At 37.2% G+C, this 115,343-nt stretch carries 104 protein-coding genes, 2 tRNA genes, 2 pseudogenes, 1 riboswitch and 2 other annotated features (1 of these 111 running past the window's edge); of the genes and pseudogenes, 94 read left to right on the top strand and 14 right to left on the bottom strand.

Features of this window, described 5'->3' with window-relative positions; translation table 11 throughout:
* The 8 genes from KE503_RS03645 to KE503_RS03610 form a co-directional block, all read left to right on the top strand.
* Positions 1-228, top strand: the 3' portion of a protein-coding gene (locus KE503_RS03645; RefSeq protein WP_022374423.1) for a hypothetical protein. Its footprint begins 534 nt before the window's first position; the window shows 228 of its 762 coding nt (coding positions 535-762); its start codon lies beyond the left edge, outside the window; its stop codon occupies positions 226-228.
* Between the two features lie 317 nt (positions 229-545).
* Complete coding sequence (locus tag KE503_RS03640; protein ID WP_117944049.1) at positions 546-1,850, top strand: pyrimidine-nucleoside phosphorylase; 1,305 nt, start codon at positions 546-548, stop codon at positions 1,848-1,850.
* Between the two features lie 37 nt (positions 1,851-1,887).
* Entirely contained in the window at positions 1,888-2,292 is a 405-nt protein-coding gene (locus KE503_RS03635) for a protease complex subunit PrcB family protein (protein ID WP_022374421.1), read from the top strand.
* 87 nt (positions 2,293-2,379) lie between these two features.
* Positions 2,380-4,404 (top strand): ATP-dependent zinc metalloprotease FtsH, encoded by a 2,025-nt coding sequence (gene ftsH / locus KE503_RS03630; RefSeq protein WP_212384502.1) that lies wholly within the window; start codon positions 2,380-2,382, stop codon positions 4,402-4,404.
* 250 nt (positions 4,405-4,654) lie between these two features.
* Positions 4,655-6,295: a Na/Pi cotransporter family protein gene (locus tag KE503_RS03625; RefSeq protein ID WP_022374419.1), complete on the top strand. Its 1,641-nt coding sequence runs from the start codon at positions 4,655-4,657 to the stop codon at positions 6,293-6,295.
* Between the two features lie 135 nt (positions 6,296-6,430).
* Positions 6,431-7,090, top strand: a complete 660-nt coding sequence (rpe, locus tag KE503_RS03620; RefSeq protein WP_212384501.1) for a ribulose-phosphate 3-epimerase — start codon at positions 6,431-6,433, stop codon at positions 7,088-7,090.
* 2 nt (positions 7,091-7,092) lie between these two features.
* Complete coding sequence (locus tag KE503_RS03615) at positions 7,093-7,917, top strand: Mrp/NBP35 family ATP-binding protein (protein WP_022374417.1); 825 nt, start codon at positions 7,093-7,095, stop codon at positions 7,915-7,917.
* 270 nt (positions 7,918-8,187) lie between these two features.
* Positions 8,188-8,589: a 3D domain-containing protein gene (locus KE503_RS03610; protein WP_022374416.1), complete on the top strand. Its 402-nt coding sequence runs from the start codon at positions 8,188-8,190 to the stop codon at positions 8,587-8,589.
* Between the two features lie 110 nt (positions 8,590-8,699).
* Here the strand turns inward: KE503_RS03610 and KE503_RS03605 are convergent, their stop codons facing one another.
* Complete coding sequence (locus tag KE503_RS03605; protein ID WP_117944055.1) at positions 8,700-9,611, bottom strand: nucleotidyltransferase family protein; 912 nt, start codon at positions 9,609-9,611, stop codon at positions 8,700-8,702.
* A gap of 187 nt (positions 9,612-9,798) precedes the next feature.
* On the opposite strand from KE503_RS03605, the gene xylB reads away from it, so the two are divergent.
* Positions 9,799-11,268 carry a xylulokinase gene (gene xylB, locus KE503_RS03600; RefSeq protein WP_212384500.1) on the top strand — a complete coding sequence of 490 codons (1,470 nt, stop codon included), beginning with the start codon at positions 9,799-9,801 and terminating at the stop codon, positions 11,266-11,268.
* Between the two features lie 112 nt (positions 11,269-11,380).
* Here xylB and KE503_RS03595 read toward each other — a convergent pair whose 3' ends face one another.
* The gene (locus KE503_RS03595) at positions 11,381-11,740 is read right to left on the bottom strand and encodes a putative signal transducing protein (protein ID WP_117944059.1); all 360 of its coding nucleotides are present in this window, start codon (positions 11,738-11,740) and stop codon (positions 11,381-11,383) included.
* 86 nt (positions 11,741-11,826) lie between these two features.
* Here KE503_RS03595 and KE503_RS03590 point away from each other — a divergent pair, with 86 nt between their 5' ends.
* The 9 genes from KE503_RS03590 to KE503_RS15040 all read left to right on the top strand — a co-directional run bounded on the left by KE503_RS03590 (position 11,827) and on the right by KE503_RS15040 (position 18,727).
* Positions 11,827-12,264: a class I SAM-dependent methyltransferase gene (locus KE503_RS03590; RefSeq protein WP_212384499.1), complete on the top strand. Its 438-nt coding sequence runs from the start codon at positions 11,827-11,829 to the stop codon at positions 12,262-12,264.
* Positions 12,265-12,420: 156 nt separating this feature from the next.
* A complete protein-coding gene (locus tag KE503_RS03585; protein ID WP_008393447.1) occupies positions 12,421-12,576 on the top strand; it encodes a rubredoxin in 156 nt (51 codons plus the stop codon).
* A gap of 38 nt (positions 12,577-12,614) precedes the next feature.
* Entirely contained in the window at positions 12,615-12,977 is a 363-nt protein-coding gene (locus KE503_RS03580; RefSeq protein ID WP_212384498.1) for a desulfoferrodoxin family protein, read from the top strand.
* 63 nt (positions 12,978-13,040) lie between these two features.
* On the top strand, positions 13,041-13,583 hold the full coding sequence (gene rbr / locus KE503_RS03575) for a rubrerythrin (RefSeq protein WP_008393445.1): 543 nt from the start codon (positions 13,041-13,043) through the stop codon (positions 13,581-13,583).
* A gap of 392 nt (positions 13,584-13,975) precedes the next feature.
* Positions 13,976-15,292: an RNA-binding domain-containing protein gene (locus KE503_RS03570; RefSeq protein ID WP_212384497.1), complete on the top strand. Its 1,317-nt coding sequence runs from the start codon at positions 13,976-13,978 to the stop codon at positions 15,290-15,292.
* Between the two features lie 219 nt (positions 15,293-15,511).
* Positions 15,512-16,420, top strand: coding sequence for a quinolinate synthase NadA (gene nadA, locus KE503_RS03565; RefSeq protein ID WP_117944066.1), 909 nt, complete (start codon positions 15,512-15,514; stop codon positions 16,418-16,420).
* 35 nt (positions 16,421-16,455) lie between these two features.
* The gene (locus tag KE503_RS03560; protein WP_212384496.1) at positions 16,456-17,757 is read left to right on the top strand and encodes an L-aspartate oxidase; all 1,302 of its coding nucleotides are present in this window, start codon (positions 16,456-16,458) and stop codon (positions 17,755-17,757) included.
* Positions 17,729-18,586, top strand: a complete 858-nt coding sequence (nadC, locus tag KE503_RS03555; RefSeq protein WP_022374407.1) for a carboxylating nicotinate-nucleotide diphosphorylase — start codon at positions 17,729-17,731, stop codon at positions 18,584-18,586. The genes KE503_RS03560 and nadC overlap by 29 nt, the downstream gene beginning before the upstream one ends.
* A 6-nt stretch (positions 18,587-18,592) precedes the next feature.
* Positions 18,593-18,727, top strand: coding sequence for an AAA family ATPase (locus tag KE503_RS15040; RefSeq protein WP_212384519.1), 135 nt, complete (start codon positions 18,593-18,595; stop codon positions 18,725-18,727).
* A gap of 109 nt (positions 18,728-18,836) precedes the next feature.
* On the opposite strand, the gene KE503_RS03545 is transcribed toward KE503_RS15040, so the two are convergent.
* Complete coding sequence (locus KE503_RS03545; protein ID WP_212384495.1) at positions 18,837-20,192, bottom strand: sodium-dependent transporter; 1,356 nt, start codon at positions 20,190-20,192, stop codon at positions 18,837-18,839.
* A 101-nt stretch (positions 20,193-20,293) separates the two neighbouring features.
* Positions 20,294-21,595 carry a phosphomethylpyrimidine synthase ThiC gene (gene thiC, locus KE503_RS03540; RefSeq protein ID WP_212384494.1) on the bottom strand — a complete coding sequence of 434 codons (1,302 nt, stop codon included), beginning with the start codon at positions 21,593-21,595 and terminating at the stop codon, positions 20,294-20,296.
* A gap of 146 nt (positions 21,596-21,741) precedes the next feature.
* A riboswitch (TPP riboswitch) is annotated at positions 21,742-21,853 on the bottom strand.
* A gap of 202 nt (positions 21,854-22,055) precedes the next feature.
* Here thiC and KE503_RS03535 point away from each other — a divergent pair.
* The 13 genes from KE503_RS03535 to KE503_RS03475 all read left to right on the top strand — a co-directional run bounded on the left by KE503_RS03535 (position 22,056) and on the right by KE503_RS03475 (position 34,740).
* Positions 22,056-22,889 (top strand): patatin-like phospholipase family protein, encoded by an 834-nt coding sequence (locus KE503_RS03535; protein ID WP_022374404.1) that lies wholly within the window; start codon positions 22,056-22,058, stop codon positions 22,887-22,889.
* Positions 22,890-22,975: 86 nt separating this feature from the next.
* Entirely contained in the window at positions 22,976-24,004 is a 1,029-nt protein-coding gene (locus tag KE503_RS03530) for a hypothetical protein (RefSeq protein WP_212384493.1), read from the top strand.
* Positions 24,005-24,019: 15 nt separating this feature from the next.
* Positions 24,020-24,721 (top strand): VanR-ABDEGLN family response regulator transcription factor, encoded by a 702-nt coding sequence (gene vanR / locus KE503_RS03525; RefSeq protein ID WP_022374402.1) that lies wholly within the window; start codon positions 24,020-24,022, stop codon positions 24,719-24,721.
* Positions 24,711-25,844, top strand: a complete 1,134-nt coding sequence (locus KE503_RS03520) for a sensor histidine kinase (RefSeq protein ID WP_055196353.1) — start codon at positions 24,711-24,713, stop codon at positions 25,842-25,844. Before vanR ends, KE503_RS03520 begins: the two co-directional genes overlap by 11 nt.
* Positions 25,841-27,475 (top strand): putative manganese-dependent inorganic diphosphatase, encoded by a 1,635-nt coding sequence (locus KE503_RS03515; protein WP_212384492.1) that lies wholly within the window; start codon positions 25,841-25,843, stop codon positions 27,473-27,475. Before KE503_RS03520 ends, KE503_RS03515 begins: the two co-directional genes overlap by 4 nt.
* A gap of 331 nt (positions 27,476-27,806) precedes the next feature.
* On the top strand, positions 27,807-29,843 hold the full coding sequence (locus KE503_RS03510; protein WP_212384491.1) for a BglG family transcription antiterminator: 2,037 nt from the start codon (positions 27,807-27,809) through the stop codon (positions 29,841-29,843).
* Between the two features lie 19 nt (positions 29,844-29,862).
* Positions 29,863-30,330: a PTS sugar transporter subunit IIA gene (locus tag KE503_RS03505; RefSeq protein ID WP_022374398.1), complete on the top strand. Its 468-nt coding sequence runs from the start codon at positions 29,863-29,865 to the stop codon at positions 30,328-30,330.
* A gap of 56 nt (positions 30,331-30,386) precedes the next feature.
* A complete protein-coding gene (locus KE503_RS03500; RefSeq protein ID WP_022374397.1) occupies positions 30,387-30,671 on the top strand; it encodes a PTS sugar transporter subunit IIB in 285 nt (94 codons plus the stop codon).
* A gap of 42 nt (positions 30,672-30,713) precedes the next feature.
* Complete coding sequence (locus KE503_RS03495; RefSeq protein ID WP_055196352.1) at positions 30,714-32,069, top strand: PTS galactitol transporter subunit IIC; 1,356 nt, start codon at positions 30,714-30,716, stop codon at positions 32,067-32,069.
* Positions 32,070-32,102: 33 nt separating this feature from the next.
* A complete protein-coding gene (locus tag KE503_RS03490) occupies positions 32,103-32,600 on the top strand; it encodes a hypothetical protein (protein ID WP_022374395.1) in 498 nt (165 codons plus the stop codon).
* A gap of 15 nt (positions 32,601-32,615) precedes the next feature.
* On the top strand, positions 32,616-33,491 hold the full coding sequence (locus KE503_RS03485) for a class II fructose-bisphosphate aldolase (protein ID WP_055196351.1): 876 nt from the start codon (positions 32,616-32,618) through the stop codon (positions 33,489-33,491).
* Between the two features lie 22 nt (positions 33,492-33,513).
* Positions 33,514-34,035: a YjbQ family protein gene (locus KE503_RS03480; protein WP_022374393.1), complete on the top strand. Its 522-nt coding sequence runs from the start codon at positions 33,514-33,516 to the stop codon at positions 34,033-34,035.
* Between the two features lie 15 nt (positions 34,036-34,050).
* Positions 34,051-34,740 carry a triose-phosphate isomerase gene (locus KE503_RS03475; RefSeq protein WP_117944079.1) on the top strand — a complete coding sequence of 230 codons (690 nt, stop codon included), beginning with the start codon at positions 34,051-34,053 and terminating at the stop codon, positions 34,738-34,740.
* A gap of 135 nt (positions 34,741-34,875) precedes the next feature.
* On the opposite strand, the gene KE503_RS03470 is transcribed toward KE503_RS03475, so the two are convergent.
* The 3 genes from KE503_RS03470 to KE503_RS03460 all read right to left on the bottom strand — a co-directional run bounded on the left by KE503_RS03470 (position 34,876) and on the right by KE503_RS03460 (position 37,990).
* Entirely contained in the window at positions 34,876-35,973 is a 1,098-nt protein-coding gene (locus KE503_RS03470; RefSeq protein WP_055196349.1) for an iron-containing alcohol dehydrogenase family protein, read from the bottom strand.
* A gap of 157 nt (positions 35,974-36,130) precedes the next feature.
* Positions 36,131-37,012, bottom strand: coding sequence for a Cof-type HAD-IIB family hydrolase (locus tag KE503_RS03465; protein ID WP_117944081.1), 882 nt, complete (start codon positions 37,010-37,012; stop codon positions 36,131-36,133).
* A 105-nt stretch (positions 37,013-37,117) separates the two neighbouring features.
* The gene (locus tag KE503_RS03460; RefSeq protein WP_022374389.1) at positions 37,118-37,990 is read right to left on the bottom strand and encodes an HAD-IIB family hydrolase; all 873 of its coding nucleotides are present in this window, start codon (positions 37,988-37,990) and stop codon (positions 37,118-37,120) included.
* Positions 37,991-38,170: 180 nt separating this feature from the next.
* Between KE503_RS03460 and KE503_RS03455 the strand changes: the two genes are divergently transcribed.
* The 4 genes from KE503_RS03455 to KE503_RS03440 all read left to right on the top strand — a co-directional run bounded on the left by KE503_RS03455 (position 38,171) and on the right by KE503_RS03440 (position 41,991).
* Complete coding sequence (locus KE503_RS03455) at positions 38,171-38,878, top strand: 3'-5' exonuclease (protein WP_022374388.1); 708 nt, start codon at positions 38,171-38,173, stop codon at positions 38,876-38,878.
* A gap of 120 nt (positions 38,879-38,998) precedes the next feature.
* Positions 38,999-40,474 (top strand): VanW family protein, encoded by a 1,476-nt coding sequence (locus KE503_RS03450; RefSeq protein ID WP_212384490.1) that lies wholly within the window; start codon positions 38,999-39,001, stop codon positions 40,472-40,474.
* Positions 40,475-40,476: 2 nt separating this feature from the next.
* Positions 40,477-41,475, top strand: coding sequence for an AIR synthase family protein (locus KE503_RS03445; protein WP_212384489.1), 999 nt, complete (start codon positions 40,477-40,479; stop codon positions 41,473-41,475).
* Between the two features lie 18 nt (positions 41,476-41,493).
* The gene (locus KE503_RS03440) at positions 41,494-41,991 is read left to right on the top strand and encodes a tRNA (cytidine(34)-2'-O)-methyltransferase (RefSeq protein ID WP_022374384.1); all 498 of its coding nucleotides are present in this window, start codon (positions 41,494-41,496) and stop codon (positions 41,989-41,991) included.
* A 364-nt stretch (positions 41,992-42,355) separates the two neighbouring features.
* Here KE503_RS03440 and KE503_RS03435 read toward each other — a convergent pair whose 3' ends face one another.
* Positions 42,356-43,642 (bottom strand): homoserine dehydrogenase, encoded by a 1,287-nt coding sequence (locus KE503_RS03435; RefSeq protein WP_022375572.1) that lies wholly within the window; start codon positions 43,640-43,642, stop codon positions 42,356-42,358.
* 280 nt (positions 43,643-43,922) lie between these two features.
* Here KE503_RS03435 and KE503_RS03430 point away from each other — a divergent pair, with 280 nt between their 5' ends.
* Together KE503_RS03430 and KE503_RS03425 are read left to right on the top strand one after the other, a co-directional pair.
* Complete coding sequence (locus KE503_RS03430; protein ID WP_022375573.1) at positions 43,923-44,315, top strand: ArsR/SmtB family transcription factor; 393 nt, start codon at positions 43,923-43,925, stop codon at positions 44,313-44,315.
* The gene (locus KE503_RS03425; RefSeq protein WP_212384488.1) at positions 44,299-46,839 is read left to right on the top strand and encodes a heavy metal translocating P-type ATPase; all 2,541 of its coding nucleotides are present in this window, start codon (positions 44,299-44,301) and stop codon (positions 46,837-46,839) included. The genes KE503_RS03430 and KE503_RS03425 overlap by 17 nt, the downstream gene beginning before the upstream one ends.
* A gap of 58 nt (positions 46,840-46,897) precedes the next feature.
* On the opposite strand, the gene KE503_RS03420 is transcribed toward KE503_RS03425, so the two are convergent.
* The gene (locus KE503_RS03420; RefSeq protein WP_022375575.1) at positions 46,898-47,491 is read right to left on the bottom strand and encodes an NUDIX hydrolase; all 594 of its coding nucleotides are present in this window, start codon (positions 47,489-47,491) and stop codon (positions 46,898-46,900) included.
* A gap of 193 nt (positions 47,492-47,684) precedes the next feature.
* Here KE503_RS03420 and KE503_RS03415 point away from each other — a divergent pair, with 193 nt between their 5' ends.
* The 12 genes from KE503_RS03415 to KE503_RS03360 all read left to right on the top strand — a co-directional run bounded on the left by KE503_RS03415 (position 47,685) and on the right by KE503_RS03360 (position 57,537).
* The gene (locus tag KE503_RS03415) at positions 47,685-50,552 is read left to right on the top strand and encodes a bifunctional diguanylate cyclase/phosphodiesterase (RefSeq protein ID WP_212384487.1); all 2,868 of its coding nucleotides are present in this window, start codon (positions 47,685-47,687) and stop codon (positions 50,550-50,552) included.
* Positions 50,549-51,046 carry a preQ(1) synthase gene (gene queF / locus KE503_RS03410; protein ID WP_022375577.1) on the top strand — a complete coding sequence of 166 codons (498 nt, stop codon included), beginning with the start codon at positions 50,549-50,551 and terminating at the stop codon, positions 51,044-51,046. Before KE503_RS03415 ends, queF begins: the two co-directional genes overlap by 4 nt.
* Positions 51,047-51,090: 44 nt before the next feature.
* Positions 51,091-52,257 carry a hypothetical protein gene (locus KE503_RS03405; protein WP_022375578.1) on the top strand — a complete coding sequence of 389 codons (1,167 nt, stop codon included), beginning with the start codon at positions 51,091-51,093 and terminating at the stop codon, positions 52,255-52,257.
* A gap of 230 nt (positions 52,258-52,487) precedes the next feature.
* Positions 52,488-52,835, top strand: coding sequence for a hypothetical protein (locus tag KE503_RS03400; protein WP_022375579.1), 348 nt, complete (start codon positions 52,488-52,490; stop codon positions 52,833-52,835).
* A gap of 144 nt (positions 52,836-52,979) precedes the next feature.
* The gene (gene rpmG / locus KE503_RS03395) at positions 52,980-53,144 is read left to right on the top strand and encodes a 50S ribosomal protein L33 (RefSeq protein ID WP_179976028.1); all 165 of its coding nucleotides are present in this window, start codon (positions 52,980-52,982) and stop codon (positions 53,142-53,144) included.
* A gap of 39 nt (positions 53,145-53,183) precedes the next feature.
* Positions 53,184-53,381: a preprotein translocase subunit SecE gene (gene secE / locus KE503_RS03390; RefSeq protein ID WP_055196344.1), complete on the top strand. Its 198-nt coding sequence runs from the start codon at positions 53,184-53,186 to the stop codon at positions 53,379-53,381.
* 15 nt (positions 53,382-53,396) lie between these two features.
* Positions 53,397-53,942: a transcription termination/antitermination protein NusG gene (gene nusG / locus KE503_RS03385; RefSeq protein ID WP_055196343.1), complete on the top strand. Its 546-nt coding sequence runs from the start codon at positions 53,397-53,399 to the stop codon at positions 53,940-53,942.
* Between the two features lie 83 nt (positions 53,943-54,025).
* Positions 54,026-54,451 carry a 50S ribosomal protein L11 gene (gene rplK, locus KE503_RS03380; protein WP_008393891.1) on the top strand — a complete coding sequence of 142 codons (426 nt, stop codon included), beginning with the start codon at positions 54,026-54,028 and terminating at the stop codon, positions 54,449-54,451.
* 64 nt (positions 54,452-54,515) lie between these two features.
* Positions 54,516-55,208: a 50S ribosomal protein L1 gene (rplA, locus tag KE503_RS03375; protein WP_055196342.1), complete on the top strand. Its 693-nt coding sequence runs from the start codon at positions 54,516-54,518 to the stop codon at positions 55,206-55,208.
* Between the two features lie 156 nt (positions 55,209-55,364).
* Positions 55,365-55,499, top strand: a sequence feature (ribosomal protein L10 leader region).
* A gap of 41 nt (positions 55,500-55,540) precedes the next feature.
* Positions 55,541-56,044 (top strand): 50S ribosomal protein L10, encoded by a 504-nt coding sequence (gene rplJ, locus KE503_RS03370; RefSeq protein WP_022374211.1) that lies wholly within the window; start codon positions 55,541-55,543, stop codon positions 56,042-56,044.
* A gap of 43 nt (positions 56,045-56,087) precedes the next feature.
* Positions 56,088-56,450: a 50S ribosomal protein L7/L12 gene (gene rplL / locus KE503_RS03365; RefSeq protein ID WP_008393894.1), complete on the top strand. Its 363-nt coding sequence runs from the start codon at positions 56,088-56,090 to the stop codon at positions 56,448-56,450.
* A gap of 142 nt (positions 56,451-56,592) precedes the next feature.
* Positions 56,593-57,537, top strand: a complete 945-nt coding sequence (locus KE503_RS03360) for a 2-hydroxyacid dehydrogenase (RefSeq protein WP_022374210.1) — start codon at positions 56,593-56,595, stop codon at positions 57,535-57,537.
* Positions 57,538-57,663: 126 nt separating this feature from the next.
* On the opposite strand, the gene KE503_RS03355 is transcribed toward KE503_RS03360, so the two are convergent.
* Complete coding sequence (locus tag KE503_RS03355; RefSeq protein ID WP_055196340.1) at positions 57,664-59,367, bottom strand: carbon starvation CstA family protein; 1,704 nt, start codon at positions 59,365-59,367, stop codon at positions 57,664-57,666.
* Between the two features lie 175 nt (positions 59,368-59,542).
* Positions 59,543-59,784: a binding site (T-box leader), on the bottom strand.
* Between the two features lie 73 nt (positions 59,785-59,857).
* Positions 59,858-61,216, bottom strand: a complete 1,359-nt coding sequence (locus tag KE503_RS03350) for a UDP-N-acetylmuramoyl-tripeptide--D-alanyl-D-alanine ligase (protein WP_212384486.1) — start codon at positions 61,214-61,216, stop codon at positions 59,858-59,860.
* A 197-nt stretch (positions 61,217-61,413) separates the two neighbouring features.
* Here KE503_RS03350 and KE503_RS03345 point away from each other — a divergent pair, with 197 nt between their 5' ends.
* From KE503_RS03345 to KE503_RS03255, 19 genes are all read left to right on the top strand, one after another.
* Entirely contained in the window at positions 61,414-64,869 is a 3,456-nt protein-coding gene (locus tag KE503_RS03345) for a DNA polymerase III subunit alpha (RefSeq protein ID WP_212384485.1), read from the top strand.
* A gap of 87 nt (positions 64,870-64,956) precedes the next feature.
* Entirely contained in the window at positions 64,957-65,946 is a 990-nt protein-coding gene (pfkA, locus tag KE503_RS03340) for a 6-phosphofructokinase (protein WP_022374513.1), read from the top strand.
* Positions 65,947-66,063: 117 nt separating this feature from the next.
* A complete protein-coding gene (locus KE503_RS03335; protein WP_212384484.1) occupies positions 66,064-67,416 on the top strand; it encodes a TrkH family potassium uptake protein in 1,353 nt (450 codons plus the stop codon).
* Positions 67,417-67,447: 31 nt separating this feature from the next.
* Positions 67,448-68,095, top strand: a complete 648-nt coding sequence (locus KE503_RS03330) for a potassium channel family protein (protein ID WP_022374511.1) — start codon at positions 67,448-67,450, stop codon at positions 68,093-68,095.
* An 18-nt stretch (positions 68,096-68,113) separates the two neighbouring features.
* Positions 68,114-68,887 (top strand): TrmH family RNA methyltransferase, encoded by a 774-nt coding sequence (locus KE503_RS03325; protein WP_055196337.1) that lies wholly within the window; start codon positions 68,114-68,116, stop codon positions 68,885-68,887.
* Positions 68,888-69,319 (top strand): NfeD family protein, encoded by a 432-nt coding sequence (locus KE503_RS03320; protein ID WP_022374509.1) that lies wholly within the window; start codon positions 68,888-68,890, stop codon positions 69,317-69,319.
* A 4-nt stretch (positions 69,320-69,323) separates the two neighbouring features.
* Positions 69,324-70,304: an SPFH domain-containing protein gene (locus KE503_RS03315; protein ID WP_022374508.1), complete on the top strand. Its 981-nt coding sequence runs from the start codon at positions 69,324-69,326 to the stop codon at positions 70,302-70,304.
* A gap of 105 nt (positions 70,305-70,409) precedes the next feature.
* Positions 70,410-71,060, top strand: a complete 651-nt coding sequence (locus KE503_RS03310) for an SGNH/GDSL hydrolase family protein (protein ID WP_022374507.1) — start codon at positions 70,410-70,412, stop codon at positions 71,058-71,060.
* A 112-nt stretch (positions 71,061-71,172) separates the two neighbouring features.
* The gene (gene argF, locus KE503_RS03305) at positions 71,173-72,126 is read left to right on the top strand and encodes an ornithine carbamoyltransferase (protein WP_022374506.1); all 954 of its coding nucleotides are present in this window, start codon (positions 71,173-71,175) and stop codon (positions 72,124-72,126) included.
* Positions 72,127-72,142: 16 nt separating this feature from the next.
* Entirely contained in the window at positions 72,143-73,123 is a 981-nt protein-coding gene (locus tag KE503_RS03300; RefSeq protein WP_117944113.1) for a biotin--[acetyl-CoA-carboxylase] ligase, read from the top strand.
* Positions 73,124-73,168: 45 nt separating this feature from the next.
* The gene (locus KE503_RS03295) at positions 73,169-73,501 is read left to right on the top strand and encodes a DUF6145 family protein (RefSeq protein WP_022374504.1); all 333 of its coding nucleotides are present in this window, start codon (positions 73,169-73,171) and stop codon (positions 73,499-73,501) included.
* 3 nt (positions 73,502-73,504) lie between these two features.
* On the top strand, positions 73,505-74,269 hold the full coding sequence (locus tag KE503_RS03290) for a type III pantothenate kinase (RefSeq protein ID WP_022374503.1): 765 nt from the start codon (positions 73,505-73,507) through the stop codon (positions 74,267-74,269).
* Positions 74,256-75,254 (top strand): tRNA dihydrouridine synthase DusB, encoded by a 999-nt coding sequence (gene dusB / locus KE503_RS03285; RefSeq protein WP_022374502.1) that lies wholly within the window; start codon positions 74,256-74,258, stop codon positions 75,252-75,254. The genes KE503_RS03290 and dusB overlap by 14 nt, the downstream gene beginning before the upstream one ends.
* A 69-nt stretch (positions 75,255-75,323) precedes the next feature.
* Positions 75,324-75,803: a transcription elongation factor GreA gene (gene greA / locus KE503_RS03280; protein ID WP_212384483.1), complete on the top strand. Its 480-nt coding sequence runs from the start codon at positions 75,324-75,326 to the stop codon at positions 75,801-75,803.
* A 15-nt stretch (positions 75,804-75,818) separates the two neighbouring features.
* Entirely contained in the window at positions 75,819-77,747 is a 1,929-nt protein-coding gene (gene lysS, locus KE503_RS03275; protein ID WP_212384482.1) for a lysine--tRNA ligase, read from the top strand.
* Between the two features lie 227 nt (positions 77,748-77,974).
* Positions 77,975-78,577, top strand: coding sequence for a Type 1 glutamine amidotransferase-like domain-containing protein (locus KE503_RS03270; protein WP_212384481.1), 603 nt, complete (start codon positions 77,975-77,977; stop codon positions 78,575-78,577).
* Between the two features lie 189 nt (positions 78,578-78,766).
* Positions 78,767-78,979: a hypothetical protein gene (locus tag KE503_RS03265; RefSeq protein WP_212384480.1), complete on the top strand. Its 213-nt coding sequence runs from the start codon at positions 78,767-78,769 to the stop codon at positions 78,977-78,979.
* 263 nt (positions 78,980-79,242) lie between these two features.
* Positions 79,243-79,458: a hypothetical protein gene (locus KE503_RS03260; protein WP_055073234.1), complete on the top strand. Its 216-nt coding sequence runs from the start codon at positions 79,243-79,245 to the stop codon at positions 79,456-79,458.
* 21 nt (positions 79,459-79,479) lie between these two features.
* Positions 79,480-79,896: a hypothetical protein gene (locus tag KE503_RS03255; RefSeq protein WP_173776405.1), complete on the top strand. Its 417-nt coding sequence runs from the start codon at positions 79,480-79,482 to the stop codon at positions 79,894-79,896.
* Positions 79,897-79,947: 51 nt separating this feature from the next.
* On the opposite strand, the gene KE503_RS03250 is transcribed toward KE503_RS03255, so the two are convergent.
* Positions 79,948-80,463 (bottom strand): helix-turn-helix domain-containing protein, encoded by a 516-nt coding sequence (locus KE503_RS03250; protein WP_212384479.1) that lies wholly within the window; start codon positions 80,461-80,463, stop codon positions 79,948-79,950.
* 43 nt (positions 80,464-80,506) lie between these two features.
* Here KE503_RS03250 and KE503_RS03245 point away from each other — a divergent pair, with 43 nt between their 5' ends.
* Entirely contained in the window at positions 80,507-80,662 is a 156-nt protein-coding gene (locus KE503_RS03245) for a hypothetical protein (RefSeq protein WP_212384478.1), read from the top strand.
* 172 nt (positions 80,663-80,834) lie between these two features.
* Here the strand turns inward: KE503_RS03245 and hcp are convergent, their stop codons facing one another.
* Entirely contained in the window at positions 80,835-82,442 is a 1,608-nt protein-coding gene (hcp, locus tag KE503_RS03240) for a hydroxylamine reductase (protein ID WP_212384477.1), read from the bottom strand.
* Between the two features lie 137 nt (positions 82,443-82,579).
* Here hcp and KE503_RS03235 point away from each other — a divergent pair, with 137 nt between their 5' ends.
* From KE503_RS03235 to KE503_RS03120, 24 genes and pseudogenes are all read left to right on the top strand, one after another.
* Positions 82,580-83,254 (top strand): Crp/Fnr family transcriptional regulator, encoded by a 675-nt coding sequence (locus KE503_RS03235; RefSeq protein ID WP_212384476.1) that lies wholly within the window; start codon positions 82,580-82,582, stop codon positions 83,252-83,254.
* Between the two features lie 29 nt (positions 83,255-83,283).
* Positions 83,284-84,645, top strand: coding sequence for an MATE family efflux transporter (locus KE503_RS03230; RefSeq protein ID WP_212384475.1), 1,362 nt, complete (start codon positions 83,284-83,286; stop codon positions 84,643-84,645).
* 305 nt (positions 84,646-84,950) lie between these two features.
* Positions 84,951-86,354 (top strand): alanine/glycine:cation symporter family protein, encoded by a 1,404-nt coding sequence (locus KE503_RS03225; protein ID WP_055196327.1) that lies wholly within the window; start codon positions 84,951-84,953, stop codon positions 86,352-86,354.
* Between the two features lie 244 nt (positions 86,355-86,598).
* On the top strand, positions 86,599-86,814 hold the full coding sequence (locus tag KE503_RS03220; RefSeq protein WP_212384474.1) for a hypothetical protein: 216 nt from the start codon (positions 86,599-86,601) through the stop codon (positions 86,812-86,814).
* An 87-nt stretch (positions 86,815-86,901) separates the two neighbouring features.
* Entirely contained in the window at positions 86,902-87,357 is a 456-nt protein-coding gene (locus KE503_RS03215; RefSeq protein WP_212384473.1) for an exonuclease domain-containing protein, read from the top strand.
* Positions 87,358-87,451: 94 nt separating this feature from the next.
* A pseudogene (locus KE503_RS03210) lies at positions 87,452-87,754 on the top strand (HIRAN domain-containing protein).
* A gap of 88 nt (positions 87,755-87,842) precedes the next feature.
* Positions 87,843-88,079, top strand: a pseudogene (locus KE503_RS14950) (WYL domain-containing protein); the annotation flags it as partial.
* A gap of 100 nt (positions 88,080-88,179) precedes the next feature.
* A complete protein-coding gene (locus tag KE503_RS03200) occupies positions 88,180-89,586 on the top strand; it encodes a SpoIIE family protein phosphatase (protein WP_022374586.1) in 1,407 nt (468 codons plus the stop codon).
* Positions 89,583-91,004, top strand: a complete 1,422-nt coding sequence (gene tilS, locus KE503_RS03195; RefSeq protein ID WP_212384471.1) for a tRNA lysidine(34) synthetase TilS — start codon at positions 89,583-89,585, stop codon at positions 91,002-91,004. Before KE503_RS03200 ends, tilS begins: the two co-directional genes overlap by 4 nt.
* On the top strand, positions 90,949-91,470 hold the full coding sequence (gene hpt, locus KE503_RS03190; RefSeq protein ID WP_022374588.1) for a hypoxanthine phosphoribosyltransferase: 522 nt from the start codon (positions 90,949-90,951) through the stop codon (positions 91,468-91,470). Before tilS ends, hpt begins: the two co-directional genes overlap by 56 nt.
* A gap of 15 nt (positions 91,471-91,485) precedes the next feature.
* Positions 91,486-93,333, top strand: coding sequence for an ATP-dependent zinc metalloprotease FtsH (gene ftsH, locus KE503_RS03185; RefSeq protein WP_022374589.1), 1,848 nt, complete (start codon positions 91,486-91,488; stop codon positions 93,331-93,333).
* Positions 93,334-93,412: 79 nt separating this feature from the next.
* A tRNA-Tyr gene (locus tag KE503_RS03180) sits at positions 93,413-93,494 on the top strand.
* Between the two features lie 4 nt (positions 93,495-93,498).
* A tRNA-Leu gene (locus KE503_RS03175) sits at positions 93,499-93,584 on the top strand.
* A gap of 240 nt (positions 93,585-93,824) precedes the next feature.
* Positions 93,825-97,622, top strand: a complete 3,798-nt coding sequence (rpoB, locus tag KE503_RS03170) for a DNA-directed RNA polymerase subunit beta (RefSeq protein ID WP_117944137.1) — start codon at positions 93,825-93,827, stop codon at positions 97,620-97,622.
* A 33-nt stretch (positions 97,623-97,655) separates the two neighbouring features.
* Entirely contained in the window at positions 97,656-101,255 is a 3,600-nt protein-coding gene (rpoC, locus tag KE503_RS03165) for a DNA-directed RNA polymerase subunit beta' (RefSeq protein ID WP_055196325.1), read from the top strand.
* A 1,025-nt stretch (positions 101,256-102,280) separates the two neighbouring features.
* Positions 102,281-102,697, top strand: a complete 417-nt coding sequence (gene rpsL / locus KE503_RS03160) for a 30S ribosomal protein S12 (RefSeq protein WP_015530650.1) — start codon at positions 102,281-102,283, stop codon at positions 102,695-102,697.
* A gap of 170 nt (positions 102,698-102,867) precedes the next feature.
* Positions 102,868-103,338, top strand: a complete 471-nt coding sequence (gene rpsG, locus KE503_RS03155; RefSeq protein ID WP_022092081.1) for a 30S ribosomal protein S7 — start codon at positions 102,868-102,870, stop codon at positions 103,336-103,338.
* A 68-nt stretch (positions 103,339-103,406) separates the two neighbouring features.
* Positions 103,407-105,518, top strand: coding sequence for an elongation factor G (gene fusA, locus KE503_RS03150; protein ID WP_081019872.1), 2,112 nt, complete (start codon positions 103,407-103,409; stop codon positions 105,516-105,518).
* A 166-nt stretch (positions 105,519-105,684) separates the two neighbouring features.
* Complete coding sequence (tuf, locus tag KE503_RS03145; protein ID WP_008393909.1) at positions 105,685-106,878, top strand: elongation factor Tu; 1,194 nt, start codon at positions 105,685-105,687, stop codon at positions 106,876-106,878.
* A 144-nt stretch (positions 106,879-107,022) separates the two neighbouring features.
* Positions 107,023-107,694 carry a PD-(D/E)XK nuclease family transposase gene (locus KE503_RS03140; protein WP_212384470.1) on the top strand — a complete coding sequence of 224 codons (672 nt, stop codon included), beginning with the start codon at positions 107,023-107,025 and terminating at the stop codon, positions 107,692-107,694.
* A 593-nt stretch (positions 107,695-108,287) separates the two neighbouring features.
* Positions 108,288-109,241 (top strand): helix-turn-helix transcriptional regulator, encoded by a 954-nt coding sequence (locus KE503_RS03135; protein WP_212384469.1) that lies wholly within the window; start codon positions 108,288-108,290, stop codon positions 109,239-109,241.
* A 20-nt stretch (positions 109,242-109,261) separates the two neighbouring features.
* Positions 109,262-110,665 carry a hypothetical protein gene (locus KE503_RS03130; RefSeq protein WP_212384468.1) on the top strand — a complete coding sequence of 468 codons (1,404 nt, stop codon included), beginning with the start codon at positions 109,262-109,264 and terminating at the stop codon, positions 110,663-110,665.
* A 16-nt stretch (positions 110,666-110,681) separates the two neighbouring features.
* Complete coding sequence (locus KE503_RS03125) at positions 110,682-111,473, top strand: hypothetical protein (RefSeq protein WP_212384467.1); 792 nt, start codon at positions 110,682-110,684, stop codon at positions 111,471-111,473.
* A 16-nt stretch (positions 111,474-111,489) separates the two neighbouring features.
* Positions 111,490-112,458, top strand: a complete 969-nt coding sequence (locus KE503_RS03120; RefSeq protein ID WP_212384466.1) for a hypothetical protein — start codon at positions 111,490-111,492, stop codon at positions 112,456-112,458.
* Positions 112,459-112,520: 62 nt separating this feature from the next.
* Here KE503_RS03120 and KE503_RS03115 read toward each other — a convergent pair whose 3' ends face one another.
* Positions 112,521-112,814, bottom strand: coding sequence for a helix-turn-helix domain-containing protein (locus tag KE503_RS03115; protein WP_022374764.1), 294 nt, complete (start codon positions 112,812-112,814; stop codon positions 112,521-112,523).
* A gap of 229 nt (positions 112,815-113,043) precedes the next feature.
* Between KE503_RS03115 and KE503_RS03110 the strand changes: the two genes are divergently transcribed.
* Entirely contained in the window at positions 113,044-115,167 is a 2,124-nt protein-coding gene (locus KE503_RS03110; RefSeq protein ID WP_212384465.1) for a fibronectin type III domain-containing protein, read from the top strand.
* Positions 115,168-115,343 lie beyond the last annotated feature (176 nt).

Below are 115,343 nucleotides of genomic sequence, written 5' to 3'. Positions count from 1 at the left end.
GGCAATCGATTCCTGTTTGCATTTGTGGCATATGCAGCATTATCAATCATTGTATCACTTATTGGAATTCCAACAATGGAAAGTTTAGGAAATATGGGTTCAAACCTGCAGAACGCATTTGGATTTGACAGTGATCTGTGGATCTATCTTGTAGAGAATATTGTGATCATTGTTATTTATCATATCATTACAGAAGTGATATTAACAAAGAAATTGAACTTAGAGTAGAAAAAGAGAAAATACAATGAGAAGATGGGAACATATGTTAAGAAAGTTGATCAAATATTAATATAATAATATAAAAAGGTGCTACCGATGACGGTTTAGCTGATTAATATAAGTTTTATAGACCGCTTACTTTCTCAGAGTAGGGCGGTCTTTTTTTGTCTTGGCATCAAGAAAAATAATGGATAACAACAAAGAACAGATATGCATAAGGAATTTAATGAATTCCAAAACATACCTGTTCTTTATGAAGTCATTGTCATACAACTGTTCATCTTGTGATATACTAAATATAATAGAAAGAAAAGGAGGAACAACCTATGCGAATGTACGATCTCATATTAAAAAAACGACAGGGCAATGTCTTGACAAAAGATGAAATAGATTGGATGATCCGTGAATATACAGATGGGAGGATCCCAGATTATCAGATGTCTGCGATGATGATGGCGATTTGTTTTCAGGGGCTTGATAAGGAAGAAACTTATGAGCTTACGATGGCAATGGCACAAAGTGGTGAGATGTTAGATCTGTCAGGAATTAAAGGCATTAAGGTAGATAAACATAGTACTGGAGGAGTTGGAGATAAGACTTCTCTTGCATTGACTCCGATCGTTGCATCTCTTGGAATTCCTGTGGCGAAGATGTCTGGACGTGGACTTGGACATACGGGCGGCACGATTGATAAACTTGAAAGTATTCCAGGATTTTCAACGCAGTTGACAGATGAACAATTTGAAGAACAGGTAAACTCTATAGGTGTTTCCATTATGGGACAGACAAAGAATCTGGCACCTGCGGATAAGCTTTTGTATGCATTGAGAGATGTGACAGCGACAGTGGATCAGATTTCTTTGATTGCAAGCAGTATTATGAGTAAGAAACTGGCAGCTGGTGCAGATGCAATCTTGTTAGATGTGAAAACTGGCAGTGGGGCATTTATGAAAGAAAAATCAGAAGCTGTGAAATTAGCACAGGAGATGGTTGATATCGGGAAAAGTGCTGGAAGAAAGATGACAGCAGTGATCACGAATATGGATGAACCACTTGGAATGGCAGTTGGGAATATTCTGGAGGTTAAGGAAGCGATTGATACGCTGAAAGGAAATGGACCAGAAGATTTCACGGAACTGGTAGAAACACTAGCCTCTCATATGCTGATGCTTGGAGGTGTTGCAGAGAAATTTGATGACGCAGTATCCATGGTAAGAACTACGATCAGAGATGGAAAGGCACTTGCAAAATTTAAACAGTTTGTGGCTGCACAGGGCGGTGATACAAGATATATAGATCATCCAGAACTGTTTGAACAGGCACATGTAATAGAAGAAATACGCTCAGAACAAGAAGGATTTGTTGAACATATTAACGCACAGGAGATAGGAATCTGTTCATTGATCCTTGGTGGTGGAAGAGAGACGAAAGACAGTCAGATCGATCCGACAGTTGGATTAGTATTTTCAAAGAAAGTTGCAGATCCAGTGAAGAAAGGAGATTTGCTGGCAACGATTTATGGAAATGAAGAGGAGAAAGTCAGACAGGCAGTGAAACATTTTAAAGAAAATTTCCATATAGCAAAGGATCAGCTAGAGAAACCACAGATGATCAAACAAGTATTATCTTAAATCAAATTGCATAAAATGATTAAAAAGGAAAATATCTGTGAACAAATGGAGACTTTGCATCATTTTATTTTGCATGTTATCAATCATACAGACAGGTTGTCTTAGAAAAAAAGAAAATGGAGAACAGGAGAAAGTCACGTATGTAGTATGTACAAGAAATGTAGTTCCGGAGGAACTTGGAAAGTTGATCGACCAGGAGAAGAAGAAAACTTTTCATTTTACATATACAACAGGAGACTTTACTTATTATGTCATAGGTTACGGAAGACAGCCAGGGAGTGGATATAAGATCAAAGTAAAAGAATTTACACAGGATCAGTCACATATTTATATTGATACAACACTGATCGGGGTTACAAAAGAGCACCAGAGAAAGGGAATATCTTATCCATATATCATATTAAAAAGCCAATTTTACGAAAAAGATGTAATTTTTCACTAAAATTATAAAAAGTTTAGAATAGTTTTATTGATTTATAAAATCAGAAAACATATAATGGTGCTTATGAATCAAAGGAGGAGCTGACATTTGAATAATCAACAGAATAATAAAAATGATAAGAATGACAAAGATAACAAGAAGAGAAATGCCAAGTATTTAGCTGTTTTTCTTGTAGTTTCTATTCTTGGAACAATCTTTTTCAATTCCATCATAACAAAATGGAGAAATGGAACCGAGACAACGATTTCATACAATAAATTTGTCACAATGGTTGACAAGGATCAAGTAAAGAGTGTAAAAGTAACAGACAATCAGTTAAAAGTGATACCAAAGAAAGAGGGAAATCCTTTTTACAAAACAACTTACACAGTACAGAGAATCAGTGGTGATTATGAACTGGTTAATCGTCTGATCAAGAGTAAGATCGCATTTGAGCAGGAACCAGAAGATCCGATGGATACATTCTTATCCGTAGCGATCAGTTTGATCCCTACTTTACTGATCTTTGGATTCCTTGTTATGATGATGCGCAGAAGCAGCGGTATGATGGGAGTTGGAAAGTCCAATGCAAAAGTATATGTTGAGAAGAAGACGGGCGTGACATTTGCAGATGTTGCAGGTCAGGGTGAAGCGAAGGAAACACTGACAGAGATGGTTGATTTTCTCCATCACCCAGAACGGTATACAGAGATTGGTGCGAAGCTTCCAAAAGGTGCATTGCTTGTAGGACCTCCGGGAACTGGTAAGACATTGCTTGCAAAAGCTGTAGCTGGTGAGGCAGGAGTACCATTCTTTTCACTTTCCGGGTCTGATTTCGTAGAGATGTTCGTCGGAGTTGGTGCATCAAGAGTCCGTGATTTATTTAAACAGGCACAGCAGATGGCACCATGTATCATTTTCATCGACGAGATCGATGCGATCGGTAAGAGCCGTGACAACGGTATGCATGGTGGAGGAAATGACGAACGTGAACAGACACTGAATGCCTTATTAGCAGAGATGGATGGTTTTGATACATCCAAAGGTATCATTATCCTTGCAGCTACAAACCGTCCAGAAGTTTTGGATAAAGCCCTTCTTCGTCCAGGACGTTTTGACCGTCGAGTTATCGTAGAACGTCCAGACTTAAAGGGAAGAATTGAGACATTAAAAGTACATGCCAAAGACGTTAAGATGGATGAGACTGTTGACTTTGAAGAAATCGCATTAGCAACAAGCGGAGCTGTAGGATCTGATCTTGCAAATATGATCAACGAAGCAGCCCTAGGAGCTGTCAAAGCCGGAAGAAAAGCTGTTTCACAGAAGGATTTATTTGAGGCGGTTGAAGTTGTCATCGCTGGTAAAGAGAAGAAAGACAGAATCCTTGGTGATGAAGAGAAACAGATCGTTGCATACCATGAGGTTGGACATGCATTGGTTATGGCATTACAGAAAGAATCAGAGCCAGTACAGAAGATCACCATCGTGCCTCGTACAATGGGAGCACTTGGATATACAATGCAGCGTCCAGAAGAAGAAAAATATCTGAATAAGAAAGACGAGATGTTAGCAGATCTTGTAGCATTTTTCGGTGGACGTGCTGCAGAAGAAGTGAAATTCAACACGATCACAACTGGAGCTTCCAATGATATCGAACGTGCAACAGCGATCGCGAGAGCAATGGTTACACAGTACGGTATGTCAGAAGAATTTGGTCTGATTGGACTGGAATCTATCACAAACCGATATCTTGACGGACGTGCCGTTATGAACTGTGCAGAGACAACAGCAGCCAAGGTTGACGAAGTTGTCATGAAGATGTTAAAAGAAGCTTACGCTAAAGCAGTCACATATATTCGTGAAAATATGGACATTCTTGACGAAGCAGCGCAGTTTTTGATCAAGCGTGAGACGATCACAGGAAAAGAATTTATGGAAATCTTCAATAAATACAAGAATCCGGAAAAAGAGTCTGAGAAAAATGTATCAGAGACAATGGAAAAAGATGTAGAAACTGAAAAAAATACTCAGGAAAATGTTGAAGTTTCTGAGACTAAGACAGACGAAGTGAATACATCAACATTTAACACAGGATATGCTCAATGGGTTGAAGATGATGACGATGAAGAATAATTCGTCAGAATTCATAGAAAACAAAATGCAAATACAACAAGAAAATGCGGAGACGATCAATAGAAAGTCTCCGCATTTTTTCCATATAGCTGATATAAAAGGATGCCAAAGATAAAGTTTTCAAGCTGCGCAGTCCATGCAATTAAAATTTTACATAGATTTAACACTACTCAACTTGAAAATAAGTTAAAATAAAACTGTTGTAAAAAATAAGTGAAAAAAATGTAAAACAACAAAAGGAGAAAGAAAAGTGAGCAGTACAAACATTTTAGGTCTGCTAGGAGGATTAGCATTATTCCTTTATGGTATGCAGATGATGAGTAACGGACTGGAATCCGTTGCTGGAAATAAAATGAAAGACATTTTGGAAAAACTGACATCTAACAGATTTTTAGGAATTATCGTAGGAGCTCTGATCACAGCTGTGATCCAGTCATCTTCAGCGACAACAGTTATGGTCGTAGGATTTGTAAATTCTGGAATGATGACATTAAATCAGGCAGTATGGATCATCATGGGAGCTAATATTGGTACAACAATTACAGGACAGTTAATTGCTTTAGACGTTGGGGCTTTAGCACCATTGATCGCGTTTATTGGTGTAGCACTTGTTGTATTTTCAAAGAATGAAAAAGTACAGTTTGTTGGGGAAATCATCGCAGGACTTGGTATCTTATTTGTCGGAATGAATATGATGGGAGATGCAATGGTACCACTTCGTGAGTATCCACCATTTATCAACCTTATGACAAGATTCTCAAATCCATTGATCGGAATCATTGCAGGTATGATCTTTACAGCAGTGATCCAGTCATCTTCTGCATCTGTAGGTATCTTACAGGCACTGGCATTAAGTGGAATTATCAGTTTCCATGATGCAGCATTTGTATTATTTGGACAGAATATTGGTACATGTATCACAGCAATATTAGCATCCATTGGAACAGAGAGAAGTGCAAAGAGAGCAACGATCATCCATTTAAGTTTCAATATCATTGGAACAGCAATCTTTACAGTGCTATGTCTGATCACACCAATCACAGATTATGTGGCAGCATTTAGTGGAAGCAGTATTACAAAACAGATTGCGAATATGCATACATTATTTAATATCAGTACAACAATCCTTCTGATTCCATTTGGAAATTATCTTGCAAAACTTGCAACAAAGATCCTTCCAGAGAAAGAGGAAGAAAAAGAACATCACAAACATTTAAAATACATCAAATCTGTTGATACAAGAGTTGATGCAACGTTCGGTACATCAGCGATCAACTTACAGAACCTAAGAAATGAGATTCAGAGAATGCTTGAGATGGCAAGAGTTAATGTAGATGAAAGTTTTGATGCATTTTTAGCAGGAAGCAGCAAATCGTTAGATGATGTAGATAAGAGAGAAGATTATATTGATTATCTGAATAAAGAAATTTCAAGAGCGGCAGCAAAAATGATGGCACATGAGGCGAATGTAAAAGCTTCAAAAAATATTGGATCTTATCTTGATATGACAAGCAATATTGAACGAATTGGAGATCATGCAGTTAATATTTGCGATTACACAAAGCTGATTGAAGAAAAACAGATCGTCTTTTCAGATTCAGCAAAACAACAGATGAAAGAAATGAAAATGATCTGTGAAAAGATGTTCCATAATATTTCCAAGAAACCGGATGATACACAGGCATGGCTTCAGAAAGTTCATGATTCAGAAAACTTTATTGATCAGAAGACAGAAGAGTTCTATGAAAGTCATTTGGAACGTATCAATAAAGGAGAATGTAACGACGAGGCATGTATTATTTTCTCAGAGATGTTAACAGACTTTGAGCGTATCGGAGATCATGCATGGAATGTTGCGAAACAGATGGCTAAGATCATCGAACGAGGATAGAAAGCAAATTCATAAAGAAGGACCTTCTTATTAAATTAAGAAGGTTCTTTTTTTTTATAGTAACTAGACTTGTTTCAAACAATACGTTATACTAAAAAGAGCGTTGAAAACAGGTGTGTAAAGGAGAAAAGAGTTATGGATTATATTTTAGCCCCATCAATTTTGTCAGCAGATTTTGCAAATCTTGGAGCTGATGTGAAAGAAGCTGTAGAAGCAGGTGCAAAATGGGTACACATTGATGTTATGGATGGAATGTTTGTACCTAATATTTCATTAGGATTTCCTGTGATCAAGTCTCTTCGCAAAGTTACAGATGCTGTGTTTGATGTGCATTTAATGATTGAAGAGCCAGGAAGATATATTGATGAATTTGCAGCAGTTGGAGCAGATGTGATCACACTTCATGCAGAAGCAACAAAACATCTTCACAGAACAATTCAGCAGGTAAAAGCAAAAGGATTGAAGGTAGGAGTATCCTTAAATCCAGCAACACCATTATCTGCATTAGATTATGTATTAGAAGATATCGACATGGTCCTGATCATGACAGTTAACCCAGGTTATGGCGGACAGTCTTATATCAATAAAATGGATGATAAGATTAAAGAATTAAGAAAAATCATCACAGAAAAAGGTCTGGATATTGATATTGAAGTAGATGGTGGAATTTCAGCGAAGAATATTGCACATGTAAAAGAATGTGGAGCAAATGTTTTCGTTGCAGGATCAGCCGTATTTAACGGAGACATCGCATCCAGCACAAAAGAAATTTTAAAAGCTATGGAGGCACAATAAAAATGAGTGAATGTAGTCATGACTGCAGCAGTTGTAGTTCAAACTGTTCAAGCAGAACACAGGAGAAGACAGATTTTCTTGAACCATTATATAGAGAAAGTAAAGTAAAGAAAGTTATTGGTATCGTCAGTGGAAAAGGTGGCGTAGGTAAATCAATGACAACTTCTCTTTTAGGAGTAGCAGCAATGAGAAAGGGATTGCACACAGCAATTCTTGATGCAGACGTAACAGGACCATCAATCCCACAGGCATTTGGACTTCATGAAAGATTACTAGGTAATGCAGAAGGAATTATTCTTCCAGCAATGACTAATTTTGGAATTGAAGTTGTATCTCTGAATCTGATGTTAGAAGAAGAGACACAGCCAGTTATCTGGAGAGGACCCGTTGTAGCAGATGTTGTCAAACAGTTCTGGGGTAAGACATTATGGAAAGACATTGACGTTATGTTTGTAGACATGCCACCAGGAACAGGAGAAGTTCCGCTAACAGTGTTCCAGTCTATTCCATTAGATGGAATCGTTGTAGTTGCAACACCACAGGAGCTGGTAGGAATGATCGTAGAGAAAGCTGTGAATATGGCCAATATGATGAATGTACCAGTGCTGGGACTTGTTGAGAATATGAGTTACATCAAATGTCCAGACTGTGGCAAAGAGATCAAAGTATTTGGGGACAGCCATATTGAAGAGATTTCAGAGAAATTTGATATCCCAGTGCTAGGCAAACTGCCAATCGATCCAAAACTAACAGAAGCATGCGATGCAGGGCTGATCGAAGATGTAGAGAATATCTATCTTGATGGCGTCATGGACATCATTTTATAAGAAGTATGTGAATACAGAGAAGGCATAGATTTATGTAATTTATGCCTTCTTTTTTTGTACTGTTTCTATACTCTATTATATATAGAGTTCATAAGTACCTCAATATATTTGTAACAACCAAATTACAAATATTGTAAATATATTGTTCTTTTTTTAATGCAAAGGTTGACATTTTTACATATATGCAGTAAAGTATGAAACATAGATTTCGAAATTGTTACAAAAATGTTTCGAAGTTTAAGAAACTATTGAGCACAGAAAGAGGTTTATATGCTGAAAGTCATGAAGAAGAAATTGTTAGTAGTAATCACAATGCTGGTAGTAGCATCAGGATTTATCTTTACAGGATCAACTTCAACAGAAGCAAAAAGTAACAAAGTACAGTATTTAGGAAAATATAAATTAACAGCCTACTGTGGATGTAAGAAATGCAGTGGAAAATGGGGAACAAGAACAGCCTCCGGAAAGAAAGCAAAACAGGGAAGAACCATTGCTGTAGATAGAAGAAAGATTAAATTAGGAACAAAAGTAAAAATCAAAGGAAAAACATATGTAGCCGAAGACGTTGGTGGTGGAGTAAAAGGAAAACATATTGATGTATTCTTTAGTTCACATAAACAGACAATGAAGTTCGGTAAGAAAAAAGGTGTTAAAGTTTATAAGGTAAAATAATATACGAATGATAATAAAATATATAGCGTTAAAATATCAGCCAGCTTGGCAGGAAAGATAATTCCACACGAAGCTGGCTGATATTTTTATATTCGTTAACGGAAGATAAATTAAAACTTATAAACCTCATCATCTCTCAATTTTGCTAAAGCATCAATGACACTTTGCTTATCTTCAGGATATGTAACACCATACCACTGATCTTTCGATACAAGAACTTCTAAGGATGCTTTTCCACTATGAAGCAAATCGCTTGCGACACTAGGAATAAAATATTCACCCTTTAATGGATTTTCTTTAATCGCTTTATCAAGAAAAGCAGGAAATCCTTTTTCCAACTCATCCATGATCATAGGCTGGAATCCAAAGAAGTTCATAGATACTAAAGTATCAAATGGTAGTGATGTCCAAGTCGCTCCATCATCTTCTGTAAATTCTGCGTGATCCTCACGTTTTTCAATATGTGTTCGTTCTGTAATAGAAACTAACTGGTGGTTGTCATCGACTTCACAGACACCTCTTGATACATAACCATTCTCTGTCACAGTATTTCCAAGATGATATCCCACCATTGCAAATGGTGCTTTTCCGTCTTCCTCTTCGTGGCTTGTAAGGAAATCAGCCATTACTTTATATCCATCCACTCCATAATAGTCATCTGCATTGATCACGGCAAAAGGTTCATTGATAAATGGCTTCGCACATAAAACAGCATGTGCAGTTCCCCAAGGCTTTACACGTCCTTCTGGTACATTGTAACCTTTTGGTAATGCATCAACTTCCTGATATGCATAACATACTTCCATTCCTTCTGGAACTCGTGCTCCGATAGTTTCTTTAAAGTCTTTCTCAATTGCTTTCTTTATGACAAAGACAACCTTACCGAATCCTGCACGTTTTGCATCATAGATTGAATAATCAATGATCGCATGTCCCATCGGATCCATAGGGTCCATCTGTTTTAATCCTCCATAACGGCTTCCCATACCGGCAGCCAGAATTACTAATGCTGGTTTTTTCATGAAAAAACTCCCTTCTAATTTTTAAACTAAAATAAGTATAACGCAAGATGTAATAGATGGAAAGAGAAAGAAAAAATAATGAGATAGAATGGACAAATACATATTTCAGATACGCAGAATTTATTGTATAATTTTGTTATAAGATAATGCATGAAAAAAATTCTGGGTATAAAATAGGAGGACTTTTATGTTGTATATTGGTGTAGACCTCGGGACATCTGCAGTCAAATTATTATTAATGGATGAAAAAGGCGGAATCAAGAAAATCGTTTCCAAAGAATATGACTTGTATTTTCCACATCCAGGATGGTCCGAGCAGAAACCAGAAGACTGGTACACACAGTCAATGGAAGGAATTAAAGAACTGATCAGTGAATGCGATAAGTCACAGGTTTCAGGAATCAGTTTTGGAGGACAGATGCATGGACTCGTAGTCCTAGATGAAAATGATAATGTGATCCGTCCTGCGATCCTATGGAATGACGGACGTACACAGAAACAGACAGATTATTTAAATAATGAGATCGGAAAAGACAAATTATCCGAATACACAGCCAATATTGCTTTCGCAGGATTTACAGTACCAAAAATCCTGTGGATGCGTGAAAATGAACCAGACAATTTTAATAAGATCCAAAAGATCATGTTGCCAAAAGACTATCTGGCATATAAATTATCTGGAACATTTTGTACGGACTATTCGGATGCATCAGGAATGTTATTATTAGATGTCAAAAATAAATGCTGGTCAAAACAGATGCTGGAAATCTGTGGAGTCAGTGAAGAACAACTTCCAAAATTATTTGAAAGTTATGAAGTAGTCGGAACGTTAAAAGAAGATATTGCAAATGAACTTGGACTATCCAAAGAAGTCAAGATCATCGCAGGAGCTGGAGACAATGCGGCAGCAGCGGTAGGAACAGGAACCGTCGGAGATGGAATGTGCAACATTTCTCTTGGAACATCTGGAACGATCTTCATTTCCAGCAAGACATTTGGCGTAGATTCCAATAATGCCCTGCATTCCTTTGATCATGCAGACGGATATTATCACCTGATGGGATGTATGTTAAGCGCAGCGTCCTGCAACAAATGGTGGATGGATGAAATCTTAAAGACAAAAGAATACAGCAAAGAACAAGAAGGCATCACAAAGCTTGGAGAAAACCATGTATTCTATCTTCCATACCTTATGGGAGAAAGGTCCCCACACAACGATCCAAAAGCCAGAGCAACATTTATTGGAATGTCCATGGATACAACAAGAGAAGAAATGACACAGGCAGTGTTAGAAGGAGTTGCATTTGGATTGCGTGATTCTCTAGAAGTTGCAAGAAGCCTTGGAATCAAGATTGAACGTACAAAGATCTGTGGCGGCGGAGCCAAGAGTCCATTATGGAAGAAGATCATTGCGAATGTAATGAACCTGAAAGTTGACGTGATTGAAAGCGAAGAAGGTCCAGGATATGGAGGAGCAATGCTTGCAGCCGTTGGATGCGGAGAATACGAAAGCGTACAGGAAGCAGCTGACAAGCTTGTGAAAGTTGTGGATACGGTGGAACCTGACGAGGAGCTTGTTACGAAGTATGAGGCAAAGTATCAGCAATTTAGAAAGATATATCCGGCACTTAAGGATGTATTTCAGAAATTTGACTGATCATAAGGCAACAATTAACGAAATATAAATAATGAATCATAAGAAAGAACAGATATGCATAAGGATTTCAATAAATTCTAAAACATATCTGTTCTTTTTTAAATCTATCATTTTATTGTAAAATCTGATTTGCAATCATAACAATAATGACAAGTACAAAAAATCCTAAAATACATTTTGCAACGATCGCTTTATTCTGCCACCAAGGCAATTTAATTTCTTCATCAGTTGATGTGTCGTAGTCACTATCATACAATAATTCATTGATCAAAGCTTCAGCTTTTGCTTTCTGATCTTCCCGGACATAAATATCCGTTCCATAAACAGAATACCCCATCGCAATGTTCATATATTCTCCTGTTCCAGGCTGTTTGGACATGCTTTCAATTCCATTTTGCTTTAAATGATCATGAATCACCTCGGCTTGAATCTGATCAGCTGCGTTAAATACTTTTGTAATCTTACCTGCCATAATTGTTACCTCCTTATTGTTTGAATGTTCAGTAACTTTGTATATTGATAATTATATATTAGTATTATACAAGAGGTTACTATTAAATGTCCATTAAGGAATTCACAAAAGCAGCAAAAATCTACGATTCTGGTAAATCAGGAATTTATGAAATGTGTAAATATGATTATCCAAAAGTTTTAAAAGAATTAAAAAACAAAAAATTCAAAGATGTCCTTGACTGTGGCTGTGGAACAGGACCAATGATTGAAATCCTATGCGAAAAATATCCAGATAAACTATATACAGGATTAGATCTAACACCAGAAATGATCAAAAAAGCAAAAGAAAAGAATCTGCCAAATACAAATTTCGTAGTTGGAGATTGTGAAAAAATTCCATTTGAAAATGAATCTTTTGATGTAATCATTTGTACAAATAGTTTTCATCATTACCCTAATCCACAAGACTTTTTTGATAATGCGTATCGAGTATTAAGAAAAGGTGAAATTTTGATTTGCGACGGTAGTCTTTCGTATATGTGACTGAAATAAGATAACAAGAAAACCTTAATTCCTATCCAATACTATTTTCCATACACACAAAATTAAAATTTTTATTGACATTTTTTCTCGCCTATATTATTATATAAATATAATAACAGTAATCATTACTAATTTATAAACAAGGAGGACAAATCTATGAAATACGTATGTGATGTATGTGGATGGGAATATGATGAAGAAAAAGGATATCCAGAAGGAGGAATCGCTCCAGGAACAAAATGGGAAGATGTTCCAGAAGATTTTGAATGTCCATTATGTTTTGTAGGGAAAGATCAATTTTCAAAAGAATAATTTTTATAGATATATTGTAGTAGAAGGGAGAAGAAGTTATGGCTAAATTTTATCGTTCAGAAGACAAAACAGTATTATTAGAAGTATTTGGAGCAGGAAGTTCCATAGAGAATTTAAAAAGTTTAAAAGCAAACACAACAGATGCTGCAGTAGAGAAACATGTACCCGTTGTGACACAGGAAGGAAATAAGATTACAGTAGCTGTATCTTCCGTAGAGCATCCAATGCTTCCAGAACATTATATTATGGGAGTATATATTGAAACAAAGAATGGTGGGCAGCTACATAAATTTGCACCAGGGGATAAACCAGAGGCAGTATTTATGTTAGCTGAAGGAGATGAATTCATAGCAGCATATGAGTATTGTAATCTGCATGGATTATGGAAATCTGAAGTATAGAAATTATCAATTTCTAGGGAAATATATAAAGTGATTGTAAAGGAATCAGTAAGGAGAAGAATCATGGGAAGTAATAGATATGTAGGAACACAGACAGAGAAGAATTTATTAGAAGCATTTTCAGGAGAATCACAGGCAAGAAATAAGTACACTTATTTCGCATCTGTTGCAAAGAAAGAAGGATACGAGCAGATGTCTGCACTATTCCTTAAGACAGCGAATAATGAAAAAGAACATGCCAAGATGTGGTTTAAAGAATTAGCAGGAATTGGAGATACAAAGGAAAATCTTGCTGCAGCAGCTGAAGGTGAAAATTACGAATGGACAGATATGTATGAAGGTTTTGCAAAAACTGCAGAAGAAGAAGGTTTTCCAGAACTTGCAGCAAAATTCAGAGCAGTCGGAGAGATTGAGAAGCATCATGAAGAAAGATACCGTGCACTTCTTAAGAATATCGAAACTTCACAGGTATTTGAAAAAAGTGAAGTGAAAGTATGGGAATGTCGTAATTGTGGACATATCGTAGTTGGAACAAAAGCACCGGAAGTATGTCCTGTGTGTGCACATCCACAGAGCTATTTTGAAGTGCATGAAGAGAACTATTAAATTTGTAGTTTGAAGACGGAAATTATTGGTGGAATATTATAAAAAGAGATTATGTGTCTGCAACCCACTTGCGTTCGGACTCCCACGTAGCTGTACTAAGATCCTGAATGGTCTAACGACCATCCACTCGCTAAGTGCAGACGTGTCCGTACGGTTGCCGACACATGATCTCTTTTTATAATATTCAAATAATTTACGTGATTCAAACCACTATACAGTATGTATGTTGTGTGGTATTGGTTGATGATTTTGTATTTATTAACATAGGATGAAAGTAAAAAATCAATACAGTACAGCATACAAACACTGTGATTTATAATTGACAAGAATGGTTAGAATGGTTAGAATAAAGTTAGAAAGAACAGACAGAATAATTTCAAGGAGGGTTTTTCATGAAGTTACAAGAATCTGAGAGAACGGAATTCAAATCCATTGTAGTCACAGACATCAAGAAAGAAATCATAGCATTTGCCAATTGTGATGGAGGAAAAATCTATATTGGAATTGAAGATGATGGGACAGTTATCGGAGTAGAAGATTCAGACAGTGTAGCATTGCAAGTAAGCAATATGGTTAGAGATGCGATTAAACCAGATTTAACCATGTTCTTGCATTATGAGACAAAAGAGATAGAACAAAAACAAGTTGTGATCATAGATATTCAAAGAGGAACAGAACGCCCATACTATATAGCGAAGAAAGGGTTAAGACCAGAAGGCGTATATGTAAGACAAGGATATTCTTCTGTCCCAGCAACGGATACAGCTATTAGAAAGATGATTAAAGAAACAGATGGTGATCATTTTGAAGATATGAGATCATTAGATCAAGAATTGACTTTTTGCGAAACAAAAAAAGAATTCCAAAAGAGAAACATCACATTAGAACAGCCACAGATGAAAACTTTAGGAATTATAAACCAAGATGGAATTTATACGAATCTTGCTTTATTACTTTCAGACCAATGCGTGCATACGATTAAAACAGCAGTTTTTGAAGGAAAGAATCAAAATATATTTAAAGATAGAAAAGAATTTACAGGATCACTATTTGCACAAATGGAAGCAGTATATGATTACATTGACTTCAGAAATCAAACACATTCAACTTTTGAAAAACTTTATCGAATTGATAATAGAGATTATCCAGAAGTAGCAGTAAGAGAAGCATTGCTAAACTGTCTTGTACACAGAGATTACGGATATAGTTCTAGTATTCTGATCAGTATGTACGAAGATCGGTTAGAATTCACATCCATTGGGGGATTGGTAACAGGAGTTACATTAGAAGATGTGATGATGGGGATTTCTGTATGCAGGAATAAAAAATTAGCGAATGTTTTTTATCGTTTAGAATTGATCGAAGCTTATGGAACAGGAATACAAAAGATCATGAATGCTTATCAAGATCAGTTTATAAAACCAGAGATCAAAGTCAGTAATAATGTATTTAAGATCATATTACCAAACACAAATGCACAGGCAGAATTAAGAGAAGAACTGCAATACCATACACATATACAACCAGAAGACGAAGAAACACAGATCATGCAAATGATCGATCAAGAAAAAAGAATTCAAAGAAAACAAGTTCAGGAAAGATTAGGAATCAGTCAGACAACGAGTGGAAGGATTTTGAAGCAGATGGTTAAAAAAGGATTGATCATGCAGAGAGACAGAGGAAAGAACACATGCTATGTGAAAAAATAATTACGAGACAATGTACAAGATATGATCGGACGAAAACAGCAAATGCATATGAAAATATATAGTGACCATATAAAATAAATAGAATTTATAATAATACCAGTGATTGAAGCATCTGAAAAAGAGGTAAAATCACTGGTATTTATCATATAAAAACATCACAAATACTTGAACAGAAGGGGTGGTCGTGGTATATTAAAAATTAATAACAAGGAGAGAAAGATGGAAAATTTAAAAAAAGAGATCGAACAATTAAAAAAAGAAAGAAATGCTGTTTTACTAGCACATTATTATGTAGACGATGCGGTTCAGGAGATTGCTGATTATGTTGGTGATTCTTACTACCTTGCAAAGGTTGCATTAAAAGAATCTAAAGATGTGATCTGTTTTGCAGGAGTAAATTTCATGGGTGAGAGTGCCAAGATCTTAAATCCAGACCGAACAGTTATCATGCCAGACCAGAAGGCAGACTGTCCAATGGCTCATATGGTTGATGTAGAGAAGATTGAAGAGATGCGTAAAAAATATGATGATCTTGCTGTTGTCTGTTATATTAACTCTACAGCAGAGATCAAAGCACATTCTGATGTCTGTGTAACTTCATCCAATGCACTGAAAGTTGTAACAGCACTTCCACAGAAGAATATTTTCTTCGTACCAGATGAGAATCTTGGACGTTATATCGGAAGCAAACTTCCAGAGAAGAACTTCATTTACAATGATGGATTCTGCCATGTACATAGAAGTATCACAGCTGAGAATGTCAAGAAAGCCAAAGAAGTACATCCAGAAGCAGAAGTTTTAGTACATCCAGAATGTACACCAGACGTTGTTGCTTTAGGAGATTATGTAGGAAGTACATCAGGAATCATTGATTACGCAACAGCATCTGATAAGGACGTATTTATCATTTGTACAGAGATGGGTGTTTTATATGAATTAAAACAGAAGAATCCAGGAAAGACATTCTACTCTGTAGGACATCGTCAGTTCTGCCCAAATATGAAGCGTATCAGTTTAGAGAATGTAAGAGACACATTAAGAGACATGAAGAATCAGGTAGAATTACCAGAAGATCTGCGATTAAATGCTAAGAAAGCATTAGACGAGATGTTAAGAATCGCACAGTAAGACAAGAAAGTTCTAAGAAAGGGACAAAGAGAATTATGAAAACAGCAGATGTGATCATTATAGGAAGCGGTGCGGCAGGACTATTTAATGCATTATTTCTTCCACAGGATTACAAAGTAATCGTTATTACTAAGAAGACAGTTGAGGAGAGTGACTCCTTCTTAGCGCAGGGTGGAATCTCTGCATTGAAGAATCCAGAAGACTATGATTCTTATTTCGAAGACACTATGAAGGCCGGACATTATGAGAACGACAAAGGTGCCGTCGAGAAGATGATCAAAGAATCACCACAGATCATTCAGGATCTGAAAGATTTTGGTGTAAGATTTGACCTGAAAGATGGAGAGATCGAATTTACAAGAGAAGGTGGACATTCTACATTCCGCATACTTCATCACGAAGACCTGACAGGAAAAGAGATCACAAGCCATTTATACGAAGAGGCAAAGAAACGCGATAATATCACGATCATGGAAAACTGTATGATGATCGATATCATTGAGAAAGATGGAGAATGTAAAGGTATCGTATATAAAGATCAAGATGGTAATTTCGATACGATCGAAGCTCCAGATACAGTTCTTGCAACTGGAGGACTGGGAGGATTATTTAAACATTCCACAAACTTCAGACATCTGACAGCAGACAGTCTGGCTATTTGTCTGCGTCATAATGTGACACTGGAGAATATTAACTATATCCAGATCCATCCAACAACATTTTATTCAAAGAAGCCAGGAAGAAGATTCTTAATCTCTGAATCAGTCAGAGGAGAAGGGGCTTACCTGTTAAATAAAGATGGAGAACGTTTTACAGATGAATTACAGCCAAGAGATGTTGTAACAGGTGAGATCTGTAAACAGATGAAGAAAGACGGAAGCGATCATGTGTATCTTACAGTGACACATTTAGACGGAGAGAGGATCAAACATAGATTTCCTAATATCTACAAACAGTGTTTAGATGAAGGATATGATATGACGAAAGAACCAATTCCAGTAACACCAGCACAACATTATTTTATGGGTGGAATTAAGGTTAATTTAGACAGTAAGACATCTATGGATCATTTATATGCAGTTGGTGAGACAAGTTGTAATGGAGTTCATGGAAGAAACCGTCTGGCAAGTAACTCTTTACTGGAATCACTTGTATTTGCCAAGGCAGCAGCGAAAGACATCACAGAACATCCATCAAAAGCCGAGACAGTCGAAGTAGATTTAAGTCAGTATAAGAATGAAGAACAGCGTGAAAAAGAGAATGAACAGCTTGTTCTTGATGAAATCAAACGAAAGGACAGAAGTTTTTATGATCAGTGGTGTAACGATGAAAATTAACATCGATGAATATCTGATGAATGCATTAAAAGAAGATATCACACAGGAAGATGTCAGCACAAACGCAGTGATGCCAGAACCAAAACAGGGAGAAGTGAATTTAATCTGTAAGCAGGATGGGATCATCTGTGGATTAGAAGTATTTGAGAGAGTTTTTAAACTTTTAGATGATACTGTTGTTTTTGAGACAGAATTAAAAGACGGAGATCAAGTAACCAAAGGACAGCTGATGGGAGTTGTCAAAGGAGATATCCGTGCCCTTTTATCTGGAGAACGTGTTGCATTAAACTACTTACAGAGAATGAGTGGTATCGCAACAATGACAAGTGAATTAGCTAAAGAATTAGAAGGATATAAAACAAAGTTATTAGATACAAGAAAGACAACACCAAATATGCGTCCATTTGAAAAATACGCAGTCACAGTTGGTGGAGGACATAATCACCGCTATAACTTATCTGATGGAGTTATGCTGAAAGATAACCATATCGGAGCAGCAGGTGGAATCAAAGAAGCGGTTGCTATGGCGAAAGACTATGCACCATTTGTCAGAAAGATCGAAGTAGAGACAGAGAATCTTGACATGGTAAAAGAAGCCGTAGAAGCAGGAGCAGATATCATCATGTTAGATAACATGGATGATGACACAATGAAAGAAGCAGTCAAACTGATCGACGGAAGAGCCGAGACAGAGTGTTCCGGAAACGTTACAAAAGAACGTTTAAAGACGATCCGTGAGATTGGGGTTGACTATGTATCTTGTGGAGCGTTAACACATTCAGCGCCTATTATGGACATTTCATTGAAGAATTTACATCCGGTAGAATAAAAAGCCATACCTATAGGGACCAATAGTTTTCCTAAATTAATACAAGAAAACTATTACTTTGTGGATAAAACATTGATGATACAGGAATTTCTGGAAAGATGTTGCGATGAAATGGATGGAAAAAGAATAAATAATTTTTAAGAAGTAAAAATCTTATCAAACAACACATAAATTTCGCCAGTGAACTCCAGGAAAAAATAAATACCTCATGGAAACCGTATGAGCGCGTTTCCATGAGGTATTTATTTTTTTAGACTGTGATAAATCCAAGTCCTTCAAGTACAGAGAACACCAAAATAGCAACAATGCAAATAGGTGCGATATACTTAACCATAACAAGGAATAAAGGTTTTCTCTTAAATTCTCCAGAACTTTCAACTTCATCAATGATCTCTTTTGGTTTGATGATATAACCAACAAAGATACATGTTAAGAATGCAGCGATCGGCATTAATACACTATTACTGATAAAATCAAAGAAATCAAGGAAATCAAATCCAAGGATCGTAATATTGCTCCATGCTCCAAATCCTAAAGAAGATGGAACTGCTAGTAACAGAGCAACAATAAACATCGTAATGCAGGCAGTACCACGTTTCATATGGAACTTATCCATCAGTACTGCGACGAGTGTCTCAAGCAGCGAAATTGAAGAAGTAAGTGCTGCAAGTAACACTAAAATAAAGAATACAGCTGCGATAATGCTTGAAAATGCCATGCTGTTAAATACTTTAGGAAGCATAACGAACATTAAAGATGGTCCTTTCGCAAGCATAGAAGAATCTCCGTTAGAGAATATAAATACAGCTGGAACGATCATAAGTCCTGCAAGGAAAGCAACTCCGGTATCAAAGATCTCAACCTGTGTTACAGATTTTTCAAGATCGGATTTCTTTGGCATGTAAGAACCAAAGGTTACCATGATACCCATGGCAAGTGACATAGAGTAAAACAGCTGTCCAAGTGCCGCTAAGATCGTTGTTGGACTGAAATCTTTTAAGTTTGGTTTGATATAATATGCAACTCCGGCCATAGCACCTGGTCTTGTAATACAGAATATGGATACACCGATCAGTAAGACGATCAGTACCGGCATCATAATCGTGCTGACACGTTCAATACCACCTTTGACACCACCAGCAACAACTAAAGTAGTAACGATCAAAAATACAAGAACACAGATCATAGGCTCTGCAGATTTACTGATAAATCCTGTAAAAAATGTATCAGAAGCAGCATCGTGGATACCACCTTGAATAGAAACAAGTGCATATTTTGTTACCCATCCACCGATCACACAATAATAAGGGAAAATGATAAATGGGATCAGTGTTGTAAGATAACCGATAAATGTGTATTTCTTATTGAAATGTCCGAATGCACGGATCGCACTGGTTCCAGCTCTTCTTCCTAATGCAACTTCAGTGATCATTAATGAAAATCCAAACGTTAAAGTAAGGATTAAATAAGTCAATAAAAAAGTTCCTCCACCATATTTGGCAGCGAGGTATGGAAATCTCCAGATGTTTCCAAGACCTACGGCAGATCCGGCCGTTGCGAGGACGAATCCTAAGCGGCTGGAGAAGCCATTTCTTTCATTACTCATAATATAAAGTACCTTCTTTCATATATATATTCAGATACGAAAAATAGAATCTGACATGTGCCGGAGGCCTAAAATAAAAACAGTCTGGATGCTTAAAAGTATTAGATGACGTCCACATCTTCTCCGGCAAGGACGGCATTCATGTTACGTACGGAACACATCTTTCCGCACATTGTACAGGTATCCTCTCTTTCAGGAGTAGATTCTGCACGATATCTTCTTGCCTTTTCAGGGTCAAGAGCAAGTTCGAACTGTTTTTCCCAGTCAAGTTTCTGTCTGGCAGCTGCCATCTGGTTATCCCAGTCCATGGCACCTTTTACACCTTTGGCGATATCTGCTGCATGAGCTGCGATCTTAGAAGCCATGATTCCTTCTTTTACATCGTCAACATTAGGCAGACGTAAATGTTCTGCAGGAGTTACATAGCATAAAAAGCTTGCTCCAGATGCAGCGGCGATCGCACCACCGATTGCAGAAGTAATATGGTCATATCCAGGAGCGATATCTGTAACAAGAGGTCCGAGTACATAAAATGGAGCTCCATGACAGATCGTCTGCTGAATCTTCATATTCGCCTGAATCTGATCCATTGGCATATGTCCAGGACCTTCGATCATAACCTGAACATCCTTTTTCCATGCACGTGCAGTCAATTCACCAAGTGTTACCAGTTCCTCGATCTGTGAAATATCACTCGCATCAGCAAGGCATCCAGGACGGCATGCATCACCAAGGCTTAAAGTTACGTCATATTCATTACAGATATCGAGGATTTCTTCATAATATTCGAAGAATGGGTTTTCATTACCAGTTGCTTCCATCCATGCGAAGATTAAGGAACCACCACGGGAAACAATGTTCATCTTACGCTTCATCGCTTTGAAACGATCTGCAGTGTTACGATTGATTCCACAGTGGATCGTCATAAAATCAACGCCGTCTTCAGCATGCATCTTGAAAACGTCGATCCATTCACGAGATGTGATGTCTTTGAGTGCTTTATTGTAATAAACGATCGCATCATAGATAGGAACTGTACCAAGAATCGCAGGACATTCATTGACAAGTTTTTTACGAAATACGTGAGTATGTCCAAAAGAAGAAAGATCCATGATCGCTTCAGCACCCATCTCAACAGCTTTATTTACTTTTTCCATCTCAACATCTAAGTTTAAACAGTCTCTGGATGTACCAAGGTTTACATTGATCTTTGTCTTTAAGGAATTTCCGATACCAAAAGGTTTTAAACACTTATGGTTCTTGTTGGCAGGAATAACGATCGTGCCAGCTGCAACTTCAGCCATAAGATCTTTCACATCAATTCCTTCATAAGTAGCAACAGCTTCCATTTCTTTTGTTATAATTCCCTGCCTTGCTGCATTCATTTGAGTTGTGTAATTCATAAAATGTATACCTCCAAAATATAAAATTTTGGGAGACTTTATTCGGTTTAAATTATAATTTTATCGTCAAAATCTAAAATAGATATGTTGAGATAAAAAAAGACAAACTAAAGGTACATTCTGATGCCCGTTTACAGTTCGTCTTGTATTCATAGCATCCAAATCCCTACGACGGCATTACCCGTATCAGGTCCATGGTCGAAACGTAAGTTTCCTCTCAGCTAAGGTATCACCTTTTAAGCTCCCATTTCAGTTACATCAACATTGTACCATCGAGGGCACGATATATCAACAAAAAAGGTTATTTTTTGTTCACACAAAATTCGAATTCTTTTCATAATTTCTTTGAGTAAATGTAACATTCTATTATGAAAACGTGATATAATATTTAACAAGTGTCACTTATTATAAAATTTAGGAGAGATAAAGTGATATTTTTTACTCGATGGGAGGACATAACATGCCAGGTATTATTTTAGAAGGCGGAACATTCCGTCCAATCTTCAGTGCCGGAGTGATGGATGCATTGTTAGATGAAGATATCATGTTTCCATATATGATCGGTGTATCAGCGGGGATTTGTGATGGATTTTCATATATTTCAAAACAAAAAGAACGTAATTTAAAGATTCTTATGAATCATAGAAATGATAAACGATATTTAGGAGCAGGAAATTTATTAAAAGATAAAAGTCTCTTTGGACTTGATTTTGTATATGATACGATTCCGAATAAGTTATATCCATTTGACTGGAAGACATTTTATGAATACGAAGGAAGAATCCGAGTTGGAGTGACCAATGCATGGACAGGAAAAGTAGAATATAAAGATGGAATGAAATTAGACAAAAAGTGTATGATGCTTCGTGCAACATGTGCGATACCACTTGTATTTCCAGCGATTTATGTTGATGGAAAGCCATATTATGATGGAGGACTGGCAGATCCGATCCCGATCAGAAAGTCAATCAAAGATGGCAATGAGAAGAATCTGATCGTATTAACTAGACCTGAAGGATATAGAAAAGAACTAAGCAGAAGCCATAAGATCACAGCGAAACTACTGAAGAGAAAATATCCACATTTGCCGGAACTTTTAATGAAGAGACATATCGAATATAACAAAACAGTAAGATATTGTGAGAAACTCGAACAAGAAGGAAAAGCAGTAATCTTAAGGCCAGAATATCCAATTGAAAGTCTGGAAAAGGATATTGATGTATTGAAGCAGACATATGATATGGGATATCGCATGACGAAAGAAAAGATTGATAAGATCAGAGAGTTATTTTAAAGAAATCTTTTTAAATGTCCCACTGGACGGGAGGGGTCTGATAAGATATACTTTATAAGATTGAAACGAAGGAGGGCAGGATAGTTATGTCATTGATAAAAGCATCAGGAAGAACATTTGTAGAAGAACTCGCAACGAATCCGCAGGTGAACCTTATGGTTGTGTGCGAGAGACTCGGTGCCCCTTTTAATGATGGAGAAGCAGAGATATCTCTGGCAGCTAAAGTTGCAGAGAAACTTTATGATAGACCACAGCTTGTGACGAAGATGCTGCAACAGGAAGCAATTGAATTTTTATTACAGTGCTGGGAGATGGAAGGAGAAAGCCTGATCACGCAGATGTATTTAAGAGAACTGGAACAGTTGCATTTTCTTGGATTTCTCTCTTATGAAGATGATACGATCTATATTAATATGGAGGCAAAAGACAAATTTTTCTTTTCGCTTAAGAGTCATCGGACACAGGCTCAGATGGAAGAATACACAAGACTTGAGAATATTTTATTTGGAATGTTATTTTTATATGGTATTCTGGATATTTATGAATGTTGTGAGATCATCAGGGATAACATGATAGAAGATATGACATATGATGAGTTGGAAGAATTTGTGATGCACAGAGTTGTATTCTGGCAGTCTGGTATCTTATTGAGAAATCAGACGAATTTAAGACTGATCTATGCAAGCAGAGAGGTGGATGACAGGAATGATGTGTTTATCAAATGGACCATTAACAAAGATATTTCCTGGAAGATTTACAGTGAAGATCAGTACAAAGAATTAGCCTTGTCAAATGGAGTTGGAAATTGGAGTGGTATTCCAGATTTATTTGATTTTGTCATGCAGAATATAGAGGATGATCAGTATCAGGCTATGATGATCGTAAAATCACTGGTTGTAAAGATTCAAAACGGAGTAACATATACAGAAATTACAGAGGCGTATACAGGCTTGTTAGAAGATAATGCAAGAGAAGAACAGAGAACCCTTTGTGACCTGATTCTTAAACTTTATAAGACAGTTCCTGTATATGCACTAAAAGGTCATACAAGAGAAGAACTGGAAGAGGAAGAAACAGGCCACAGATTTCAGGTGATCCCTGGGGGTAAAGAGTAAACAAGGAGGAAGCAGATGAGACAGTCAACAGTATTAGTAGTAGATGACGAAAAAGAAATTGCTGACTTTATTGAATTATATTTAAAGAATGAAGATTATAATGTATTTAAATTTTATAATGGAAAAGATGCACTTGCATGTGTAGAGCACGAGAATATTGATCTGGCGATCCTTGATGTGATGTTGCCGGATATTGATGGATTTGAAATCTTAAAACAGATCCGATTAAAGCACAATTTTCCAGTTATTATGCTGACTGCAAGAGTATCATCCATGGATAAGATCAATGGATTGACATTAGGAGCTGATGATTATATTGAGAAGCCATTTGAACCTCTTGAACTTATGGCGAGAGTAAAAGCACAGCTACGAAGATTTACAAGATATAACGATGGTTCTGGATCTGATCAGGAAGATACTCTGGAGATTTCAGGACTTATTCTGAATCGTGCGACACATCAGTGCACTTATGGAGAAGAAGAAATTACACTAACTCCATTGGAATTTTCTATACTTTGGATCCTGACTCAGAACAGAGGCAAAGTAATAAGCTCCGAGAATCTGTTTGAGCAGGTGTGGAAAGAAAAATATTTTAAGAACAATAACAACACAGTTATGGTACATATCAGACATCTCAGGGAGAAACTTGGAGATGTCATGGGACATAAAGAGCTGATCAAGACAGTTTGGGGAGTTGGATACAAAGTTGAGGAGTAAATACAGAAGTTTAAAGATAAGGATCATATTGCAGACACTGGGAATCAGCCTTATTGTTGCATTTATCGGATATTTTATACTTGATATTTTTGTAGATGGGGTGTTTCAGGATCCGTTTGCCAAAACGGTTGTTTATATATTTGAACGGCTTGGCATGGATGAGATAGAAGCAATCCGTATATATCGTCTGATCTTTATGCAGAATAAAACAATGATCATTGGTGCTGGATTTTTTCTGTTACTTTTGTTAAGCTTTTATCTGGGTATGTCAAAATTTACAACTTATCTAAAACAGGTTGAAAGCGGTATTCAGATGATCTTAAATGAGTCCAAAGATCATATTTTACTCCCTCCAGAATTGAATCCACTGGAGAATAAGTTAAATGAGATCAAAGGAACATTGAAAGAGCAGCGACGGATCGCAGAGGAAAGTGAGCAAAGGAAGAATGATATTATCGTATATCTTGCTCATGATCTTAAGACACCGCTGACTTCAATTATTGCATATTTATCCTTGCTCAATGAAGCACCGGATATGCCGGTGGAACAGAGAGCAAAATATACCGGGATTTCACTTGAGAAAGCGAAACGACTGGGCGAACTGATCAATGAATTTTTTGAGATTACAAGATATAATCTTCAGAATATCACATTAGATAAGAAGGAATTTTATCTTTATGTTCTACTTGAACAAGTGATGGATTCTTTTGCTGCGGTATTTAAGCAGAAAGGATTAGAGTGGAAGATAGAGGTAGATGATAAAATTTTAATTTATGGTGATCCGGACAGACTTGCCAGGGTTTTTGAGAATCTGCTTCGGAATGCAGTTTCATACTGCTATCCAAATTCTCTGATCGAGGTTTATGGGATGATCGATGGAGATGAGGCAGATGTTATTGTAAGGAATCAGGGCAAGACGATACCAGAACATCAATTAAACAACCTGTTTGAGAAATTTTACAGATTAGATGAAGCGAGATCATCCGAAACAGGTGGTGCAGGTCTTGGACTTGCTATTGCCAAAGAGATCATCGAGCTTCATGATGGAACTATTAAAGCAACCAGCCAGAATGAGTATACGACATTCACAATAAGGCTGCCAAGAAAGAAGGAGGAACAATGAAAAAAGTATATGTAATTGGACATCGCAATCCAGATACAGATTCTATCTGTTCTGCGATCGCATATGCAAATCTTAAAAATCAGGTGGAAGGGAATGGATACGAAGCATATCGTGCCGGAAATATCAATGGTGAAACAAGATATGTTCTCGATACATTTGGAATCAAAGATCCTAAATATGTTAGTGATGTAAGACCAAGACTTACAGATGTTAACCTAAATTCTGTTAAAGGGGCAAAACCAACAGATTCACTGAAATCTGCACGAGAGATGATGCAGACAGAGAAGATTGTATCTCTTCCAGTATTAGATGGAAAGAAAATGATCGGACTTGTATCTATCAGTGATGTTTTAAAAGCAGACATGGATGTTTATGATAATGAGATTCTTGCGAAATCAAAAACACCATACAAGAATGTAGTTGAAACATTAGATGGAACACTTCAGACAGGAGATATTGAAGGATATATCACAGAAGGTAAATTAACAGTATCTGCAGCAAGTGTTGACACAATGGAAGAGTTTGTAACAGCGAAAGATACAGTGATCGTTGCAAACCGTGAAGATGCACAGATCGGTGCACTTCAGACAGGAGTACAGTGTATCGTTGTATGTATGGGAACAGAAGTAAGTGATAAAGTATTAGAACTTGCCAAAGAAAAAAATTGCAGAATCATCACAACACCATACGATACATTTACAGCAAGCCGTTTAATCTGCCAGGCTATGCCAGTATCTTACATTATGGCAACAGATACGATTGTATCATTTAATGAAACAGATTATATCGATGATGTCAAAGAAGAGATGACAAAGAAACGTTTCCGTTATTTCCCTGTATTGAATTCAGATAATGAATTCGTAGGATTTATTTCCAGACGTCGTATTTTAGAATTCAGCAAGAAACAGGTAATCTTAGTTGACCATAACGAAGTATCCCAGGCTGTCGAAGGATTAGAAGAATGCGAGATCATGGAGATCATCGATCATCACAGAATCGGAAGTGTGGAAACAGTTTCACCTGTATACTTCAGAAATCAGCCAGTTGGATGTACAGGAACAATTATTGCTCAGATGTATCGTGAACAGGGAATCGAGATCACAAAAGAGATGGCTGGATTAATGTGTTCAGCAATCCTTTCTGATACATTAATGTTCCGTTCACCAACTTGCACACCAGTTGATGAGCAGATCGCAAGAGAGTTAGCTGCTATCGCAGGTGTTGATGTAGAAGAGCATGCAAAAGCTATGTTCCGTGCAGGAAGTGATTTAAGTGGTAAGACTCCAAACGAAATTTTCTATATGGATTACAAGAAATTTAACGCTGATACAATTAACTTCGGTGTTGGACAGATTACATCTATGGATCAGGGTGAATTAGATGATATCAAAGCACCAATCCTTGAGTATATGGATTCCGTAAAAGAAGAACAGGGACTTGACTATGTATTCTTTATGTTAACAAATATCTTAGAAGAGACAACACATCTATTAATCTGCGGACCAGATGCAGAAGGTGTGATCGAGCGTGGATTTGATGTAACACCAGAAGATAAGATTGCAGTATTACCAGGAGTTATGTCACGTAAGAAACAGATGATCCCTAACTTACTGAATGCATTTCAGCAGTAATTTACAAAAGATTAATTGAGCAGCTAAAGCTGTTGATATATGAAGAAAATTAAATTATAAAGTATGATAATTGTCAGATTTTTTTCAAAATCTGGCAATTATTTTTTGCAAAAAAATCAATATATTTTATCGTTTTGTACTATTTAAAACAATAAAAAATAAAACACAAACCACGTAAATTGGACGTTTGTTGGTAGAAAGATACAAAAAATAAGATAATAAATCGTGGAATTAGTACAAATTGATAAAAACGTTTGACGTTAACTTGGACTTCAAATAGATCCAATCAGAAATTATAATAAAAACAAGTCGAAGGGAAATGGGTGATAAGATGAACCGAAGAGAGAATAAAATATTCAGCGAGCTGATTTGGAATGATAAATCAACGGTAGCAGCATTTAAAGATAAATATAATGTTCAGGAGCGCTCTATAAGATTAGCAATTAAGAGTATCAATGATGATCTTATGGAAGCTGGATTACCAACAATCTTTGAGAACAGCGAAGGAGAACTGAGTATCGAAGATAAAGACCAAATCGATGTGAAAGAGTTTGAAAAATTTATTCAAAATTATAATTTCTATTCTTACACCATGACAAAAAATGAGAGACATACAATTTTAGCCTTGATACTTTTAAACGGCAGAGAATACATCACAGTGGATATGCTTAAAAATGAAATTGGAGTCAGCAGAAATACAATTTTAAATGATCTTCAGGAGTTGAAAAGCTGGTTTGAAGACAGGGAAATGACTTTAAAAGCAAAACCACATGTTGGATATGTGATCGAAGCAACAGAGACACAGATCCGTGAAAATATTCTGAAACTTATGGAAGTTAACAGTGAAGAATATTACCAAAACGGATATACGTTGAATGTATATTGGTGGCTGCTTTTAAAGCAACTCGATACAATGAACTCTTTTGAAAATCTTAAGAATATTCTGCTGGAAGAGGAAGAAGAGACAGGTGTTATCCTGGAAGACTATTCGTTTTATGAAGCAGGCATTGAATTGATGATCATTTTGAATCGATTAGATCAGGGTAAATATCTTATAAGCTTCAATGATGAATTAAAAGAAGAAATAGAGATCAGTTCAAAATATCCTTTCAGCAAATCTGTTTTAAATAAAATTGGAAGAAAATATGATGTAAAGATAACAGAAGAAGAAATTTTGATGTTCACAAAACATCTTAGAGGAAAAAGATATTTAAAAGGTGAGCGAAACAGTGCAACCTCATTAGATATCAATGTGATGATTGCAGAAGCAATTCATTTGATCTCAGGTCAGTTAGGAATCGATTTTTATCTGGATTTTGGACTGTATGATCTGATGGTTGCACATATGAAATCTGCAGTTTACAGAGTTATGAATGGAGAAGTTCTTGTAAATCCATTTAAAGATGAGATTATCAATGATTATCCTGAAATCCTTCAGATCGTACATAAAGAACTTGAAAATTTAGAGAACTTTATCGGAAAGAAATTTAGAGAAGATGAAGTGATGTTTCTTGTTTTGTATTTTGCATCAGTGATAGAAAAAGAAAAGATACAAAGTAATAAAAATAAGAAAATTCCGGTAGCACTTGTTTGTGCGACAGGAAGAGGAACTGTTCAGTTTATGTTGGCAAAACTTAAGATATTAGAAAATATCATAGATATTGTCAGTGTATCATCTCATCACAATATGAATGAGATCGAGCAGTCTGGAGCGAGGATGATAATTTCAACTATTCCATTACCGAATTCAAAACTGCCAAATGTGGCAGTGAGAAGCCCAATGCTTGATGATCAGGATATTCTTACAATACAACAAAAAGTATTTGAATTGAAAGAAAAAGAGCAGGAAGAGATAGAAGAACAGGAAAACAGAGTGATAAAACAAAATCCTCAAAAAGATATTCAAGGAGCTTTTTACAATCTGTTATCCAAGGAACGCATTGAAATGGATTATCCGGCAAAAGACTGGGAAGATGCCATAAGATGTGCGGGAAAACTTCTTTATGATACAAACACAGTAACAGAACAATACGTTGAAGAAATGGTAAGCAGTGTAAAAAAACATGGACCATACATTGTTGTTTGTAAGGGAATGGCACTTCCTCATGCAGATTGCAGCAAAGGTGCGATCAAGGAGGCGGCTTCATTTGTCAGATTGAAGACACCGATTGAATTTGGAAGTGTTTATAATGACCCGGTCAGATACGTCATAGGAATGAGCATTAAAAGTGCAGAAAGTATCAATCAGGCCATTTATGATATGATGAAAATTTTTGGAGATGAAAACAATATGAACAAATTTGACTCGCTCCCGGATGAGCAGGCAGTTTTAGACATGATCAACAGTTTTCAGAAACAAAAAATATAAATAAAAAGGAGAGCTTAAAATGGACAAGATAATAAGTAACAAAGAAAAAAGTTATTTGGCAGTTACTTTATCAGGTGACAACGACAAGGAAGTAATTAAGCAGATGGCATCTGCACTGGAAGAAGAAGGGTATGTAAAAGATACTTTCGCAGATGCAATTGTAAAAAGAGAAAGTATTTATCCAACAGGACTTCCTGTAGGAGAGATCAATGTAGCAATTCCGCATACTGATCCAGAACATGTAAACAATGCAGCAGTTTGTCTGGGAATCTTAGACAAACCAGTAACATTTAATGTTATGGGAATGGAAGGAGAGACAACAGAAGTTTCATTATTATTTATGCTTTCCATCAAACATAAAGAAGATCAGATGGGAATGCTTCAGAAATTAATAAGTCTTTGTCAGGATCAGAATACATTGAAAGAAATTCTGGCAAAAGATCAGGACAAGATTAATGAGGTTATGACAGCTCTGGTAGAGAAATAATGACTTTATTGATAGAGAAAAATGAGAAAACGCATACATAGAAAGGAGAAATTAATATGAAGAGAATTATTATTGCGTGTGGATCAGGGGTAGCAACATCAACAGTGGCAAATCAGAAGGTATCAGCATATTTGGATGAACATGGATATTCAGGAAAATATCAGATCGAACAGTGTCAGGTATCAGAACTTGCTGAAAAAGGTAAGAGTGCTGACTTCGCGATCGCAACAACAGTAGTTGGAGCAAACATGCCTTGCCCAGTATTACCAGGACTTCCATTATTAACTGGTGTTGGAGCAGACAAATTATTCAGCGACGTTGAAGAACAGATGAATAAATAAGAAAAACTATCAGAAAAAGAGAGATAAGAAGGGAGAAAAATCATGCAGGCAGTTATTGATTTTTTCAGTTATATTAACGGCTTAGGCGCAAGCGTCATGATGCCAATCATTTTAACAATTTTCGGAGTTATTTTAGGGGCTAAATTTGGTAAAGCTTTAAGAGGTGGTCTTACAGTAGGTGTAGGTTTCATCGGATTAAACCTTGCAGTAGGATTGATCGGTACATATCTTGCACCAGCTGTACAGCAGATGGCAACAAGATTCCATTTATCACTTACAACAGTAGACGTAGGATGGCCAGCTGCAGCAGCTATCGCTATGGGAACAACAGTAGGTCTGTTGATCATCCCAATCGGATTGATTATTAACATTATCATGTTACTTACAAACACAACACAGACAATCGACGTTGATATCTGGAACTACTGGCATTTCGCTTTTACAGGTTCTTTAGTAGCAATCGTTACAGATAACCTTACATACGGAATCATCGCAGCGATCATCAACATCATTATCGTATTTGTAATTGCTGACTACACAGCACCAAAAGCAGAAGAAGTATTAGGAATGCCTGGAGTATCTATTCCTCACGGATTCTCAGCAGCTTATGTACCATTTGCAATCGTGATCAACTGGGTTATGGACAGAATTCCAGGTGTAAACAAAATCGACATCAATATTGAAAAATTACAGAAGAAATTTGGTGTATTCGGAGAACCAATCTTAATTGGTACAGTATTAGGTATTGTAATCGGAGCTTTAGCAGGATATGATCTTAAAAATATTTTAACAAGTGGTATATATTTAGGAGCAGCTTTAGTACTGATTCCAAAAATGGCATCATTACTTATGGAAGGACTTATGCCTATTTCAGAAGCAGCACAGGCATTCATTTCTAAGAGATTTTCTGACAGAGGAAAAATCTACATTGGACTTGATTCAGCTGTAGGTGTAGGACATCCTATCACATTAACAGTAGCATTAATCCTTGTACCAGTAGCAGTATTCTTAGCAGTAATCCTTCCAGGAAACACAGTATTACCAATGGCTGACTTATCTTGCATCCCATATATGTTAGTACTGATCGTTCCATTAGTTGGTGGTAACGGATTCCGTGCGATCATCACAGGTATCATTGTATTAGCAGGTGGTTTATATATTTCAACTGACCTTGCAGCAGTTACAACATCTGTAGCTCATACAGTAGATGCCGCTACATACAATGGTGTAACACAGATTTCTTCTATCTGTGATGGAGCTAACCCTTTAACATGGGTAATCTACAGAGCAGGTAACTTAAGTATCGTTGCATTAGCAGTTGTTGGTGTTATCGCACTTGCATTAGCTTTCTTAAACAGAAAACGTATTATCAAAGCAGCACATGCTGAACAAAACTAAGATATAAAACAGCAGAAAGAGGTAAATGTATTTATGAAAAGTTATATATATAAAAAATCGCATTATCTCATTCAGCATACCATACCAGGAATATTCACACTTCTGATCGGGCTTTATTGCCTGATCAGACAGGTGATGACCGGATTTGATGGTTTGCTGATGTTTGTATTAATTATTTGCGTATATAATGTTTGGAATGAGTTTGTATCCTTGAGTAATCCGTACGAATTTGATCTTGGCGAAGAAACTATAACTTTTCGTGGATACAACAAGGAACATACATATAAGATCAGTGAAATGACAGCTTTCTCTATGAGAATGGTAGCAGGAAACACAAAGATCTATATGAACATCGACAAAGGTGGACTATTAAAAGGCAGATACTGGCTTAGAGTATCTGAATTTGATGATGATAAAGATATTATAGATTATTTTTATGATTTGGATGAACGAGTAAATCCACACTCTGTTATCACAAAAGCAAGAAAAGCAGGCAGAGCGAGATTGGCTCAGAAAGCGAAACGAGTTTAGGAGGAATTAAGATAGATGTTGGTAACATTAAAAGAATTACTTGACCAGGCAAAGGTTGAACATAAAGCAGTTGGTGCTTTTAACGGAACAACATTAGAAGCGATCAGAGGAATCATACAGGCAGCAGAGGAATTAAATGCACCTGTTATTTTACAGCATGCACAGAGTCATGATGATCTGATCGATTTAGAAGAAATTGGACCTGTTATGAAATATTATGCCGAGAGAGCGAAAGTTCCTGTGGCATTACATTTAGATCATGGTTCAAGTTTTGAAAGATGCGTACAGGCATTAAGACTGGGATTTACTTCTGTAATGTATGATGCATCAGCAAAATCTTTCGAAGAAAACGCAGCAGAAACAGCAGAGATCGTTAAGATCGCACATGCAGTAGGAGCAAGCGTAGAAGCTGAACTCGGTCATATCTTTACATCAAAAGTCGTACAGGGTGAAGGTGCAGGAGCTGATAGTACAGATGATTATGAAGATTTAGATAACATCTATACAGATCCTGAAGTTGCAAAGAAATTTGTAGAAATGACAAATGTAGATTGCCTTGCCGTTGCATTTGGAACAACACATGGTGTATATCTTACAGAGCCTAAATTAGATCTTCCAAGAGTCGCAAGACTTCGTGAAGCAACAAATATTCCACTTGTTATGCATGGTGGTTCTGGTGTATCAGATGAAGACTATGCAGTAGCAATTGAAAATGGTATTTGTAAAGTGAACTATTATACATACATGAATACAGCAGGTGGAAAAGCATCAAAAGAATACTGGGCTGACGACAGCAAACCATTATTCTATGATTCTATGTCATTAGTTGCGACAGAAGCAATCAAAGAAGATGTAAAACGTGCGATCAAAGTATTCCAGAAAATCAAATAGTTCAAAGAAAGAAGGCGTAAAAATGGCAGTTTATAAAGAAACGATCTTATTAAAATCACATGGTAAAACTCCAACATATGTAAATATCACACCACAGGTTCGAGAAGCAATCGAAAAAAGTGGAATCCAGAATGGAATCTGTACAGTCATTTCTCCACATACAACATGTTCTGTATTTTTTGAAGAATTTGTACATGATTATAATGAAGCAGGAGATGAGTTCTTACAGGAAGATTTGAACGATGTGTTAAAGAAGATCATTCCTGATCATGTAAGTGCAGATCAGTATAATTATCCAGGAGAAGAACATTATAAGGCTGTAGAATCATGGCCAGATGCAGATACATATCTTCCAAACGGAGATAGAACAGCTTTATTTAATGGTGATGCCCACTTAAGATCAACACTGATCGGTTCCAGTGCAACATTAGAAGTTGACGAAGGAAAATTAGGAGTTGGAGCTACAGGATATGTATATTTTGTAGACTTTGACAGAACAAGAGAAAGAACAAGAAAATGTAAGATCATCGTAATCGGAGAATAGGGGGAAAAAGATAAAATGGCAAAAGCAGAATCTCCATTTTTAATTGTTAATCCTAAATCTTATTTATATGGTGAAAAAAGCTTAGAATTAGCAAAAGCAGCAGACAAGACAGCAAAAGAAACAGGACTTCAGATTTATTTTACATGCCCATATGCAGATATCAGACTGATCAAAGAAAATACAGAAAACCTGATCGTATGTGCACAGTCTATGGATTCATTAACACCAGGACGAGGAATGGGACATGTACTTCCAGAATCTTTAAAAGAAGCAGGAGCAGAAGCTGTATTCTTAAATCATGCAGAAAACCAGAAAACAGTATCTGAATTATATGCAACGATCAAAAGAGCAAAAGAACTTGGAATGATCACGATCGTTTGTGCAGATTCAACAGTAGAAGCAAAAGCAGTTGCATGTATGGATCCAGATATCGTATTAGCAGAGCCAACAGATCTGATCGGTACAGGTAAGGTAGCAGACGATTCTTATACAATTGAAACAGTCAAAGGACTTCACGAAGTCAATCCAGATGTTTTAGTTATGATTGCATCAGGAGTCAGCACAGCAGAAGACTGCTACAATGTTGTAAAACTTGGAGCAGACGGAACAGGAGCAACTTCTGGAATTTTAAACGCACCATCTCCAGCACAGAGAGTACAGGAAATGGCAGAGGCTATTGTTAAAGCGAAGAATGAGAAATTTTAATTTTGTAATTGGCCAACTGTAGATTTTGAGTATATGATAAAAAATAAATAAACGATCGGAAGAGCAGCTAGAGAATTTTGCTCTTCCGATCGTTTATTTATTTTTGTCACATATACGAAAGCCTACAATCACAAATCACAATTTTAATGCCTTCCCAAAATCATCAGTTTCTTTCATACATTCAATAAAACTTTCTTTCGTAACCCCAGCATTTTTAGGTCGAAATTCCCATTCTGTTGTAGTCATGACTTTCTCTGCCATAGCATCGAAATCGTCTTCTGTGATCTCAATATCTTCAAAACATACAGGCAATCCCATACTTTTATTAAACTTCGCAATACGTTCTCTTTCTTCATAAGCTTTTTCAAATGTAAGCAGACAAAGAACTCCAAGTGATACGATCTCACCATGTAAATGTTTTTCACCGCCTTTTGTTACAGTTGATCCGTAATATACGCAGTGTGCAAGACTTGAATTATAGTAGTATTTTGGTGCAGCACTTACCATATTAGATACTAAACCTGTGCTGATAATGATATCTAAAGCAACCTGTTCTAATTCGTAAGATACTTTATTTGCTTTCAGATCATCTAAAGCTTTTTTTCCATACTCAACTAAAGGAGTAGTACAGATTTTACTTAACTGAACACCCATCATTGGAGTATGAGATAATTCATCTTCTTTCGATGCAAAAACAGCTTCGCATTCTTTGCTTAGCGCGTCTCCAATACCAGCCCATAACAGTTCTTCTGGGGAGTCTGCGATAATAGATGATTCGATAAATGTATGGTTTGCATTCTTTGGATAATAATATTCTCTAAATGATCCATCAGGATTATAAATAACAGAAATTGCTGTAACAGATGCACAGTTAGAAGCCACTGTTGGAAAGCAAAATAGAGGTTTATCCATTTCATTTGCAACATATTTGCAAGTATCGCAGGCACGACCTCCACCGACTGCAAAGATCATATCAGCCTTCTTGACAACATCCATATCGATTAGTGCATTACCATTCTCATATGTGGAATCACCGCCATACCAGATAAAATCAAGAATCTCTACATCAGAACCCTTAATTCCCTCCAAAATCTTATCCTTTGCTTTAGACATGGCAATCTTTCCACCAATCACAACCGCTGTCTTTCCATAAAATCTGGTTGTATGAGGAATTTCCTTATAACATCCTTCTCCGATTGTATAGCTTGGTAAATTTACACTGTAATAATTCATTATGTTTCGTTGCCTTCCTTTCATTTATATTGCCTTTATTATAGTCTTCTGTTTTTAGAAAAGCAAAAGAATTGCTGTTTTTTTTTTGATTCATGAAGAAGTTTAAACATGGATGAATTGAAGTTGATTTCTATGCAACTTAATAATCTTTATGAAATCATAGAGTAAAATTTTCTCGGTCTGCTAAAATACAATTAATAATATAAGCAATTCCGTCACGAGTATTAGCACGAGTCTGATAGACACAGATATCGCGAATCATATCGCAGGCATTTTCCATAGCTACAGAATGGATACCAGGAATGGATAGCATAGAATAATCGTTTTCACTGTCACCGATCGCAACGATCTCATCAGGAGTTAATCCGTCTCTTTTTGCATAGTCTAACAAGGTACTTCCTTTCTGGGCATGTATAGAAGTAATTTCGATATCTGTCGGAACAGTTGAAACAACAGCAAGTCCAGGAATTTTTTCAAGTTCGACTCTCAATTTCTTTAATGCTTCATGGTCTGTGGAGTTTGATGAGATCTTTAAAATTCGATGATCGCTGTTTAATAAAGCTTCTTGTCCATCAACAAAGATAACATTGTCTACAAGTTCACGGAAATCATCAAGGGTATATTTCATATCAGGATGATTGATCTGAATTGCAGGGATAAATACATCTCTTGTGTAGATTTTACGTTCTTCTAATGGAAGCAGAGAAATACGTCCTTCGGTTGTATACAAAGATGGTTCCATAGAGTATTTATTAAATGCATCAAAAATCTTGTGGATTGTTTCTTTGTCAATTTCGTGTTCAAATAAAAGATTTCCATCTTTATCAAATGCACAGGAACCATTGCTGCAGATCAAGTCGCATTTTAATCCGGCAGCTTCAATGAGAGCACGAGCATTTGGATATTCACGGCCTGTATTGATAATAAAATTGATACCATTTTCTTGTGCTTTTTTGATCGCTTCGATATTTATTGGGGTAATCTGTCGATAGCTGTTAAGAAGAGTACCATCCATATCGGATGAAATTAATTTAATCATGTGATAGCCTCCTAATATTGGGTAAAAATTTTGTATGGTTTTATAGTATCATAACTAGAACTTATATAGCATTTAAATTTTGTAAAATATAAATGAGAGATAAAATTACTGCTGTGAAAGAACCTGCTCGAATACGATCGCAGCACCATCATCATCATTGCTTGCAGTGTGATGGAGACAGATATCTTTGATGATATCAGCAGAATTTCCCATTGCAATGCTTTCTATATAAGGTAGTCCAAGCATGGAATAGTCATTTTCACTGTAGCCAATGATCATGGTATTTCTAAGAGAAATATCATAAAGAGATGTATAGAAATTGACTGCAGCACCTTTTAAAGCATTGACTGCAGTGACATCCAGACGATATGGGCTATGGGATGATACTGCAAAGTCAGGAACCTGAGTGTGAAGAGTATTTGTAAGGGTGTTCAATTTCTCAACATCTGGTGATTGTGTGGAGATCTTAATGATCTGAGGATTTTCATCAAGAAGAAGTCTGCTGTTATCATAAAAATGTGCATGAATGATACGATTTTGAATATAAGTATCAGATTCAATCTTCAAAGAAGGAAATTCTTTTTTAATAGAAGGAATCACTTCATTTTTAAGATAATTTTTATATCCAGTCTTGGAACCAAGAATACATAATCCATTCGCACTGTGGATTTCATAAAATGTACGGCAAGATCCAAAGATACGAAGCATTTCTGGAATTCGCTCAGAAGGAATGTAAGAAGCATGCAATTGTTTTCCATAGGAATCAAAGATACAGGAACCTCCGAAACAAGCGATATCACATTGAAGATCGTATGTTTCAAGAATCTGCTGGGTGTCAAAATAATTCATCTCCGTGTTGATCAAAAGACGAACACCCTTTCTTTGAAGTTGTTTGATCGCACGGATTGTGCGTTTGGTTATTTGCTGGTCACTGTTAAGCAGTGTTCCGTCAAGATCAGAAACGATCAGTTGAATCATCTTGCTGTCCTCCTTTATTTTAATATTTAAAATCATCGTATCATAAAAAAGGACAAAAATATAGTAAAAAACAGGGTTGAGGCTAAAAGTTGATTTGTGTATAATAAGGAAATAGCATGAAAACTAAATATATAATATTGAACAGAAATATTGTATAAATATTCTCAGAGGTAACTACGAATGAAGGATTATGTTGCATTTGATCTTGAGACCACTGGTTTGTCATTGGAGAGAGATCAGATCATTGAAATAGGGGCTGTTAAGGTCAGAGATGGGAAGATCAGTGGAAAATATAACTGTATCATTCATCCAGAGATCGAGGTCAGTGATTTTATTATCAATTTAACAGGAATCGACAGGAATATGCTGAAGAAAGGAATTTCACTGAAAGAAGGTGTTGAGGGATTTTTGGAATTTAGCAGGAATTTTCCGGTTCTTGGTCATAATGTAATGTTTGATTACAAATTTATGAAGAAGGCAGCAGCTTCATTTAAGCATAACTTTGAGAGAGAGGGAGTTGACACGCTGAAAGTGGCCAGAAAACTGTTAGGTGAGCTTGAGAACAAGAAACTGGAAACACTGTGTGCACATTACCATTATGTGAATCAGGCAGCACACAGGGCTTATGATGATGCACTGGCAACGGCAGTTGTATTTGAGCAGATGAAGAAAGAATTTCCAGAAGAGAAAGATATATTTATGCCAAGACAGCTTCAATACAAGGTCAAGAAAGAACGACCTGCCACAGCAAAACAAAAGAAATATTTAGCGCAGTTGATAGCATATCATGCGATAGTGGAGAAGATTGATGTTGATCAGATGACACAAAGAGAAGCATCAAAGAAGATTGATCATATTATATTTAATTATGGAGTGATGAAGAAATGAAGAAGAAAAGATTTTTTGTATCTGTAGTTGCGATTCTTCTGATCATCGTTATGGTTGGAACAATGGTAGCCGGATACCTGATGATGTAACTGTAGAATTTTTGAGAGGAAGTAAGACATAATGAAGAAAAAGATAATTATTGCAATTGCTGTGATCGTTATTTTGGCAGCGGGCGGATTTTTCTATATGAATCATAAGGTAAACAGTGCAGTAAAAGATGGAAAAATCTTAAATGGTGTTACATGCGATGGAATGTCTGTTGGAGGAATGACGAAAGCTGAGGCAAAGAAATTAATTGAATCCCATATGAAAGAGATTCACAAAGAGAATATCACGTTATATGTAGACGAGGAGAAGACAGATGTGAAAATCGAATCATTAGGAGCTATGGCAGATGCCGATAAGACAGTGGAAGAGGCATATGCACTTGGAAGAACAGGAACAATCTTTGAGCAGTACTCAGATTCCAAGAAAAAAGAACATAAACTTAGAGTGTATCGTCAATATGACAAAGCCAAGTTTAAGAAGAATGTCAAGAAAGCAACAAAAAAGATTATCACAGAGCCAAGAAATGCGAGTGTTAAACGTAAGAATGGAAAGTTTGTCGTAGTGAAAGAAAAGACAGGCTATACATTGAATATGGATGAAACATTTGCAAATTTTAAGAAATCTGTAGAATCTGGTAAATCAAAAGCCAAATTAGATGTTGTTAAGCAAAAAGCAAAATACACATCAAAAGATATGGCACAGATCAAAGATGTATTAGGCACGTACACAACAGAATATGGAGGTTCTCCATATGGACGTAAAGTGAATGTTGCGAATGGGGCATCAAAGATTAACGGAAGCATGGTGTATCCTGGAGAAACATTATCTGTATATAAGACTGTATCACCATTTACAAAAGAAAATGGATATGCACTTGCTGGTTCTTACGAGAATGGACAGACAGTTCAGACATATGGTGGTGGAATCTGTCAGGTTTCTACAACATTATATAATGCGGTAATCCGTGCAGAATTAAAGATCGTAGAGAGATTTCCACATTCCATGACTGTTCATTATGTACCAAGATCAGCAGATGCTGCGATCGCAGGAACACATAAAGATATGAAATTCAAGAATACATTTGATACACCAATTTATATTGAAGGTAAAGCTAATGGATCAACGATCACATTCACAATATATGGAAAGAAGAAAGATCCAAAGCGTACAGTTGAATTTTTATCTGAGACAACGAATATCAAAGAAAGTACAGAAAGTACAGTAGAAGATGCGACACTTCCAGCAGGACAGAAGGTTGTGCAAAGTTATGGACATACAGGATACAGTGCAAGATTATGGAAGATCGTAAAGGTCAATGGAAAACAGGTATCAAAGAAAGTGTTCAATACATCCACATATATGTCAACACCAACAGTGTATCGTGTTGGAACAAAAAAAGCAGAAAAAATAGAAGAGAAAAACGACAAGAAAGATAAGAAGAACGATTCAAAGAGTAAAACGACAACTGCTGCAAAATCAACGACAGCACAGAAAACAACAACGAAAAAATCTTCTACTGCAAAATCTGGAGAAAGTACAGGAAACTAAATATGAAGATAGGAAAATTATCAGAATCTGCATTGCAGAAAGTAGTATTTGAACAATTGCATACAAGAAGAGAAGAAGTTCTTGTCGGACCAGGGATCGGAGAAGATTGTGCAGCATTAAAACTTCAGGAAGGAGAAGTTTTTGTTACATCAACAGATCCGATCACAGGAGCGGTGAAAGAGATTGGGAATCTAGCAGTTCATGTAACTGCCAATGATCTTGTATCTGCAGGAGCAGAGACGATCGGTCTTATGGTGACAGCACTTCTACCTCCGATGATCAAAGAAGTACAGATTAAGAAGATGATGCAGCAGATCAATACAGAATGTGAAAAGTTAAATATTATGGTACTTGGAGGTCATACAGAGATCACAGCTGCGGTAACACAGCCTGTATTATCTGTGACAGGAATCGGAAAGGTCAGAGAAGATGAACTGATCTTATCGGGAGGTGCAAAACCAGGTCAGGATATTGTTGTGACAAAATATCTTGGAATGGAAGGAACAGGGATCATTGCAAATGAAAAAGAAGATGAATTAAAAGAATGGTTTTCTGATACATTCATTGAAGATGCAAAAGCATTTTTGAATGATATTTCTGTGGCGCCAGAGGGACTGATCGCACGAAAATATGCATCTTGCATGCATGATATCACAGAAGGCGGCATATATGGTGCACTATGGGAGATATCTAAGGCATCTGGTGTCGGAGTCGAAGTTTGTATTGAAGATATTCCATTAAGACAGCATACGATCGAATTTTGTGAAAGATACGATCTGAATCCGTACCAGTTGATCTCAAGTGGTTCTATGCTGATCACAACAGATCATGGAAGAACATTAGTAAATGAATTGGAACAGGCAGGTATCAAAGCAACAATTATTGGTCATACAACAGATTCCAGAGATAAAGTGATCTATCGCCAGGGAAAGGCAGCCAACTTAGAAGCACCTAGACAGGACGAGTTATACAAAATATATTCTGAGAATAATAGAAATTAAAAGATTGGAGAGTTAATAATGCTTCATATAGTATTACATGAGCCGGAAATGCCGGCAAACACTGGAAATATCGGAAGAACCTGCGTGGCATGCGGTGCAGTCCTGCACTTGATCGAGCCACTTGGCTTCCGTTTAAATGAAAAGATGATCAAGAGAGCAGGTCTTGATTATTGGGACAAATTAGATGTCCGCACATATATTAATTTTGAAGATTTCCTGGAAAAGAATGATAATCCAAAGATTTATATGGCAACAACAAAAGCTAAACATGTGTATTCAGCACCCGCATATGAAGAAGATGAAGATGTATACATCATGTTCGGAAAAGAGAGTGCAGGAATTCCAGAAGAGATTCTATTAGACTATGAAGAAACCTCAATCAGAATTCCAATGCTGCCACATATCAGATCATTAAATCTGTCCAATTCAGTTGCAATTGTAGCCTATGAAGTGCTGAGACATCAAGGATTTGAAGCATTCCAGATGGAAGGACAGCTGCATCATTATCATTGGTAGGATTTTAAGTTGTGGTTGGAGAATGGTATTGGTTATAAATTAGAATTTTTTAAGACAGATGATATTTCTTTGATCTTCTGTTTTATGTGACAAAAATAAGATAAGAATCAATATTTAAAACAACTGGTGGCAACGATTAGCAGATTTTAAGAGCGTTTTTTACAAATTCGCAGCGCCCTGTGGTTGATTGTTTGAACGTAGCTGCGGACATTTTGGTTCGCAGCCAGTGAGTTATCAAAGGAACAGGCGCGGATCGGCGATTTGTAAAAAATGCTCTTAAAATCTGCGTGTTGCCACCAGTTGTTTTAAATATTGATTCTTATCTTATTTTTGTCACATATACGAAAGCCTATCAAATCAGAATTTAGTATACTCGAATCACAGTAGAAATTTCACGAGTATGATCCATTCCCTTAATCTCAACTAAAGCATCTGCAAAATTCTGCTCAAGAACGAGATCTGTGATTACAACTAATTCAGCTTGATCTTCAATCTTATTCTTCTGAATGACCTGTGCAATACTTACATTGTTCTTACCTAATGTAGATGCGATCTGAGCAAGTACACCTGGTTTGTCATCTACAAGAAGTCTCATGAAATATTTACTTTCAATTTCTGTGATCTTCTTGATCGGAAGATTCTTGTAGCATGTACAATGAATTCTTCCGTTGCAGTAAAACTGGATATTGCGTGCAACATCAATGATATCTCCCATGACAGCACTTGCTGTAGGAAGTTCTCCAGCACCTCTTCCGTAGAACATTGCGTCATCTACGGCATCTCCATGTACGAATACGGCATTGAAAGAGTCATTAACTGTTGCTAATGGATGATCGCTAGGGATCAGCATTGGGTGAACACGAACTTCGATTCCAGTATCTGTATTCTTAGCTACACCAAGAAGTTTGATCGTGCATCCCATTGCTTCAGCATATTTGATATCTTTTGCTGTAATGTTAGTAATACCTTCTGTGTATACATCATTAAAGGTAACGCGGGAGTTGAATGCGATAGATGCCATGATCGCCATCTTACGTCCTGCGTCATATCCTTCAATATCAGCTGTTGGATCAGCTTCAGCATAACCAAGTTCTGTTGCCAGAGCTAATGCTTCGTCAAATTCCATTCCTTCATGAGTCATTTTTGTAAGGATAAAGTTTGTTGTTCCATTTACAATACCCATGACTTCTGAAATATAGTTGCCAGCAAGACACTGTTTTAAAGGACGAATAATTGGAATTCCTCCGGCTACAGATGCTTCAAATAATAAGTCACATCCATTCTCTGTTGCGATATCCAATAATTCGCCACCATGAACTGCCATTAAATCTTTATTGGCTGTGACTACATTCTTTCCTGCTTGTAAGGCCTGTGTGATATAGGTACGAGCTGGTTCGATTCCACCCATGACTTCTACGACGATCTGAATGTCATCGTCAGTAATAATATCTTCCCACTGATCAGTCAGATGTTCTGGATTAATACCCTCTCTTTTTTTATTCTTATCTCTTACTAGAACTTTGCTTACAGAAAGATTAGCACCGATCTTATGAGGTAATTCGTCTTTCTGGCGTTCGATCAGTTTGTACACTCCGGTTCCTACTGTTCCAGAACCTAAAAGGGCTATTTTGATATTCTTAAACTCTTCCATGATACACTTCCTTTTCTGATTTGTTTTTGTGATTATTTTATCTAAATTTGATCTTTTTGATCGAATAAATTTGTATAAGTAATTTTTAGTATATCATAATTCACTTGATTATCCTATATTTTTTTGTTTATTGGTTAGGAAAAACTACCATATTTCTCAGAAAATCTGTTTTGAAAAAATAGTTGAAAAATTTTTTCAAAATAGTTGATTTCCTTATAGATCTGTATTATATTAAAGACATAAACAATTAAGCAAACGTTTAATTGAAGGAGGAATTTTTATGAATAAAACGGAGAAATATAACATTCAATCCATAGATATTCATGGTCATGGTTGTGATGTTACAGAATTAAAACATGTTCTCCCGCCAGAAGAATTTGCAATAGAAACGGCTAGTTTATTTGGGCTTTTAAGTGACAGCACAAGACTTCGTATTTTATATCTTTTATATCATCGCGAGGTATGTGTCAGAAATATTGCTGAAGCGATTGAGATGAGTCCGCCAGCTGTTTCACATCATCTGCGTTCATTAAAGCAGTTGGGTGTTATCACAAGTCGAAGAATCGGGAAAGAAGTACATTATACAATTGCTGATACGGCAGACGGGGCGTTAGTTTCTGATCTGTTGAAGACAGTATTTGAAAGGAAGGGAATGTATGAAGAGGACATATGAGTTTGAAAATCTTGGTTGTGCTCATTGTGCTGGCAAGATGGAAGAAAAGATCGGGAAACTTCCAGAAGTTGAAAGTGTAAATCTCTCATTTCCAATGAAGAAGATGTATGTTGAAACTTCCAGTGAAGATCTTCTTCCAGTGATCCAGAAGATTTGTACGGATATTGAACCAGACGTTATTGTAACGGAAGTTTTAAAGAAATCTTCTAAGAAAAGAAAAGATGAAGAAGTTCATGAAGAGCACTGTGGATGTGGTTGCGAAAGTCAACATGAAGGTCATGAACATCACCATCACCAACATCACCATGATCATGAACATCACCATCATCATGACAAAGATCACTGTGATTGCGGCTGTTGTGATGACGATGATGATGACGAGGGGACAATTGCTGCAGCAACAAAACGCCAGGGAAATGGAAAGGCAACGGTATTTATTGTTGAGAAACTTGGCTGTGCACATTGTGCAGGTAAAATGGAAGAACAGATTTCACATTTGCCAGGAGTTGAGGCAGTAAACCTGACATTTGCAACGAAACAGTTACGTGTATGGTCTGATGATGCAAAGGCATTACTTCCACAGATTCAGGAGATCTGTACATCCATTGAACCAGATGTTAAAGTTGTTATTCGTGAGGACACAGTACGTGCACAAAAGGAAGCAAAAAAAGCGAAAAATAACTCTGAAGATAATAGAGAATACTTGGAACTTGGAATAGGAATTGTTTTATTTATTGCTGGAAAAATCTTTGAATCGTCTAAGCCAGTATACAGTACAGCATGTTTTTTATTGGCATATTTAATCCTAGGTATTAAAATCGTATGGACAGCGTTAAGAAACATTTCAAAAGGGCAAGTTTTTGACGAAAACTTTTTGATGAGTATCGCAACGATCGGGGCGTTCGGTATTGGAGAGTATGCCGAAGCGGTAGGAGTTATGTTATTTTACCGGATTGGAGAATTATTCGAAGAGAAAGCAGTAGAGAGAAGCCGCTCACAGATCATGGATGTGATCGATATGCGTCCTGAAGTCGTAAATCTTGTGAATGAACACGGAGATGTTTCAGTGATCGATGCAGAAGAAGCAGAGATAGGAGATATTCTATTAGTACGTCCGGGAGATCGTATTCCTTTGGACGGAGTGATCACCGATGGTGAAACAATGATTGATACATCACCTGTAACAGGAGAACCAGTGCCGATATCTGGTTTTGAAGGAACGGAAGTAACTTCTGGATGTCTAAATACTTCTGGAGTTATCAAGATCAGAGTTGAAAAAGTGTTGGAAGAATCTATGGTTACAAGAATCATGGATTCAGTTGAAAATGCAGCAGCCAGCAAGCCGAAAATGGATCGCTTTATTACACGTTTTTCCCGTGTATATACACCATTTGTCGTATTTATGGCATTGGCGACAGCAATCATTCCTTCTATCATAACAGGTAACTGGACACACTGGGTGTATACAGCACTCACATTTCTTGTGATCAGTTGTCCATGTGCACTTGTTTTAAGTGTACCGCTTGCATTCTTCTCAGGAATTGGAGCAGGATCTAAGATCGGTATCTTATTTAAAGGAGGAGCGGCTTTAGAAACATTGAAAGATATTACTTCTGTGGTTATGGATAAAACAGGAACGATCACAAAAGGAAACTTTAAGGTACAAGATGTTGTTACTTTTGGAGATGTTACAAGAAATGAATTGTTATCCTTGGCTGCTTCCTGTGAAGAATCTTCAACTCATCCAATCGCAAAGAGTATTATGGAAGCTGCAAAAGAAGAAAATATATCTTATAAAACAGCAGAAAGCGCAAAAGAAATTGCAGGACATGGTTCTGTGATCAAACTTGATGGATCTGAAGTCTTAGCAGGTAATAAAAAATTAATGAATCAGTATCACATTGCAGGAGAATATAAAGAAACAACATCTTATGGAACAGAAGTATTTCTGGCAAAAGACGGAGTGCTGATCGGAGCTGTTGTGATCGCTGATACACTAAAAGATGATGCAAAATCCGCAATTGCATCTTTAAAAGCACAGAAACTCCACACGGTTATGCTGACTGGAGATTCTGAATCAGCTGCAAATGCAATTGCAGAGGAAACGGGAATTGATGAAGTTTACTCCAAACTTTTACCAGATGAAAAGCTTTTAAAACTTCAGGAACAGAGAACAAAACATGGAGCTGTTATGTTTGTTGGAGATGGCATCAATGATGCTCCAGTCCTTGCAGGAGCAGATTGTGGAGCAGCTATGGGAAGTGGAGCTGATGCAGCAATTGAAGCTGCTGATGTTGTATTTATGACATCAAGTGTAGAAGCAATTCCACAGGCGATTGCCATTGGCAAGAAAGCAAGTCGTATTGCATGGCAGAATGTCGTATTTGCACTAGTTGTGAAAGCTCTTGTCATGATACTTGGACTACTTGGATTTGCTAATATGTGGATGGCAGTATTTGCGGATACCGGAGTAGCAATGCTTTGTGTATTGAATTCGATCAGAGCTTTAAAAATACAATCTTAAGAAATGAAATAAAATCAATCAAAAATAATAATCCAGTAAGACAGGATAACAAAATGTCTTACTGGATTAATTTTATATTATGGAATAATATTTTTGCTGTGATACCCCAGATTATGTGATTTTCATATTCATAAAACAATACTTCATATTTACCTTTTGCCCAAGGATAATTTCGGCCTCCAGGAATTTTGTCAAATGGAAAATCATGTTCTGGCTGCATTTGTACATTATTATAATATCGTTTTGGTAGTGTATTTTGAAAAAATTCTAAAGGCACCATAAATATATCTGAAACTTCATCAATACTGTACTGCCCATTATAATTTCTTAACTCTCCAAGATATACATCAATACGCATACCAGCAGGAGAAAGAAAATAATCTAAAGAACCATAGACTTGAATGTCAGATTCAGAAACCAGAAGTTCTTCACATGTTTCACGAACGGCTGTCTGTAAGGAAGTTTCCAGAGATTCTCTCTTGCCGCCTGGAAAACAGATCTCTCCGGGCTGGTGTGAGAGATTATTTGAACGGATCTCGAACAGGATATGATATTTACCGTCTTTTTTGATCAGAGGGATCAAGACAACGGATACTTTTTCTTTTTCTTGCTCGATTCTTTTAGGAATTCGAGTGTTTAAATGATCGAACATAAAAACCTCCTAGAATCTAAAATCACGTTTTCCTTCATGAATATTTTTAATATATTTTATTATATGGAAATGAGGGAAAAAGTCAATTAAAGAAAAAAGCAGACAAATAAGCTTGTCTTTCAATGGGATTCATTGTATATTTTTATTATAAAGAAAATGTCATTACCAGACTATAAAATGGGAGAGATACAAGATGGAGATATTACAAGTCAATGAAGATCAGCAGAAGAAATTGGCAACAGTTTTGAAGAATTTTCGGATTCAATTGTTCGAATATATTGTAGATGAAGATAAGCTTGTAGTTTATGATGATAAGTTTCATATTAAGAGAACAGTAACAGATTATATGGAGTACATCGACCATAAGAGTAAGATTCATCCAGATGACCGAGAAAAAGTAAAACAGTTATATATGGAAGTGAAAGAAGACCCAGTCGAGATTCGTGAGATTGAAAAAGATGGGACAATCTCTCATACATTATTAGAATTAACAAAGTTTGTAGATGAAGCAACAGGCAAGACAATCCTGGTAGGAAACGCAAAGGATATTACAGAACAGAAAGAACATGAGAAGATGCTTAAAGAACAAGCAATGAAAGATCCTCTGACAGGTATTTATAATCAGATATATGGAAAGATGCTGATCAATAGGTATTTAAATAGTAAGAATCCATTTGAAGCGTGCGGGATGATCTTATTAGATATCGACTATTTTAAAGCAGTGAATGATCATTATGGGCATTTGTTTGGAGATAAAATCATACTTAGTTTAACTGATCTGTTAAAGAAATTATTTAGTGATAAAAACAGTGTGCTTGTAAGAGCAGGTGGTGACGAATTTGTTATATTTATTGCAAATATTTCAAATATTGAACTTGTAAGAAAGAATGTTCAACTGATGCAGAACATTAGAAATATAAGCTTTGAGGATAATGATTGTAGGTTTACATGCAGTGCAGGTGTTTGTTATCTTCCAGAGAATATATCAGGATATAGTTATGATCAGTTATTTGAGAATGCAGATATAGCTTTATATAAGGCAAAAGAACGAGGAAGGAATTGTTATGTCTATTGTGATAGCCTGCAGCATTTTACTATGATGTCGACAGAACATGAAGAATATGAAGAAGAATTGGATGCAAGATATTTTCAAAATGATATCGTAGCAACAGCATTTGAAATCTTTGAGAAGACCAGCAATTTCGATGCGGCAGTGAATCTATTGATGAGAGTGATCGGAACAAGGGTTGGACTTGATCGTATTACAGTTATACGGGCTGATATTAAGAATCAGGAAGTTTATTCAGATTATCAATGGAATAAGAAAGGAATACCAAAAGTATTAAAAGAAATTAATAAGTTTGATAAGAAAGATTTTCTTACATTATTTAATAATTATGGAGAGAATGGGATCATTGTTCTTCAATATGATGATATGGAAGAATATTCACCGGGGGCACAGAAACTTTTGATGCAGGGAGATGCAAAGACCGTAATATATGCCGCAATGTATTGTGAAGGACGTTATACAGGAGCTATTTCCTATGTTGTGTGCAAGGAAAAGAGAAACTGGTCCAATGAGATGTTAAAGCAGATATCAGAAGTGACCAAGATCATTTCTACTCATTTTGCCAAGAATGAGATTATGAATCATGCATATCAAGGTGCTGTTACCAGAATGGAACATGACACTTTGACGGGATTGATCTCTTTTGAAAGATTTCATGAAGAAATCGAACGTATCATTCTTTCAAATAAGACCAATAATTATCTTATGATCTATACAGATTTCGAGAATTTTAAATACTTTAATTATAAATACGGATATACAGTTGGAGATCAGCTACTTAAGGATTTTTGTAGTTCGATCATCAGTAAGATAGTAGATAAGCATAACCTTTATTTTACAAGAGTTGTATCGGATCAGTTTTTGATGTTTCGTCCAGCCAGATATGAAAAAGATGAATATGAGAAACTTATTGAAGAAATTGAACAGAAGAATATAGATTTTATGCTCAGGCAGAAAGAACGTTTTCCACAATCTAATGTTACATTAAGAACTGGTGTATACTATGTGACACCAGAATGCATGAGTGCATCATATGCAATTGATGTAGCAAACTATGCAAGGCAGAAGGTAGATAACGACAGTAAATGCAGTGTTAGATTTTATGATGATGAGATGCAGAAACGAAGAACGCTGGAGAATCAGATCGTTAATGAGATGAAAGAAGCAATAGAACAACATCAGTTTAAGGTATACTTCCAACCGAAATATTCGATTAAGAATCGTGAGATCACAGGAGCAGAAGCTCTGATCCGCTGGGAAAGGGAGAATGGAGAAGTGTTAAGTCCAGATTCTTTTATTCCAGTATACGAGAATAATGGTAAGATCGTAGAACTTGATTTTTATGTATTTGAAACAGTTGTCAAATATCTTGCGAAGAATCAGAAAGAAGGCAGAAATCAGGTACCGATCTCAATCAATGCATCAAGCTTGCATGCTATGGATTCGCAGACGATTACGCTTTATATGGATATACTTAAGAAGTATGACGTTGATCCATCATTGGTAGAGATTGAACTTACAGAGACGGCAGTTGTTTCAGAATATGAAAGTGTCAGAGAATTATTTGATGAATTCCAATTGCATGGTATTAAGACAGCAATGGATGATTTTGGAAGTGGGTATTCTATTTTAAATACGATCGTAGATATTCCGGTTGATGTCATTAAGATCGATCGTGGCTTTATCACAAGCTGTCTGGAATCAGACAGGGGAATTTATTTCTTGAAACATTTGATTGATATGATAAGGAACCTCGGCTATCAGATAATCTGCGAAGGTGTGGAGACAGACCAGCAGATTGAGATCTTAAAACAGATCGGATGTGATGAGATACAGGGATATTGGTATTCAAAACCATTGAAAGAAGAAGATTATGATAAACTTTTGCAAACGGAAAATATTTCCAAGGGGGGGGCAATACCTCCAAACAGACAAAAAATCCTAAGAGATACCTTAGATAATGAAAAACGAAAGCGAGGAATAACAATATGAGCGGCAGAGAAGGCCAGGAATTAGAGGGAATCACACTGTTAGGAAACCAGAAAACAAAATATCCGGATGATTATGCACCAGAAGTATTAGAAACATTTGAGAACAAACATCCAGATAATGATTATTTTGTAAAATTTAATGCACCAGAGTTTACAAGTCTGTGTCCGATCACAGGGCAGCCGGATTTTGCAACAATTTACATCTCTTATGTACCAGGGGAACGCATGGTAGAGAGTAAATCACTGAAATTGTATTTATATAGTTTCAGAAATCATGGAGATTTTCATGAAGACTGCATGAATATCATCATGAAGGATCTGATCAAACTGATGGATCCAAAATATATTGAAGTATGGGGAAAATTTACACCGAGAGGAGGTATTTCTATCGATCCATACTGCAACTATGGAAAACCAGGAACAAAATGGGAGGAAGTTGCATGGAACAGATTATCTAACCATGATCTGTATCCGGAGAAGATCGATAATCGCTAGGAACATGTAAACGAACTAACGGTCAAGATCAAGGAGGAAAAGTTATGAGGAAGAAAATTTTAAAGGGAGTGTTTTGCAGCGCACTTTCGATTGTAATGGCAACAGGTGGAGTGTTTGTCAGTGCGGCACCAAAACAGGCGGAAGTGACAACAAAAATCCAGTCAGTCCAGAATTCAAAGATTGTAAATTTACAGCAGACAAAAACTAGTGAAAATACAAAAAGCAAAGCACAGGCGAGAACAGCAGTTCAACTGAATAATGTGACAGTGCCAACAATATGGAACACATCAGTAAAATCAGCAGTTAAAAGTGTAACTTTGGAGAATGGGAATGATATAGGAACGATCACTATTAAAAATGCAGGTACACTTGTTGCAGCATTTGGAGTTGATTTTGTAGTACGTGATGCTAACTATCAATATATTATGGGATCAACAAATGGGTTATTATATAATGCAAATATGAAACCAGGAACATATCATTTATATACGAAGGATGTAGTAAAAGGAACAGCAAACATTTCTTTGTCCTTATATCCAAATCAGAATAATCGTACATTAGGCTCTAAGGTAATCATGATTGGTGGAACAGGAAAAAACAGCTACCAGTATTTTAAAGTGAGTAAAAGAGGTATAGCGATTATAGGACTACAGGGTGTATGGGTAAATCCAACTAATTTCGGTAAAACATATGGTATTACAAACTATGTTCAGAAAAAATCAGGTTCATCATGGAAAACTGTATCATCCTCACAGTACACAACAGAAAGCAGAAATTATAATTCAGTTTATGGACTTCCAGCAGGAAGCTATCGTGTTGTACTGAAATCTACATATCAAAGTGGTGTTATTGGGGCAGCATATAGACAGGTTGCAGCAAATTCTTCTTATGGAACATCAAAGAAGAAAGCTAAAACAATTAGTCGAAAGAAATACAAAAAACAGACATTTTTAACAACAGACAGTGTAAAGAAAGAACATTGGTACAAGATTAAGGTAAGTAAGAAACGTACAACTTATATTGATGTAACGAGTCTTGGAAGTTCAGGAACAATTTATTGTACTGTATCAGGAAAAGCGAGATTTAAAACAAAAAATATAAAGAATGGAACACGTTATTACCTTAAAGCACCAAAAGGAACTTATTATATCAGAGTAAAGAGATACAGCAAGAGTACAACAGGAGCATATCAGGTAAAATATGTGAAATAATAATTCCTTCACATTTGTTTATAATTTCTTTAGAAATGTTTAGAAACAGAATATTGAATGAAGAGAGAATACTGGTATAATAAAGACATAGTTTTTCATATATATTTTTTAATCCTCTCTTTTTGAAAATAGATACCGCATCAGCGAATTGCTGGTGCGGTATTTTTGGTTTTTTGTATTATAATAGTATATAAAACTGAAAAATTAGGAATTAAACTATTGAAAATAAAATGTTAATAGAATACAATACATGTAAGAAGTATAAAAATCATAAACCAATTAAACATGTAGATGAAATGTTAAAGTTTATGAGGATTTTTGCAGAAGATGAAAGATTTCTGCAGTTGGATATAAAGAAAGATGAGAAAGGAGAAGTTACGATGTGTACAATATTAGATAATGCGATTAACAAAGGAATCGAGCGTGGAATTACACAAGGAATCAGTATGGGTGAAGATGCAACACTAAAATTAGTAAAAATACTAATAGCAGGAAATAAAATAAATGAAATAGAGAAAATATACAATGATAAAGAATATAGAAACAAGCTTATGAAAGAATATAATATTTACAAATAAACGAACGAAAAATAAATTGTTCTTCAAAAAATAATGAAAAACCCATTGACGAGCAACAACACACATGCTATGATAATCACGCTAGACTTTAGCGTTGGAAGAAGGTCTTTTTTTTATGCCTTATTTTAATGAACAACAAACAAAATGGAGGTGGAAGTTGTGCGCACAAGAGTAACATTAGAATGTACAGAATGTAAACAGCGTAATTACAACATGACAAAGGATAAGAAAACTCATCCTGAACGCATGGAAACAAAAAAATACTGCAAATTCTGTAAAACTCACACATTACACAAAGAAACAAAATAATTTCCGGTAATTCCCTTTGAGAGAAAAGGAAGTGAAAACATGGAGAAAACTAACAAAGCAAAGAAACCAAGTTGGTTTAAAGAGTTAAAAGCTGAATTTAACAGAATTATCTGGCCAACGAAAGAAAGAATTGCAAAAGAAACAGCAGTTGTAGTGATCTGTGCTATTATTATCGGAATCATTGTTGCAGTTCTTGATGTTGGAATCCAGTATGGAATTCAGGCATTGGTTGGATAGAAGTAAGGAGATTTTATGGCAGAGGCAAATTGGTATGTTGTTCACACCTACTCAGGTTATGAAAACAAAGTAAAAGTGGATATTGAGAAAACCATCGAGAACCGTAAGCTTCAGGATGAGATCTTAGAAGTCCGCGTACCACTCGAAGATGTGGTAGAGATGAGAAACGGTGTGAAGAAACAAGTTTCAAGAAAAATGTTCCCAGGTTATGTTCTGATCCATATGATCATGAACGACGACACATGGTATGTGGTTCGTAACACAAGAGGTGTTACAGGATTCGTAGGACCTGGATCAAAACCAGTACCGCTGACTCCTGCAGAGATGAAACCATTAGGAATCCAGATTGGAGGAGAACAGCAAGAAACACCAGCAAGAGAGAAAGTCGAACTTGATATCGAAGTTGGTGATATGATCGTTGTAACTTCCGGTGCTTGGGAAGGAACAACAAGTGCGGTTACTGCAATCAATGAAAGCAAGCAGACAGTTACTATTGAAGTAGAGATGTTCGGAAGAGCAACTTCAGTAGAAATTGATTTCTTAGATATTAAGAAAGCGTAACGAAGAATAAGAACAGAATCTTATTTGAAACAAAGTGGGAGGGCTATCCCGTAATTACCACAATAATCAGGAGGTTAACGATTATGGCAAAGAAAGTAGAAGGTTATATCAAACTTCAGATTCCAGCAGGAAAGGCAACACCAGCACCACCCGTTGGACCAGCACTTGGACAGCACGGAGTAAACATTGTACAGTTTACAAAAGAATTTAACGCAAGAACAGCTGATCAGGGAGACATGATCATCCCTGTAGTAATCACTGTATATCAGGATAGAAGCTTCAGCTTCATCACAAAGACTCCACCAGCAGCAGTTTTATTAAAGAAAGCTTGTAAAATCCAGTCTGGATCAGGAGAACCTAACAGAACTAAAGTAGCTACTATTTCTAAAGCAGATCTTCAGCAGATCGCTGAAACAAAGATGAAAGACTTAAACGCAGCTTCTATCGAAGCAGCAATGAGCATGATCGCCGGTACTGCAAGAAGTATGGGAATCACAGTAGAAGAGTAGTCACAAATTTGAAACGAAAGTGGGAGGGTGAACTCCCGATATTACCACAGGAGGTATTTTTAGAATGAAAAAAGGTAAGAGATACGCAGAGCTTACAAAATTAGTGGACAGAGCAAACAATTATGATCCACAGGAAGCAGTTGCTTTAGTAAAAAAATTAGCAAACGCTAAATTCGACGAAACAATCGAAGCACATATCCGTCTTGGTGTAGATGGACGTCAGGCAGACCAGCAGATCCGTGGAGCAGTTGTACTTCCACACGGAACTGGTAAAGAAGTTAAAGTTCTTGTATTCGCTAAAGATGCAAAAGCTGAAGAAGCGAAAGCAGCAGGAGCAGAATTTGTAGGAGCAGAAGAATTAATTCCTAAGATCCAGAAAGAAAACTGGTATGACTTCGACGTAGTAGTAGCTACTCCAGACATGATGGGTGTAGTAGGTCGTTTAGGACGTGACTTAGGACCTAAAGGTTTAATGCCTAACCCTAAAGCCGGAACTGTAACAATGGACGTTGCTAATGCAATCAAAGAAATCAAAGCAGGTAAAATCGAATATAGATTAGATAAAGCCAACATCATTCATGTACCAGTTGGAAAAGCTTCTTTCACAGAAGAACAGTTAGCGGACAACTTCCAGACGTTAATCGATGCAATCGTAAAAGCAAAACCTGCAGCAGCAAAAGGTCAGTATTTTAGAAATGTAACAATCACTTCTACAATGGGACCTGGAGTAAAAGTTGATACAACAAAATTTGCTTAATATTTAGCTGTAATTAATGAAAAGGGGCCAGTCTCATGTAGTCTGGTCCCATATTTATGCAGATTCTATACGGTGCTAAGACAGAAATTGCATAAAAATAAAAACATAACAAAAAAAGCAAAAAAACATTTGACATATGATCAGATGTATTGTAATATATATAAAGTATTACTGCCGAAGACAGCAGGTGCCGCAAGGCGCAACGTAGAACAACCTGCCGAGGAGAGTATTAGTGAATATGCTAATTAACACTCTATGTCTGTGCAGATATAGAGTTTTCTTTTTATATGTGCGGTGGTACACAAAATAAATCAAGGAGGTGCACCATTTCAATGGCAAAAGTTGAGTTAAAACAACCAATCGTAGACGAAATTAAAGAATTGCTTACAGACGCTCAGTCAGCAGTATTAGTTTCTTACCGTGGAATTACTGTAGAACAGGATACAGCAATGCGTAAAGAATTAAGAGAAGCTGGCGTAGAATACAAAGTATATAAGAATACTATGATTCGTTTTGCAATCCAGGGAACAGAATTTGAAGCATTAGCTGATGATTTAACAGGACCTACAGCAATCGCTGTTTCTAAGACAGATGCTACAGCTCCTGCAAGAATCCTTGCAAAACACGTTAAGAACGTTGAAGTATTAGAAATGAAATCTGGTGTTGTAGAAGGAACATTCTATGACAAAGATGGTATCCAGGTTATCGCAAGCATCCCATCAAGAGACGAATTACTTGCGAAATTCCTTGGAAGCATTCAGTCCCCAATTACAAACTTTGCTCGTGTTATTAAGCAGATCGCTGAAAAAGACGGAGAAGGGGCTGCAGCTGAGTAAGATCAGTTATCAGTAAAATTTAAAATATTAGGAGGAAATTATAATGACAACTCAGGAAATTATTGAAGTTATCAAAGGTTTATCAGTATTAGAATTAAATGATTTAGTAAAAGCTTGTGAAGAAGAATTTGGAGTATCCGCAGCAGCAGGTGTTGTAGTAGCAGCAGCTGGAGCTGAAGGTGGAGCAGAAGAAAAAGACGAATTCGACGTAGAATTAACAGAAGTTGGTGGAGCTAAAGTTAAAGTCATCAAAGCTGTTCGTGAAGTAACAGGATTAGGATTAAAAGAAGCTAAAGAATTAGTTGACGGAGCTCCTAAAGTAATCAAAGAAGGTGCATCTAAAGCAGAAGCTGAAGACATCAAAGCTAAATTAGAAGAACAGGGAGCTAAAGTAACTCTTAAATAATTAAGAGATTTACTCCAGTAGATTTTCTATAAAGTAAACAAAACTGTCACATTGGTGAAAACTGGTGTGGCAGTTTTTTGTATTATAAAGACTTTGATGATAGAATAGAAAAGAAGATAATTGAAAGGAGTATTCAACGATTATGAAATTAGTGATTATTGAACCATTAGGTGTAGAAGAAGATAAGTTGATGGAAATCGCACACAAAGCATTGCCAGATTCCGTTGAGATCATATCTTACCAGACCAAAGTAACTGACACAGAAAGCTTAATTGAACGAGGAAAAGATGCAGACATTATCATGGTTGCAAACCTGCCATTAAATGCAGACGTGATTAAAGGATGTAAGAATCTTAAGATGCTTGCAGTAGCATTTACAGGAATCGATCATATTGCAATGGATGCCTGCAAAGAACAGGGAATTATGGTGTGCAATTGTGCAGGATACTCAAATGCAGCAGTCTCAGATCTTGTTTTTGGACTTCTGATCTCATTGTATCGCAATATTATTTCCTGCAACGAGGTTGTTAGAAAAGAAGGAACTAAAGATGGTCTCGTTGGATTTGAACTAGAAGGAAAGAAATTTGGAGTGGTAGGAACAGGAGCAATCGGAACCAGGGTAGCAAATATCGCACAGGCTTTTGGCTGCGAAGTTTATGCATATTCAAGAACAGTCAAAGACCTTACAGGAGTGCAGTATGTGGATTTAGAAGAGCTTTTATCTACTTGTGATATTATTTCACTGCATGTACCATTAAACGCCTCAACAAAAGGTCTGATCAGCGAGAAAGAGATCGCACTCATGAAGCCAAATGCAGTTCTCATAAATACATCAAGAGGACCAGTTGTTGACAGTAAAGCATTAGCAGATGCATTAAATGAAGGAAAGATTGCAGGAGCAGCAGTTGACGTTTTTGAAAATGAACCTCCAGTAGCAAAAGATCATCCTCTCTTACACGCAAAGAATCTGATCGCAACACCACATGTAGCATTTGCAACAAAAGAAGCATTAGTAAAACGTGCGATCATTGATTTTGACAATGTAAAATACTGGATGGAAGGAAATCCAGTGAATGTAATGAACTAAAATTTTAATTTGTAGTTGGCCAACTGTAGAATTCGAGTATATGATAAAAAATAAATAAGCAACCGCATCGCTTTCGGTTGCTTATCTTATTTTTGTCACATATACGAAAGACTATCAAATCAGCATTTAAACTGTAGCATGTGTAGAGCTATTTGAAGATCCTTCATGACTCTTCTGGAACAGTTTCTTAAAGCAAGAGATTGCGACCATAAGTCCAAGTGCCATAAGAAGTAAAGCTACGATCAACTGTAATCCATCGATCATAAATACGAATCCACCTGTTACAAAGATCTTAGTAAAGATTCCGATAACAGATTGTACAAGAGCTGTAAATGTTACGACTAACATGATGCACATAGGTGCGTATAACATCCATCCTTTTCTTCCTGTTGTTAATAAGAAGACAGATAATGCGATCAGTACTAAGGATGCTAATAACTGGTTTGCTGCTCCGAATAATGGCCAGATGTTGTTGTATCCACCTAAGCATAATAAGAATCCGAAGAATAATGTGATAACAGTTGCAAAATATTTATTTGTAAATAATTTTCTTACACCTGTAAGATCAGATCCGTCAGCAGATTCTCCCATGAATAATTCCTGGAATGACATACGACCGATTCTTGCTACAGAGTCAAGAGATGTTAATGCTAATGCAGAAACACACATTGTCATAAAGCATGTAGCAACATGTTTAGGAATTCCAAGTAATGTTAAGAATCCAGCGACATTTCCTGAGAAGATCTGGAATGGTGTTCCTTCAGGCATTTTACCACCAACAGCTGCTGCACCGACAACAACTAAGGCGATGACACCTAATAAAGATTCAACCATCATAGATCCATATCCAACGCAAAGCATATCTTTTTCATTGCTGACTGTCTTAGATGATGTTCCTGAAGATACCAGACTGTGGAATCCAGAAACAGCACCACAGGCGATCGTAATAAATAATGTAGGGAATAAGCTCTTTCCACCAACATTAAATCCGTTGAATGCAGGTAAGTTCATTGCTGGATGTGCAACGAATACACCAAGGACAGCACCGATGATCATTCCGACTAATAGGAAAGTACTTAAATAGTCACGAGGCTGCATCATTAACCACATTGGCATAACGGATGCAAGGAATAAGTAAACCATGACTACACCAATCCATGCATTCTTGCTGAAATACAATGGGAAAGCGATACCAACAGCTAACATAACGAGCAGTAATACGATTCCTGCAACGAATTCTACTTTTTGATTAGGTTTAAAATATTTTGTAAATAATCCAAAAACAACGGCTCCTAAGATAAATAACATAGAGATAGAAGCAGCTGCAGCGTTCGGTGAGCTTTTAGCACCGGTTACAGTAAATCCGTTAAATGTTCCGGCAACCATATCTGTGAAAGCTGCGATTACAAGTAAAGTAAATAACCAAGAAAACAGAAGGAATAATTTTCTTCCTGTTTTACCGATGTATTTTTCAATCAGGACACCCATGGATTTTCCTTCATTCTTTACAGAAGCATAAAGAGATGTAAAATCCTGAACGGCTCCGAAGAAGATACCACCAATTAACAACCAGAGAAGAACTGGCAGCCATCCAAACATTGCGGCGATGATTGGTCCGGTTACAGGACCTGCACCTGCGATGGATGAAAACTGATGGGAAAATACAACAGCTTTAGGTGTTGGAATGTAATCTTCACCATCCTCATGTGTGTAAGCTGGGGTTTTCGCATTAGGATCGATTCCCCAAGTTTTGGCGAGCCAACGTCCGTATAGAGCATAACCAGCAACTAATACGACGATTGCGATTGCTACGATTGTTAAGCTATTCATTCTTAATCACTCCTCTTAAAATTTTTATTATAAAGTATGATGTATTCAAAACACAGGATACAATAAAAACTAGTAAAAAAAATAAAATTACAGGATGTGTATCCATGGGGTTATGGTCATTTATAATAAAATTATTTAAAAATAAAAAAGTCTCCTGAAATGTTTTATCAACATTCCAGAAGACGAATATTCTCCGCGGTACCACTTCTTTTTATTACTCAAATCGTAATCCCTTAATCACATCATTTAATGTGTTCCTCGATAACGGAAGGAATCCGGTCGCACTTACTAATGAAAATTCACATTCAGCTGACTGCTCGCAGGGGATACTGATATAAGTTCTTTATTGTCTCGCAGCTTCCGACAACTCTCTTGAAAAGAATTCAAATATCAATGTGTCCTGCTCATTGCATTCTGTATTTCGTTGCACTTATAATAGACCTGTAAAAAAAGATTGTCAAGAAAAAATGATGTTCTATTTTTTGTACAATTATGCCATCAAAGCTTTACTTACTTCTTTAAGATTCATACCATTAGATCCTTTGATCAGTACGACATCATTCTTTTTTAAGTAAGTTTCAAGGAAAGCAATCAGCTCGTCGTTGGAAGAAAATGTACGTGTATGAAGGGAAGGATTTTCTTTCCATGCTTCTTCAATATAATTCTTGGAAAGTTCACCTGTGATAAAGAGGTCTGTTACTTTCGTTGTAGCGATAAAACGACCAACTTCTTTATGATATTCTGGTGAATCCGGTCCAAGTTCCAGCATATCAGATAAGACAGCGATCTTACGTCCTCTTGTCTTAAAATCAGATAAAATGCTCAGGCTTGCTTTCATGGAATCAGGACTTGCGTTATATGCATCGTCGATCAGAGTATAGTCATTTACGTGGACAATATTCTGTCTCTGACCAGAAAATGTGGATAATTGTGTCTTGATCGCATCCATTGGAACATCATAGCGAAGACCGATCGCAATTGCAGCCAGGGCATTGGATACGTTATGTTTTCCAAGAACATTTAATGTGATATTTTCTTTCATATTACCGTAGTGGAATTCAAATAAAGTTTGTCCATTCTTTTCACGGATCTTTTCTGCACGATATGTACAATCATCTGCAAAACCATAAAATTCATATGGTTTTTTTACATAGTCAATATGTTTGCGGATCATGTCATTGTCCCCATTTAAGAAAAGAACACCATCTTCTGGAAGTCCATTCTGAATATCTAATTTTTCGATACAGATATTATCTCTGGAACCCATCATTTCAATATGAGAAACGCCAACATTTGTGACAACACCAACGTTTGGATGAATAATGCTGCCAAGAGTTGTGATCTGGCCTTTTTCACTCATTCCCATCTCAAGAACACCAATCTCATCTTCTGATGTCAGATGATCTAAAGTTAAAGGCACACCAACCTGACTATTTTGATTACCGATTGTTTCGAATACTTTATATTTTCCTTTTAAAACGTGAGCGATCATCTCACGGGTTGTTGTCTTTCCAACACTTCCAGTTACACCAATGATTGGAAGTGACATTTTATTTCGATAATAAGAAGCAATCTGCTGCATTGCTGTTAAAGTATCAGGGACTTTAATATAAGGGACATCCCCTTCGGCTTCATTATGTTCCTGTGTTAAACAAGCACCGCCTTCTTTTAATGCATTTGGAATAAAGACGTGTGCGTCAACGCGTTCACCGATGATCGGTACAAACAAAGTGTTTGGACCTACCTCCATAGAATTTGTACTTAAATGGTCAATCTTCATGGAAGGATCACCGCATAAAAGTGTTCCGCCAGTTGCGTCTAAAATGTCTTGAATTGTTATATTTTCCATAGAAAACCTCGTTTCTTTCGTTTTTATATTTCAGCAAGATCAGCTATCATAAAAAATCATGCTGTTATCTACAGATTATAGCACAAAATACGATAGTATGATAAAATGATAGCCAGAAAATACAAAAAACATAAAATATCCATAAGATGTACAAAACTGACATATGAATATAGAAGATATTAGAAAAGAGGTGTTTCATGAGTTTTACACATTTACATGTCCATACAGAATACAGTCTTCTGGATGGTTCGAGTAAAATAAAAGAACTTGTTCATCAGGCGAAAGAGCTTGGAATGGACAGTATTGCGATTACCGATCACGGAGCTATGTATGGAGTGATCGATTTTTATAAGGCAGCGAAAGCAGAAGGGATCAAACCAATCATCGGATGTGAGATTTATGTAACAACTGGTTCAAGATTTGATAAGGAAGCAAGTCAGGGAGATAAAAGATATTACCATTTGGTCCTCCTTGCCAAGAATGATACAGGATATCACAATTTGATGAAGATCGTTTCCAGAGGATTTACTGAAGGGTTTTATTATAAACCGCGAGTAGATTATGAAGTTTTGGAAAAATACAGCGAAGGTCTGATCGCATTAAGTGCATGTCTTGCTGGGGAAGTTGCAACATATATTCGTGAAAATAACTATGAAAAAGCGAAAGATACAGCACTGAAATTGCAGGATTTATTTGGAAAAGATAACTTTTTCTTAGAATTACAGGATCATGGAATTCCAGATCAGACAAAGGTAAATACGGCACTTCTTAAGATGTCGAAAGAGACAGGGATCGATCTGGTTGCCACAAATGATATTCATTATACATTTAAGGAAGATGCAGAGGCACACGATATCCTGCTTTGCATCCAGACAGGGAAGAAAGTACAAGACGAAGACCGTATGCGTTATGAGGGCGGACAGTATTATTTAAAATCACCAGAAGAAATGCAAAGACTGTTCCCATATGCGAGAGAGGCAATTGAGAATACAGGAAAGATTGCAGAACGCTGTAACGTAGAAATCGTATTTGGAGAACAGAAAGTACCAGAATATGATGTTCCAGAGGGATATACGGCAGTCACTTATCTGCATCATTTATGTGAGGAAGGATTAAAACGTCGATATCCAGAAGTTACAGATGAATTGAGAGAACGATTAGCTTATGAATTAAAAACGATTGAAAATATGGGATATGTTGATTATTTTCTGATCGTATGGGACTTTATTCATTATGCAAAAGAACATGGGATCGCTGTTGGACCGGGGCGTGGTTCTGCTGCCGGAAGTATTGTCTCTTATTGTCTTGAGATCACTGACATCGATCCGATCAGGTACCAGCTTCTGTTTGAGCGTTTCCTGAATCCAGAGCGTGTATCCATGCCTGATATCGACGTGGATTTCTGCTATGAAAGAAGACAGGAAGTAATCGATTATGTCGTAAGAAAATACGGCAAAGATCAGGTTGTACAGATCATTACATTTGGAACAATGGCAGCAAGAGCTGTGATCCGAGATGTTGGAAGAGTCTTGGATATTCCATATGCAAGAGTTGACAGCATTTCCAAGATGGTGCCGAATGAAAATAATATTACGATCGACAAAGCATTAAAGATCAGTAAAGATTTAAGAACAGCTTATGAACAGGATGAAGAGACACATTATTTGATCGATATGTCAAAGAGACTGGAAGGTTTACCAAGGCATGCTTCCATGCATGCAGCTGGAGTTGTGATCGGTAAGACAGCAATCGATGAATATGTACCTTTAGCGACAGGTGCAGATAATGCAGCGGTTACACAATTTACCATGACAACGATCGAGGAACTTGGATTACTAAAAATGGACTTCTTAGGATTACGTACATTAACAGTAATTCAGGATGCAGAGAAAATGGTGCGCAGAAAAGTGCCAGAATTCGATATTACAAAAATTGATCCGACAGATAAAGAAGTTTATGAGATGATCGGAAATGGCCATACAGAAGGGGTGTTCCAGCTGGAAAGTTCAGGAATGAAATCTTTTATGAAGGAATTAAAACCAGCGAATATGGAAGATATTATCGCAGGGATTTCCTTGTATCGTCCGGGACCAATGGACTTTATTCCGAGATATATCGAAGGAAAAAATCATCAGGAAAGTATTCATTATGAGTGTGAACAGATGGAAGAAATCCTTGAACCAACCTATGGATGTATTGTTTATCAGGAACAGGTTATGCAGATCGTTATGAAACTTGCCGGATATACTCTTGGACGAAGTGATCTTGTGCGTCGTGCCATGTCTAAGAAAAAAGGCGATGTTATGATCAAGGAGCGTCAGAACTTTGTTTATGGAAATGAAGAAGAAGGAATTCCAGGATGTATCAATAATGGAATCGATGAAAAGACAGCTAACCAGATCTGGGATGAGATGCTAGACTTTGCAAAATATGCATTTAATAAATCTCACGCTGCTGCTTATGCGGTGGTTGCTTATCGTACAGCATATTTAAGATGTCATTATCCAGTAGAATTTATGGCAGCATTGTTAACATCAGTGCTTGGAAACACAAATAAGATTTCAGAGTATAGTTATGCATGCAAGAAGCTTGGAATTAAGATTCTGCCCCCGGATATCAACTACGGAGAAGGCGCATTCTCAGTTGATGGAGGCAATATCCGATATGGACTGACAGCGATCAAGAGCCTTGGAAAACCGGTGATCGAAGCAATCATCAAAGAACGAAAAGCAAATGGTCTATATAGAGATTTCAAAGATCTTGTAGAACGTCTTTCAAGCAAAGAGATCAATAAGAGAACAGTAGAGAATCTGATTAAATCTGGAGCACTTGACTGTTTTGGAGTTACAAGAAAACAGCAGATGATCGTCTATGCCAGTGTGATCGACAGCATTCAGAAAGAACGTAAAAATGAGATTGCAGGACAGATGAGCCTTATGGATCTTCTTGGAGAAGAAGATCAGCAATCTTTTAAGATCACGTATCCCGATGTTGGGGAATACGAAAAGGAACAGAAACTTGCGATGGAAAAAGAAGTTCTTGGAATCTATGTCAGCGGCCATCCGCTAGAAGATGATATGGAACGGTTAGAGAGAAGTGTTACAGCACACACTTCAGATTTTGTGATTGATGAGGAAACAGGAAAGACAAAGATCCGTGATCAGGAAAGCTGTATCATTGGCGGGCTGATCAGTGAGATGAATGTAAAACTCACAAAGAAAAATCAGAACATGGCATTTATCACACTGGAAGATTTAAGAGGAACTGTGGAAGTTGTTGTATTTCCAAGACAGTATGCAGCATATCAGTCTCTTTTAAGAGAAGATGCGAAAGTATTTATTAAAGGGAAAACACAGATTTCAGAAGAAGAAAGTAAATTGATATGTGATCAGATCATAAGCTTTGATGATCAAAGACAAGAGTTATGGGTACAATTTGCAGATAAAGAAACATTTTTTACAGATGAAAATGATTTAAAAGCAATTCTGACTTCATATCCTGGAAAAAACCCAGTTGTTATATATTGTAAGGCGGAGCGCGCTGTTAATCGACTTGGAAGCAGTTTTATGGTTTCAGATGATGAAAATCTGATTTTTGACCTTGAAAAACGCTATGGCAAAGAAAATATTCGCATCAGATCGTTAGGAATATAACAAAGACTATTGAAAAATTTCTTTAAATGGATTAGAATAAAAGCCAAGTTAAGAATTGTATGGATTAATAATTGGAGGATATTGCAAATGGGAAAACCAAAAATTAAAACAATTGGAGTTTTAACAAGTGGTGGAGACGCACCTGCTATGAACGCAGCAGTACGTGCCGTAGCCAGAATTGGTAAAGAAAGAGGATTAAACGTTAAGGGAATCCGCAAAGGTTATAATGGATTATTAAATGAAGACATCATTGACCTAACACCAAAAGAAACAGCGGATACTATTTTCCGTGGTGGTACAATCCTTTTCACAGCAAGATGTGAAGAATTCAAGACAGAAGAAGGACAGAAACGTGGAGCTGAGATTTGTAAAGCACACGGAATCGAAGGATTAGTAGTTATCGGTGGAGATGGTTCTTTCCAGGGAGCTAGAAAGTTAGCAGCACTTGGAATCAACACAATCGCTGTTCCTGGAACAATCGACTTAGATATCGCTTGTACAGAATATACAATCGGTTTCGATACAGCTGTTAACACAGCAATGGAAGCAATCGATAAGATCCGTGATACATCAACATCTCATGAAAGATGTAGTATCGTAGAGGTTATGGGACGTGGAGCTGGATATATCGCATTATGGTGTGGTATGGCAACAGGAGCAGAAGATATTCTGATCCCAGAAAGCTTTGATGGAAACCTTCCTAAAGTAGAACAGCAGATCATTGAACATTTACTTCGTAACAGAGCAAAAGGTAAAACACATCATATGGTAATCAATGCCGAAGGTGTTGGACATTCTTACAGTATGGCGAAGAGAATCGAATCCGCAACAGGTATCGAAACACGTGCAACAATCCTTGGACATATGCAGCGTGGTGGTAGCCCAACAGCGAAAGATCGTGTATACGCTTCTATGATGGGTGCTTACGCAGTAGATTTATTATGTGCAGGAAAGACAAATCGTGTTGTAGGATATCAGAACGGAAGATTTATGGATATGGACATTGAAGAAGGACTTGCAATGCATAAAGATATCGATGATTATCAGCTTCAGATCGCACATTTATTAGGAAAATAAATAGAACTTAATCTTAGAGCAATCCTTATTTATCTAGGATTGCTCTATTTTTTCTCTATAGATATTTAAAAATTATCTGGAGATGATCTTATATAAACAAGATGACAGGAGTATTTTATGAATGAATTACGGCCGATACAGATCATATTGCTTGGCTTTTTTATTACAATATTTGCAGGTTCCATTTTGCTGACATTGCCGATTGCAGCTAAAAGCGGGCAGGCAACCTCATATATAGATGCGTTATTTACAGCGACAACTTCGGTATGTGTAACAGGGCTGGTCGTTGAAACCACAATGACACATTGGAGTCTGTTTGGGCAGGTTGTGATTCTTTTACTTGTCCAGATCGGAGGACTTGGAGTAGTAACGATCACAACTGGGATGTTCTATGTGCTAGGAAGAAGGATCACACTTGGAAACAGGATGCTGATTCAGGAATCTTTGGGGCTTAATACATTGACAGGGCTAGTGCCATTGGTTAAGAAAATCATTCTTGGAACGGCGATTGTAGAAGGGGCCGGTGCAGTGCTTTATGCAACACAGTTTATACCGGAATTCGGAGTTGGTTATGGAATCTGGGCAGCAGTTTTTAATTCCATTTCCGCATTTTGTAATGCAGGAATGGATATCGTAAAAGAGGATAGTTTTCGAAGTTATGTGACGAATCCGGTTATTAATTTTACAACAATGGCATTGATCGTTCTTGGAGGACTTGGATTTATCGTATGGAAAGATCTTTGGCAGAGTATGAAAAAGCTTATAAAAGAGAAGATTCCAGTAAAAAGAATTGTGCAACAGTTGAAATTTCAAACAAAGATCGTGTTAGCAATATCAACATTCCTTATTTTATTTGGAACAGTCTTGATCTTTTTGTTTGAATATCATAATCCAGCAACGATGGGAAATCTGTCATTACCAGGTAAAGTCATGGCATCACTGTTTCAGGCAGTGACGACACGTACTGCGGGGTTTGAGACAGTTGCACAGGGAGCACTAACAGATGCCTCTTCTTTAGTTTCGATGTTTTTGATGATCATTGGAGGATCACCGGCTGGAACTGCGGGAGGTGTTAAGACAGTGACCTTTGCGATTCTTATATTCTGTGTGATCTCAGCAGCTAAGCAAGAAGAGTCGATCAGTCTGTTTAAACGAAGAGTGCCAGGTAATCTTTTGTCAAAAGCACTAGCGATCATTGTGATCAATTTAATGGTATTAATGACTTCTGTGTTATTACTCTTAGTATTTGACCATGGAAATTTTATGGAGTCTTGTTATGAGTGTGTTTCAGCACTCGGAACGGTTGGGCTTACAAAGGGATTAACACCGAATTTGACAATCGCAGGGAAAGTGATTATCATCATTACCATGTATCTTGGACGTGTAGGACCGATCTCTATGGCAATCGGTTTTTCACAGAAGAATAAGAAAAAGCAGGTCATGTATCCAGAACAGGATCTGATCTTATAGAAAGAATATTATTTCACAGCGGAGGAATAGAATGAAGAAATCAGTTGCAGTTTTGGGACTCGGAAAGTTTGGAAGCAGTGTTGCAAGAGCACTGACCAAAGGTGGAGCAGAAGTGTTGGCAGTAGATAAGAATGAAGATCTTGTCAGAGAGATTGCAGATGAAGTGACATGTACAGTTTGTGTGGACGTATCAGATAAAGAGATGATGAATAATATTGGACTGGAGGGAATGGATGCTGTTGTGATCGCAACGGCAGAACATCTTGATGCCAGTGTTATGGCTTTGATGATCGTAAAGGAAATCGGAGTTCCCTATGTCCTTGTAAAGGCAGATGGGACTTTAAAAGGAGAAATCTTAAAGAGAGTAGGAGCCGATGAAGTTGTCTATCCAGAAGAAGAGATGGGGGCAAGAATCGCCAACAATCTTCTTGGTGGAAGTATGACAGATTTATTTGATCTTTCAGCCGATACAAGTATTGTGAAAGTACCAGCCAGAAAAGAATGGATCAATAAATCATTAGCAGATATTAATTTTCGTGGAAAATATAATGTCAATGTTATTGCAATTGAAGGAAATGCAGGTGTTGACGGAGCACCAGATCCAACACAGCCAATCAATGAACAAGATAATCTTGTACTGATCGGTAAGAAACGTGATCTGGCAAGATTCAGAAAATAGATGGGAGGTGTATGAGAAATGATCACGACCATTCAGAATAAACAGATCAAGCAGATCATGAAATTAAAGAAGAATGCAAGAGAACGAAGAAAACAGCAGTTATTCCTTGTAGAAGGAATCCGTATGTTTACAGAGATTCCAGAACAATATTTATACAAAGTATATGCATCAGAAGATTTCTATAAGGAACATCAGGCTGTTTTTGAAGGAATGGAGGTTGAGCTTGTTTCAGATCAGGTAATGAAAGAAATTTCAGACACTATGACACCACAGGGAGTGTTAGCTTTAGTCCGAATGCTTGAATATTCACTTGAAGATCTGTTGCAGCAGGAAAATCCATTATTGCTGGTTCTTGAGAATCTGCAAGACCCAGGAAATCTTGGAACTATCCTTCGTACAGGAGAGGGAGCCGGAATCAATGGAATCATTATGAGTCGTGAAACAGTAGATATTTATAATCCGAAAGTAACACGTTCTACGATGGGATCGATCTTCAGAGTCCCATTTGTCTATGTAGATGATCTTTTTGAAGTGATAAAGATGATGAAAGACAGGAATATCACAACGTATGCAGCACATTTAAATGGCACAGACTATACGAGAGAATCGTATACATCAGGAACGGCATTTTTGATAGGCAATGAAGGAAATGGATTAACAGATGAACTGACAGACAATGCACAGAAGAAGATTAAGATTCCAATGTGCGGCAGGGTAGAATCATTAAATGCAGCTATGGCATCTGGACTCTTGGTTTATGAGGCAAGACGCCAGCGACAGGGGGTGGATTAGATGTATGCAGTTTATTGGCTGATCGCATCAGCCGTATTTTTACTTATTGAGATTCTGACACTGGGACTTACAAGTATCTGGTTTGCAGGTGGCGCAGTTGTTGCAGCAATTGCAGCATTATTTGGAGTACCATTTCTTGTACAGATGTTATTATTTATCGTTGTAACATGCTTATTGTTTGCTTTAACAAGACCAGTTGCAAAAAGATATTTAAATAATCGAGTGCAAAAGACCAATACAGATGCACTGATCGGGCAGACAGCACTTGTAAAAGAAACTATTAATAACATGGAAAGTAAAGGATATGTTCAGCTAAATGGGCAGGATTGGACAGCAAGAAGTGCTGAAGCTGGAGAAATTATTCCAGCAGGCTGCGAAGTTGTTGTCAAAGAGATTCAGGGTGTAAAACTGATTGTAGAAAGAGAGGTATAGGAATATGTCAATTATTTTATTTTTTATCGTTGTTGTATTACTTGTCATGATCATTACATCAACTGTACGCATCGTACCACAGGCACATGCCTATGTTGTGGAACGATTAGGAGCGTATCAGGGTACATGGTCTGTTGGACTTCATGTGAAAGTTCCATTTATCGATCGTGTTGCAAGGAAAGTAAATTTAAAAGAACAGGTAGTGGACTTCCCACCACAGCCAGTTATCACAAAAGATAACGTTACAATGCAGATCGATACCGTTGTATATTTTCAGATCACGGATCCAAAATTATACAGCTATGGTGTAGAAAATCCGATCATGGCGATTGAGAATCTGACAGCGACAACACTTCGAAATGTTATCGGTGATCTGGAATTAGACGAAACATTAACTTCCAGAGAGACAATTAATACTCAGATGAGAGCAACTCTTGATGTTGCAACAGATCCATGGGGAATCAAGGTAAACCGTGTGGAACTTAAGAACATCATTCCACCAGCAGCTATTCAAGATGCTATGGAGAAACAGATGAAGGCTGAACGTGAACGAAGAGAAGCAATCTTGATCGCAGAAGGTGAAAAGAAATCTGCAATCTTACGTGCAGAAGGACAGAAAGAATCTATGGTTCTTCAGGCAGAAGGTGATAAGGAAGCAGCAATCCTTCGTGCAGAAGCTAAGAAAGAAGCAACGATCCGTGAAGCCGAAGGTGAGGCAGAAGCAATCCGTGCGATCCAGAAAGCAAACGCACAGGGTATTGAATCGATCAAGGCAGCGAAAGCTGATGATGCAGTCATCCAGTTAAAGAGTCTAGAAGCATTTGCCAAAGCAGCTGATGGAAAAGCAACCAAGATCATTATTCCATCTGAGATTCAAGGAATGGCAGGTCTTGTAAAATCTATCACAGAAGTTGCAAAAGACGATGAAAAAAATATTACAGATCTGATCGAAGAACAGGCTCAGGAAAATGTAAAAGAACAGTAAATTTTAAGGATGCCTACGAGAATATAACAACTATTGGCAGGTATGCCGGAACACAAAAATGTGTTCCGGCTTTTGCAACGTTTGATACTGACAGGAGGTAAGAAAATGAAAACAATCGTTTGTTATGGAGATTCCAATACATACGGATATAATCCAGAAAATGGCTTTCGTTACGAATACGAAGAACGTTGGACAACCATTTTACAAAAGGAACTAAAAGATTCGGCGATCGTGATTCCAGAAGGATTAAATGGCAGAACAACAAGTTTTGAAGATGAGTTAAGACCTGGAAGAAATGGTGCAACATATTTAGATCCATGTTTACACAGCCACGGACCGATCGATCTGGTAGTTTTGATGCTTGGAACCAATGACCTAAAGATTCGTTTTCAGGCGACACCAACAGACATCGGAAAAGGAATTGACCGACTGATCAAGATGATCAAATCAATCACTCCGCAGAAGAGACAAGATGGGCAGTCAGCAAAGATTCTTTTAATGTCACCGCCACATCTTGGAGATAATCTTGTTGACATCCCAAGTGGAGAGGAAATGGGATTTGAAAGAGGAATCAGTTATTCAAAGAGACTGGCACCGATTTATGAAGACTGGGCCAAGTTTCATAATATCGAATTTCTGGATGCAGCAAAGTATGCAAACCCCTCTGAAATCGATGCCTGTCACCTGACAAGAGAAAGCCATAGAAAACTTGGCAAAATGGTTGCCAAAAAATGCAAGGAAATCCTTGAAATATAGCGGTTTCGGGTTGTTTTCAAAGATGCATTCCTATATAATAACAACTATATGATGCCTGCCGTGGGTTAAAGGGCAGAGACATCGACGATACAAGAAAATGGAGGAACAAAAGATGGACGCAAAGACAAGCTTAAAGGGAAGAAGTTTCTTAACATTAAAAGACTTTACACCAGAAGAAATTGGTTATTTTTTAGATTTAGCAGCAAAATTAAAAGCAGATAAGAAAAAAGGAATCACAGGAAACAGTTTAAAAGGAAAGAATATCGCTCTTTTATTTGAAAAACCAAGTACAAGAACAAGATGTTCATTTACGATCGGTTGTGTTGATGAAGGTGCTCACCCAGAATATCTTGGAAAAGATGATATTCAGTTAGGACATAAAGAATCTGTAGAAGATACAGCAAGAGTTCTTGGAAGAATGTTTGATGGAATCGAATTTAGGGGATTCTTACATGAGAATGTAGAGAAATTAGCGAAATACAGTGGAGTACCAGTATGGAATGGTTTAACAGACGATTACCATCCAACACAGATCTTAGCTGACTTCTTAACATTAAGAGAACAGTTCGGAGAGATCAAAGGATTAAACTTCGTATTTGCTGGAGATGGAAGAAATAACATGAGCAATTCTTTAATGATCGGATGCAGCAAGATGGGATTAAACTTCACATGCTTAGCACCAAAGAGCTTATGGCCAAAGGAAGAACTGGTAAAACAGTGTGAAGAATATGCAAAAGAATCAGGAGCTAAGATTCGTTTCACAGAAGACGTGAAAGAAGCCGTAGAAGGTGCAGACTGCATTTACACAGATGTATGGGCATCTATGGGTGAAGAAGATAAGGCAGCGGAAAGAATCGCTTTATTAAGACCATATCAGGTAAATAAAGAAATGTTAGAGATGACAGGAAAAGATTCAACGATTGTTATGCATTGTCTTCCAGCAGTCAAAGGACATGAGATCACAGAAGATGTCTTTGAACATTTTGCAGATGTGATCTTTGATGAAGCAGAAAACCGCATGCATACGATCAAAGCTGTGATGGTAGCAACTTTAGGAGAATATTAGGAGATAAAAATATTCAATGAAAAGCAAGATTCTGAAAGAATTAAAAAATGCAGACGATTATGTATCCGGGCAGCAGCTTTGCGAGCGGTTGGGAGTTTCAAGGACTGCGATCTGGAAGCATATTAAAGCATTAAGAGCAGAAGGATATGAGATCGATTCTGTGACTAATAAAGGTTATAAACTTGTGATGGAACCAGATCTCTTAACAAAAGAAGAAGTTTCATCCTGCCTACACACGAGATGGCTTGGAAAAGATCTTCACTGCTATGAGACAATGGATTCCACAAATCTCGAGATCCGTCGTCTGGCAGAAGCAGGTGCTAAGCATGGTACTGTTGCAATCACAGAAGAGCAGACGATGGGAAAAGGAAGAAGAGGACGAAGCTGGATGGCAGAAGCCGGAACAGGGATTGCAATGAGTTTTCTTTTAAAACCTCAGATCGAAGCACAGAATTCGTCAATGCTTACATTAGTGACAGCATTAGCAGTCAATAAAGCCATTTGTGAGATAACAGGAATCTGTGCAAAGATAAAATGGCCGAATGATATCATTGTGAATGGAAAGAAGATCTGTGGAATCTTAACAGAGATGAGCCTTCAGATGGATGAGATCAATTACATTGTGGTAGGACTTGGCATAAATGTAAATATCGATCATTTTCCAGAAGATTTAATTGATAAGGCAACTTCACTCCAGATCGAAGGAGGAAGAAAGATCAAGAGAGCTCCACTGGCAGCCAAAGTATTAGAATGTTTTGAAAAATATTATGAACGGTTTTTAAAGACAGAAGATTTAAGCCTGTTACAGGATGAATACAATAAACTTCTGGTACATACAGATCAGAAGATCAAGGTTGTGAGAGGTTCCAAAGAAGAGACATTTTTATCAAGAGGCATCAATCACCGTGGAGAACTACTGGTAGAGGATGAAGATGGAAAGGTATCAGAAGTTTCATCAGGAGAGGTATCAGTAAGAGGCATCTTGGGATATGTATAATATCTCAAGGCATATAGAATGATAGATAAGGAGAAATACAAAAATATGTATCAGGATAAAGTTACATTATGCGGTTCTAATGCATATGAGAAAAAATATTACCTGAATCCAGATTTTAACGGATTACCAGAACAGATCAAACAGGAACTGCAGATCGCATGTGTATTATTTACAGCAGAAGTCGGCGGAATCTTGACACTGGAATTCGATGAAGATGGAAAATTAAATTTTGTTACTCATGTGGAAGAGAACGATTTCTTCTATGATGAGATCGGAAGCGAACTGATGATCAAGAAACTAAGACAGGAAAAACAGGATTTCTGGGAGTCCTTGGAATTATATTATAGAATATTCCTTTTGGGGGAAGATGAGGTATAAATTATGTTATTAGCACTCGATGTTGGAAATACAAATGTAACGATCGGTGTATTCAAAAGAAAAGAAATTATAGAAGTATTTCGTATTACAACAAAGTTACCAAGAACATCCGATGAATTCGGAATTCTGATTTCAAATTTATTAAAAGAAAAAGGATTAGACGAACACGAAGTGAAAGCAGCGATCATTGGATCTGTTGTACCGAATATCATGCATTCACTGACAAGTGGGCTGATCAAATATTTTGATGTAAAACCAATTATTGTAGGACCAGGAATCAAGACAGGAATCAATCTTGGAAGATTTAATCCAAGAGAAGTTGGAGCAGACAGAATCGTGGATTTGGTTGCAGGATATGAGCTTTATGGTGGGCCAGCACTCGTTATTGATTATGGAACTGCAACAACATACGATATTGTCACAGAGAATGGCATATTCTTAGCAGGAGTGATTGCACCAGGAATCCGTACTTCAGCTAATGTATTATACAAAGATGCAGCACGTCTCCCAGAGATTGAGATCGTAAAGCCAAAGACAATCCTTGCAAATAGTACGATCGACAGTATGCAGGCAGGTCTGTATTATGGAGTTGTTGGTGAAACAAAATATATAGTACAGAAGATGAAAGAAGAGACAGGTTTTGATAACATGAAAGTTATCGCAACAGGAGGTCTTGGAAAGATGATCGCGCAGACAGTTGATGAAATCGACTACTACGATCCAACATTAACATTGAAGGGATTACAGATCATTTATGAGAAACAATAAATTAAAACCTTTAGTTATTGGAAATATTACAATCAAACATCCATTAGCACTGGCACCGATGGCAGGAGTTACAGATCTTCCATATCGTCTGTTATGTAAGGAACAGGGGGCTGGAATGATGTGCACTGAGATGGTAAGTGCTAAGGGATTATATTATGGAAACCGTAAATCTGAGCCATTGATGGCAACAGATCCAAAGGAGATTCCAGTAGCGATTCAGATTTTTGGTTCTGATCCAGATATCATGGGACAGATGGCAGCGAAAGTTAATGATGGACGATTCCAGATGATCGACATCAATATGGGTTGCCCAGTTCCAAAGATTGTAAATAACGGCGATGGATCAGCATTGATGAAGAATCCGAAATTAGCAGGAAAAGTGATCAAAGCAGTTGTTGATGCTGTTGATATTCCAGTTACAGTTAAGATTCGTAAGGGATTTAATGATGATCTGGTCAACGCACCAGAGATGGCACAGGTTGCACAGGAGAATGGAGCAGCAGCAATCGCAGTTCATGGAAGAACAAGAGAACAGTATTATTCAGGAACTGCAGACTGGTCCATTATCCGCAAGGTAAAAGAAGCTGTTGATATTCCTGTCATTGGAAATGGTGATATCACATGTGCCAAGGATGTATTAAGAATGCAGGAAGAAACAGGCTGTGATGGATTTATGATCGGAAGAAGAGCAAAAGGAAATCCATGGATTTTTAAAGAAATCTTACATTTCTTTGAGACAGGGGAAGAACTTCCAAGACCATCCTTAGAAGAAGTTGTAGCAATGATGTTAAGACACGGACAGATGATGATCGACTTTAAAGGAGAATACATTGGAGTCCGGGAGATGAGAAAACATGTTGCATGGTATACATTCGGTTTTCCGGGGGCAGCAAAACTTCGTGAGAAGGTAAATCATACAGAAACATACGAAGACTTAGAAGAATTACTGCAAACTTATCTCAAAGCTAATCCAGAAAGGGATTAGGAATTGACAAAAGAAACATAGGTAAGCTATAATTAATCAGTTAACATTTAGAACGAAAGGAATAGTGTTATGGCAGAGGCAAAGAAGAATATATTAACCCCAGATGGTTTAAAAGCATTAGAAGATGAATTACAGGAATTAAAAGTCGTAAGACGTAAAGAGATCGCACAGAAGATCAAAGAAGCAAGAGAACAGGGTGACTTATCAGAGAACGCAGAATATGATGCAGCCAAAGATGAACAGCGTGATATGGAAGCACGTATCGAAGAGATCGAACAGATCTTAAAGAACGCTGTTGTTATCGATGAGAAATTCGAAAAAGGTGTCATCAGCCTTGGATGTCATGTGTTATTAGAAGACATCTCTCTTGGAAAAGAAGTAACATACCATATCGTAGGTTCTACAGAAGCAGATATCCTTCAGAACAAGATTTCCAATGAAGCACCAATCGGTAGAGCTTTACTTGGAAAGAAGATCGGAGATGTCGTATCCGTAGAAGGAATCAATCAGGTAAACGATTTCAGAGTTATTGATGTACAGAGAAAGTAAGAGGAAGTAAGAAAAGTGGCACAGCAGAATAAAGATACAAACGAACTGATCAAAGTTAGAAGACAGAAACTGGCTGATTTACAGGCAGCTGGCAAGAATCCGTTCGAGATCATGAAATATGATGTAACACATCATTCAAAAGAAATCAAAGATAATTTTGAAGAATTAGAAGGAAAAGAAGTAGCAGTTGCAGGACGTTTAATGTTCAAACGTGTGATGGGTAAAGCATCTTTCTGTAACGTACAGGACCTTCAGGGTGGAATTCAGGCATATGTAGCAAGAGATGAGATCGGTGTAGAATCTTATCAGGATTTCAAGAAGATGGATATCGGAGATATCGTAGGTATCAAAGGTAAAGTCTTTGCTACAAAGACAGGAGAGAAATCTATCCATGCAGAAGAAGTGATTTTATTATCTAAGAGTTTAAAACCACTTCCAGAGAAATTCCACGGATTAACAGATACAGACACAAGATATCGTCAGAGATATGTTGATCTGATCATGAACGAAGAATCCAAAGAAGTATTCATCAAACGTTCTAAGATCATCAGCAAGATCCGTTCTTACTTAGATGGACAGGGATTCATGGAAGTTGAAACTCCAATGTTAGTATCAAACGCAGGTGGAGCAGCAGCAAGACCATTTGAAACTCACTACAACGCATTAAGTGAAGACGTGAAATTAAGAATTTCTCTTGAGTTATACTTAAAGAGACTGATCGTTGGTGGACTTGAGAAAGTTTACGAGATCGGACGTGTATTCCGTAACGAAGGTGTTGACACACGTCATAACCCAGAGTTTACATTAATGGAATTATATCAGGCATACACAGACTATCACGGAATGATGGATCTGACTGAGAACTTATACCGTTACCTTGCACAGGAAGTATGCGGTGGAACAAAGATTCAGTACAAAGATTTTGAGATCGACCTTGGTAAACCATTTGAGAGAATCACAATGGTAGACGCAGTTAAGAAATACTCTGGAGTAGACTTTAAAGAGATCAAGACTTTAGAGGAAGCAAGAGCAGCTGCCGAAGAACACCATGTAGAATATGAAGAACGCCACAAACGTGGAGATATCTTAAACTTATTCTTTGAAGAATTCGTAGAAGACAAACTGATCCAGCCAACATTCGTTATGGATCACCCAGTAGAAATCTCTCCATTAACAAAAAGAAAACCAGAAGATCCAGATTATGTAGAACGTTTCGAGTTCTTCATGAATGGATGGGAGATGGCAAATGCATACTCTGAGTTAAATGACCCAATCGATCAGAGAGAACGTTTCAAAGCTCAGGAAGAACTTCTCGCACAGGGTGATGAAGAAGCCAACACAACAGATGAAGACTTCTTAAATGCATTAGAGATTGGTATGCCTCCAACAGGTGGTATCGGATTCGGTATCGACAGAATGGTTATGTTATTAACAAACTCTACAGCGATCAGAGACGTCTTATTATTCCCGACAATGAAGTCCTTAGATGGTGTAAATAAGAAAAATGATGTAAATAATACAGCTTCTGAAGCACCTGAAAAAAATGTAAAAACTGAGTCTGAAAAGATTGATTTTTCTAAGGTAAAGGTAGAGCCTTTATTTGAGGAATTTGTTGATTTTGATACATTCAGCAAGTCAGATTTCCGTGCAGTAAAGGTTAAAGAGTGTGTTGCAGTACCGAAGTCAAAGAAACTGTTACAGTTTACTCTTGATGACGGAACAGGCACAGACAGAACCATTTTAAGCGGTATTCATAGCTTTTATGAGCCGGAAGAACTGGTTGGAAAGACTCTTATTGCTATCACAAATCTTCCACCGAGAGCTATGATGGGCATTGACTCTTGCGGTATGCTCCTCAGTGCTATTCATGAAGAAGAAGGCGAAGAAAAGCTTCATCTTCTGATGGTTGATAACCACATTCCGGCAGGTGCTAAGCTCTATTAAGATGATGTAAAGATGTACCGTTTTACAAAATAAACGGGACGTACTTCATTTGATAAAAAACTGAAAAAACAGCGATTTACATCAAACTTACATCAATTGATGCAGAAATCGGTGCAAGCAAGAAAAAATCGCATAATTAAAGCAATGAGTGGGCAATTCCAATCGGGATTGCCCATTTTCTAAAATGAATGGAAATACAAATCGGAATTTATTCAAGGAGGATATGGATGAAACTGTTTTTATGTTCGCACTTTTCAAGTGTAGGAAGTTTGATAAAAGAAGAAATTGATAACAAGAAAGTCGCATTTATTCCCACAGCTTCGCTACGTGAAGGCTATACCGGTTATGTCGGCTCGGCTCGAAAGCTATTCAATAAACTGGGAGCAGCCGTAACGGAAATTGATATTTCAACGGAGGCTTATTTAACGATACAGTCCGTTTTTGAAGATGCGGATGTGATATATTTTACTGGTGGAAATTCTTTCTTTCTTATGGACCAGCTCCGTAAAACGGGAACGGATGAGCTATTGAAGAAGGAATTGGCAAAGGGAAAACTGATGATTGGTGAATCGGCGGGTGCGATTATATGCGCTCCAACTATCCAATATATTGAACAAATGGATGAAAAACCGGAGGACTACTCACAAGAAGATGATGCAGGGCTTGATTTGATTGATTTCTATGTTCTTCCGCATTATCTTACAGCACCATTTAAGAAAGTTACCGAGAAAATAATGACTGAATTTTCGGATTTGAATCTATGCCCAATTAACAACCATCAGGGAATTGTAATTGATGGTGAAGGTTCAAAGATTATTTGCAAAGACTAATTTGAAAATTCGTGTTTGTCAACTTGCCCTTTGAGAGAGGAGAAATCCTTTTCTCAAAGGGCTTTTTCTATGCTGAATGTGAAGCAACTAAACTTTTTTGACTTTTTATATTTGGTATAGGATAATGATAGCAGAGTAATTTTAATAAAAAAGGTACGTGCTATTGTGTGTTTATTAGGAGGTGTTGGTGTGATACGGCAATATGACGAGTATGATATAGACGCACTGATGAAAATATGGTTAGACACGAATATTCAAGCACATAATTTTATATCGTCTGATTATTGGCGTTCAAATTATGATATGGTTAGAAAAATTCTTCCTTATGCAGAGATATATGTGTATCAAGATGACAATACAGAAGAAAAAGAATTTATAATGGTGTGGAATCGTCAAATTTAGTTTGTTGAACCCTTTAAGAGAAAAAAGCCTCATGATCATGAGGAAAAATGAAAGTGAAATACGTTAGCTGATAAAGTGTATAGGCTCAAAAGGGAAAGTGCCATTTTGGGACTTATTTTGTGATATTCCACAAAAAATGGGAATTATAAAGATTTTATTCTTTACTACGGAGGTGTATTGTAAAAAATTATTTTGCTATACTGACAATATCAACAGAAAAGATGAATCACTCACAACTGGATGAGTGTTAGAAGGAGAAAAAGATGTTAACAGTATTATTTACTATTTGTATGATTTGGTTTGTTGGAAAATTTTTTATATTTGGCTTAAAAGCATCCTGGGGAATCATGAAATTACTTTGTATGATTATTTTCTTTCCAGTGATATTGATCGGAATGGTAGTAGGCGGATTAATGTATATAGCTTTTCCGCTATTGATTATTGGTGGGATTATCGGACTTGTAACTTCACATTCTTAAAGAGGCAGGGAGGTGTTTTTAATGGGATATGATATTGAAAAGGAAAAAAGAGAAGCAATTGAAGCCGGACGCAGAGCCTTAAATAGTCTTAGTGCAGCAAAAGAGAATCTGAACAGTGCAAAAAACTGGGGTCTGGTAGATATGTTTGGCGGAGGATTTTTCAGTACGATGCTGAAACATTCTAAAATGGATCATGCAAAGCAGAATATGGATCAGGCAAAGTATGATCTCCGTAATTTCAGCAGGGAATTAAATGATGTAAATATGGCATGTGATCTACATATCAATACCGGAGATTTTCTTTCATTTGCAGATTATTTTTTCGATGGATTTGTTGTGGACTGGATGGTCCAGGATCGAATCAACACTGCAAAAAGACAGGTAGAAGAAGCTATTCGAAGAACAGAAAGTATCGTCAATCAATTACAACGTATGTAAAGACAACGGCAATGAATCAGAAATGATTCATTGCCGTTCGTGAGTTATGGATCATTTTAATTTTTCTTTTTCGGCATTTAGAAGTTCAAGATTGAGACCCTGTTCACTGGCTGTCTTATCTACCCAAAGATTTAGAGAGTCTATGGCTAAAGAAATTGCATCCAGTTTTTTACTGATAAAAGCAAAATCCTTCATCTCATCATCACTGATCTTGCCGTCACGAGCGATTTGGATCAGCCGACCGGTAAGAGGGTTGATTTCATTTAGACCGGCAATGGTTTCTAGGATGATATTTGACAAGTCAGTTACTTCTATTTCTGGAACATAGCGGTGGCCTATTTCACATTTGTGTGAGCAGTAATAATTGCAGAGATCCGGTCTCTTATAAGCATCAGCCATTTGAATGATATCGTAAGGTGTAGGCTCCTGTGTTTCGTATTCGAATTTTTCGATTTTAGAATCTGAGACAGCCTTCATTTTATCACTTGCTTCTGCCCTTGTAAGCCCTGCGGCTTCCCGGCAAAGCTGGTAAATTGTTTTGTTTTCTCTGGTAGATTGTTTACCCATGAGAATTTCCTCCCTCTATATCGCAAGACATGAGGATTATCAGGTGTTAAGTCCACATGTTGTGCGTGTGTTTTCTCTATGGATTTTATTATACTGGAAGCATCAAGAAACAACAAGAAAATCTATCAATCGCCTAATGGATGCTTTAGAAGAGTTGAAACAGGCTAAAAGATATGAACAGTTGAAGATTAAATCATAAAATTCAAAGAAATGGAGGAGTTGATAATGAAAGGAATATTCGGAGAGTTAATCCTACGAAAGAAGAAAATTAAATAAAGAACATTAGAAAAACTCCTGTGGATTTGCCCAGGAGTTTTTCTATTTCATATATTTCATATAAAATCACAAAAATATAGCAAAGACTGTTTACTTTATGCCAACATATTATTCATCAGTGCCTTAATATCCTCTTCCGGGGTAGTAATAGGTCCAATGCCATAATTTTCTACCAGAAAGTTCAGAATGTTAGGTGATAAGAACGCTGGAAGAGAAGGACCAAGACGGATGTTTTTGATACCCAGATGCAAAAGTGTTAACAGGATGCAGACGGCTTTTTGTTCATACCAGGAAAGAACGAAGGAAAGCGGAAGCTCATTAACAGAGCATTCAAATGCATCCGCAAGTGCGACAGCAACCTGGATCGCACCATAAGCATCGTTGCACTGGCCAATATCCATCAGTCGTGGCAGGCCACTGATTTCTCCCAGATCGATATCATTGAAACGGAATTTCCCACATGCAAGAGTGAGGATCACACTGTCAGAAGGTGCCTGTTTTACAAATTCTGTATAATAATTTCGACCTGGCTTAGCACCATCACAGCCGGCAACCAGGAAGAAATGGCTGATATCGCCTGATTTTACAGCTTTTATTACAGTATCTGCATGGGACAGGATGGCTGCATGACCAAAACCAGTTGTTACTTTCGTACCACCGTTGATACCTGTGAGGATTTGATCTTCTTTGTAACCACCCAGTTCCAGTGCTTTTTCAATAACTGGTGTAAAATCTTTTTTCTCATCGATATGAACAGTGCCTGGGAAAGCAACCATTTCTGTTGTAAACACTCTGTCAGCATAGCTGCTTTTTGGAGGCATCAGGCAGTTGGTAGTGTAAAGGATCGGAGCGGGAAGATGATCAAACTCTTTCTGTTGATTCTGCCATGCGGTTCCGAAATTTCCTTTTAGATGAGGAAATTTCTTTAAGAATGGATAGGCATGGGCTGGGAGCATTTCACCATGAGTATAGATGTTGATTCCTTTTCCGCTTGTCTGTTCAAGTAAAAGCTGCAGATCCTTCAGATCATGACCAGTTACTACAATAAATGGCCCTTTTTCTACGGTAAGTGTAACTTCTGTCGGTTCTGGTGTTCCATAGGTTTCAGTATTTGCCTTGTCAAGAAGTGCCATGCACTTCAAATTGATCTCTCCTACTTTGAGAACTGTAGAAAGAAGTGCTTCGGAGCTCTCTTCATAACCAATCTTAAATAGTGCTTCGCAGAAGAACAGATTCACTTCATCATCTTCATAATTCAGAACATTTGCATGATAGGCATATGCAGCCATTCCGCGAATGCCAAAGAGAATAAGGGACTTCAGAGATCGAATATCTTCGTCTGCATTCCATAGTTGCTGCATATTGTATTCGTCTGTTTTACCACACGGAGACTGACATTTGCTGCAATCAGGAGCCAGTCTTTCTTTCTCTGCTCTGACTTTTTGTATCATATTTTCAATTGAAGCATTATCAAAATTGACATTTGTAACTGTAGTAAACAGTCCTTCAATTATGACTTGACTAGTTTTTTTAGAAACATTTGTTGTGCTGTCAACAGCTCTTGCCAGACCGATCAACGCACCTGTCAGTTCATCCTGTAATTTTGCTGTATCTGCCGTTTTTCCACAGACACCAGAATTTCCTGTACATCCACTGCATCCGATCGTCTGTTCACACTGAAAACAAAACATATTCTTATCCATTACTATATTCTCCTTTTATTCTAAGATCTTTTTTATCATTTCCATCCTCTGTCAATAGTATACAACTTGGGTTTCTGTAAAAAATATAGTATAATAATTGCAACATGTATGTTTGATTTCCAACAGGAGGGATCATTTTGAAAAAATATTTGCCTATTTTAAAAAACAGTCCTTTTTTTAAAGGCCTTACGGATAATGAGATACTATCGATATTACATTGCGTAAATGCAACGACAATTTACAGAAAACGGGCTTCTTATATTTTCAGAGCTGGAGACTCTACCGAAGTTATGGGACTTGTGGTGTCGGGTTGCGTTCTTGTTATGCAGGAAGATCTGTGGGGACACCGAAATATTCTGTCAAAATGCTATGCCGGTGATTTTTTTGGCGAGCCATATGCAGCAAGTCCGGGAGCTGTTTTGAATGTCAGCGTGGCAGCAGATGAGGATTGTGAAATCATTTTTTTAAATGTTCAGAGACTTTTGGCTTCCTGTCCAACTGCATGCGAACATCATCAGAAGTTGATCCGTAACCTGGTCAGTGTCTTGGCCAATAAGATATTGATCCTAAACGACAAGATCACACATGTTGGTAAGCGAACGACCAGAGATAAACTGTTGTCTTATTTGTCAGCAGAATCTATCAGACAGTCATCGTTGTCTTTTGACATTCCTTTTGATCGACAGCAATTGGCAGATTATCTTTGTATTGATCGTGCAGCAATGTCTACGGAGATATCAAAATTACAAAAAGATGGTTTTATAAAAACGAATCGAAAGCATTTTGAGTTGATCGTTAGTGTTTTTAGATAACAAAAAGAAACTTATGGAGGAATATGATAATGTCAAAAGATGAATATTTGATCACAGATGCGCCCCTTAAAGCGCTGACTGTTTTTGCAATGCCCATGATCCTCGGCAGCTTCTTTCAACAAGTGTATAATATGGCTGATTCGATCATAGTCGGTCAGTTTGTAGGCTCTTCTGCACTTGCAGCTGTTGGTGCCTGTGCTGCCCTTACGAATGTCTTCATTTGTGTAGCATTGGGTGCTGGTGTAGGTGCGGGTGTGCTTGTCAGCCGCTATTTTGGAGCCAGAGATTATGGCAAAATGAAAACGATCGTGTCAACATCATTGATCAGTTTTCTGGTCTTAAGTATATTTTTGGGTGTCTTTGGTTTTTGTTTTTCTCATTTGATGATGAGTGTATTACAAACACCTGCTGATATACTGAATGAAGCGGTATTGTATCTAAGAGTTTATTTTGTGGGATTTCCATTTTTGTTTATGTATAATATTCTTTCAACAATGTTTACTTCGATCGGTGAATCGAAAATACCGTTGGCTCTTTTAATATTCTCATCGATGTTAAATATATTGATGGATCTTTGGATGGTAGCTGGACTTGGACTCGGTGTGTTCGGTGCAGCCCTCGCAACTCTCATTGCACAGGGGATTTCCGCAGTGTTGTCACTTTTGATCTTCTTGTGCCGGATGCGTCGATATGAAAGTCGCTTTGACTGGTTTGACAGACAGGAGTTACATTCTATGCTTCAAATTGCTGTACCGTCAGTTCTTCAGCAGTCCACAGTGTCAATTGGCATGATGATCGTACAGGCAGTCGTGAATCCATTCGGTACACAGGCACTTGCAGGATATTCAGCAACGATGAGAGTAGAAAATGTTTTTTCATTGATATTTGTATCCATTGGTAATGCAGTTTCGCCGTATGTTTCTCAGAATCTTGGTGCAAAGAAGATCGAACGTATCAAAAAGGGATACCATGCTGCATTGGTGTTAGATATATGTTTCGCAATCCTTGCTTTCATGATCATCGAATCCTTGCATACCCAGATTTCTTCACTGTTCCTAGGGAAAGATGGAACTGCTTTAGCATATCAGGTGTCTGGAAATTATATGAGATGGCTCGGTTATTTCTTCACCTTCATGGGAATTAAGATGGCAACAGATGGAGTCCTTCGCGGTCTTGGAATCATGCGGCCATTTCTTGTTGCTAATATGGTAAATCTTGCGATCCGCTTGTCAGTTGCTTTGATTTTTGCACCGCGTTTTGGTATTGCATTTGTCTGGCTCGCTGTACCAGCTGGCTGGTTTGCCAACTTTCTGATCTCCTATGGGGCACTCAGAAAATCATGGCCAAGTGATAATTGTAATTGCGTAATCAATACGAATGAGTTATTATAATAACAGATAGGTTTTTAAACCAGCAGCGAAAGCTTCTGAAGCCATACGAAGAAGGTTCAACGGACCTTTCTGCCGACAGACGGCAGGAAAACGGGATATTCATCATTTATCAGAATTCTGAAAATCGCGATTATATCATAAGATACAAAAACGACGCAGACAGTAAAATCGCATACTTTTAAAATGAATGGGCAGTCCCTCAGGCAGGGACTGTCTATTTTTCTGTTGAATTAAAGTAGCTGCAATAAAAATTGTAACTATTGATCCAGATTATTATACGAGAATATCGTACAAGGAGAGAATTTATGTTAGGAATCATCATTGACAGCATCAGTACTTTTATGTACAGTAAATTGCTAGTAATACTGTTGATCGGAGCGGGAATCTATTTTACGATCCGTACAAAACTGCCACAGATGAGATTATTTAAAGATGCCTGCAAAGCCGTTGTAGAAAAGCCAGAAGATGAAAATGGAGTATCATCATTTCAGGCATTAATGGTATCGACTGCATCTCGAGTTGGAACCGGAAATATTATTGGAGTCTCATCTGCTATCTGTATTGGAGGATTTGGTTCTGTATTCTGGATGTGGGTGATCGCAATCATTGGAAGTGCATCCGCACTGATCGAAAGTACGTTAGCACAGATTTATAAGAAAAAAGGAAAAGACGGAGAATGCTACGGAGGACCTGCGTATTACATTGAAGCAGCACTTCACTGCAGACCATTAGCCATTGTATTTTGTATCTCCATGATCGCAACTTATGCATTTGGGTTTAACATGCTTGCATCCTATAACCTACAATCTACATTTTCAGGATTCTCATTCTATGATACAAAATGGACTCCATGGATCATCGGAGGAATTCTTGCATTAATTACAGGATGGTGCCTCTTAGGCGGAGGATCAAGAATCGTAAAAGTAACATCCACATTAGTTCCAGCCATGGGAGTTGCATATATCCTGATCGCAGTCATCGTTATGATCATCAATCACGCATATCTGCCAGTTGTATTTTCAAAGATCATCAGTGAAGCATTTGACTTTCAGGCAATCTTTGGAGCATTTGCAGGTTCCGCAATGATGCAGGGAATCAGACGAGGACTTTATTCCAATGAAGCAGGAATTGGATCAGCACCAAACGCCTCCGCATCTGCACAGGTAAGCCATCCGATCAAACAGGGATTAGTACAGATGTTATCTGTATTTATTGATACACTGCTATTATGTACAGCAACAGCTATGATGTGTTTATCATCAGGAATCGCACCAGCCCAAGAACTGCAGGGAGCACCATGGGTACAGGCAGCACTCCATGAATCCTTAGGAAACTTCGGACCGCTCTTTATCACAGTAGCGATGGTGTTATTTGCATTTACAACACTACTTGGAAATTGCTTTTATTGTGATAACTTATTAAATTATATTCATAAAGGACAACCATCAAAGGGATTTATGAAAGGATTCCGTATTGTGTCATCATTGGTTGTATTTATCGGTGCTGGAATGGAAGTTTCTATGCTTTGGAATATTTCGGATGTGTTGATGGGAGTAATGGCACTGATCAATATTCCGGTAATCTTGATCTTGTCGAATACGGCACTTAAGGCACTTGCCGATTATGAGAAGCAGAAGAAAAACGGAGGGAATCCGGTATTTAGGGCTCGGGATATTGGGCTTGAATATGAGACGGATTACTGGGGATAAATTTTAGAAAGGATTTTATGGAAGGTTTAGGATGTTAGAGAGTTTTCTATTGTGTTGTGATTGTAGTCCTATGACAAAAACCTGCCAAGGTTAGGGAAGCTTTCACCTCTATAGTGGGAGAGAATGTCACTTCTATTAAAAGGAAGTGCATTTCTCATTTACAATTCATTATAATAGAACTATAATGAATCGGCAATAGAAAGCCGAAGGCGAAAGCTTAACTGGAAGAAAGAAGGAAGAAGAAATGTTAACAATACTATTTTTAATCTTTTTATTTGGAATTTTTGGAAAATTATTTTTCTTTGGAATACGAGCAGCATGGGGGATTTCAAAATTTATTTTAATGTTAGTATTTTTCCCAGTTATCTTAATTGGAATGTTAGTTATTGGACTCGTGAAAATTGCATTTCCATTACTGATCATCTTTGGAGTAGTCGCAATGTTTGGTATGGATCGCTAAAATCAAAATAAGAGGTTTTGAAAGGATGAGGTATTTTTATAGGACACCTCATCCTTTATTCTATAGAAAGAGAAAAACATAAATGAAATGGTAGCAAACGCTCCAACATTTTCGGTAGCCTTTAAACAATTTACAGATTGGTGTTTGAAAATCAAAGATGATGTGATGATCTATGCATGGAGCAATACCGATCATAGTCAGGTCATGAAGGAAATTCAGTTGAAACAATATAAGCTTTCAGAAGAAGAACATAAGCTGATGGAACATGGATGGACAGATTTTCAAAATGAATTTGATATCCATCTAGGATTTGAACGCCAGATTTCATTGAAACTTGCATTGGATATGGCAGGAATCGACTTTAACGGAAGACAGCATGATGCTCTTGATGATGCAAGAAATACAGCAAAACTTTTGCGTGTTTTTAAAGATGAAGAACTGTTTGATCAGACACTTCGTAAGATCGAAGAGGTTATGAAACCATCATCACTTGAAAATACACTGGGGAATTTGATTGATCTGTCTATGTTTATGACTACATAAAGGTATAAAGAAAAGTGCTGGTGTTTTTATGCCCCACCATATGTTATAAACTATAACCATCAAAGAGATAAAGTATAAAAAAGGAGAGTTTTATATGGCAAAGACATACTTCACATTAACAGGAACAAAACATTATTAGGGTACAGATTTTTTAGAGAAAGGGATGAAGATAACACTTGAAAAGGAACCTGATAACGAATATGACAAAGAAGCGATCCAGGTAAAGATGAAGGGAATGGGGAAGATCGGATATGTGGCGAACAGTCCATATACGATCATCGGAGACAGTATGAGTGCAGGAAGGATTTATGACAGAATTGATGATAAAGCGAAAGCTAAGGTTGTAATGGTAACAGAAGAAAAGATTCTGGAAGCATTAAGACAGATTGAGGAATAAAAGAATGGCATGGTAGCAACAAGAGAAATAGGATGTGTGCTATAATTATATTATCTTAAAATGAACGATAACAAGGAGAATAGCTGTCATGCCAAAAGGAAAGAATCAAAAGTTTAAATTATACCGCCTAGCACAGATTATGTCAGAACAAACAGACGAAGATCATTATATTACAATGCCAGAGATCATGTCAGCATTAGAAGAATATGAGATTACAGCTGACCGTAAGAGTATATATGCAGATTTAAAAGATCTGGAGAAACTAGGAATTGAGATAGAAGGGGAACGAATTGGAAGCGGATATCATTATCATGTGATCGGAAGAGACAGTTTTATGAAAGACTGTTTCTTTTTTGTATTAGAAAGCACATATCGACAAATATTTTTTAACTTCTGTCATATGATAAGCAACAGGAGGAAAAAGTATGGATATTTTAAAGAAAATACGTCCGGAAGAACAGGATTTTCTTGAGGATTTTCAGGAAATGGTTGTTTATCATATAAAACAGATGCAACAGTGTTTACTTACAGCAGGAAAATTGTTTTGTGAGGAGGAAGAAGAAAAAAAAGAAACAAAAAGATGTGGGAGGAATGTACTTGAAAGTGTGATCCTCAAAGAGTGCGTTGGCTGCCGGGAGTATCAGAATTGTAAATTTACAATTGCAGATAAGGACAAACTTGGAAATATTATAGAAAAGCAGGGCGGTTTAAGTTATGCAGATCTTAAACAATGTCATCCGTGCAAGAATGGGCAGGATTTTATTGAAGAGGCTAATCAGATTTATGAAAGAGAACTTTTTATAAGAGGAATGAGACATCATATGGTACAGATGCGGAAGATCATTGGAAATCAATATATGAAAGCCGGGCAAGTTCTAGGTGATTTTTTTGATGGGAAAATGTCTTATATACATAAAGATGATCAGCTATGTAGTAAGATCAAAAAAGAATTTGAAAAGTATAATTTAAAAATATGGGATGTTTGTTTTTATGAAAATCCGCAAAAAGGAAGACAAATTTATCTGTATCTGAAGAAGAAAAGAGGAAGTGAAATCAGCACGAGGCAGGCAGCAGCATTATTAAGCAGAATATTAAAGAAAAAAATGATGCCGCTTCCACAACAGAAAAAGCTTGTAAAAAATGGATATGAAATGTATGGTTTTACGCCAGAAGAAAAATTTTACGTGATCAGTGGCATACGTACAGCTGCTTATAAGGATGAAGAGAAGAATGGGGATTGTTTTTCAATAGGAAAAATCAGAGAAGGAAGATACGTGGCAATGATCTCGGATGGAATGGGGACTGGAAATGAGGCGAATAAAGAAAGCAAGAAAATGATAGAAGTAATGGAAGATATGCTTGGTGCAGGAATAGAGGAAGAAGTGTGTATACAACTTTTGGATTCAATCATAGCATTTGAGACAGAAAAAGAAAAATATGCAACGCTGGATTTTTTTCAGCTTGATCTGTTTGCAGGAATAGGATCTTTTTTTAAGATTGGAGCATGTCCATGTTTGTTAAAAAGAAAAGATAAAGTGGAGATTTTGGTAGGGGAAAGAACTGTTGTAGGAATGGATCTGTTTCAAAGTAGGATTCCTTTTTGCCGCAAAAAAATGGAAAGTGAGGATCTTCTTGTAATGTTTAGTGATGGAGTATTAGACTGTATGCCACAAAATAACATTGAGACATTAGCATCGTTTCTTGAAGAAATGGATGTGGTGCGGCCACAGGCAGTCGCAGATCGATTGTTTGACAGGATTACGAATATGGAAGAATATAAAAAGAAAGATGATATCACAATCTTGGTGCTTGGAATATGGGATAGGTATTGAACAAAAAAACAAAGAATGATAAAGTAGAATTTATGGACAAAGTAAAGAAATTTATCAAAGAGAAAAAATTAATAAATTCTGGAGAACATATAATAGTAGGAGTTTCAGGAGGAGCTGATTCTGTCTGCTTATTAAGAATCTTATATTCTATGAAAGATAAACTGAATTTAAAGATCACGGCTGTCCACATCAATCACATGATCCGCGATGAAGCTGTGGATGATGAGAAATTTGTAGAAGATTTATGTGGAAAGCTTTCAATCCCATGTATTTCATTTAAGATTGATGTAAAAATGATCGCACAGCGTGAGAAGAAAACTTTGGAAGAAGCAGGAAGAAAAGCGAGATATGATGTATTCTACAAGATAATGAAAAAATACCACGCTGATAAGATTGCAGTAGCTCATCATCAGAATGATCAGGCGGAGACATTTTTATATCGCTGCGCAAGAGGTACTGGAGTTTATGGAGCAGGTGCAATGAAAGAGAAAGATGGAGTGTTGATTCGCCCTCTATTGTGTGTAAAAAAACAAGAAATCGTAGAATATTTACAACAGATAGGACAAACATGGGTGGAAGATGCAAGCAATCAGGATGATGCATTTGCAAGAAATCAGATCCGTAACCAGATCATTCCCTGCCTTGAAAGTGTAAATGAACAGGCGGTAGAGCATATTGGATGGTTATGTGAGGATATTCAGGAAGTAAGTTCTTATCTTAGTATTCAGATCGAGATGGCATTTTCAAGGTGTATAAGTGGAATGGAAAATGGATTTAAGATTTGTTGTAATGAACTTGGTAAGGAAAATCCATGGATACAAAAGCAGGTTCTTAAGAAAGTGTTGGAGAAGACTGCGGGAAAGAAAAAAGATCTTGAACGTAGACATATAGAAGATCTGATGAGACTTTTGCATAATGAAACGGGAAAGAAGATATCATTGCCCTATAAGATGAAAGCTGAGAAAAGCTATCAGTATATTCTGGTACAAAAAGATGAGCTGTCAGATAAACAAGAAATAGAAGGAAAACTTTATTGCGAAGAGGTTACAGATTTAACAAATATCGTGGAAAATGATTGTATCAAAATCATTGATTATGATAGAATAGAAACAGATGTACAACTACGTTGCCGAAAGCCCGGAGATTTTTTTACATTTGGTGCAGAATATAAGCGAAAATCTCTAAGCAGGTATTTTATAGATGAGAAGATTCCAAGGCAGTTGCGGAATGAGATACCTTTAGTTGCAGATGGCAGCCATATTGTATGGATCGTTGGACGAAGAGTCAGCGAATATTATAAAATTACAAGATCAACCAAGCGTTATTTAAAGCTTGAGTTCAAAAGAGAAGGAGATGATTCCAATGGAGAATATCAGAGTAATGATTTCAGAGGAAGATGTAAACAAGAGAATTGCTGAGATGGGAGCACAGATCAGCAAGGATTATGCAGGAAAAGAAGTACATTTGATCGCAATTTTAAAAGGTAGTGTATTTTTTGCATGTGAATTAGCAAAGAGAATTACAGTGCCTGTGACGATTGATTTTATGTCAGTATCAAGTTATGGAAATTCCAGAGAATCTTCAGGAATCGTTAAGATCGCAAAAGACTTAGATGAGCCGATTTTAGATAAAGAAGTATTAGTGGTAGAGGATATCATTGACTCAGGAAAGACATTAAATCATTTAAAACCTATGCTTGAGAGCAGAAATCCTGCTTCACTTCATTTATGTACATTATTGAGTAAGCCAGATAGAAGAGAAGTTGAAGTACCAGTGAAATATATAGGATTCGAGGTACCAGATGAATTTGTTGTCGGATATGGACTAGATTATGCACAGAAATATCGTAACCTTCCTTATATTGGAGTAGTAGAGGAAGAGTAGAGAGGAGACTAAACGTTGAACCCGAAGAGAAGTAACAGTGGATTTTTTGTGATTCTGTTGATACTGGTTATGGCAGCATATTATTTTATCAGTGTATTCCAGCCGGGATCAGGGGATTACTCTTATCAGCAGTTGATGAGGGATGTGAAAGCAAACCATGTCACTGCAATAACTATTAAACAGAACAAGGAAGTACCAACAGGTACAGTTACAGCAGAGTTGGGCAAAGATAACTATAAGAGTTGTGAGGTTACAGATGTCAATGAAACGATCAAAGATATTAAGGCATCCAATAAATCTCTTGGTAATAAGATCGAGATCAAAGGCATTGATCACAGCGGAGATATGATTTCTAATCTGATCGGTGTTGTACTGCCAATCGGCGTTGTCATATTTTTTATGGTAATTATGATGCGTCAAAATGGTGGCGGCGGAGGCAAGATGATGGACTTTGGAAAGAGTCGTGCAAAGCTTGCAAATCCGAATGCGAAGAAAGTAACATTTAATGATGTTGCTGGACTTACAGAAGAGAAAGAAGAGTTAGAAGAAGTTGTAGAATTCTTAAAGAATCCAGGGCGTTTTATAAAGATTGGAGCAAGAATACCAAAAGGTGTTTTACTTGTAGGACCTCCGGGAACTGGTAAGACATTACTTGCTAAAGCAGTAGCTGGAGAAGCCAATGTTCCATTTTTCAGTATTTCAGGATCTGATTTCGTAGAGATGTTTGTCGGTGTTGGTGCAGCCCGTGTACGTGATTTATTTGCAGAAGCAAAGAAACACTCACCATGTATCGTATTTATCGATGAGATCGATGCAGTTGCAAGACGAAGAGGATCAGGACTTGGTGGTGGTCATGACGAACGTGAACAGACATTAAACCAGATGTTAGTTGAGATGGATGGTTTTGGAGTGAATGAAGGAATCATTATGATCGCTGCAACAAACCGTGTAGATATTCTTGACCCAGCAATCTTAAGACCAGGACGATTTGATCGTAAGGTTGGTGTTGGAAGACCAGATGTTAAGGGACGTGAAGAGATTCTTAAGATTCATTGCCGCGAAAAACCATTAGGAGATGATGTGGATCTTCATGAGATCGCAAGAACAACTGCAGGATTTGTTGGTGCAGATCTTGAGAATCTTATGAATGAAGCAGCCATTCAGGCAGCAAGAGATGACAGAGCATATATCATCAAGGAAGATATTGATAAATCATTTATTAAAGTCGGTATTGGAACAGAGAAGAAGAGCCGTGTCGTACCAGAGAGTGAGAGAAGGATCACAGCATATCATGAATCTGGACATGCGATTCTTTTCCATCTGTTACCAGATGTAGGCCCAGTATATACAGTATCTATCATTCCAACAGGAACAGGGGCAGCAGGATATACAATGCCGCTTCCAGAGAATGATAATGTATTCATGACAAAAGGAAAGCTGATCCAGGATATTATGGTAAGTCTTGGAGGACGAATTGCCGAAGAACTGATTCTGGATGATATCACAACCGGTGCATCTCAGGATATCAAACAGGTAACACAGTATGCCAGAGCAATGGTAACGAAGTTTGGTATGTCAGATGAACTTGGACTGATCAACTATGACAGTGGTGAAGGAGATGAAGTCTTCTTAGGTAAAGAAATCGGACAGCAGCGCCCATATGGTGAAGACACACAGACACTGATCGATCAGGAAGTGAAGAAGATCGTCAATAAATGCTATCAGGATGCGAAAGCAATGATCGAAGAACACATGGATGTACTCCATAAATGTGCAGCATTATTGTTAGAAAAAGAGCGTATCAACCGTGTAGAATTCGAAGCGTTATTTGATGCAGAAAATGCAACAGAAACCGAAGCATAAAAAATTTAAAAAAAATAAAAAAAGTACTTGCAATTTACCTGGCAATGCCGTATAATCTTTAATTGTCAGGTAAATGCTTGGTGGGATTCCCGAGTGGCCAAAGGGGGCAGACTGTAAATCTGTTGGCACCGCCTTCGAAGGTTCGAATCCTTCTCCCACCACTGAGCCGCAGTGGCGGAACTGGCAGACGCGCAGGACTTAAAATCCTGTTCGAGTTAAATCGAGTACCGGTTCGATTCCGGTCTGCGGCATAAAAGGACTTCAATTAATTGAAGTCCTTTTTTTCTTTTTAAGAAAAAGATTTATTATTTAATGGTTGACATACATATTCCTGTATGATAATATAAGAAAATGTCTTAATGTGGGTTTGTCTGCCCACACTATGTAAAAAATTAAGAGTAAAATTGTAAGAAAAATATAGTAAGATAGAGGGTTTCTTACAGTTGATGTAGTATATAAACCAGGTTTAGATCAAGAGGTGAAAAACGTCCATGGAAAAGAACAGAATACAGCCAATAAAATCAGGTACAGGGATGCGAATCAGCTATGCCAGACAGGATGACGTCCTTGAAGTACCAAATCTGATCGAAATTCAAAAGGATTCCTATGATTGGTTCTTAAGAGAAGGATTAGCAGAGGTATTCGAAGATATCTCCCCAATCGAAGATTACAGCGATCAGTTAAGCTTGGAATTTGTTGACTATCAATTATGTAAAGATGACGTCAAATATTCAATTGAAGAATGTAAAGAAAGAGATGCAACATACGCTGCACCTTTAAAAGTGAAAGTAAGACTTCATAATAAAGAGACTGATGAAATCAAGCAGCATGAGATTTTTATGGGCGATCTTCCTTTAATGACAGCAACAGGAACATTTATCATCAACGGAGCTGAACGTGTTATCGTCAGCCAGTTAGTACGTTCCCCTGGAATTTATTATGGAATTGCTCATGACAAGATCGGTAAAGAGTTATACTCTTCCACAGTTATTCCAAACCGTGGTGCTTGGCTTGAATATGAAACAGATTCAAATGATGTATTTAACGTACGTGTAGACCGTACAAGAAAGGTACCTATCACAGTACTGATCCGTGCATTAGGTATCGGAACAAATGCTGAGATCAAAGAATTATTTGGTGAAGAACCAAAGATTCTTGCAAGTATCGAAAAAGATCCATCTGATAACTATGAAGATGGTCTGCTAGAATTATATAAGAAGATCCGTCCAGGAGAACCATTATCTGTAGATAGTGCAGAAAGCCTGATCAACAGTATGTTCTTCGATCCAAGAAGATATGATCTTGCGAAAGTAGGACGTTACAAATTTAATAAGAAATTAGCATTAAGAAATCGTATCAGCGGATTTATCTTAGCAGAAGATGTCTTAGATCCAACAACTGGAGAAGTTTTAGCGGAAGCTGGAACGAATGTAGACATGAAACTTGCAGATAAGATTCAGAATGCAGCAGTAGCAAGTGTTATGATCCAGACAGAAGAAGGTGCTACAAAAGTACTTTCTAACATGGAAGTAAATCTTGCTGAATATGTAGATTTCAACCCAGAAGAGATCGGAGTTCATGAAGATGTATTCTATCCTGTATTAGAGAAGATCTTAGAGGAAGGATATGAAGGAGAAGAATTAAAAGAAGCTCTGAAGAAGAACATTCATGAATTAATTCCAAAACATATCACAAAAGAAGATATTTTAGCATCTATCAACTACAATATCCATTTAGAGTATGGAATTGGACATGATGATGATATCGACCACTTAGGTAATCGTCGTATCCGTGCCGTTGGTGAACTGCTTCAGAACCAGTATCGTATTGGTCTTTCAAGATTAGAGAGAGTTGTTCGTGAAAGAATGACAACTCAGGATATTGAATCTATTTCACCACAGTCACTGATCAATATCAAACCAGTAACAGCTGCAGTGAAAGAATTCTTCGGAAGTTCTCAGTTATCTCAGTTCATGGATCACAACAACCCATTATCTGAGTTAACACATAAGAGACGTTTATCTGCATTAGGACCAGGTGGTCTGTCTCGTGATCGTGCCGGATTCGAAGTCCGTGACGTACATTATACACATTACGGAAGAATGTGTCCGATTGAGACACCTGAAGGACCTAACATCGGTCTGATCAACTCTCTTGCTACTTATGCAAGAATCAATGAATATGGATTTATCGAAGCTCCATATCGTGTACTGGATAAAACAGATCCTGAGAATCCAGTTGTTACAGATAAAGTTGTTTATTTAACAGCTGATGAAGAAGATAATTATGTAGTAGCACAGGCGAACGAACCAGTCGATGAAGATGGACATTTCGTAAATGCTCACGTATCTGGACGTTTCCGTGAAGAAACATCCGAATTTGATAAAGTAAACCTTGACTTAATGGACGTATCTCCAAAGATGGTATTCTCAGTAGCTACATCCATGATTCCTTTCCTGGAGAACGATGATGCCAACCGTGCGCTGATGGGATCTAACATGCAGCGTCAGGCGGTACCACTTCTTTCTACAGAAGCACCAGTTGTCGGAACAGGTATGGAAGCCAAGGCAGCATATGACTCTGGAGTCTGCATTACAGCAAGAAATGGCGGAGTTGTAGAAAGATCTACAAGTACAAAGATCGTAGTTCGTAATGATGACGGACAGAGAGATGAATACAATGTTATCAAGTTTGCACGAAGCAACCAGGGTAACTGTATGAACCAGCGCCCAATCGTATTTGTAGGGGACAGAGTAGAAAAAGGAGACATCTTAGCAGATGGTGCTTCAACATGCAATGGAGAGATGGCTCTTGGTAAGAACCCATTGATCGGTTTCATGACATGGGAAGGATATAACTACGAGGATGCGGTACTGTTAAGTGAACGTCTTGTACAGGATGACGTTTATACATCTGTTCATATCGAAGAATATGAAGCAGAAGCAAGAGATACAAAACTTGGTCAGGAAGAGATCACAAGAGATCTTGCTGGATTAAGTGAAGATGTATTAAAAGACTTAGATGACAATGGTATCATCCGTATTGGTGCAGAAGTACGTGCCGGTGATATCCTGGTAGGAAAAGTTACTCCTAAGGGAGAAACAGAATTAACAGCTGAAGAAAGACTGTTACGTGCGATCTTCGGTGAGAAAGCTAGAGAAGTCCGTGATACATCCTTAAGAGTTCCACATGGTGCTTACGGAGTTGTTATGGATACTAAGATCTTCACAAGAGAGAATGGAGACGAACTTCCTCCTGGAGTAAACAAGAGCGTTCGTGTATACATTGCTCAGAAGAGAAAGATTTCTGTAGGAGATAAGATGGCTGGTCGACATGGTAATAAGGGTGTAATTTCCCGTATTCTGCCAGTAGAAGATATGCCATACTTACCAAACGGACGTCCGTTAGATATCGTGCTGAACCCATTAGGTGTGCCTTCACGTATGAATATCGGACAGGTGTTAGAGATCCATCTGTCCTTAGCAGCAAAAGTTCTTGGATTTAATGTTGCTACACCAGTATTCAACGGTGCAGATGAGAACGATATCGCAGATACATTAAGAATGGCAAATGATTATGCCAATACATCATGGGAAGAATTTGACGCAAAATGGCGTGATAAAGTTAACGATGATGTAATGGATTATTTATACGAAAACAGAGACCACAGAAAAGAATGGAAAGGCGTACCAATCGATACAACTGGTAAAGTAAGATTAAGAGACGGTCGTACAGGAGAAGAATTTGACAGTCCTGTAACAATTGGATTCATGCATTACCTGAAACTGCATCATCTGGTAGACGATAAGATCCATGCACGTTCTACTGGTCCTTACTCATTAGTAACTCAGCAGCCACTGGGTGGTAAAGCTCAGTTCGGTGGACAGCGTTTTGGAGAGATGGAGGTATGGGCACTGGAAGCTTATGGTGCAGCATATACACTTCAGGAAATCCTGACATTCAAATCTGATGACGTTGTTGGACGTGTGAAAGCTTATGAAGCGATCATCAAAGGTGATAACATCCCTGAACCAGGTGTTCCGGAATCTTTCAAAGTATTATTAAAAGAATTCCAGTCACTTGCCCTAGATGTTAAGATCCTTGATGAAAATGCACAGGAAGTTGAGTTAAGAGAAGATATTGATGGTGGAGATGCTGATCAGGATCTTGCACCAATGATCGAAGGAGACGGAGTCTTCAATAATTATGAAGAAAGCGAATCTGAACTCGGTGCTTTAGGATATAAACACGGAGACTTATCAGAAGGTGAAGATAACACAATCATGTAGATTGGCGAGCAATTTAGGAAGGAGCAGCCTTAAATGATGGAATCAAGCAATGAATATCAAAGCAATAAAATTTCATTTGATGCAATTAAAATCGGGTTGGCTTCCCCAGAAAAGATCCGTGAGTGGTCTAGAGGAGAAGTAAAGAAACCTGAGACGATCAACTATCGAACATTAAAACCTGAAAAAGATGGGCTTTTCTGCGAGAAGATCTTCGGGCCTACAAAGGACTGGGAGTGTCACTGCGGAAAGTACAAAAAAGTTCGCTATAAAGGTGTTGTCTGCGACCGATGCGGTGTTGAAGTAACAAAAGCAAGTGTCCGTCGTGAGAGAATGGGACATATCGAATTAGCAGCTCCAGTATCCCATATCTGGTATTTCAAAGGAATTCCTAGCCGTATGGGTCTGATTCTTGATATTTCACCAAGAACACTGGAAAAGGTTTTATATTTCGCATGCTATATCGTTTTAGATGCTGGAGATACAGATCTTGCATATAAACAAGTATTAACAGAAAAAGAATATAGAGAAGCGTATGAAAAATACGGAGATACATTCCGCGTAGGAATGGGTGCTGAAGCAGTGAAAGAACTGCTTCAGGCCATTGATCTTGAGGCAGAAGCAAAATCCTTACAGGATGAATTCAAAACTGCTACAGGTCAGAAGAGAGCCAGAATCGTTAAGAGACTGGAAGTTGTAGAGGCATTTTTAAACTCAGACAACAAACCAGAATGGATGATCCTGGATGCAGTTCCAGTTATTCCACCAGATATCCGTCCAATGGTGCAGTTAGATGGTGGACGTTTTGCCACATCTGACTTAAATGACCTTTACAGACGTATCATTAACAGAAATAACCGTCTGAAGAGATTATTAGAGCTTGGAGCTCCAGATATCATCGTAAGAAACGAAAAGAGAATGTTACAGGAAGCAGTTGATGCCCTGATCGATAATGGTAGACGTGGACGTCCAGTCACAGGACCAGGAAACCGTGCATTAAAATCATTATCAGATATGTTAAAAGGTAAACAGGGACGTTTCCGTCAGAACCTGTTAGGAAAACGTGTAGACTATTCTGGACGTTCCGTTATCGTAGTAGGACCAGACTTAAAGATTTATCAGTGTGGTCTTCCAAAAGAAATGGCGATCGAATTATTCAAGCCATTCGTTATGAAAGAATTAGTAGAGCGTAAATTAGCTCACAACATTAAATCAGCTAAGAAAATGGTTGAAAAACTTCAGCCAGAAGTATGGGATGTCTTAGAAGACGTCATTAAAGAACATCCTGTTATGTTAAACCGTGCACCGACACTGCATAGACTGGGAATTCAGGCATTCGAGCCTATCCTGGTAGAGGGTAAAGCGATTCGTCTGCACCCATTGGTATGTACAGCGTATAATGCCGACTTCGATGGTGACCAGATGGCTGTCCATCTTCCATTATCTGTGGAAGCACAGGCAGAGTGTAGATTCCTTCTGTTATCACCAAACAACCTGTTAAAACCATCTGATGGTGGTCCAGTAGCTGTTCCTTCTCAGGATATGGTACTTGGTATCTACTATCTGACATTAGAGAAAGATGGAGACAAAGGTGAAGGTAAATACTTCAAATCTGAGAACGAAGCATACTTAGCTTATGAAAATAAGGTAATCACACTTCATTCTAAGATCAAAGTAAGACGTACAGGTGTGGACAAAGATGGAAATCCTATTTCCCAGATCGTAGATTGTACACTTGGACGTATCCTGTTTAATGAGATCATCTTACAGGATTTAGGATTTGTAGACAGAAGCAAACCAGAAAATGCCTTAGCATATGAGATTGATTTCCATGTAGGAAAGAAACAGTTAAAACAGATCCTTGACAGATGTATCAATATTCATGGAGCAACAAAGACTGCAGAAGTCTTAGATGATATTAAAGCAATCGGATACAAATTCTCTACAAGAGGAGCTTTAACAGTATCCATTTCTGATATGACAGTGCCACCTGAGAAACCTCAGATCTTAGGAGATGCACAGAAACAGGTAGAATTTATCACAGAACAGTATAAACGTGGTCTGATGACTGAAGAAGAGCGTTATAAAGCTGTTGTTAAGACATGGTTCGATGCCGATGACGTTTTAACAGATAAACTGATCAGCGGATTAGACCGATTAAACAACATCTTCATGATGGCCGATTCCGGAGCCCGTGGTTCTAACCAGCAGATCAAACAGTTAGCAGGTATGCGTGGACTGATGGCCGATACATCAGGACGTACAATTGAATTACCAATCAAGTCTAACTTCCGTGAAGGTCTTGACGTACTGGAATACTTTATTTCAGCACATGGTGCTCGTAAAGGTCTGTCTGATACAGCCCTTCGTACAGCCGATTCAGGATACTTAACACGTCGTCTGGTAGACGTATCACAGGATCTGATCATCCGTGAACAGGATTGCTGTGAAGGTACTGGAGAAGAAATTCCAGGAATGTATGTAGAAGCATTCATGGATGGACAGGAAGTTATTGAAAGCTTAGAAGAACGTATCACAGGAAGATATGCAGCAGAAGAGCTTGTACACCCAGAAACAGGAGAAGTTCTTGTAAAAGCAAACCACATGATCACACCAAAACGTGCGAAAGCCGTTTGTGATGCAGGATACACAAAAGTTAAGATCCGTACGATGTTAACATGTAAATCCGGAGTTGGAGCTTGTGCAAAATGTTACGGATCCAACATGGCAACTGGTCAGGCTGTACAGGTTGGTGAAGCTGTCGGAATCATCGCAGCACAGTCAATCGGTGAGCCAGGTACACAGCTTACAATGAGAACATTCCATGCTGGTGGAGTAGCCGGTGATGATATCACACAGGGTCTTCCTCGTGTCGAAGAGTTATTTGAAGCACGTAAACCAAAAGGACTTGCGATCATCGCAGAATTTGGTGGAGAAGTGCAGTTAAAAGATACGAAGAAGAAACGTGAAGTCATCATCACAAACAGAGAAACTGGTGATGTGAAAACATATCTGATCCCTTACGGATCTCGTCTGAAAGTACAGGAAGGACAGATCCTTGAAGCCGGAGATGAACTTACAGAAGGTTCTATCAACCCTCACGATTTATTAAGAATCAAGGGAATCCGTGCAGTACAGGATTACATGATCCGCGAAGTACAGAGAGTATACCGCTTACAGGGTGTAGATATCAACGACAAGCACGTCGAGGTTATCGTACGTCAGATGCTTAAGAAAGTTCGTATCGAAGACGGTGGAGATACAGGATACTTACCAGGAGCAATGGTTGATGTATTAGAACTTGAGAAGAAGAACAAAGAGATGGAAGAACAGGGTCTTCAGACTGCAACAGCAGAACAGATCATGCTTGGTATCACAAAAGCATCTCTGGCAACAGATTCCTTCTTATCAGCAGCTTCTTTCCAGGAAACAACAAAAGTTCTGACAGATGCAGCTATCAAAGGTAAAGTCGATCCATTAGTAGGATTAAAAGAAAACGTAATCCTTGGTAAACTGATCCCAGCTGGAACGGGTATGAGACGTTACAGAGATGTCAAGATCAGCACAGACGAAGACGATTTCACAATCGGTGATGAGATTGATTTTGATGATGCAGATTTCGAGATCGAAGAGTAATCTGATTTTATAAAATAAGAAATAAGGCCGACAGGTATAAGTTTAGAACTTTATCTGTTGGCTTTTCTTTTGGGAAAATTTAGAATATAATATAGCGAAATATAATCTGTTTATTGTATGTAAAGTTCTTAAGAAATCTGAAAAAACTATTTAATTGACAAAATAAGCAGATATTGATATAATAAAATCAACAAATGAAAGATAAGTTTTAAAAGAAAGGAGAATCGCCCAAGTTGCTCCATAAGGCTAACGGAAAGACCTTTAAAACCGGCAGCTGATGGATCGGAAGTATTAAGATAATTGGGAAATATGAGACTGACTCAACAGGATATTATGATCTCGGGAGAGAACCTAAGAGTCCTAGAAGCGGATAGAACGGTAAAGGAGTCAACCTCATAAAAATAATACGAAGAATAGAGAAAATGAACAAGATCTTAAGATAAGATCAGAAGATGATCAAAGAAAAAGAATCCAAACAAGAAAGATTCCAAGAGACGAGGAATCCAAACAAGAAAGATTCAGATAAGAGATCAACAAACATTCGATCAGCTGACCGGTGGAGCATTTAAAAAATTTGTAACTGGTAACTAAAGCAAAGTGTAACCCGTTAACAAAATAATTTGGAACTTATTAACTAAATATTTTCTCAAGAATAAGAGATTGATTTTTATATATTAAGAAAATGGCGTAAAGAAGCCATATAACAAAGAAATCGAAACATTGAGATCAAGAAAAGAGATCAGAATAGAAGCTGTCAGAATCGATATCAGAGATGTGACGAGAAAGCATTTCTGAGACAGCCAGATAAAGAAAGATTTCGAATAAGATCCATAGAATGAGATTTCCAAAAAGATAAAAATATATAGAAATTAATAAAAATCTTGGGAAAAGGTCTTGACAAAGGCATGCAGGCATTTTATAATAGCCTAGCATGCCTTTTTGGGGAGCAAAACCGAGAAGTGCATGTATAGTCACAAGGTGAATTTAAGTAACCATAGTAGAAAACATGTATGGAGGTGAAATCAATGCCAACTTTTAACCAATTAGTTAGAAAAGGGAGAAAAACATCTGTAAAGAAATCTACAGCACCAGCACTTCAGAAAGGATTTAACTCTTTAAAGAAGAAAGCTACAGACACAAGCTCACCACAGAAGAGAGGTGTATGTACAGCTGTTAAAACTGCAACTCCTAAAAAGCCTAACTCTGCTTTACGTAAGATCGCCAGAGTTCGTCTTTCTAACGGAATCGAAGTAACAAGTTATATCCCAGGTGAAGGACATAACTTACAGGAACATAGTGTTGTTCTGATTCGTGGTGGTCGTGTTAAGGACTTACCAGGTACTCGTTACCATATCGTTAGAGGTACACTTGATACAGCAGGTGTAGCTAACAGAATGCAGGCTCGTTCCAAATATGGAGCTAAAAGACCTAAGAAAAAATAAAACAAAACTAAATTGGTACAAAGCAGCGTAATTAAACGCTACCTTGTATAGTTGTGCCGGAACTTTATTGTTTCCTACAAAGGTTACAGGAGATATAAAAGTCCTGCACGAACATGCAATAACTAAGTATGAGTACCGATGAATTAATGATTATTAAGGAGGGAAGAACCGTGCCACGTAAAGGACATATTGCGAAAAGAGACGTATTAGCAGATCCTATTTACAACAATAAGGTTGTGACAAAATTAATCAACAACATTATGTTAGATGGTAAAAAAGGAGTTGCTCAGAAAATCGTATACGGAGCATTTGCCCGTATCGAAGAAGAAGCTGGAAAACCAGCTTTAGAAGTATTCGAAGAAGCTATGAACAACATCATGCCAGTTCTTGAAGTAAAAGCTAGACGTATCGGTGGAGCAACATATCAGGTGCCTATCGACGTTAGACCAGACAGAAGACAGGCATTAGCGCTTCGTTGGATCACAACTTTCTCACGTAAAAGAGGAGAAAGAACAATGGAAGAACGTCTTGCAAAAGAACTTCTTGACGCTTCCAACAATACAGGAGCATCTGTAAAGAAAAAAGAAGATATGCACAAGATGGCAGAAGCAAACAAAGCATTCGCACATTACAGATTCTAATTTCAAGAATCTGTTCTGGCGTCTTGCCAGACATGCTTCTATGTTAAAACTTATAGGAGGAAAAAATCTTGGCTGGAAGAGAATATCCATTAGAGAGAACCAGAAATATCGGAATCATGGCTCATATTGATGCTGGTAAAACAACAACAACAGAGCGTATCCTTTATTACACTGGTGTAAACTATAAAATCGGTGATACTCATGATGGTACTGCTACTATGGACTGGATGGAGCAGGAACAGGAAAGAGGTATCACAATCACTTCTGCGGCTACAACATGTCATTGGACACTGCAGGATCATTGCAAGCCTAAAAAAGGTGCTTTAGAGCATCGTATCAATATCATTGATACTCCAGGGCACGTTGACTTCACAGTTGAAGTAGAACGTTCTCTGCGTGTACTTGATGGTGCAGTAGCAGTCTTCTGTGCAAAAGGTGGAGTAGAGCCTCAGTCTGAAAACGTATGGAGACAGGCTGATACTTATAACGTACCTAGAATGGCATTCATCAATAAGATGGATATCTTAGGTGCTAACTTCTACGGAGCAGTTGATCAGATGAAAGATCGTCTGGGAGCTAACGTAGCAGTACTTCAGTTACCTATCGGTAAAGAAGACGACTTCAAAGGAATCATCGACTTATTCGAGATGGAAGCCTACATCTACAATGATGAAAAAGGTGAAGACATCTCTATCGTTGAAATCCCAGAAGATATGAAAGAAGAAGCAGAACTTTATCACACAGAATTGATCGAAAAGATCTGTGAATTAGACGACGATCTGATGATGCAGTATCTTGAAGGTGAAGAACCAAGTGTTGATGATTTAAAAGCTGCATTAAGAAAAGGAACATGCGAATGTAAAGCAGTTCCAGTATGCTGTGGTACAGCATATAGAAATAAAGGTGTTCAGAAATTACTGGATGCTATTATCGAATTTATGCCAGCTCCAACAGACATCCCAGCTATCAAAGGTGTCGATGAAGATGGTAACGAAGTTGAAAGACATTCATCTGATGATGAACCATTCTCAGCTTTAGCATTTAAGATCATGACAGACCCATTCGTAGGAAAACTTGCATTCTTCCGTGTTTACTCTGGAACATGCAAATCTGGATCTTATGTATTAAATGCAACAAAGAACAAAAAAGAGCGTGTTGGACGTATCTTACAGATGCATGCTAACAAGCGTGAAGAGTTAGATGTTGTATATTCAGGAGATATCGCAGCTGCAGTAGGTTTCAAATCTACAACAACTGGTGATACAATCTGTGATGAACAGCATCCTGTAATTCTGGAATCCATGGAATTCCCAGAACCAGTTATCGACGTAGCGATCGAACCTAAAACTAAAGGTGATCAGGGTAAAATGGCTGAAGCACTTGCTAAGCTTGCTGAAGAAGATCCTACATTCAGAGCTCATACAGATCATGAAACAGGACAGACAATCATTTCCGGAATGGGTGAACTTCATCTGGAAATCATCGTTGACCGTCTGCTTCGTGAATTCAAAGTAGAAGCTAACGTTGGTGCTCCTCAGGTAGCATACAAAGAAACATTTACAAAAGCCGTTGACGTTGACAGCAAATATGCTAAACAGTCTGGTGGTCGTGGTCAGTATGGTCACTGTAAAGTTCACTTTGAGCCAATGGATGCCAATGGAGAAGAACTGTTCAAATTCGAATCTACAGTTGTTGGTGGATCTATTCCTAAAGAATATATCCCAGCAGTTGGAGAAGGTATCGAAGAAGCAGCTCAGTCTGGTATCTTAGGAGGATTCCCAGTACTTGGTGTTAAAGCTACAGTATATGATGGATCTTACCATGATGTCGATTCTAGTGAAATGGCCTTCCACATTGCCGGATCTATGGCATTTAAAGAGGCTATGCAGAAAGCTGGAGCTATCCTGCTTGAGCCAATCATGAGAGTCGAAGTTACAATGCCTGAAGAATACATGGGAGACGTTATCGGAGATATCAACTCTCGTCGTGGACGTATCGAAGGTATGGATGATATCGCGAGCGGTAAGATGGTTCGTGCATTCGTTCCATTATCTGAAATGTTCGGATATTCTACAGACTTACGTTCTAGAACTCAGGGACGTGGTAACTACTCTATGTTCTTTGAAAAATACGAACCAGTACCAAAGAACGTACAGGAAAAAGTACTTGCTGACAAGTAAGAAAATTAATATATAAATATTTCGAGGCTATTTTGTCAAAATAGTCTTGAAATATTTGTTTAAATGAAATATAATCAAATTTAGGACGGCCCTTTGCTGGGCAACTATATTGAAGTTTGAAACATTATTGTAATTGCCCATAGGGCGAATAAGGAGGACAATTAAAATGGCAAAAGAAAAGTTTGAGAGAACTAAACCTCATTGCAACATTGGTACTATTGGACACGTTGACCATGGTAAAACAACTTTAACAGCAGCAATCACTAAAGTTTTAGCTGAAAGAGTAGAAGGAAATACAGCTGAGAACTTCGAAGATATCGATAAAGCTCCAGAAGAAAGAGAACGTGGTATCACAATCTCTACAGCTCATGTTGAGTATGAAACAGAAAAACGTCACTACGCTCACGTTGACTGCCCAGGCCATGCCGATTATGTAAAGAACATGATCACTGGTGCAGCTCAGATGGACGGAGCTATCTTAGTAGTAGCTGCTACTGATGGTGTAATGGCTCAGACAAAAGAACATATCCTGTTATCTCGTCAGGTAGGTGTTCCTTACATCGTAGTATTCATGAACAAATGTGATATGGTAGACGATGAAGAATTATTAGAATTAGTAGAAATGGAAATTCGTGAATTATTAAATGAATACGAATTCCCAGGAGACGACATTCCTATCATCCAGGGATCTGCTTTAAAAGCTATCGAAGATCCAGCTGGACCATGGGGAGATAAGATCATGGAATTAATGGATGCTGTTGACAGCTATATTCCAGATCCACAGCGTGATACAGACAAACCTTTCTTAATGCCAGTCGAAGACGTATTCTCTATCACAGGACGTGGTACAGTAGCAACTGGTAGAGTAGAAAGTGGTGTTCTTCACGTATCTGACGAAGTTGAAATCGTTGGTATCAAAGAAGAAACAAGAAAAGTTGTTGTAACTGGTGTAGAAATGTTCCGTAAACTGTTAGACGAAGCTCAGGCTGGAGATAACATTGGTGCATTATTACGTGGTGTTCAGAGAGACGAAATCGAAAGAGGACAGGTTCTTTGCCAGCCAGGTTCAATCACATGCCATACAAAATTCACAGCTCAGGTATACGTTTTAACAAAAGATGAAGGTGGACGTCATACTCCATTCTTCAACAACTATCGTCCACAGTTCTACTTCAGAACAACAGACGTTACAGGTGTTATCGAATTACCAGAAGGAACAGAAATGTGCATGCCTGGTGACAACGTAGAAATGACTATCGAATTAATTCACCCAATCGCTATGGCTCAGGGATTATCTTTCGCTATCCGTGAAGGTGGACGTACAGTAGGATCAGGAAGAGTTGCTACAATCATCGAGTAATTCTTACTTCTACGATTGAATATGATAATTTTCAAAGACTCAGAAAGTTTACTTTCTGGGTCTTTTTTTTGAAATTAATACTATACTTTTTGAATATATATGATATAATACAAATAGTAAAATAAATATATAAAACAATATAATATGATGGGAGGGAATAATGGCAGTAGGAAAATTAGAAGAGAATATAAGAGTCCTATTACAGATGGAAGAAGCATTGAACTTGATATTTATGCAGAAGATAAAGAAGGAAAGATATATGATATCGAAGTGCAAAGAGCTGATTCAGGAGCAGATGTCCATAGGGCAAGATTTCATAGTAGTATGTTAGATACTAAAATGTTAAAAGCTAAACAGAAATTTAAGGAGATTCATGATTCGTATGTGATTTTCATTACAGAAAATGACTATATGAAGAAAGGATTACCATTATATCATGTGGAGCGAGTAGTGCAGGAAACACAGAAATTATTTGGTGATGGCTCGCATATAATATATGTAAATGGAAGTTATAAGAATGATGATGATCCAATTGGAAAATTAATGCATGATTTTCGCTGTACAAGGTCAGTTGATATGTTTTATAATGAACTAAAGGATACAGTAAAACATTTTAAGGAAACAGAAGGAGGTCGAGGTCAAGTGTGCAAAGCGATGGAAGAAAGAATTAAAAGAGAAAGAAGCGAAGAAAGAATAGAAGTTTTACTAGGAACAGTCAAAAGTTTAATGGAGAATATGCAATTGTCAGCACAACAAGTAATGGCAGCGATGAATATTTCTGAAGAAGATAAACAAAAACTGATAAAAAAATTATAATATGAATAAAATAACAAAAAACGATATAAAAACACTTTAAAGACTCAGAAAGTTTACTTTCTGGATCTTTTTTTGTTAGAAAAAATAACATTTAGTAACAAAATAAATACTTAAAGTGTTGAATTAAAATTCTAAGAGTAGTAAAATGTTATAAACAAATAAAAAATTATTAAAAAAAGGAGGAAAATATTTATTAAAAAGGAGCTGGAAAATAGACAAAAGACAAAATAGAAAGCCCTATTAAAATATGGACTGTAAAAAGTGTGGTAAAGAAGTTGATAAAAAACAAAAGGTCTTCGCGAAAAAAGATTCTCAATTATGCAGACAGCAGACAGTGAATAATTATTTACGAAAATGCAGTTATTATTTATTTCAAAGTATAATTGGGAAATAGAAAAAGATAAAAATGGGAACCTTGTAATTATCACAAATAAATACATATATGATGTTGCAATTAAAGAAGAAAATGGAAATAAATATTTTACAATCATAAGATGAATGGAGCTATGCAAAAATAAAAAATTTAATCAGAATGACAAAGGTATGTCATTGCGGTTTGCTATATTATTCATATGCTATTGGAGGGATGAGATATGGTAAATGAGAATAATGATAAAGTAGATCGTGTGCTGGACTTATATACCAAACTGATGAACGGGAGTCTAATAAATAAGTCAGAAGAAGCTGTATTATATAATGTCAGTGAAAGAACGATACAGCGTGATATCGATGAGATTCGTGATTTTTTGGATCGGAATGAAACGAACGATGGAATCTGCAATGATGTCATATATGACCGGATAAGAAAAGGATATCGTTTAGAACAAAATTATAAAACAAAACTTACGAATCCAGAGATTCTTGCAATATGTAAAATCCTGTTAGACAGCAGATCACTTACAAAGAAAGAGATGAACGGACTATTAAATAAGCTGATTGAGTGCTGTGTTCCAAAGGAAAATCGTGAATTAGTAACAGATCTTATAAGAAATGAAAGCTTTCACTACATAGAGCCACATCATCATAAAGTATTCATCGACAAGATGTGGGAGATCGGTCAGGCAATACAAGGTCATAAGAAAATAAAGATCAATTACAAGAAATTAAAATCAGAAACTATGGTGGAACGAGTACTGCAGCCATTAGCAATTATGTTTTCGGATTATTATTTTTACGTGATAGCATTTATTGATAATCGGGAAGACATTGATAAAGAGATAAATTACAAAGAAGTGTCTCCAACAATCTATCGTATAGATCGAATTGGATCATTAGAAGTTTTACCAGAGCAGTTCCATTTGCCATATGCAGACAGGTTTGAAGAGGGAGAGTTCAGAAAAAGAATACCATTTATGTATGGTGGAAAATTACAAAGGGTTCAATTTAAGTATTCAGGTTTAAGTATAGAAAACGTTTTGGATAAACTTCCTACAGCGAAGATTCTAAACGAAAAGGATGGTATATATACAATCAGGGCAGAAGTCTATGGGGAAGGTTTTAAAATGTGGGCGAGAAGTCAAGGGAAAAGTATATTTGATATTGAATGAATGGTTTAGGGGTGAATCATATGGGTAAAGAAGAAGACGAATTAATAGATTACATGGAAAGCATTAATTTGGGACGTGGTGGAAGTGTAGATGGCCTGAGAGGATTTTATGAGGAACCGATGAATGCGTATTACAATAACAAGAAAAGAAAAGAGGCAGGAATTAAAGCTAGAGAGTGTGTTATTGATAATAATGGGAATGCAGACGCTGTTATTAAATACGCAAATGGACAAAAAGGAAGAGAAATTCAGTATAAAAGTGGATATCAATATTCTAGACATAAAAAATTTTTAGAGAGTGGAAAATATGATGGAATGATATATTATGTTAATCAAGATAATCCAATATTTTCAAATCCTAAACAAATGAAGGAATTGGAGAAAATCGCAAAAAAGCATAATATAAAGATTCAAAAATCAGATCTATCAAGTTTAGAATCCAAAATGCTTGTTCATTCAGCACATTTTGAAGGAAATATAAAGTCTAAAATAGGAGCAGAAAAGAATGCTAAGGTTAGTTTAAAAGTATACAAGCAATATCTTAATGGGAAAAATATTGTAGAAGATACAATAAACAAAGGAAGAGCTTTCAATGAAGATATTGCCCAAAAGACAAGCTCTTTTATGTCCGAAAATCATGCAAAAATAAACAAAGCAGGAGTATCAAATGCCCTAGCATCTGCCGAATTTGCAGCAGCATTTTCAGTTGCGAAAAATGCAATGAGTGTTATAAGGGATGAAAAAGATGGAGAAGATGCGGCTAAGGAAGTTTTAAAAGATACAGTATCAGCAGGAGTCTTAGGCTATGCAACAGGAGCAATTTCTGAAGCAGCAAAAGTTAAAGGACTTAAAGAGAATAGAACAGCATTACTGGTAAACGGAACCATACAAATCACTAAACAGATTTATTCATATGTAAATAGTGATATTGATGAGAAACAGCTTGTACAAAATATAGCAGAAACTACTGCATATTTAACAGCGGCATATGCAGGGAGAATTGTTGGTGAAGCGGTTGGAATGGCAGCTGGTGGACCAATAGGGGCTGCTGTAGGTCAATATGTAGGAGAAATGATCACAACAGCAGTCTGTTCAACTATCATAGACACCGTTCACAGAGAACAACAGGCAATCCAGTACAACAAGAAAATGCTTGCTTTAGCACATCGTGCCGAACGGGAGATAAGGGAGTCACAAGGAAGACTACAGCTTTTAGTAAATAAAGAAAATGAACGTTTTATCCAACAATTAGATAAAGGTTATGATCAATTTATGCAAGGTGTTATAGAATGCAATTACAGTATGGCATCTTCAGGATTAGGAATGATCGCAAAGGAATTTAACATAGAACAAGACAAATTAACACAAGGACATGTGACGAAAGGAAATATCTTTGGCAAGAAAAACAGAGTGATAAAGATGTGATAAGGGAGGTAAAAAGGTGGGAATTTTGATGGATGCATTTATGATTGGCGAGTTTGCCATGGCATGGAAAGCAGATGATATGGAGAAGGCAGCACTTGCAAAGAACAGTAAGGCATTTGGAAAACAGGCTGAGGCAAAAGAAAAAGTTCGAATTCATGAGGAAAAATTATTTGATAAAATGAAACTTAATGCCATTAGGAAAAACGCAATTTTACAGTATCATATTAAAAAGTTTTTAGATGTTTATAAGACAATCGATGAATATGAACTAAGCAAAGGCCTTGGAATCCGTGAAATGGAGAAAATTAATACATTAAGAGAGCAGATTGCTCAAAAAGTGGATTTACCAGCAATTGCAAATGGAGTGGCAAAGTCAGATGCACAAATAATCAGTCAATACGTTTTCTTTGGTCTTGGCGGAGCAATCATGAAAGATGCAAAGGATAATCAGAAACTTGCTTCAAGAAATATGGCAAATGCCAATGTAGTCAGTGCACAGGCAGATTCAATTTGTATTTTTTATGATGCATTAACAGAAAGAATCGGGGCATGCACAGATATCCTGCAGAAACTGGCTGCAAGAGACATGATGGCTTTGAATCATATAGAAACAATGTTAAAACAAAAAGGACAAAATGAGGATTTGTATACACAGAATGATGTAGATGCGATCAACTTATGTTCAGAATTAAATATTCTAATATATGAGATCATCAATACACCTTTGATTGACGAAAATAATGAGATCACAAAAGCATCAATTAATATCATAAATAAAGGGAAACAATATTTAAGTCAATTAGGATAAACAGGAGGAAGTACAAATGAGTAATGTAAGGGTTAATTCAAACTGTATGATGTGCGGAGGCTGCTTAAGTCTTGGATACGATTTCTTAGAGGAACAAAGCGATGGACATGTCAAAGTCAAAGACAATACTTATTTAAAACCAGATAGTGCAGAGTTGAAAGCATTAATGGAAGTCTGTCCAGCACAGGCATTTGAATATGATAAAGATGCCGTAATTGTTTCTAAGGAAGAGCAGTTGATGAAGATCAAACAACAGTTAAAAATGTGGAAAGGAATTCCAGAGCCAACAACAAAAGATATTGCATTTGATGAACGTAAATATTCTATGAATATGCCATACATTCGTGGAAGTGATTATTCATATTCAAGTGACAGAGCAGCGGAGAATGCAGCAGAAAGGGCATTTAATAATGGGGCATATTCCAAAATGGACGTGTTCATTTTACAGGTGATCTCTCAATACAGAGCAGATAAAATCGGGCCATATTACACGTATGGATCGGATACAAACAGTATTTATTATAAAGAAAACCAAAAGATCATCCAGTTATTAAAAGAAGCAGAAAAATTATCCGATAAAAATCTTGGAAGTGATTTCTCAAATTTCGAAATATGTCCGTCCAGCGATCTTGCTTACAAAATGTTAGCAAAGGGAGAACTGGTAGGAGATGAACTTGTTGGCAGTGTACATCGTGAATTTGACAGTGGAAGCTATTCAAGTTTAAGTTCTTATTCTATGTATTATGATACAGATGATATGGAAGTATATGAAGGACATGGATTATTTGGAGACAAATACAAAGATAAATATTGTTACAGAGATTTAAGTGAAGCAACCAGAGAATTAGAAAAAGATCTGAGAAGTGCATTAAAATACAGGGGAGACGAAATAGAAAGGCATGCACTTGATAAAATAAAATGGCTGGTGCAAGTTTATAATAAAGAAGCTCAGCAAGCTATTTCAGCTAAAATTAATAAGCTGTGAGACATAAATAAAAGCCACGGTAAGCAAAACAAAATTTACTGTGGCAAATTCCCTTATATAAATCAAGAATTCATAGACGAAATCAAATGCAGCAAAGCATTAATCTGGTCAGGATTTAAATGATCAACAGGGATGATCGTTTCGGGGTTCTCAGATGTTCTTCCAAGCAGATAGTCTGTGGAACAATGATACAGAGATGACAAAGCCAGAAGTTTTTCCGCAGAAGGTGTACGCTCTCCAGTTTCATATCCAGAGACAATGGAAGGGGAGATATTCAGTTGTTTTGCAACATCCTTTTGAGAATAATGGTATTTTTCGCGAAGTTTTTTTAATCTTTCGGCGAGTCCTTGAATCATGATATTTTGCACCTCCTATTTTTATAATGATAAATTAGAAACAGACACAATGGGAGTTAGAATAAAACACTTAAAGTATTATTAAGATTCACTAAAAGTTGTAACTTACATAAAAAGATGTAAGTTACAACTTTTATTTTATGATGAATTCGCTGTCGAAATTAATAAGTTGACAGTGTTTAGTATGTTAATATATACTTAAATTATCGATAAAGAAAGGGGAAAAATTATGCAAAAAGTAAAAAAAAGCAAACAAAAAATAAGTGCAGTGTTACTATCAATTATAATGGCATTTTCTCTTATAATAGTACCATCTGCAAAAAAGGTATATGCAAGTGGAGATTCCGTAGATAATTTTACAAAATGGACACTGGCACAGGTACTTGCGAATGATAACAGCGGCACATATTTTAATGATGGAGAGAAACCAGATTTAAAAACTGCGATCATTTACGAAGCTAAGAAACAGGACCAAGGATCTACAATGTACTTTGGTGATTTCTATAGTAGTTTAACGGATGATTTTAAAGAAAATATTTTTACTGAAGAAGAGGTAAAAGATACATTAAAGACTATGGATTCTCAATTCATTAGTTACGATGACACAACAAGTCCAGAGACAGTAAAAATTGAATATGCTGGTGGCGGAGATGAGCTAAACTGTAATATGATCGGAACAGTTTGGAATGATGATAGTAAGACTACAACAGTTTATGGACATTGGGTAAATTATGAAGATTCATCATACAAAGGAGACTATGTTGCAGTAACATTTGATGGTGACAGATTAATCAGTTATCGAAAAGTTGAAGATAAAGATGTACAGGTTGGTTTTGAAGCATATGGTTATGATTATGAAAAAGATGATGAAATCAATTATATGAGAACAAAGGATGGAAAATCTGTTGCAGTTATTCCATTCTGGTCTTCCGCAGAATGCAGACCATCAATTAAAATCGAAGGAAAAGATGTAGATAATGATCTGGAGATGGTATTATCAAAAGATCCTAATGAAAAAATTATCATGTTAGATAAAGATGATAATGATGAGTACCAGATCTATACATACAATGAACCAAAGAATAATGATCCAGAGAGTATCATCTGTGAGTATAAAGATGATAACGGAACTGTAGTTTTAAAAGGAACAGTCCCATGCTATGTTCTTAAGATGTCTATCAGAGACATGTTTAGTGGATATGGAATTTATGTTGAACCAGGTGAAACAAGCACACTGAAAGCCAGAATAAGTGGATATCCAACAGATGGTCTTACATACAAATGGGAATCCAAAGAATTTTCAGACGTAGATGGAAAGACAACAGAGAGCATTCAGTTTAACGCTCCAGCACAAGCTGCGACAGGAAATATAAAATTATCAGTTTACACAGATCAGGGAGAATTGCTGGTAACAGATTCAGAAGAGGTCACAGTAGGAAAATGCAGCATTTCCTTTAATGCAATTGATTTAAAAACAGGAAAGATATATTCTAAGAATGCTAATTTACAGCTCAAACAATCATATATATTTGCAATGAATGGTGCCAACTTTGGATGGGCTGTGAATAATTCAGGTGATGAATTTGAAAAATGGACATTTACACAGAACGGAAAAACTTTAACGATCGGTTATGATGATAAAATAACAGGTGATAAATCTTTTGTAGATATCAATGGAGATGTTGGCGGTGCTGGTGTACCACATGAAATGGTTGTATTTAAAAAGGCAGGAAAAGTCACTATTACAGGAACGATCAAGCGAAATGGAAAAGAATTCAGAAGTGGTTCAACAACATTTAATATCGCAAAAGCTAACCAGACAATTACAGCATCTAGTCCTACAAAGACATATTCTACAAAGAAACAAACTGTAAATTTAAATGCCAAAGTAAATGATAAAGCTGCATTAAGCTACAAGAGTGATAATAAAAATATTACAGTAGACTCTAAAGGTAAAGTAACAATTAAGGCGAAATACGTTGGAGCTGCGAATATTACGATTACATCTAAGGAAACTGCAAATTACAAAGCAGGTAAGAAAGTAGTTAAAGTAACAGTTAATCCATCAAAGACAACACTTTCCAGCGTAAAGAATACAAAGAGTAAGACAATGACTGTAAAATGGAAGAAGAACACAGTCGGAAGCGGATATCAGATTGAATATGCAACGAATAAGAAATTCACTGGAAAGAAAACAGTTAAGATTTCAAAGAACAAAACAACAAGCACAACCGTGAAGAAGTTGAAGAAGAAATCAACATACTATGTCCGCATCAGAACATACAAAACAGTATCAAAGAAAACATACTATTCTTCATGGAGTTCTGTAAAATCAGTTAAAATTACAAAATAACATAATAAAAAATGGTGTCGAAGCACAGAAGGTTTCGACACCATTTTTGTTTGTTAGGCTTTAAGCCTGTTCAGCACAGTGGAGTTTCTCAGAAGAGAAACGGAACTTTGATGAACAAATAAACCACCGGCTAGGCCGGTGAGTCAGCATTGCTTAAGCTTACAGTAAAAAACCTC

The sequence above is a fragment of the Anaerostipes sp. Marseille-Q3525 genome, from assembly GCF_018223505.1.
Taxonomy (GTDB): Bacteria; Bacillota; Clostridia; order Lachnospirales; family Lachnospiraceae; genus Anaerostipes; species Anaerostipes amylophilus.
Note: the sequence above shows the minus strand (reverse complement) of the source record. Positions and strands in the feature narration are given on the sequence as shown.

Coding starts and splice junctions, on each gene's coding strand:
- KE503_RS03355 (WP_055196340.1), bottom strand. CDS start 59,367: ATGAATAGCTTAACAATCGTAGCAATCGCAATCGTCGTATTAGTTGCT.
- rpe (WP_212384501.1), top strand. CDS start 6,431: ATGGATTATATTTTAGCCCCATCAATTTTGTCAGCAGATTTTGCAAAT.
- KE503_RS03470 (WP_055196349.1), bottom strand. CDS start 35,973: ATGAATTATTACAGTGTAAATTTACCAAGCTATACAATCGGAGAAGGA.
- secE (WP_055196344.1), top strand. CDS start 53,184: ATGGAGAAAACTAACAAAGCAAAGAAACCAAGTTGGTTTAAAGAGTTA.
- KE503_RS03610 (WP_022374416.1), top strand. CDS start 8,188: ATGCTGAAAGTCATGAAGAAGAAATTGTTAGTAGTAATCACAATGCTG.
- nusG (WP_055196343.1), top strand. CDS start 53,397: ATGGCAGAGGCAAATTGGTATGTTGTTCACACCTACTCAGGTTATGAA.
- KE503_RS03530 (WP_212384493.1), top strand. CDS start 22,976: ATGTCATTGATAAAAGCATCAGGAAGAACATTTGTAGAAGAACTCGCA.
- argF (WP_022374506.1), top strand. CDS start 71,173: ATGGACGCAAAGACAAGCTTAAAGGGAAGAAGTTTCTTAACATTAAAA.
- KE503_RS03135 (WP_212384469.1), top strand. CDS start 108,288: ATGGTAAATGAGAATAATGATAAAGTAGATCGTGTGCTGGACTTATAT.
- KE503_RS03455 (WP_022374388.1), top strand. CDS start 38,171: ATGAAGGATTATGTTGCATTTGATCTTGAGACCACTGGTTTGTCATTG.
- KE503_RS03220 (WP_212384474.1), top strand. CDS start 86,599: ATGTTAACAATACTATTTTTAATCTTTTTATTTGGAATTTTTGGAAAA.
- xylB (WP_212384500.1), top strand. CDS start 9,799: ATGTTGTATATTGGTGTAGACCTCGGGACATCTGCAGTCAAATTATTA.
- KE503_RS03425 (WP_212384488.1), top strand. CDS start 44,299: ATGAAGAGGACATATGAGTTTGAAAATCTTGGTTGTGCTCATTGTGCT.
- KE503_RS03505 (WP_022374398.1), top strand. CDS start 29,863: ATGGACAAGATAATAAGTAACAAAGAAAAAAGTTATTTGGCAGTTACT.
- KE503_RS03640 (WP_117944049.1), top strand. CDS start 546: ATGCGAATGTACGATCTCATATTAAAAAAACGACAGGGCAATGTCTTG.
- nadA (WP_117944066.1), top strand. CDS start 15,512: ATGGAAAATTTAAAAAAAGAGATCGAACAATTAAAAAAAGAAAGAAAT.
- KE503_RS03585 (WP_008393447.1), top strand. CDS start 12,421: ATGAAATACGTATGTGATGTATGTGGATGGGAATATGATGAAGAAAAA.
- rplJ (WP_022374211.1), top strand. CDS start 55,541: ATGGCAAAAGTTGAGTTAAAACAACCAATCGTAGACGAAATTAAAGAA.
- KE503_RS03590 (WP_212384499.1), top strand. CDS start 11,827: ATGTCCATTAAGGAATTCACAAAAGCAGCAAAAATCTACGATTCTGGT.
- KE503_RS03595 (WP_117944059.1), bottom strand. CDS start 11,740: ATGGCAGGTAAGATTACAAAAGTATTTAACGCAGCTGATCAGATTCAA.
- KE503_RS03200 (WP_022374586.1), top strand. CDS start 88,180: ATGGATATTTTAAAGAAAATACGTCCGGAAGAACAGGATTTTCTTGAG.
- KE503_RS03325 (WP_055196337.1), top strand. CDS start 68,114: ATGATCACGACCATTCAGAATAAACAGATCAAGCAGATCATGAAATTA.
- KE503_RS03615 (WP_022374417.1), top strand. CDS start 7,093: ATGAGTGAATGTAGTCATGACTGCAGCAGTTGTAGTTCAAACTGTTCA.
- KE503_RS03110 (WP_212384465.1), top strand. CDS start 113,044: ATGCAAAAAGTAAAAAAAAGCAAACAAAAAATAAGTGCAGTGTTACTA.
- KE503_RS03580 (WP_212384498.1), top strand. CDS start 12,615: ATGGCTAAATTTTATCGTTCAGAAGACAAAACAGTATTATTAGAAGTA.
- KE503_RS03450 (WP_212384490.1), top strand. CDS start 38,999: ATGAAGAAAAAGATAATTATTGCAATTGCTGTGATCGTTATTTTGGCA.
- hpt (WP_022374588.1), top strand. CDS start 90,949: ATGGAGAATATCAGAGTAATGATTTCAGAGGAAGATGTAAACAAGAGA.
- KE503_RS03330 (WP_022374511.1), top strand. CDS start 67,448: ATGAAGAAATCAGTTGCAGTTTTGGGACTCGGAAAGTTTGGAAGCAGT.
- KE503_RS03435 (WP_022375572.1), bottom strand. CDS start 43,642: ATGGAAGAGTTTAAGAATATCAAAATAGCCCTTTTAGGTTCTGGAACA.
- KE503_RS03415 (WP_212384487.1), top strand. CDS start 47,685: ATGGAGATATTACAAGTCAATGAAGATCAGCAGAAGAAATTGGCAACA.
- KE503_RS03560 (WP_212384496.1), top strand. CDS start 16,456: ATGAAAACAGCAGATGTGATCATTATAGGAAGCGGTGCGGCAGGACTA.
- KE503_RS03290 (WP_022374503.1), top strand. CDS start 73,505: ATGTTATTAGCACTCGATGTTGGAAATACAAATGTAACGATCGGTGTA.
- rplL (WP_008393894.1), top strand. CDS start 56,088: ATGACAACTCAGGAAATTATTGAAGTTATCAAAGGTTTATCAGTATTA.
- KE503_RS03495 (WP_055196352.1), top strand. CDS start 30,714: ATGCAGGCAGTTATTGATTTTTTCAGTTATATTAACGGCTTAGGCGCA.
- vanR (WP_022374402.1), top strand. CDS start 24,020: ATGAGACAGTCAACAGTATTAGTAGTAGATGACGAAAAAGAAATTGCT.
- KE503_RS03335 (WP_212384484.1), top strand. CDS start 66,064: ATGAATGAATTACGGCCGATACAGATCATATTGCTTGGCTTTTTTATT.
- KE503_RS03405 (WP_022375578.1), top strand. CDS start 51,091: ATGAGGAAGAAAATTTTAAAGGGAGTGTTTTGCAGCGCACTTTCGATT.
- KE503_RS03440 (WP_022374384.1), top strand. CDS start 41,494: ATGCTTCATATAGTATTACATGAGCCGGAAATGCCGGCAAACACTGGA.
- KE503_RS03420 (WP_022375575.1), bottom strand. CDS start 47,491: ATGTTCGATCATTTAAACACTCGAATTCCTAAAAGAATCGAGCAAGAA.
- KE503_RS03345 (WP_212384485.1), top strand. CDS start 61,414: ATGAGTTTTACACATTTACATGTCCATACAGAATACAGTCTTCTGGAT.
- greA (WP_212384483.1), top strand. CDS start 75,324: ATGGCAGAGGCAAAGAAGAATATATTAACCCCAGATGGTTTAAAAGCA.
- hcp (WP_212384477.1), bottom strand. CDS start 82,442: ATGGATAAGAATATGTTTTGTTTTCAGTGTGAACAGACGATCGGATGC.
- KE503_RS03510 (WP_212384491.1), top strand. CDS start 27,807: ATGAACCGAAGAGAGAATAAAATATTCAGCGAGCTGATTTGGAATGAT.
- rplA (WP_055196342.1), top strand. CDS start 54,516: ATGAAAAAAGGTAAGAGATACGCAGAGCTTACAAAATTAGTGGACAGA.
- KE503_RS03460 (WP_022374389.1), bottom strand. CDS start 37,990: ATGATTCAACTGATCGTTTCTGATCTTGACGGAACACTGCTTAACAGT.
- KE503_RS03430 (WP_022375573.1), top strand. CDS start 43,923: ATGAATAAAACGGAGAAATATAACATTCAATCCATAGATATTCATGGT.
- rpoC (WP_055196325.1), top strand. CDS start 97,656: ATGATGGAATCAAGCAATGAATATCAAAGCAATAAAATTTCATTTGAT.
- KE503_RS03255 (WP_173776405.1), top strand. CDS start 79,480: ATGGGATATGATATTGAAAAGGAAAAAAGAGAAGCAATTGAAGCCGGA.
- KE503_RS03215 (WP_212384473.1), top strand. CDS start 86,902: ATGGTAGCAAACGCTCCAACATTTTCGGTAGCCTTTAAACAATTTACA.
- KE503_RS03120 (WP_212384466.1), top strand. CDS start 111,490: ATGAGTAATGTAAGGGTTAATTCAAACTGTATGATGTGCGGAGGCTGC.
- KE503_RS03225 (WP_055196327.1), top strand. CDS start 84,951: ATGTTAGGAATCATCATTGACAGCATCAGTACTTTTATGTACAGTAAA.
- KE503_RS03475 (WP_117944079.1), top strand. CDS start 34,051: ATGGCAAAAGCAGAATCTCCATTTTTAATTGTTAATCCTAAATCTTAT.
- thiC (WP_212384494.1), bottom strand. CDS start 21,595: ATGAATTACACAACTCAAATGAATGCAGCAAGGCAGGGAATTATAACA.
- KE503_RS03130 (WP_212384468.1), top strand. CDS start 109,262: ATGGGTAAAGAAGAAGACGAATTAATAGATTACATGGAAAGCATTAAT.
- KE503_RS03270 (WP_212384481.1), top strand. CDS start 77,975: ATGAAACTGTTTTTATGTTCGCACTTTTCAAGTGTAGGAAGTTTGATA.
- KE503_RS03300 (WP_117944113.1), top strand. CDS start 72,143: ATGAAAAGCAAGATTCTGAAAGAATTAAAAAATGCAGACGATTATGTA.
- KE503_RS03605 (WP_117944055.1), bottom strand. CDS start 9,611: ATGAAAAAACCAGCATTAGTAATTCTGGCTGCCGGTATGGGAAGCCGT.
- KE503_RS03230 (WP_212384475.1), top strand. CDS start 83,284: ATGTCAAAAGATGAATATTTGATCACAGATGCGCCCCTTAAAGCGCTG.
- queF (WP_022375577.1), top strand. CDS start 50,549: ATGAGCGGCAGAGAAGGCCAGGAATTAGAGGGAATCACACTGTTAGGA.
- rpsL (WP_015530650.1), top strand. CDS start 102,281: ATGCCAACTTTTAACCAATTAGTTAGAAAAGGGAGAAAAACATCTGTA.
- KE503_RS03465 (WP_117944081.1), bottom strand. CDS start 37,012: ATGATTAAATTAATTTCATCCGATATGGATGGTACTCTTCTTAACAGC.
- KE503_RS03360 (WP_022374210.1), top strand. CDS start 56,593: ATGAAATTAGTGATTATTGAACCATTAGGTGTAGAAGAAGATAAGTTG.
- pfkA (WP_022374513.1), top strand. CDS start 64,957: ATGGGAAAACCAAAAATTAAAACAATTGGAGTTTTAACAAGTGGTGGA.
- KE503_RS03570 (WP_212384497.1), top strand. CDS start 13,976: ATGAAGTTACAAGAATCTGAGAGAACGGAATTCAAATCCATTGTAGTC.
- tuf (WP_008393909.1), top strand. CDS start 105,685: ATGGCAAAAGAAAAGTTTGAGAGAACTAAACCTCATTGCAACATTGGT.
- KE503_RS03480 (WP_022374393.1), top strand. CDS start 33,514: ATGGCAGTTTATAAAGAAACGATCTTATTAAAATCACATGGTAAAACT.
- KE503_RS03485 (WP_055196351.1), top strand. CDS start 32,616: ATGTTGGTAACATTAAAAGAATTACTTGACCAGGCAAAGGTTGAACAT.
- KE503_RS03260 (WP_055073234.1), top strand. CDS start 79,243: ATGTTAACAGTATTATTTACTATTTGTATGATTTGGTTTGTTGGAAAA.
- KE503_RS03295 (WP_022374504.1), top strand. CDS start 73,169: ATGTATCAGGATAAAGTTACATTATGCGGTTCTAATGCATATGAGAAA.
- KE503_RS03320 (WP_022374509.1), top strand. CDS start 68,888: ATGTATGCAGTTTATTGGCTGATCGCATCAGCCGTATTTTTACTTATT.
- rplK (WP_008393891.1), top strand. CDS start 54,026: ATGGCAAAGAAAGTAGAAGGTTATATCAAACTTCAGATTCCAGCAGGA.
- KE503_RS03315 (WP_022374508.1), top strand. CDS start 69,324: ATGTCAATTATTTTATTTTTTATCGTTGTTGTATTACTTGTCATGATC.
- KE503_RS03115 (WP_022374764.1), bottom strand. CDS start 112,814: ATGATTCAAGGACTCGCCGAAAGATTAAAAAAACTTCGCGAAAAATAC.
- KE503_RS03545 (WP_212384495.1), bottom strand. CDS start 20,192: ATGAGTAATGAAAGAAATGGCTTCTCCAGCCGCTTAGGATTCGTCCTC.
- rpoB (WP_117944137.1), top strand. CDS start 93,825: ATGGAAAAGAACAGAATACAGCCAATAAAATCAGGTACAGGGATGCGA.
- KE503_RS03515 (WP_212384492.1), top strand. CDS start 25,841: ATGAAAAAAGTATATGTAATTGGACATCGCAATCCAGATACAGATTCT.
- KE503_RS03445 (WP_212384489.1), top strand. CDS start 40,477: ATGAAGATAGGAAAATTATCAGAATCTGCATTGCAGAAAGTAGTATTT.
- dusB (WP_022374502.1), top strand. CDS start 74,256: ATGAGAAACAATAAATTAAAACCTTTAGTTATTGGAAATATTACAATC.
- KE503_RS03310 (WP_022374507.1), top strand. CDS start 70,410: ATGAAAACAATCGTTTGTTATGGAGATTCCAATACATACGGATATAAT.
- KE503_RS03350 (WP_212384486.1), bottom strand. CDS start 61,216: ATGGAAAATATAACAATTCAAGACATTTTAGACGCAACTGGCGGAACA.
- KE503_RS03490 (WP_022374395.1), top strand. CDS start 32,103: ATGAAAAGTTATATATATAAAAAATCGCATTATCTCATTCAGCATACC.
- KE503_RS03535 (WP_022374404.1), top strand. CDS start 22,056: ATGCCAGGTATTATTTTAGAAGGCGGAACATTCCGTCCAATCTTCAGT.
- rpmG (WP_179976028.1), top strand. CDS start 52,980: ATGGAGGTGGAAGTTGTGCGCACAAGAGTAACATTAGAATGTACAGAA.
- KE503_RS03500 (WP_022374397.1), top strand. CDS start 30,387: ATGAAGAGAATTATTATTGCGTGTGGATCAGGGGTAGCAACATCAACA.
- nadC (WP_022374407.1), top strand. CDS start 17,729: ATGATCAGTGGTGTAACGATGAAAATTAACATCGATGAATATCTGATG.
- KE503_RS03400 (WP_022375579.1), top strand. CDS start 52,488: ATGTTAATAGAATACAATACATGTAAGAAGTATAAAAATCATAAACCA.
- rbr (WP_008393445.1), top strand. CDS start 13,041: ATGGGAAGTAATAGATATGTAGGAACACAGACAGAGAAGAATTTATTA.
- KE503_RS03250 (WP_212384479.1), bottom strand. CDS start 80,463: ATGGGTAAACAATCTACCAGAGAAAACAAAACAATTTACCAGCTTTGC.
- KE503_RS03140 (WP_212384470.1), top strand. CDS start 107,023: ATGATGGGAGGGAATAATGGCAGTAGGAAAATTAGAAGAGAATATAAG.